At 64.8% G+C, this 111,993-nt stretch carries 109 protein-coding genes, 8 tRNA genes and 2 riboswitches (1 of these 119 cut by a window edge); of the genes, 47 read left to right on the top strand and 70 right to left on the bottom strand.

The annotated features are described in order from the left end of the window. Together CXQ89_RS08235 and CXQ89_RS08230 are read right to left on the bottom strand one after the other, a co-directional pair. Window positions 1-104: the start of a MarR family winged helix-turn-helix transcriptional regulator gene (locus CXQ89_RS08235; protein WP_104054472.1), read on the bottom strand. 358 nt of this gene lie to the left of the window's left edge; the window shows 104 of its 462 coding nt (coding positions 1-104); its start codon is at window positions 102-104; its stop codon lies beyond the left edge, outside the window. Then, the gene (locus CXQ89_RS08230; protein WP_104161413.1) at window positions 101-1,834 is read right to left on the bottom strand and encodes an MDR family MFS transporter; all 1,734 of its coding nucleotides are present in this window, start codon (window positions 1,832-1,834) and stop codon (window positions 101-103) included. The genes CXQ89_RS08235 and CXQ89_RS08230 overlap by 4 nt, the downstream gene beginning before the upstream one ends. Before the next feature lie 302 nt (window positions 1,835-2,136). After that, a riboswitch (SAM riboswitch) is annotated at window positions 2,137-2,235 on the top strand. 104 nt (window positions 2,236-2,339) lie between these two features. On the opposite strand from CXQ89_RS08230, the gene CXQ89_RS08225 reads away from it, so the two are divergent. The 7 genes from CXQ89_RS08225 (at window position 2,340) to CXQ89_RS08195 (ending at window position 10,983) form a co-directional block, all read left to right on the top strand. After that, window positions 2,340-3,995, top strand: a complete 1,656-nt coding sequence (locus CXQ89_RS08225; RefSeq protein ID WP_258059973.1) for an ABC transporter substrate-binding protein — start codon at window positions 2,340-2,342, stop codon at window positions 3,993-3,995. Then, on the top strand, window positions 3,992-4,993 hold the full coding sequence (locus tag CXQ89_RS08220) for an ABC transporter permease (protein WP_181032265.1): 1,002 nt from the start codon (window positions 3,992-3,994) through the stop codon (window positions 4,991-4,993). The genes CXQ89_RS08225 and CXQ89_RS08220 overlap by 4 nt, the downstream gene beginning before the upstream one ends. After that, complete coding sequence (locus CXQ89_RS08215; protein WP_104160906.1) at window positions 4,990-5,883, top strand: ABC transporter permease; 894 nt, start codon at window positions 4,990-4,992, stop codon at window positions 5,881-5,883. The genes CXQ89_RS08220 and CXQ89_RS08215 overlap by 4 nt, the downstream gene beginning before the upstream one ends. A 2-nt stretch (window positions 5,884-5,885) precedes the next feature. Next, on the top strand, window positions 5,886-7,583 hold the full coding sequence (locus CXQ89_RS08210) for an ABC transporter ATP-binding protein (protein WP_104160905.1): 1,698 nt from the start codon (window positions 5,886-5,888) through the stop codon (window positions 7,581-7,583). Between the two features lie 35 nt (window positions 7,584-7,618). After that, on the top strand, window positions 7,619-8,848 hold the full coding sequence (locus CXQ89_RS08205; RefSeq protein WP_104160904.1) for an acyl-CoA dehydrogenase family protein: 1,230 nt from the start codon (window positions 7,619-7,621) through the stop codon (window positions 8,846-8,848). A gap of 271 nt (window positions 8,849-9,119) precedes the next feature. Further along, entirely contained in the window at window positions 9,120-9,653 is a 534-nt protein-coding gene (locus CXQ89_RS08200; protein ID WP_104160903.1) for a CarD family transcriptional regulator, read from the top strand. A 214-nt stretch (window positions 9,654-9,867) separates the two neighbouring features. After that, on the top strand, window positions 9,868-10,983 hold the full coding sequence (locus CXQ89_RS08195) for a type I phosphomannose isomerase catalytic subunit (RefSeq protein ID WP_146067212.1): 1,116 nt from the start codon (window positions 9,868-9,870) through the stop codon (window positions 10,981-10,983). A 79-nt stretch (window positions 10,984-11,062) separates the two neighbouring features. Here CXQ89_RS08195 and CXQ89_RS08190 read toward each other — a convergent pair whose 3' ends face one another. After that, on the bottom strand, window positions 11,063-12,838 hold the full coding sequence (locus CXQ89_RS08190) for a glycerol-3-phosphate dehydrogenase/oxidase (RefSeq protein WP_104160901.1): 1,776 nt from the start codon (window positions 12,836-12,838) through the stop codon (window positions 11,063-11,065). Window positions 12,839-12,951: 113 nt separating this feature from the next. On the opposite strand from CXQ89_RS08190, the gene CXQ89_RS08185 reads away from it, so the two are divergent. After that, window positions 12,952-13,950: a sugar-binding transcriptional regulator gene (locus CXQ89_RS08185; protein ID WP_372434100.1), complete on the top strand. Its 999-nt coding sequence runs from the start codon at window positions 12,952-12,954 to the stop codon at window positions 13,948-13,950. 64 nt (window positions 13,951-14,014) lie between these two features. Here the strand turns inward: CXQ89_RS08185 and CXQ89_RS08180 are convergent, their stop codons facing one another. From CXQ89_RS08180 to CXQ89_RS08150, 7 genes are all read right to left on the bottom strand, one after another. Further along, window positions 14,015-14,725 (bottom strand): hypothetical protein, encoded by a 711-nt coding sequence (locus CXQ89_RS08180; protein ID WP_104054479.1) that lies wholly within the window; start codon window positions 14,723-14,725, stop codon window positions 14,015-14,017. Further along, window positions 14,722-15,627, bottom strand: a complete 906-nt coding sequence (locus CXQ89_RS08175) for an ABC transporter ATP-binding protein (RefSeq protein WP_104160900.1) — start codon at window positions 15,625-15,627, stop codon at window positions 14,722-14,724. Before CXQ89_RS08175 ends, CXQ89_RS08180 begins: the two co-directional genes overlap by 4 nt. Continuing rightward, window positions 15,624-15,986, bottom strand: a complete 363-nt coding sequence (locus CXQ89_RS08170; RefSeq protein ID WP_104161411.1) for a GntR family transcriptional regulator — start codon at window positions 15,984-15,986, stop codon at window positions 15,624-15,626. The genes CXQ89_RS08175 and CXQ89_RS08170 overlap by 4 nt, the downstream gene beginning before the upstream one ends. Window positions 15,987-16,035: 49 nt before the next feature. Further along, complete coding sequence (locus CXQ89_RS08165; RefSeq protein WP_104160899.1) at window positions 16,036-16,854, bottom strand: SDR family NAD(P)-dependent oxidoreductase; 819 nt, start codon at window positions 16,852-16,854, stop codon at window positions 16,036-16,038. A gap of 2 nt (window positions 16,855-16,856) precedes the next feature. After that, window positions 16,857-17,684: an SDR family NAD(P)-dependent oxidoreductase gene (locus CXQ89_RS08160; RefSeq protein WP_104160898.1), complete on the bottom strand. Its 828-nt coding sequence runs from the start codon at window positions 17,682-17,684 to the stop codon at window positions 16,857-16,859. Between the two features lie 121 nt (window positions 17,685-17,805). Next, on the bottom strand, window positions 17,806-18,774 hold the full coding sequence (locus tag CXQ89_RS08155) for a bile acid:sodium symporter family protein (RefSeq protein WP_104161410.1): 969 nt from the start codon (window positions 18,772-18,774) through the stop codon (window positions 17,806-17,808). Between the two features lie 212 nt (window positions 18,775-18,986). Further along, window positions 18,987-21,161: an ABC transporter permease gene (locus tag CXQ89_RS08150; RefSeq protein ID WP_219815577.1), complete on the bottom strand. Its 2,175-nt coding sequence runs from the start codon at window positions 21,159-21,161 to the stop codon at window positions 18,987-18,989. 160 nt (window positions 21,162-21,321) lie between these two features. Here CXQ89_RS08150 and CXQ89_RS08145 point away from each other — a divergent pair, with 160 nt between their 5' ends. Beyond that, complete coding sequence (locus CXQ89_RS08145; RefSeq protein WP_104160897.1) at window positions 21,322-21,984, top strand: TetR/AcrR family transcriptional regulator; 663 nt, start codon at window positions 21,322-21,324, stop codon at window positions 21,982-21,984. Window position 21,985: 1 nt separating this feature from the next. Here CXQ89_RS08145 and CXQ89_RS08140 read toward each other — a convergent pair whose 3' ends face one another. Next, entirely contained in the window at window positions 21,986-22,984 is a 999-nt protein-coding gene (locus CXQ89_RS08140; protein ID WP_104160896.1) for an NAD(P)/FAD-dependent oxidoreductase, read from the bottom strand. 116 nt (window positions 22,985-23,100) lie between these two features. Between CXQ89_RS08140 and CXQ89_RS08135 the strand changes: the two genes are divergently transcribed. Continuing rightward, complete coding sequence (locus CXQ89_RS08135; RefSeq protein WP_104160895.1) at window positions 23,101-23,694, top strand: helix-turn-helix domain-containing protein; 594 nt, start codon at window positions 23,101-23,103, stop codon at window positions 23,692-23,694. Window positions 23,695-23,721: 27 nt separating this feature from the next. Here CXQ89_RS08135 and CXQ89_RS08130 read toward each other — a convergent pair whose 3' ends face one another. The 3 genes from CXQ89_RS08130 to CXQ89_RS08120 form a co-directional block, all read right to left on the bottom strand. Then, complete coding sequence (locus CXQ89_RS08130) at window positions 23,722-24,681, bottom strand: zinc-binding dehydrogenase (protein ID WP_104160894.1); 960 nt, start codon at window positions 24,679-24,681, stop codon at window positions 23,722-23,724. 62 nt (window positions 24,682-24,743) lie between these two features. Further along, window positions 24,744-26,159, bottom strand: a complete 1,416-nt coding sequence (locus tag CXQ89_RS08125) for a YhgE/Pip domain-containing protein (protein WP_104160893.1) — start codon at window positions 26,157-26,159, stop codon at window positions 24,744-24,746. Between the two features lie 129 nt (window positions 26,160-26,288). After that, the gene (locus CXQ89_RS08120; RefSeq protein WP_104160892.1) at window positions 26,289-26,777 is read right to left on the bottom strand and encodes an NUDIX domain-containing protein; all 489 of its coding nucleotides are present in this window, start codon (window positions 26,775-26,777) and stop codon (window positions 26,289-26,291) included. Window positions 26,778-26,847: 70 nt separating this feature from the next. Here CXQ89_RS08120 and CXQ89_RS08115 point away from each other — a divergent pair, with 70 nt between their 5' ends. Further along, window positions 26,848-27,786, top strand: a complete 939-nt coding sequence (locus CXQ89_RS08115) for a 5'-3' exonuclease (protein ID WP_104160891.1) — start codon at window positions 26,848-26,850, stop codon at window positions 27,784-27,786. A 27-nt stretch (window positions 27,787-27,813) separates the two neighbouring features. On the opposite strand, the gene CXQ89_RS08110 is transcribed toward CXQ89_RS08115, so the two are convergent. Genes CXQ89_RS08110 through CXQ89_RS08100 form a run of 3 tightly spaced genes read right to left on the bottom strand, consistent with a single transcriptional unit; the run spans window position 27,814 to window position 30,834 of the window. Further along, window positions 27,814-28,716, bottom strand: a complete 903-nt coding sequence (locus CXQ89_RS08110) for an ATP-binding cassette domain-containing protein (protein WP_104054490.1) — start codon at window positions 28,714-28,716, stop codon at window positions 27,814-27,816. A 15-nt stretch (window positions 28,717-28,731) separates the two neighbouring features. After that, a complete protein-coding gene (locus CXQ89_RS08105) occupies window positions 28,732-29,781 on the bottom strand; it encodes an ABC transporter permease (RefSeq protein ID WP_104160890.1) in 1,050 nt (349 codons plus the stop codon). A gap of 57 nt (window positions 29,782-29,838) precedes the next feature. Further along, window positions 29,839-30,834: a substrate-binding domain-containing protein gene (locus CXQ89_RS08100; protein ID WP_104054492.1), complete on the bottom strand. Its 996-nt coding sequence runs from the start codon at window positions 30,832-30,834 to the stop codon at window positions 29,839-29,841. Between the two features lie 284 nt (window positions 30,835-31,118). Here CXQ89_RS08100 and CXQ89_RS08095 point away from each other — a divergent pair, with 284 nt between their 5' ends. Further along, on the top strand, window positions 31,119-31,859 hold the full coding sequence (locus CXQ89_RS08095; protein ID WP_104160889.1) for a GntR family transcriptional regulator: 741 nt from the start codon (window positions 31,119-31,121) through the stop codon (window positions 31,857-31,859). Window positions 31,860-31,887: 28 nt separating this feature from the next. Beyond that, the gene (gene iolB, locus CXQ89_RS08090) at window positions 31,888-32,787 is read left to right on the top strand and encodes a 5-deoxy-glucuronate isomerase (RefSeq protein WP_104160888.1); all 900 of its coding nucleotides are present in this window, start codon (window positions 31,888-31,890) and stop codon (window positions 32,785-32,787) included. A 37-nt stretch (window positions 32,788-32,824) separates the two neighbouring features. On the opposite strand, the gene CXQ89_RS08085 is transcribed toward iolB, so the two are convergent. The 8 genes from CXQ89_RS08085 to CXQ89_RS08045 all read right to left on the bottom strand — a co-directional run bounded on the left by CXQ89_RS08085 (window position 32,825) and on the right by CXQ89_RS08045 (window position 41,709). After that, entirely contained in the window at window positions 32,825-34,324 is a 1,500-nt protein-coding gene (locus CXQ89_RS08085) for a sugar porter family MFS transporter (protein ID WP_308471680.1), read from the bottom strand. Then, window positions 34,321-35,223, bottom strand: coding sequence for a sugar phosphate isomerase/epimerase family protein (locus CXQ89_RS08080; protein ID WP_104160887.1), 903 nt, complete (start codon window positions 35,221-35,223; stop codon window positions 34,321-34,323). The genes CXQ89_RS08085 and CXQ89_RS08080 overlap by 4 nt, the downstream gene beginning before the upstream one ends. Window positions 35,224-35,280: 57 nt before the next feature. Further along, window positions 35,281-36,297 (bottom strand): Gfo/Idh/MocA family protein, encoded by a 1,017-nt coding sequence (locus tag CXQ89_RS08075; RefSeq protein ID WP_104160886.1) that lies wholly within the window; start codon window positions 36,295-36,297, stop codon window positions 35,281-35,283. 58 nt (window positions 36,298-36,355) lie between these two features. Beyond that, window positions 36,356-37,270: a sugar phosphate isomerase/epimerase gene (locus CXQ89_RS08070; RefSeq protein WP_104160885.1), complete on the bottom strand. Its 915-nt coding sequence runs from the start codon at window positions 37,268-37,270 to the stop codon at window positions 36,356-36,358. Then, on the bottom strand, window positions 37,263-39,227 hold the full coding sequence (gene iolD / locus CXQ89_RS08065) for a 3D-(3,5/4)-trihydroxycyclohexane-1,2-dione acylhydrolase (decyclizing) (RefSeq protein WP_104161407.1): 1,965 nt from the start codon (window positions 39,225-39,227) through the stop codon (window positions 37,263-37,265). Before iolD ends, CXQ89_RS08070 begins: the two co-directional genes overlap by 8 nt. A gap of 11 nt (window positions 39,228-39,238) precedes the next feature. Further along, window positions 39,239-40,177, bottom strand: coding sequence for a deoxyribose-phosphate aldolase (locus CXQ89_RS08060; protein ID WP_104160884.1), 939 nt, complete (start codon window positions 40,175-40,177; stop codon window positions 39,239-39,241). Next, on the bottom strand, window positions 40,174-41,166 hold the full coding sequence (iolC, locus tag CXQ89_RS08055) for a 5-dehydro-2-deoxygluconokinase (RefSeq protein ID WP_104160883.1): 993 nt from the start codon (window positions 41,164-41,166) through the stop codon (window positions 40,174-40,176). Before iolC ends, CXQ89_RS08060 begins: the two co-directional genes overlap by 4 nt. Before the next feature lie 458 nt (window positions 41,167-41,624). Then, a tRNA-Leu gene (locus CXQ89_RS08045) sits at window positions 41,625-41,709 on the bottom strand. Between the two features lie 128 nt (window positions 41,710-41,837). Here CXQ89_RS08045 and CXQ89_RS08040 point away from each other — a divergent pair. After that, window positions 41,838-42,443 (top strand): ANTAR domain-containing response regulator, encoded by a 606-nt coding sequence (locus CXQ89_RS08040; protein WP_104054501.1) that lies wholly within the window; start codon window positions 41,838-41,840, stop codon window positions 42,441-42,443. A 70-nt stretch (window positions 42,444-42,513) separates the two neighbouring features. On the opposite strand, the gene CXQ89_RS08035 is transcribed toward CXQ89_RS08040, so the two are convergent. Then, window positions 42,514-42,906 carry an SHOCT domain-containing protein gene (locus tag CXQ89_RS08035; RefSeq protein ID WP_104160881.1) on the bottom strand — a complete coding sequence of 131 codons (393 nt, stop codon included), beginning with the start codon at window positions 42,904-42,906 and terminating at the stop codon, window positions 42,514-42,516. 306 nt (window positions 42,907-43,212) lie between these two features. Continuing rightward, window positions 43,213-44,724, bottom strand: a complete 1,512-nt coding sequence (gene pyk / locus CXQ89_RS08030) for a pyruvate kinase (protein ID WP_104054503.1) — start codon at window positions 44,722-44,724, stop codon at window positions 43,213-43,215. Between the two features lie 224 nt (window positions 44,725-44,948). On the opposite strand from pyk, the gene CXQ89_RS08025 reads away from it, so the two are divergent. Further along, the gene (locus CXQ89_RS08025; protein WP_181032263.1) at window positions 44,949-45,578 is read left to right on the top strand and encodes a TetR/AcrR family transcriptional regulator; all 630 of its coding nucleotides are present in this window, start codon (window positions 44,949-44,951) and stop codon (window positions 45,576-45,578) included. A 28-nt stretch (window positions 45,579-45,606) separates the two neighbouring features. Here CXQ89_RS08025 and CXQ89_RS08020 read toward each other — a convergent pair whose 3' ends face one another. The 10 genes from CXQ89_RS08020 to hisI all read right to left on the bottom strand — a co-directional run bounded on the left by CXQ89_RS08020 (window position 45,607) and on the right by hisI (window position 59,123). After that, window positions 45,607-47,064 carry a glutamate synthase subunit beta gene (locus tag CXQ89_RS08020; RefSeq protein ID WP_104054505.1) on the bottom strand — a complete coding sequence of 486 codons (1,458 nt, stop codon included), beginning with the start codon at window positions 47,062-47,064 and terminating at the stop codon, window positions 45,607-45,609. Next, a complete protein-coding gene (gene gltB / locus CXQ89_RS08015; protein WP_104054506.1) occupies window positions 47,057-51,652 on the bottom strand; it encodes a glutamate synthase large subunit in 4,596 nt (1,531 codons plus the stop codon). Before gltB ends, CXQ89_RS08020 begins: the two co-directional genes overlap by 8 nt. 188 nt (window positions 51,653-51,840) lie before the next feature. Beyond that, on the bottom strand, window positions 51,841-52,881 hold the full coding sequence (lgt, locus tag CXQ89_RS08010) for a prolipoprotein diacylglyceryl transferase (protein ID WP_104160880.1): 1,041 nt from the start codon (window positions 52,879-52,881) through the stop codon (window positions 51,841-51,843). Further along, a complete protein-coding gene (gene trpA, locus CXQ89_RS08005) occupies window positions 52,881-53,714 on the bottom strand; it encodes a tryptophan synthase subunit alpha (RefSeq protein WP_104054508.1) in 834 nt (277 codons plus the stop codon). Before trpA ends, lgt begins: the two co-directional genes overlap by 1 nt. After that, window positions 53,711-55,123, bottom strand: a complete 1,413-nt coding sequence (gene trpB, locus CXQ89_RS08000; RefSeq protein ID WP_237685137.1) for a tryptophan synthase subunit beta — start codon at window positions 55,121-55,123, stop codon at window positions 53,711-53,713. Before trpB ends, trpA begins: the two co-directional genes overlap by 4 nt. Before the next feature lie 77 nt (window positions 55,124-55,200). After that, window positions 55,201-56,034 (bottom strand): indole-3-glycerol phosphate synthase TrpC, encoded by an 834-nt coding sequence (gene trpC, locus CXQ89_RS07995; RefSeq protein WP_104160879.1) that lies wholly within the window; start codon window positions 56,032-56,034, stop codon window positions 55,201-55,203. A 3-nt stretch (window positions 56,035-56,037) separates the two neighbouring features. After that, entirely contained in the window at window positions 56,038-56,331 is a 294-nt protein-coding gene (locus tag CXQ89_RS07990; RefSeq protein WP_104054510.1) for an HGxxPAAW family protein, read from the bottom strand. A 115-nt stretch (window positions 56,332-56,446) separates the two neighbouring features. Beyond that, window positions 56,447-57,112 (bottom strand): Trp biosynthesis-associated membrane protein, encoded by a 666-nt coding sequence (locus CXQ89_RS07985; protein ID WP_258059970.1) that lies wholly within the window; start codon window positions 57,110-57,112, stop codon window positions 56,447-56,449. Further along, entirely contained in the window at window positions 57,109-58,701 is a 1,593-nt protein-coding gene (locus tag CXQ89_RS07980) for an anthranilate synthase component I (protein WP_104160878.1), read from the bottom strand. The genes CXQ89_RS07985 and CXQ89_RS07980 overlap by 4 nt, the downstream gene beginning before the upstream one ends. A gap of 20 nt (window positions 58,702-58,721) precedes the next feature. Continuing rightward, the gene (gene hisI, locus CXQ89_RS07975; RefSeq protein WP_104160877.1) at window positions 58,722-59,123 is read right to left on the bottom strand and encodes a phosphoribosyl-AMP cyclohydrolase; all 402 of its coding nucleotides are present in this window, start codon (window positions 59,121-59,123) and stop codon (window positions 58,722-58,724) included. Window positions 59,124-59,212: 89 nt separating this feature from the next. Here hisI and CXQ89_RS07970 point away from each other — a divergent pair, with 89 nt between their 5' ends. Continuing rightward, window positions 59,213-59,857 (top strand): TIGR03085 family metal-binding protein, encoded by a 645-nt coding sequence (locus CXQ89_RS07970; RefSeq protein ID WP_104054513.1) that lies wholly within the window; start codon window positions 59,213-59,215, stop codon window positions 59,855-59,857. 49 nt (window positions 59,858-59,906) lie between these two features. Here the strand turns inward: CXQ89_RS07970 and CXQ89_RS07965 are convergent, their stop codons facing one another. The 7 genes from CXQ89_RS07965 to CXQ89_RS07935 form a co-directional block, all read right to left on the bottom strand. After that, window positions 59,907-60,659 (bottom strand): SDR family oxidoreductase, encoded by a 753-nt coding sequence (locus CXQ89_RS07965; RefSeq protein ID WP_104161405.1) that lies wholly within the window; start codon window positions 60,657-60,659, stop codon window positions 59,907-59,909. 146 nt (window positions 60,660-60,805) lie between these two features. Then, window positions 60,806-61,846, bottom strand: coding sequence for an NAD(P)-dependent alcohol dehydrogenase (locus tag CXQ89_RS07960; protein ID WP_104160876.1), 1,041 nt, complete (start codon window positions 61,844-61,846; stop codon window positions 60,806-60,808). A 139-nt stretch (window positions 61,847-61,985) separates the two neighbouring features. Further along, a complete protein-coding gene (locus tag CXQ89_RS07955; protein WP_146067211.1) occupies window positions 61,986-62,360 on the bottom strand; it encodes a hypothetical protein in 375 nt (124 codons plus the stop codon). A 41-nt stretch (window positions 62,361-62,401) separates the two neighbouring features. Further along, entirely contained in the window at window positions 62,402-63,172 is a 771-nt protein-coding gene (gene hisF, locus CXQ89_RS07950) for an imidazole glycerol phosphate synthase subunit HisF (RefSeq protein ID WP_104160875.1), read from the bottom strand. 11 nt (window positions 63,173-63,183) lie between these two features. Beyond that, window positions 63,184-64,029: an ATP phosphoribosyltransferase gene (hisG, locus tag CXQ89_RS07945; RefSeq protein WP_104160874.1), complete on the bottom strand. Its 846-nt coding sequence runs from the start codon at window positions 64,027-64,029 to the stop codon at window positions 63,184-63,186. A gap of 87 nt (window positions 64,030-64,116) precedes the next feature. Continuing rightward, window positions 64,117-64,380 (bottom strand): phosphoribosyl-ATP diphosphatase, encoded by a 264-nt coding sequence (locus tag CXQ89_RS07940; RefSeq protein ID WP_104054518.1) that lies wholly within the window; start codon window positions 64,378-64,380, stop codon window positions 64,117-64,119. Between the two features lie 211 nt (window positions 64,381-64,591). Continuing rightward, on the bottom strand, window positions 64,592-65,899 hold the full coding sequence (locus tag CXQ89_RS07935; RefSeq protein ID WP_219815576.1) for an SGNH/GDSL hydrolase family protein: 1,308 nt from the start codon (window positions 65,897-65,899) through the stop codon (window positions 64,592-64,594). Window positions 65,900-66,209: 310 nt separating this feature from the next. On the opposite strand from CXQ89_RS07935, the gene CXQ89_RS07930 reads away from it, so the two are divergent. After that, entirely contained in the window at window positions 66,210-66,512 is a 303-nt protein-coding gene (locus tag CXQ89_RS07930) for an antibiotic biosynthesis monooxygenase (RefSeq protein WP_104054520.1), read from the top strand. Between the two features lie 37 nt (window positions 66,513-66,549). Here CXQ89_RS07930 and CXQ89_RS07925 read toward each other — a convergent pair whose 3' ends face one another. Then, the gene (locus CXQ89_RS07925; RefSeq protein ID WP_104054521.1) at window positions 66,550-66,855 is read right to left on the bottom strand and encodes an EthD family reductase; all 306 of its coding nucleotides are present in this window, start codon (window positions 66,853-66,855) and stop codon (window positions 66,550-66,552) included. Window positions 66,856-67,050: 195 nt separating this feature from the next. Here CXQ89_RS07925 and CXQ89_RS07920 point away from each other — a divergent pair, with 195 nt between their 5' ends. Further along, window positions 67,051-67,617 carry a hypothetical protein gene (locus tag CXQ89_RS07920; protein ID WP_104160873.1) on the top strand — a complete coding sequence of 189 codons (567 nt, stop codon included), beginning with the start codon at window positions 67,051-67,053 and terminating at the stop codon, window positions 67,615-67,617. 25 nt (window positions 67,618-67,642) lie between these two features. Here CXQ89_RS07920 and bsh read toward each other — a convergent pair whose 3' ends face one another. The 5 genes from bsh to CXQ89_RS07895 all read right to left on the bottom strand — a co-directional run bounded on the left by bsh (window position 67,643) and on the right by CXQ89_RS07895 (window position 72,863). Further along, entirely contained in the window at window positions 67,643-68,608 is a 966-nt protein-coding gene (gene bsh, locus CXQ89_RS07915) for a choloylglycine hydrolase (RefSeq protein WP_219815575.1), read from the bottom strand. A gap of 182 nt (window positions 68,609-68,790) precedes the next feature. Further along, window positions 68,791-70,080: an MFS transporter gene (locus CXQ89_RS07910; RefSeq protein ID WP_258059968.1), complete on the bottom strand. Its 1,290-nt coding sequence runs from the start codon at window positions 70,078-70,080 to the stop codon at window positions 68,791-68,793. Beyond that, window positions 70,064-70,831: a pyrimidine reductase family protein gene (locus CXQ89_RS07905; protein ID WP_104160872.1), complete on the bottom strand. Its 768-nt coding sequence runs from the start codon at window positions 70,829-70,831 to the stop codon at window positions 70,064-70,066. Before CXQ89_RS07905 ends, CXQ89_RS07910 begins: the two co-directional genes overlap by 17 nt. Beyond that, window positions 70,828-71,826 (bottom strand): dihydropteroate synthase, encoded by a 999-nt coding sequence (folP, locus tag CXQ89_RS07900; protein WP_104160871.1) that lies wholly within the window; start codon window positions 71,824-71,826, stop codon window positions 70,828-70,830. The genes CXQ89_RS07905 and folP overlap by 4 nt, the downstream gene beginning before the upstream one ends. A 35-nt stretch (window positions 71,827-71,861) precedes the next feature. Next, window positions 71,862-72,863 carry an Lrp/AsnC family transcriptional regulator gene (locus CXQ89_RS07895; RefSeq protein ID WP_181032262.1) on the bottom strand — a complete coding sequence of 334 codons (1,002 nt, stop codon included), beginning with the start codon at window positions 72,861-72,863 and terminating at the stop codon, window positions 71,862-71,864. A gap of 105 nt (window positions 72,864-72,968) precedes the next feature. On the opposite strand from CXQ89_RS07895, the gene CXQ89_RS07890 reads away from it, so the two are divergent. The 3 genes from CXQ89_RS07890 to CXQ89_RS07880 all read left to right on the top strand — a co-directional run bounded on the left by CXQ89_RS07890 (window position 72,969) and on the right by CXQ89_RS07880 (window position 76,629). Then, complete coding sequence (locus CXQ89_RS07890) at window positions 72,969-74,456, top strand: MFS transporter (protein WP_181032261.1); 1,488 nt, start codon at window positions 72,969-72,971, stop codon at window positions 74,454-74,456. Beyond that, a complete protein-coding gene (locus tag CXQ89_RS07885; RefSeq protein ID WP_104160868.1) occupies window positions 74,453-75,676 on the top strand; it encodes a M20 family metallopeptidase in 1,224 nt (407 codons plus the stop codon). Before CXQ89_RS07890 ends, CXQ89_RS07885 begins: the two co-directional genes overlap by 4 nt. A 155-nt stretch (window positions 75,677-75,831) precedes the next feature. Continuing rightward, complete coding sequence (locus CXQ89_RS07880) at window positions 75,832-76,629, top strand: SDR family NAD(P)-dependent oxidoreductase (protein WP_104160867.1); 798 nt, start codon at window positions 75,832-75,834, stop codon at window positions 76,627-76,629. Window positions 76,630-77,138: 509 nt separating this feature from the next. Here CXQ89_RS07880 and mscL read toward each other — a convergent pair. Continuing rightward, window positions 77,139-77,567 carry a large conductance mechanosensitive channel protein MscL gene (gene mscL, locus CXQ89_RS07870; RefSeq protein WP_104160865.1) on the bottom strand — a complete coding sequence of 143 codons (429 nt, stop codon included), beginning with the start codon at window positions 77,565-77,567 and terminating at the stop codon, window positions 77,139-77,141. Between the two features lie 182 nt (window positions 77,568-77,749). Here mscL and CXQ89_RS07865 point away from each other — a divergent pair, with 182 nt between their 5' ends. Beyond that, window positions 77,750-78,208 (top strand): universal stress protein, encoded by a 459-nt coding sequence (locus CXQ89_RS07865; protein WP_104054532.1) that lies wholly within the window; start codon window positions 77,750-77,752, stop codon window positions 78,206-78,208. Between the two features lie 58 nt (window positions 78,209-78,266). On the opposite strand, the gene ribH is transcribed toward CXQ89_RS07865, so the two are convergent. The 12 genes from ribH to CXQ89_RS07805 form a co-directional block, all read right to left on the bottom strand. Then, the gene (gene ribH / locus CXQ89_RS07860) at window positions 78,267-78,749 is read right to left on the bottom strand and encodes a 6,7-dimethyl-8-ribityllumazine synthase (RefSeq protein WP_104054533.1); all 483 of its coding nucleotides are present in this window, start codon (window positions 78,747-78,749) and stop codon (window positions 78,267-78,269) included. 71 nt (window positions 78,750-78,820) lie between these two features. Beyond that, the gene (gene ribA, locus CXQ89_RS07855; protein ID WP_104160864.1) at window positions 78,821-79,489 is read right to left on the bottom strand and encodes a GTP cyclohydrolase II; all 669 of its coding nucleotides are present in this window, start codon (window positions 79,487-79,489) and stop codon (window positions 78,821-78,823) included. Then, window positions 79,489-80,169: a 3,4-dihydroxy-2-butanone-4-phosphate synthase gene (gene ribB / locus CXQ89_RS07850; RefSeq protein ID WP_104054535.1), complete on the bottom strand. Its 681-nt coding sequence runs from the start codon at window positions 80,167-80,169 to the stop codon at window positions 79,489-79,491. Before ribB ends, ribA begins: the two co-directional genes overlap by 1 nt. Further along, window positions 80,166-80,819 (bottom strand): riboflavin synthase, encoded by a 654-nt coding sequence (locus CXQ89_RS07845; RefSeq protein ID WP_104160863.1) that lies wholly within the window; start codon window positions 80,817-80,819, stop codon window positions 80,166-80,168. The genes ribB and CXQ89_RS07845 overlap by 4 nt, the downstream gene beginning before the upstream one ends. 3 nt (window positions 80,820-80,822) lie before the next feature. Then, window positions 80,823-81,953 (bottom strand): bifunctional diaminohydroxyphosphoribosylaminopyrimidine deaminase/5-amino-6-(5-phosphoribosylamino)uracil reductase RibD, encoded by a 1,131-nt coding sequence (gene ribD, locus CXQ89_RS07840; RefSeq protein WP_258059967.1) that lies wholly within the window; start codon window positions 81,951-81,953, stop codon window positions 80,823-80,825. Next, window positions 81,950-82,636, bottom strand: a complete 687-nt coding sequence (gene pnuC / locus CXQ89_RS07835; protein WP_104054537.1) for a nicotinamide riboside transporter PnuC — start codon at window positions 82,634-82,636, stop codon at window positions 81,950-81,952. The genes ribD and pnuC overlap by 4 nt, the downstream gene beginning before the upstream one ends. A gap of 103 nt (window positions 82,637-82,739) precedes the next feature. Further along, window positions 82,740-82,885: riboswitch (FMN riboswitch) on the bottom strand. Window positions 82,886-82,993: 108 nt separating this feature from the next. Next, complete coding sequence (rpe, locus tag CXQ89_RS07830) at window positions 82,994-83,659, bottom strand: ribulose-phosphate 3-epimerase (RefSeq protein WP_104160862.1); 666 nt, start codon at window positions 83,657-83,659, stop codon at window positions 82,994-82,996. A gap of 38 nt (window positions 83,660-83,697) precedes the next feature. Then, entirely contained in the window at window positions 83,698-85,239 is a 1,542-nt protein-coding gene (locus tag CXQ89_RS07825; RefSeq protein WP_104160861.1) for an RsmB/NOP family class I SAM-dependent RNA methyltransferase, read from the bottom strand. Beyond that, complete coding sequence (gene fmt / locus CXQ89_RS07820) at window positions 85,236-86,165, bottom strand: methionyl-tRNA formyltransferase (protein WP_104054865.1); 930 nt, start codon at window positions 86,163-86,165, stop codon at window positions 85,236-85,238. The genes CXQ89_RS07825 and fmt overlap by 4 nt, the downstream gene beginning before the upstream one ends. 12 nt (window positions 86,166-86,177) lie before the next feature. Next, the gene (gene def / locus CXQ89_RS07815) at window positions 86,178-86,789 is read right to left on the bottom strand and encodes a peptide deformylase (protein ID WP_104160860.1); all 612 of its coding nucleotides are present in this window, start codon (window positions 86,787-86,789) and stop codon (window positions 86,178-86,180) included. Between the two features lie 186 nt (window positions 86,790-86,975). After that, window positions 86,976-87,857, bottom strand: a complete 882-nt coding sequence (locus CXQ89_RS07810; RefSeq protein ID WP_104160859.1) for a cytochrome — start codon at window positions 87,855-87,857, stop codon at window positions 86,976-86,978. Between the two features lie 178 nt (window positions 87,858-88,035). Then, window positions 88,036-88,110, bottom strand: a tRNA-Val gene (locus CXQ89_RS07805). Window positions 88,111-88,700: 590 nt separating this feature from the next. Between CXQ89_RS07805 and CXQ89_RS07800 the strand changes: the two genes are divergently transcribed. From CXQ89_RS07800 to CXQ89_RS07765, 8 genes are all read left to right on the top strand, one after another. After that, window positions 88,701-88,774: transfer RNA gene (locus CXQ89_RS07800), tRNA-Gly, on the top strand. Window positions 88,775-88,836: 62 nt separating this feature from the next. Continuing rightward, window positions 88,837-88,910 (top strand) — tRNA-Cys (locus CXQ89_RS07795). Between the two features lie 23 nt (window positions 88,911-88,933). After that, a tRNA-Val gene (locus CXQ89_RS07790) sits at window positions 88,934-89,005 on the top strand. Between the two features lie 36 nt (window positions 89,006-89,041). Then, window positions 89,042-89,115, top strand: a tRNA-Gly gene (locus tag CXQ89_RS07785). Between the two features lie 43 nt (window positions 89,116-89,158). After that, window positions 89,159-89,230, top strand: a tRNA-Val gene (locus tag CXQ89_RS07780). Window positions 89,231-89,255: 25 nt separating this feature from the next. Then, window positions 89,256-89,329: transfer RNA gene (locus CXQ89_RS07775), tRNA-Gly, on the top strand. A gap of 341 nt (window positions 89,330-89,670) precedes the next feature. Beyond that, on the top strand, window positions 89,671-91,236 hold the full coding sequence (locus CXQ89_RS07770; RefSeq protein ID WP_104160858.1) for an HNH endonuclease signature motif containing protein: 1,566 nt from the start codon (window positions 89,671-89,673) through the stop codon (window positions 91,234-91,236). Between the two features lie 110 nt (window positions 91,237-91,346). Beyond that, window positions 91,347-91,604 carry an antitoxin gene (locus tag CXQ89_RS07765; protein WP_104054543.1) on the top strand — a complete coding sequence of 86 codons (258 nt, stop codon included), beginning with the start codon at window positions 91,347-91,349 and terminating at the stop codon, window positions 91,602-91,604. A 166-nt stretch (window positions 91,605-91,770) separates the two neighbouring features. On the opposite strand, the gene zapE is transcribed toward CXQ89_RS07765, so the two are convergent. Continuing rightward, window positions 91,771-92,808 carry a cell division protein ZapE gene (zapE, locus tag CXQ89_RS07760; RefSeq protein ID WP_104160857.1) on the bottom strand — a complete coding sequence of 346 codons (1,038 nt, stop codon included), beginning with the start codon at window positions 92,806-92,808 and terminating at the stop codon, window positions 91,771-91,773. 280 nt (window positions 92,809-93,088) lie between these two features. On the opposite strand from zapE, the gene CXQ89_RS07755 reads away from it, so the two are divergent. From CXQ89_RS07755 to ybaK, 3 genes are read left to right on the top strand one after another with little or no spacing between them, the layout of a single operon-like run. Then, complete coding sequence (locus tag CXQ89_RS07755) at window positions 93,089-93,988, top strand: sulfurtransferase (RefSeq protein WP_104160856.1); 900 nt, start codon at window positions 93,089-93,091, stop codon at window positions 93,986-93,988. 45 nt (window positions 93,989-94,033) lie between these two features. After that, window positions 94,034-94,498, top strand: coding sequence for a SufE family protein (locus CXQ89_RS07750; RefSeq protein WP_104054546.1), 465 nt, complete (start codon window positions 94,034-94,036; stop codon window positions 94,496-94,498). A 56-nt stretch (window positions 94,499-94,554) separates the two neighbouring features. Then, complete coding sequence (gene ybaK, locus CXQ89_RS07745) at window positions 94,555-95,100, top strand: Cys-tRNA(Pro) deacylase (protein WP_104054547.1); 546 nt, start codon at window positions 94,555-94,557, stop codon at window positions 95,098-95,100. Between the two features lie 5 nt (window positions 95,101-95,105). Here ybaK and CXQ89_RS07740 read toward each other — a convergent pair whose 3' ends face one another. Then, window positions 95,106-96,392 (bottom strand): S9 family peptidase, encoded by a 1,287-nt coding sequence (locus CXQ89_RS07740; protein ID WP_104160855.1) that lies wholly within the window; start codon window positions 96,390-96,392, stop codon window positions 95,106-95,108. A gap of 252 nt (window positions 96,393-96,644) precedes the next feature. On the opposite strand from CXQ89_RS07740, the gene CXQ89_RS07735 reads away from it, so the two are divergent. From CXQ89_RS07735 to CXQ89_RS07670, 14 genes are all read left to right on the top strand, one after another. Continuing rightward, window positions 96,645-97,703 (top strand): dipeptidase, encoded by a 1,059-nt coding sequence (locus tag CXQ89_RS07735; RefSeq protein WP_104160854.1) that lies wholly within the window; start codon window positions 96,645-96,647, stop codon window positions 97,701-97,703. Between the two features lie 55 nt (window positions 97,704-97,758). Then, window positions 97,759-98,250 carry a hypothetical protein gene (locus tag CXQ89_RS07730; RefSeq protein ID WP_104160853.1) on the top strand — a complete coding sequence of 164 codons (492 nt, stop codon included), beginning with the start codon at window positions 97,759-97,761 and terminating at the stop codon, window positions 98,248-98,250. A gap of 14 nt (window positions 98,251-98,264) precedes the next feature. Beyond that, on the top strand, window positions 98,265-98,711 hold the full coding sequence (msrB, locus tag CXQ89_RS07725) for a peptide-methionine (R)-S-oxide reductase MsrB (protein ID WP_104103150.1): 447 nt from the start codon (window positions 98,265-98,267) through the stop codon (window positions 98,709-98,711). Window positions 98,712-98,718: 7 nt separating this feature from the next. Next, complete coding sequence (locus CXQ89_RS07720) at window positions 98,719-99,264, top strand: flavin reductase family protein (RefSeq protein ID WP_104103148.1); 546 nt, start codon at window positions 98,719-98,721, stop codon at window positions 99,262-99,264. A gap of 177 nt (window positions 99,265-99,441) precedes the next feature. Then, window positions 99,442-99,783, top strand: a complete 342-nt coding sequence (locus tag CXQ89_RS07715) for a hypothetical protein (protein WP_104054553.1) — start codon at window positions 99,442-99,444, stop codon at window positions 99,781-99,783. A gap of 102 nt (window positions 99,784-99,885) precedes the next feature. Then, entirely contained in the window at window positions 99,886-100,371 is a 486-nt protein-coding gene (locus CXQ89_RS07710) for a hypothetical protein (RefSeq protein ID WP_104054554.1), read from the top strand. After that, on the top strand, window positions 100,368-101,402 hold the full coding sequence (locus CXQ89_RS07705) for a hypothetical protein (protein WP_104160852.1): 1,035 nt from the start codon (window positions 100,368-100,370) through the stop codon (window positions 101,400-101,402). The genes CXQ89_RS07710 and CXQ89_RS07705 overlap by 4 nt, the downstream gene beginning before the upstream one ends. Beyond that, a complete protein-coding gene (locus tag CXQ89_RS07700) occupies window positions 101,389-102,693 on the top strand; it encodes a V-type ATPase 116kDa subunit family protein (RefSeq protein WP_207346635.1) in 1,305 nt (434 codons plus the stop codon). The genes CXQ89_RS07705 and CXQ89_RS07700 overlap by 14 nt, the downstream gene beginning before the upstream one ends. Next, window positions 102,690-103,151: an ATP synthase subunit C gene (locus tag CXQ89_RS07695; RefSeq protein WP_104103142.1), complete on the top strand. Its 462-nt coding sequence runs from the start codon at window positions 102,690-102,692 to the stop codon at window positions 103,149-103,151. Before CXQ89_RS07700 ends, CXQ89_RS07695 begins: the two co-directional genes overlap by 4 nt. Next, entirely contained in the window at window positions 103,148-103,375 is a 228-nt protein-coding gene (locus tag CXQ89_RS07690; RefSeq protein WP_104160851.1) for a hypothetical protein, read from the top strand. Before CXQ89_RS07695 ends, CXQ89_RS07690 begins: the two co-directional genes overlap by 4 nt. Further along, window positions 103,375-103,902, top strand: coding sequence for a hypothetical protein (locus CXQ89_RS07685; RefSeq protein WP_104160850.1), 528 nt, complete (start codon window positions 103,375-103,377; stop codon window positions 103,900-103,902). The genes CXQ89_RS07690 and CXQ89_RS07685 overlap by 1 nt, the downstream gene beginning before the upstream one ends. Then, complete coding sequence (locus tag CXQ89_RS07680) at window positions 103,899-105,746, top strand: V-type ATP synthase subunit A (RefSeq protein WP_219815574.1); 1,848 nt, start codon at window positions 103,899-103,901, stop codon at window positions 105,744-105,746. Before CXQ89_RS07685 ends, CXQ89_RS07680 begins: the two co-directional genes overlap by 4 nt. Next, window positions 105,733-107,208, top strand: a complete 1,476-nt coding sequence (locus CXQ89_RS07675; RefSeq protein WP_104160848.1) for a V-type ATP synthase subunit B — start codon at window positions 105,733-105,735, stop codon at window positions 107,206-107,208. The genes CXQ89_RS07680 and CXQ89_RS07675 overlap by 14 nt, the downstream gene beginning before the upstream one ends. Next, the gene (locus CXQ89_RS07670) at window positions 107,205-107,804 is read left to right on the top strand and encodes a V-type ATP synthase subunit D (protein ID WP_181032260.1); all 600 of its coding nucleotides are present in this window, start codon (window positions 107,205-107,207) and stop codon (window positions 107,802-107,804) included. Before CXQ89_RS07675 ends, CXQ89_RS07670 begins: the two co-directional genes overlap by 4 nt. Before the next feature lie 50 nt (window positions 107,805-107,854). Here CXQ89_RS07670 and CXQ89_RS07665 read toward each other — a convergent pair whose 3' ends face one another. The 5 genes from CXQ89_RS07665 to CXQ89_RS18795 form a co-directional block, all read right to left on the bottom strand. Then, complete coding sequence (locus CXQ89_RS07665) at window positions 107,855-108,511, bottom strand: cyclase family protein (protein WP_104160847.1); 657 nt, start codon at window positions 108,509-108,511, stop codon at window positions 107,855-107,857. Next, on the bottom strand, window positions 108,498-109,946 hold the full coding sequence (locus CXQ89_RS07660) for a cytosine permease (protein ID WP_104160846.1): 1,449 nt from the start codon (window positions 109,944-109,946) through the stop codon (window positions 108,498-108,500). The genes CXQ89_RS07665 and CXQ89_RS07660 overlap by 14 nt, the downstream gene beginning before the upstream one ends. A 12-nt stretch (window positions 109,947-109,958) precedes the next feature. Beyond that, a complete protein-coding gene (locus tag CXQ89_RS07655; protein ID WP_104160845.1) occupies window positions 109,959-110,444 on the bottom strand; it encodes a nuclear transport factor 2 family protein in 486 nt (161 codons plus the stop codon). Window positions 110,445-110,621: 177 nt separating this feature from the next. Beyond that, window positions 110,622-111,788, bottom strand: a complete 1,167-nt coding sequence (locus CXQ89_RS07650) for an acetyl-CoA C-acetyltransferase (RefSeq protein ID WP_104160844.1) — start codon at window positions 111,786-111,788, stop codon at window positions 110,622-110,624. A gap of 44 nt (window positions 111,789-111,832) precedes the next feature. Beyond that, the gene (locus CXQ89_RS18795; RefSeq protein WP_258059962.1) at window positions 111,833-111,964 is read right to left on the bottom strand and encodes a hypothetical protein; all 132 of its coding nucleotides are present in this window, start codon (window positions 111,962-111,964) and stop codon (window positions 111,833-111,835) included. Window positions 111,965-111,993: the final 29 nt, after the last annotated feature.

Below are 111,993 nucleotides of genomic sequence, written 5' to 3'. Positions count from 1 at the left end.
TTGGCTGCGTCCCGCATGCGGCTGCGAACGGTTTCCGTGAGTAGACGCAGATTTTCCTCAACCTCGTGCAGGGCCTTTGTCCGGCCCAGCTCCTGCGGTGTCACTTGGGCTGGCTCTCCGGGTTGGCAGTCCTCACCGGTGAGACCGGATCCACCAGAGCTACGGCGCCCGTCGCCACGTCGGCCAGTGCAAGCTCGGCCGGTGAGGGACGCTCGTTCCGGGCCGCTGAATCCGCAGCGGTGTCGGATGCCTGGGTCTCCGCCGGGGCGGAAGCTCCGGCGATGCCGGCGGTCGCCGCAGGATCAGCGGTTGCGGCGGCCTTCTTCAGCTGTACGGCATTCTGGCGGCCAAGCTTGGCGTTCGGAATGAAGATGACAGCCAGCAGGGTGATGACGGCCAGCGGAACGCTGTACAGGAAGACCGAGCCGACGCCGACGCCGTACGCACTTTCCACCAGCACGGCAATGGCGTCAGGAAGTTCGGAGACCTTGGGGATGGATCCGCTGCCCAGGGCCACGGCAGCCGCAGCCTGGTCTGCCGGCGCCAGCGCACCGATGCCGTCCTTGATTTCGGAGGCAACGATGGTCCCGAGCACCGAACCCAGCACGGAAACACCCACGGTACCGCCGAGGCTGCGGAAGAAGGTCACCGCACTGGTGGCCACACCGAGGTTCTTCACCTCAATGGAGTTCTGGACCACGAGCACCAGGTTCTGCATCAGCATGCCCAGGCCTGCGCCCAGAACGGCCATGTAGATGCCGACCAGCACCAGGTTGGTGTCATAGGCCAGCGTGCTCAGCAGGATGGAACCCACCACGGTGAGCACACCGCCGGAAATCATCACGGCCTTCCACTTGCCGGTGCGGCTGATGATCGTTCCGAACAGCGTGGAGGAGACCAGCAGGCCGGCCATCATGGGGATGGTCAGCAGGCCGGACTCGGTGGGGGTGGCACCGCGGGCCAGCTGCATGTACTGCGCCAGGAACACAGAAGTGCCGAACATGGACACGCCCACGGAAATGCTCGCCACGACGGCAAGGGTGAAGGTGCGGTTCTTGAACATGGACAGCGGAATGATGGGTTCCGGGGACTTGAATTCCACCAGCACGGCAGCGATCAGCAGCAAGGCGGATCCGGCGACCATCAGGAAGGAGGCCAGCGAGCCCCAGCCGAACTGGTTGCCCGCCAGGGTCACCCAGATCATCAGCAGTGACACGCCGCCGGCGATCAGAACAGCACCCAAGTAGTCGATGTGGACCTTGCGCTTGGCATGCTGGGGCAGGTGCAGGGTCATCTGCAGCAGGATGATGGCAGCCACCGCCACCGGCAGGGCAATGAAGAAGTTCCAGCGCCAGCCGAAGGCGTCGGTGACAACACCGCCGAGCAGCGGTCCGCCCACTGTGCCCACCGCCATGACGGCACCAAAGAGTCCGGCGTACTTCCCGCGGTCGCGCGGGCTGATGATGTCAGCCATGATGATCTGGCTCAGCGCAGCGAGACCACCGGCACCCAGACCCTGCAGCACGCGGAAGACAATCAGCGTGCTGGTGTCCTGCGAGAAGCCGGCCAGGGCCGAGCCGAGCACAAAGATGCCAAGCGCGAGCTGGATCAGCAGCTTGCGGTTGAACAGGTCAGCAAACTTGCCCCACAGCGGCGTTGACACCGTTGTGGCCAGCAGTGTTCCCGTCACCACCCAGGTGTAGGCGGACTGGTTGCCGTCAAGGTCCGAGATGATCAGCGGCAGGGAGGTGGAAACCACCGTGCCCGCCAGAATCGAGACAAACATGCCAAGGAGCAGGCCGGAAAGGGATTCCAGCACCTGCTTGTGAGTCATGGTCCCGTCCGGGGAGGCGGTCCGCTTGGGCACCTTGGCCTTCTTTTCGGACTTTTTTTCGGGGGGACGTTCTGCGGGGGACATCGGGCTCCTGCTAGTAGTTGATTTAGATCAACTATATAAGTAATTGCCCTTAGTCAACTAATTTCGTGGCGTATCGCACACCCTTGGCCGGACGCCCGGTCCCGGGTCCGGATGTCACCGCCGTGAACCTCTGTGACCGCCGATGACGCACCGAGACGCCCATAAGGTCAAAAACGGTCATCGCTGGCCCGGCCGTGATCCATGGGCTAGCTTTTCCTTAACCATCCCGAGCGGCCGAGAGACCTGGATCGACGACGCCGCAGCAACCCTCCACGCCCAGCAGCGGGGAACGGTGCTACTGCCAGGACCGATGGAGAAGCTGCGCGCTTTCGTTGGTCAGCTTCGCCCTGCCCCGGCACGGCGAAGCTGCCGCCGGCGAACCTGCGTCGCCCTCCGCCGGGCGATGATTCAGGAGCCTGACGTGAGCCCAGCAAGACCTCTCAAACCCCATCCCCCGCTACCCCGCACCCTCGCCGTCCTCACGGCAGGGGCCATGCTCGCCACTGCCGTTTCCGGTTGCGGCGGGCCGGCCGCAGCCAGCGGGAGCGACACCTTTGTCTTTGCCACCGGCAAGGACATTTCCTGCCTGGATCCCCACGTGGACGGCGACATGCCGCAGGCATCCATCGCAGCGAATTACCTGGATTCCCTCGTTTCACAGGACAGCGGCGGCACCATCCACCCGTGGCTCGCCACAGCATGGTCAGTGTCCGGCGACGGCCTCACCTACACCTTCACAGTGCGCGACGACGTCTGGTTCACCGACGGGACAAAACTCACCGCGGAAGCAGTGAAGGCAAACCTGGACCACATGGTGGATCCAAACACGCAGTCAGGTACCGCAGGCGGTTACCTCAAACCCTACGAGTCCACGCAGGTAGTGGACCCGACCACCGCCGTCGTCGCCCTGAACCGCCCGTATGCGGCGTTCCTGGAGGTGCTCGCCCAGCCCTTCCTCGGCATCCAGTCACCCGCGGCCCTGAAGCGGCCGCAAGTGGAAAACTGCCACTCGCCGGTGGGCTCGGGACCGTACAAGATCCTGGACTATGTCCCGCAGTCCAAGGTCACCCTGGTCCGCAACGAAGACTACAACTCCGCTCCGCCCTACGCGCAGCATGACGGCCCGGCACACATTGAGAAGATCGAATGGCGCATTGTTCCCGAAGACTCCACCAGGTACGGCCTGCTGCGGGCAGGCCAGGCGGACGCCCTGGACCTCATGCCCTCGGTCCACTTTGCCGAGGCGGAGGCGGACGGAAACGTGGAGCTGACCCTGCGTGACCGGCCGGGAAACCCTACCAACCTGATCCTCAACACCACCCGTGCGCCGTTTGACGATCTCAACGTCCGCAAGGCTTTCCTGCACAGCGCCTACGTGGACGCTGGCATCAACAGCGTCTACTTCGGCACCGTCACCCGGGCCGGCGGGCCGCTCAGCTCCACCACCGGCTTCTATTCCCCCGATTTTGAGCACGTCTATGACCCGGACCCCGCCGAAGCAGCGCGCCTGCTCGACGATGCCGGCTGGACGGAGCACGACGCCGAAGGGTACCGGGTGAAAGACGGCGAGCGCCTGAGAGTTCATTTCCCGTACACCCCCGGAGCCTGGCCCGCTGCGCACCAGGCGCTGGTCACTCAAATCCAGGCGACAGCGAAGCAGGCCGGCTTCGAGGTGCTGATCGAGAACGGCGACGCAGCAACCGTGAGCGAACTGGGCAACACCTTCGAATACGACCTTCGCGCCGATTACTGGAACACCAACACCGCCGATGTGCTCCGCATTGTCTTCTCCTCGGAATACACCGAGTCTGCCGGCTTTGTAGCCAACGGATCGGGCTTTCGGAATCCCGGGCTGGACTCGATCCTGAACGCGGCACTTGCCACCGACGATGCTGCCGTCCGGAAGGACCTTTACCACCAGGCCCAGCAGATCGTCAGCGACCACGCCCTGCAGCTGCCGCTTTACAACCAGGCCAGCCAGGTGGCCCTGCGCAGCGACCGCTGGACAAACCTCACCCTTGAACCCAGCCTTTCCCTCCCCTACCTCTACGACGTCACGGCGGTGGATCCCCAATGAGCACCCAATCCCTTGATCCCCTCAACACGGCACCTCGCACAACGGTGTCCGGAGGCAGCACCGGCCGTATTGTCGGAAAGCGGGCCGCCGGCAGCGTTTTTGTCCTCTGGGCGGCCGTCACCCTCACCTTCTTTGTCCTGCACCTCACGCCCGGCGATCCCGTAACAGCGATCCTCGGGGGTGCCGGATCCTCCCCGTCGCCCGAGACGGTGGCAGCGGTAAGAGCCCAGTACGGACTCGACCAGCCCGTTCTTCTGCAGTACCTCTCCTATCTGGGCAACCTGATCACCGGGGACTTTGGGGTGTCCTACATCTTTAAGGTTCCCGTACTCGAGATCATCGGTCCGCAGGTCCTTCCCACCCTGCAGCTCGCCGGACTGGCGCTGGCCTTCGCATGGGCCATCGCCCTGGCATTCACGCTCCTCACGGTGGGCCGCGGACGTGTGCTCGACGGCGCCGGGCGGACCCTGGAGGTGTTCTTCGCTTCCCTTCCCCCGTTCTGGGTGGGCATCATGCTTGCGGTCCTCTTCGCCGTCATCCTGGGCTGGTTCCCGGTGGCCGGAGACGACGGCTTCCGCTCGCTCGTCCTGCCGGCGCTCTCACTAGCTATCCCCCTGTCCGGGTTCATCGCCCAGGTCACCCGGTCCTCCTTCGAAGAAGCCCTGGCCCAGCCGTTCATCCTGAGCGCCCGTGCCAGGGGGCTAAGCGACGCCGCCGTGCGGCTGACGCATGCCCTGCGGCACGCCATCCTGCCCGGCCTCACGCTGTCCGCGTGGGCAGTGGGCTCACTGGTGAGTTCCGCCGTCGTCGCCGAGATCATTTTTGCCCGGGCCGGGCTGGGGCGTTCCCTCGTGGACGCCATCATCAACCGCGATATGCCGGTAACCCTGGCCGTGGTGTTCATCATTGCCGCCGTCTACATCCTCGTGAACCTCGCCGTGGATCTCCTCTACCGCGCGGTGGACCCCCGCACCAACCCGACAGGAAGTGCAGCATGACCACGATTGCCAGACCCGCCTCAACAGTGCAAAAGCCCGCCGGCCCGCTGACCGGCGGGACGCACTCGCGCACCCTGCGGCTGGTCCGCAGCACTCCCGCCGGTGTGTGGATAGCCGGCGCGCTCCTGGTGTTCCTGGTGCTCGCCGCCGTCGCCCCTTCCCTGTTCCTGCGGCAGGACCCCTATGAGATTGATCCCGCCAACGCCTTCCAGGCGCCGGGCGCCTCCCATCTGTTCGGCACCGACCAGAACGGCCGCGATATCCTGTCCCGGGTGATCGCCGGCACCGGCCAGTCTCTGCTTCTGGGCCTGGCGGCCACGGCCATCGGACTGGTCCTGGGCGGTGCACTGGGCATTACTGCCGGAGTGTCCGGCAAGCGGGTCGACTCGGCGATCTGCCGTTTCGTCGAAATCCTCTTCGCCTTCCCCGGCCTGCTCCTGGCCCTGATCGTGATCGCCGTCTCCGGCACCGGCGTCGTCACCGCCGCGGTTGCCGTGGGAATCGGATCCGCCCCCGGCTACGCCCGGATGCTCCGCACCCAGACGCTGCAGGTGGTGGCCGCCCCCTATGTGGAAACGGCTCTGTCCCTGGGCCGGTCACGCTCCCACATCCTCCGGCACACCATCATCCCCAACGTGGCGCGGCCGCTGTTTGTCCTCGTCACGCTCGGCATCGGACAGTCCATTGTCTGGGCATCCTCCCTGAGCTTCCTCGGACTCGGCGCGCAGCCGCCGGCCGCCGAATGGGGCGCAATGCTCGCCGACGGGCGCAACTACCTCCAGATCGCCTGGTGGATTGCCGCGTTCCCCGGGATATTCATCACTCTCGCGGCCCTGACCACCACGGTGGTGGGCCATCACCTGCAGCGCCGACTCGAAGCAGAGGTCTGACCATGACACCGCACACCCCGCAGCAGCCGCTGCTCGCCATCGACAACCTGAATGTTTCCTTCTCCACCGCGCGGGGCACCATTGACGTCGTCCGTGATGTTTCGCTGGCCCTTGCCCCCGGGAAGGCGCTGGCCCTGGTGGGGGAATCCGGGTCCGGCAAAACCGTCACGGCCCGCACTCTCGTGGGACTCAACGCGCCCAACGCCCGGGTATCCGCGGACCGCTTGGACGTGCTCGGGCACGATGCAGCCCGGCTTTCCGAGCGGCAGTGGCGCAGGCTGCGGGGAAAGCACATCGGCTATGTCCTCCAGGATGCCCTCGTGTCCCTGGATCCCCTGCGCACGGTCGGCCGGGAAATCGACGAAGCCCTCCGCGCCCACGGTGTCCATGGACGGGAGGAGCGCCAGGAACGGGTTTTCGCTGCCCTGCGCGCCGCCGGCATCACCGATCCCGAGGTCCGGGCGCGGCAACGCTCCGGTGAACTCTCCGGCGGGCTGCGGCAGCGCGCACTGATTGCGCAGGCCACCGTACTCAATCCGCAGCTGGTGATTGCCGATGAACCAACCACCGCGCTGGATGCCACCGTCCAGGCCCAGATCCTCGAACTGCTGGAGGGTCTGAAGGAACAGGGCCGCGGGCTGATCTTCATCTCCCATGACCTTGCCGTGGTTAGCCGGCTCGCCGATGAAATCGCCGTGATGCAGCACGGACGGATAGTCGAGTCGGGGCGGGCGGCGCAAGTGCTGGGCAACCCGCGCCACGAGTACACCCGACAGCTGATCGATGCCGTTCCCTCCGGCCGCGGCAAGGGCACCCGGCTCTCGTCCCTGCCCCGGCAAGTGAAGTCCGCAGGCCCGGTACGGGCCTCGGCTTTCTCCGCGGAGGCTCCGGCGCTCGAAGCCCGCAATCTGGTCAAGGCCTATGTGTCTCCTGACGGCTCCTCCCGCACAGTGGTCAACAATGTCTCCTTTACACTGCCGGCCGGCAAAACCCTGGGCATCGTGGGCGAGTCCGGATCGGGCAAGTCAACGACGGCGCGCATCGTCCTGGGACTTACGGAGGCGGATGCGGGGACGGTCCGGCTCGGCGGGCTGCCGTGGGCCGGGAACGTCCAGGGGGCACCGGTCACCGAAGAGATGCGGCGTCCGCACCGGCGGGACATCCAGCTGGTGAACCAGGACCCGCTGAGCTCCTTTGATCCGCGCTTCAGCGTGGAGCGGGTGATTACCGACGCCTTGGAGGCCGGGGGCACCGGCACGCCCGGTGAACGCCGGGACCGCGCCGCGGAACTGCTCGGTCAGGTTGGGCTGCCCCTGGACCTGATTCGCCGGCAGCCGCTCACCCTCTCCGGCGGGCAGCGCCAGCGCGTGGCCATAGCCCGCGCCTTGGCGCTCCGGCCCCGCGTGCTGCTGCTCGACGAACCGGTATCCGCGCTGGATGTGTCCATCCAGGCCCAGGTCCTGGATCTCCTCGCGGATCTGCAGGAACAGCATGGCCTGAGCTATCTGTTCATCAGTCATGACCTCGGCGTGATCCATCATGTGAGCGACGACGTCCTGGTGATGAAGGACGGCCGTGTCATGGAATCCGGCAGCGCGTCATCGCTTTTCAACTTTCCGACAACCAACTACACCAAGGCCCTGCTCGCTGCCGTGCCCCAGATGCCCCGGCGCCTTTCCGCCACCGACCTGCACGCATGAACCCCGCTATAGACCTCCCCGAAAGGACCCTTTTCATGACCACCGAGATTTTGGCTTCCTCCGCCCGCAGCTATGCGGAACTGGCGGCCCGGTTCCGCCCGCTGTTTGCAGACATCGCCCAGGGTGCAGCCCGGCGGGAGAGCGGACGCATCCTGCTGCACGATGAAGTCCGCCGCCTTGCCGAAGCGGGCTTCACGTCCCTGCGGGTTCCCTCCGGACTCGGCGGCGGAGGCGTGTCCGCCCCGGACTTCTTCCGGCTGCTCATTGAATTGGCGGCGGCGGAATCGAATCTGGCCCAGGCCCTGCGCTGCCACATCGCCTTCGTGGAGGACCTGCTGTATGCCAACAACACGAAGTGGCTGCGCCGGATCGCAGACGGGGCGGTGGTGGGCAATGCCTGGACCGAAAGCGGACCGGTCCCCGTGGGCGGGGTCAGCACCACCATCACGGTGGACGGTGCGGGTTACCGGGTTAACGGCACCAAGTCCTACACGACGGGAAGCCTGTACGCGGACTGGATCCAGACGGGTGCCCGCACAGCCGAGGGCCTGGACGTCATAGCCCTGGTCCGCCGCGATAATCCGGGCGTTGAGGTGATCGATGACTGGGACGGTTTTGGCCAGCGGCTGACCGCCAGCGGAACGTCGGTCTTCACCAATGTGTTCGTTCCCGCTGCGGACGTCATCACGGAGGCGGCGCATCCGCCGTACAGCACCGGTGTATACCAGCTCATCCATGTGGCGACCCTTGCCGGCATAGCCCGTGCGGCGCTCGGGGACGTGGTCTCCGAAGTGCGCAAGAGGACCAGGACCTTCAGCAACGGAAACGGCACCCGGCCCAGCGCGGATATCCAGGTGCAGCAGGTGGTGGGGGAAGTATCAGCGCTGGCGTTCTCTGCCGAAGCAGCTTCCCTCCGGGTGGCCGAACTGGTGCAGGAAGCCTACGAGGCGCAGCTCCAATCGTCGCGTGCGCTCGCAGACGCCGCGGTCACAGCGGTGGAGTTCGCCTCTTCGCAGGCGCAGATTGTGGTGACCGAGCAGGTCCAGCGGGCAGCTTCCCTTCTCTTCAATGCCCTCGGTGCCTCTTCAACCCGGCAGGAACTGCAGCTGGACCGGCATTGGCGCAATGCCCGGACCATTTCCTCCCACAATCCGGTCATCTACAAGTCACGGATCGTGGGCGACTGGGAAATCAACGGTACGGTACCCGACTTCGTGTGGCGGGCGGGTGAGGCTCCTGCTCCTGCCTCCGCCTCAGCCCGGTGACAAAGGTGCTCCTGCCGGCCCGTCCGGCAGGAGCACCTTTAGTGCAGCCGGATCAGGGATTTAGGTGCAGCGGCCCGCACTTGTTCCCCCGGGACTCGGCAGAAGGGGTGGGGGTCGGCGTAAAATGGAGGCAGTGCCAGGCTCGCGGATGTGGGCGGCTCCGTCCGTACGGTTCAGCTGCATCCGCGCTTTCAGATTAGTTTGCCGCTACTCTCTCCCGGTGAACCGTTGAAACAATCGTCCCGCTGACTGATGACACCGGTTTGGGGCATTGAGCCGGGCCTTCAGCTTCTGCCGGAGGTGCCAATTGTCATTTTCCAAAGGTCAGGTTCTGGTTCATCCCCATCACGGCCCAGCAGTGGTCAACTCTTTTCAAATCCATCCGCGTCTGCAGAAGGACTGCATGGTCCTGGAAGTGCAGGCCTCCCATCTGATGGTCTGGGTTCCCCTGGATCAGATTGAGCGTGTGGGCCTGCGGCCCGTCCTGGACCAAACCGGTCTGGACACGCTGTTTTCGGTCCTGCGGGGCCCGGCTGACGAGGAGGATCACCAGTGGTCCCGGCGGTTTAAGGACAATACCGAAAAGCTGGCCACGGGCGACCCTCTGGTGATTGCCGCCGTGGTGCGCAATCTGATGCTGCGAAACAACTCGCACGGGCTTTCCCAGGCGGAACGGGAAATGCTGCGCCATGCACGGCAGCCGCTGTTGACGGAAGTGTCGCTGGCGCTTGCTATTACGGAGCAGGCAGCATCGGACATGATTGACGCCGTGTGGTGCGCTGCCACCGAACCTGAGGCGTCTTAAGCCGTATCAGGATTCTTCGGGCCGGAGGCCCGCGGATTCATGATTGTGACGCCGCAGACCAGCCCGCGTATCGATGGGCAGCGTCACAGCTTGCCTCCTCCGGATAGGGGTTTACTCTGCTGCGGCAGTGCCTACAATTAAGAGGATCAGATATTTTCCACGGCGGACCCTCCGATCCCCGTCCCTCCGTCTCTGGTCCATTTTGGTGATTTAAGTGACTGTAGTGCGTACCGATTCCGCCGTCTCGAGGTCCCTAACGCCTGTTCATCGGCCTCCGCCGCTTCCTTCCCGCGGTTTGCTCATTGAATGGGATCCCGCGACCTTTCGGCAAACGCTCGAACAATTTGCCGGAGACCGGTCGCTTCCGGTCCCCCATGCTGAAGTCAAAACCGGCTCGCCGTTCCCCTTTAGCCTCCGGGTCCTGGACGCGGATGTTCCGCCTCCCATCATGCTGCACCCGCATTGGGAGCAGGCGCTGACCGGTTTCATACGGGAGCAGGCCCGGGGCGTGCCCCTGAACGCCGGAAACCGCCACTACAAGGACCGCAACCCGAAATGTGAGGTGGCGGTAGCCCTCACTCCCCTGCGCGTGCTTGCCGGAGAACGGAGCATCGAGGAACTTGAGGCCATCGCATCCGGGCTGGAACTGCCCTGGCTGCGTTCCTACCTTCGCTTCCGCCATGAGACTGCTATCCATTCCGTTCTGCGCATGTCGCCAGACGAAACCAAATCTGCCCTGCGGGAAACAGCCGAGGCGGTGGAGCGATGCCGGTCCGCTAACGGACCGGCTGCAGAGGCGGTCGCCACAGTGCGCCGCCTGCAGCAGCTCTTCCCGCACGACCGCGGCATCCTGCTGGCCATCTGCATGAAACTGATCCAGCTGAATCCCGGGGAGGCAACCGTGATCCCTCCCGGATGCCTGCATACCTATCTGTCCGGCCAGGCTGTGGTGGTTATGGGCATCTCCGATAATGCGTTGCACGCCGCCCTCACCACGGAGCAGGTGGACCTCACCGAATTGCTGCAGCTGATAAGCACCGGACAGCCGCAGCCTTCTGCCCTGCCCGTACTCGAGCTCGGTGACGGCGAGCAGCGCATACCGCTGTGGAGCGACGACCTGGACCTGCGGCGGGTGGTTGTGGGGAAAGATCCAAAGCCCGTCGTTGTGGGGCCGTTCAGCGTTGTGCTGGCTGCTATGGATCCCGCCTCCATCACCGTGGAGGAGGTCACGGCTGAAATGCTTCCCGAAACAAAGATCCTGTACGCCGGGGCGCCCGTGACGGCCACCTTCACCGGCCCGTCCCAGGTCTTCGTGGCGTCGGCACTCTAGCTGCGACGCCCGGCAGACAAACAGCAGAGGGAGGACACCACTGGTGTCCTCCCTCTGCTGTTTGAATTTTGGTGGGTGCCTAGGCTACCGGCACACCTATCTTCATGCCGTGCTTGTTCACCAGCAGGTCGCGTGCACCCTGCACCTGGACCCGGGCTTCTTCCTCATCCCAGCCCAGCTGGGGAGCAAGCAGTTCCGCCAGCTCATTGAGCATCTCCTCGGTCACCAGGCCGCGGAAGGCCAGTGACGTGCGGCGGATCAGGATGTCGGACAGACGGGTGATCTGCTCGTTTTCCACCATGTAGGTAAGCTCACGGGTACTCAACTCGGGAGTGGAGGCCAGCAGCTGATCTCCACCCTTCGCCAGGAACTCGAGAACATCGGTGGCGCGGGTGCCGTAGCGGGTCAGCAGCACGCGGACGCGGTCGCGGTCGGCAACCTCGCTGGCCGTGCGGTTGACCCACAGGCGCTCTTCCGCTTCGGTGCGCGGGAAGTCCTTGCCGCCGCCGATCTGAAGCTCCGACGTCGTCGTCTTCCGCGGCATGCCCAGTGCGGTCATGGCTTCGGAAGCAAGGTTTTCGGAGAGGGCGCGGAACGTGGTCCACTTGCCGCCCACGAGAGACAGGGTGGTGACGTTCTTGCCGGCGCGGCGGTCCATGCGCTTTTCGATGCGGTAGTCGCGGGACACGAAGCCGGGCTGCGTGTCATCGTGCTTGGGCAGCGGACGGACACCGGAGAAGGTGTACACGATGTGGTCGCGGCGCACGTCGATGGTCGGGAACACATGCGCAACGAGTTCGAAGAAGTACTCGATTTCCTCATCGGTGCACACCGAGTCCTCGGTGATGTCGGCGTCGATGTCCGTAGTGCCCACCAGCACGCGGTCACCCATCGGGTAGATGAGGACAATGCGGCCGTCGGTGTGCTCGAAGAACAGTTCGCGGCCGTTGCAGGCTTCAAGCAGTTCCGGGTGGTCCAGGACGATGTGTGAGCCCTTGGTGCCACCCATGAAGGAGGTGCGCTTTCCGAAGGAATCATTGGTTTCGTCCACCCAGGCGCCGGTGGCGTTGATGACGACGTCGGCTTCGAACAGGAATTCTTCGCCCGTCAGTTCGTCGCGCAGCAGCGTTCCGGCGTCCGTGGTGCCCACGGCCGAGACGTAGTTGCTGGCGCGGGACTGCGGATTAGCTTCGAGTCCGTCGCGCAGCACGTCCAGGGTGAGGCGCTCGGGGTTGTGGACCGAGGCGTCGAAGTACGTGGCGGTGTACTTGACGTCGGAACGCAGCTTGGGCAGTTCCTGCAGGGACTTCTTCTTGCCGACAAAGTTGTGGCGCGGAGCCACGCGGCCGCCGCGGGAGAAGAAGTCGTACATCAGCAGGCCGGCTTTGATGAGCACGGCGCCGCGCTCGGTGTGCTTGCCCTGCTTGTGCGTCAGGAAGCGCAGCGGGGCTGCGGTGATGCCTGAGAAGGTGCTGGTGATCGGGATGGTGGTCTGTAGCGGCTTTACATAGTGCGGGGCCAGTCGGAGCAGCGCATTGCGCTCGACGACGGACTCATGCACGAGCCGGAACTCGCCGTTTTCCAGGTAGCGGATGCCGCCGTGGATCATGTGGGATGAGGCACCGGAAGCGCCCTGGCAGTAGTCCCCGCGTTCCACGAGTGCTACGTCCACTCCCTGCAGCGACAGGTCACGGAACGTGCCTACGCCATTGATGCCGCCGCCCACGATCAGCACTGAGGCCCGGGGGCGGTCCTTCAGCTGCTGCACGACCGGACGGACGGCGGTTTTTCCCTTGTTGGGGTTCACGGAATTGTCCACGACTATCTCCAAACGCTTCTGTGGCGGCTTTGCCATATCCATCCATGCTCGAAGCCTGAGGGCTCAGGCATCGAGCCGATGCACAAACGTGCACCCTGACATAATGGATACATGAGGTTCTTTGCGGATTGGGTGGACAACAAGTGAACATTGGTGTCACCAAGCGTTCCGCTGCACGGCACGGGGAGGGTATTACCCCTCAGGCGGAACGCGACCGGGACGCCCTGCGGGCGGCACAGATGTACTACCTGCAGAACCTGACCATGGAAGCCATCGCCCGCGAACTGCGGATCTCGCGCTCCACTGTTTCCCGCCTGCTCTCGCATGCCCGCAGCACCGGACTGGTGGAGATCAAGATCAACAGCGCTGCGGACCGGGCTCCGGCGCTGGAGAAGGAAATCAGTTCCCGCTTCGGAATCCACGCCAAGGTGGTGCCCGTGGTGGAGGGGGTTTCCCCCGCCCAGATTCTGCAGCGTGTTGCCGTTCAAGCCGCCCACCACATCAATCCCCTGATTGATTCGGACGCCATCGTGGGTGTTGCCTGGGGCTCCACACTGACCGCCGTCAGCCAGCATCTGGGCGTCAAGGACACCCATGACAGCACAGTTGTGCAGATGAATGGTGCCGGCAATTTCCGCACCTCGGGCATCACCTATGCCAGTGAAATCCTGCAGCGCTTCGGCCATGCCTACGGCGCACGCGTGGTGCAGTTCCCGGTGCCCGCGTTCTTCGACCACACGGAGACCAAGGAAGCCATGTGGCGCGAACGTCCCGTGAAGCGCGTGCTGGATCTGCAGGCCCGGATGAACATCGCCATCTTCGGAGTCGGCTCCATGGAGGCGGGCGTTCCAAGCCACGTTTACAACGGCGCCTACCTCGATGAAGAGGATCTGGAGGATCTGATGGCCGAAGGCGTGGTGGGCGACGTCGCCACCATGTTCTACCGCGTGGACGGCACCTGGGACGGCATCAGCCTCAACGCCCGCAGCACCGGCCCGGAGCTGGGCCAGCTGCGGCAGGTCCCGCGCCGCATCTGCGTGGTGGCCGGGGAAGCCAAGACCACCAGCCTGCTGGGGGCGCTGCGCGCCGGTCTGGTGACGGACCTGATCCTGGATGAAAACTCGGCCCGCAGGCTGGCCTCCTGCTGAGCGGATGCGTCTGGCCGGTCCGGTGACAATGGGTCCGGATCCGCCCGGGACTCCAGTGTGCCCGTCAGCGCACAGTCGCCGGCCGCAGCAGCAGCCAGGTTCCGGTGGCGGAGAGCACGACCGCACCGATGGCTGCGGCAGCAAGCCACCAGAGGTGGAAGGCGGCGGCAATTGCTGCCGCCTGGGGCACGAGGATGATTACCGCCACCGCCAGTATGAGGACGACGCCGCCTGCGAGGAGTTGAGGGCCGAGAGCGCCGAAGCGTACCCACGCTGCGGCGAAGACTCCTCCGATGGTAAGTGTGGCAAGTACTCCCAGGAAGACGATCGGCAGCAGACGCAGTGTGTCGCCGCCGCCGAGGACGTAGATATCGAAGATGTAGAAGCCGGCAAACCAGTGGTTGGTGGCGATCTCGATGGCATTGAGCGCAGCCAGGATCAGGGCGACGTAGGCGGCGGTGAGTGCGTTCCAGATGATGGTACCGGCGACGAATGACCGCCTGGATGCCCCGAGAGCCAACGCGAACGGGAACGTTGTTCCAACACTGGCAACACCGAGATAGCAGAAAAAACCCACCAGTGCGTAGACAATTCCGGGATTGCTCTGGGAGCCCTGGATCCACGCCTCGCTGCCCGGTTGGCTACCGGAACGCCAGAAGATCAGTGCGGTGAGCACGGAGATGATGGCGACTGACCCGGCGATGGTGAGTGGCACAACGAAGGTTTCCGTCCGCCGGTTGAGGTGGATTTTGACAGTTGAGACGACGGCGCTCATGCGTGTGCCCCTTTCCTGGTGCGAATCGGTTGCGGTGCATCTGCCCCGAATGCTGCGACGAGTTCCTGGAGGGTAGCCGGCGAAACGGTTGCTCCGAGTGTGCGCGCCTGGGTTCGGAGATCGTCGTCGGCGGTCCCGCTGACGGTGACCGATTTCAGGTTGCCGACTGTGTGCGAGAGGAGAAGGGCACTGCCTTCTGAGAGCCGCTCGACAGCGTCTGCGGTCCCGCTCAGGGTAAAGGCAAGGCTGGATGTCTCGTCGCTGTCGCAATCGGCGCGCACCCGGCCCCGGTCAACGATCACTACACGGTCAAAGAGAGCTTCGGATTCTTCGATGAGGTGGGTAGACAGGATGACCGTGCGGGGGTGCTCCGTGTAGTCCCGGAGAAGCATGTTGTGAAAGAACGCCCGGGCTGTGACGTCTAGGCCCAGGTAGGGCTCATCAAGGAGTGTGAGCGGGGCTCGCGAGGCCAGGGCGAGAACAATGGCGACGGCGGAAAGCTGTCCCCGGGAGAATTTCTTGATCGGCGTCCTGTCCGGGATGCGTAATCCCTCCACCAGTTCCGCGGCAATGCCGGCGTTCCAGTTCGGCGCAAATTCGGGGGCGATGCGCAGGACATGGTGCAGCCGGTAGCCGTCGGGATACCGCTGGTTGTCGCGGACAAAGCTGATCTTGGACAGGGCCGCTTCATTCTCAAAGGGGTTCTGTCCAAACACTTCCGCTGTGCCTGAGCTCGGCCGGTCCTGGCCGGCGAGGATGGACATGATGGTCGTTTTGCCGGCACCGTTCCGGCCAAGGAGTCCGCAGATGGCGCCCGGCGGAACGGTGAGCGTGATGTCGTCGAGCGCCTTCGAGTGCCCGAAGGCGCGGCTCATGGAGCGGATGTCGATTGCGTTGGTCATGCCGGATCCTGTTCATCGTCGATCATCGAGCGCAGTTCGGCGGCCGGAATCTCAAGGACCGCGGCTTCGCGAAGAAGCGGCTGCAGGTATTGTTTGCGAAACTCATCGCGCCGCCGGGCAAGGAGGACTTTCCGCGCTCCGGTCGCAACAAACATCCCGATGCCCCGTTTTTTGTAGAGCACGCCCAGATCCACGAGCATGTTCACGCCCTTGCTGGCGGTGGCGGGATTCATTTGGTGGAACATGGCGAAGTCGGTGGCCGAAGGCACAGCGGTCTCTTCGGGATAGGTTCCCGCCACGATGTCGTCGGCAATCCTCACAGCAAGCTGCTGGAAGATCGGACCCTCACCTGTGAACATGACCACACCGTAGTCCATTAGTGGACTAATGGACATAGGTACTGGAAAGTCAGGACTCCAGCATTGCCACGGACCGGTTCCACAACCCCAGTGCCAGCGCTCCGTCCCGGGCCTGGCGGTTAGGGCGCGCCACCTTGCACCGCCGGTAATACTCGCCTGTCGCGTAGTCCTGCCCCGGAACAGCCCCGGCAAGATAGACCAGCGTTCGGGCGCCCTTGTCCGGAGTCAGCACCAGATGCCGCAGGGGTGAATGCCCTGCGCCGGGTGCCACACCGTGCTCCCTGAGGAAATTGGTGGCCACCAGGCCGGGGTGGAAGGTTGTGGAAGTTGCTCCCCGGAGGCGGTAACGGCGGTCAAACTCGCGTGTAAACAGGATCAGTGCGGGTTTGGCTGCCGCATAAGCCCGAAAGGGACGGTACCGCTTTTCCAGCTCCAGATCATCCGGATCGATGCGTCCGAATAAGTTGGCCGCGCTGGAAGTGTTGATCACGGTTCCGCCCGACTCCAGCAGCCGGTCGGTCAGCATTTGGGTGAGCAGGAAGGGCGCCAGGTAGTTCACCTGGAAAGTCCTTTCGTGTCCGTCCTCAGTGATCTGCCGCCTCGAGCCGAACATTGCTCCGGCGTTGTTGGCCAGGACGTCGATGACGCCGCAGCGTGCCAGCAGCTGGAACGCCAGGTTCCGCACAGTGTCCAGCGCGGCGAAATCGGCCACGACGTACTCGCCGCCGGTGTGCCCGGCCACTGCAGCCGTCTTCGACGGCGACCGCCCCACCACCACCACGCGATGACCCTGCCGGGCCAGCTGTCTGGCGGCGGCAGCACCGATACCGTCGCTGGCACCGGTGATCACGATGGTTTTGCGCATCATGCTCAGGATTCGATCATTGCCACGGACCGGTTCCACAGCCCCAGTGCAAGGGCCCCGTCCCGGGCCTGGCGGTTCGGGCGCGCAACCTTGCACCGCTCAAAGTACTTGCCCGTGGGATAGTCCTCGCCGGGTGTGCCTTCAGCCAGGAACACCAGTGTCCTGGCCCCCTTTTCCGGGCTGGTCAGGAACAGCTTCCCAAGCCGGGTTTGGTAAAGCGCGTGCATGGCGGACCCCCGGACGCCCGAGAAGCCGGAGGCAACGTTGCCCGGATGAAACGCCGTCGAGGTGGCACCGTGTGAGCGGTACCGGCGGTCGAATTCCTCGGTGAACAGGATCTGCTCAAGCTTGCTGTTTCCGTAGGCTCTCCGGGGGTTGTAGTTCTTCTCCGACTCCAGGTCATCCAAATCCACCCGGGCGAAGAGCCGGTTCGCGATGCTCGAGGTGTTGATGACGGTCCCCCGCGACTCCAGCAACCGGTCCGTCAGCAGGCGGGTGAGCAGGAACGGGGCCAGATAGTTCACCTGGAACGTCATCTCGTGTCCGTCTCCGGTGACCTGCCGCTCCTTGCCAAAGATGGCACCGGCGTTGTTGGCCAGGACATCGATGCGCGGATAACGCTGCAGCAGTTCCGAAGCCAGATTCCGCACTTGGGTCAGCTCGGCAAAATCGGCCAGGAAGTACTGTCCGCCCGTTTGTTCCGCCACAGCGGCAGTCTTCTCCTGCGACCGTCCCACCACCACAACGTGGTGGCCGTCCGCGGCGAGCCTGCGTGCGGCAGCCGCGCCGACGCCGTCGGACCCGCCGGTGATCACGATGGTCTTGGACGCCATGGGCGCCTGCTTTCCTCGAAGTGCCGGGACGGCATCACCCTAGCGGCTAAGGCACCGCAAACGGTAGCCCTGCGCCTGAAGCATCCCCGTTGCTCCCGCACATCCGGACAGGGGGTCGGGGTTAGCGGGAATTCCTGCTCCGCCAGAAAGCTGCCATCAGGGCACCGGAAACGTTGTGCCACACCGAGAAGACAGCCGCCGGAAGGGCAGCTTCGGGCGTGAAATACTGCTTGGCCAGTCCCGCGGCCAGCCCGGAGTTCTGCATGCCCACTTCAATGGCCATGGTTCGCCGGGAGGCTACGGGTTGGCGGAAGAGCTTCGCCGCGCCGTAGCCCAGGCCCAGTCCGAGGCCGTTGTGCAGGATGACCGCAAGCAGGATCAGCCAGCCAGCGGTGACGATGGCGGCAGCACTTCCGGCCACTACGGCAATCACTACAAACGTAATGGCCAGAACCGAGATCCATGGCAGGGCCGGCAGCACACGGTCCACCAGCCGGGGCACTGCGTAGCGGATCACAAGTCCCAGCACCACGGGAATCAGCACAATCTGGACAATGGACAGGGCCATGGAACCGGCGTCAACCGCCATGTACCGTCCGGCCAGCCACAGCGCCAGCAGCGGCGTCAACAGGGGTGCCAGCAGGGTGGACACCGAGGTCATGGCCACCGACAGGGCAACGTTGCCCCTGGCAAGGTAGGTCACCACGTTGGAAGCTGTACCGCCGGGCGCGCACCCTACGAGGATCACGCCGGCTGCCAGTTCAGGACTCAGCTGCAGTGCCCAGGCGATTCCGGCTCCCAGCAGCGGCATGATCACAAACTGGGCGACGACGCCGAGGAGCACGGGCAGGGGCTGCCGTACCACCAGTGCAAAGTCCGGCAGGGTCACGGTCAGGCCCATGCCGAACATGATGAGCATCAAGCCCGGATTGATAAACGCGGATAGACCGGTGAAAGGCTCCGGGAAGAAGAGGGCCACCGCTCCCCCGGCAAGGATGAGCAGGGGAAAGACCGTAACCGCCACGCGCGCACTGCGCTCTTCGCCGGTCCGGGTTTGCTGGGGGGCTGGGGTGCCGGTATTCGCAGACATGCCCATATGGTGGCACTGCCGGCGCTGATCCGCTGATTGTGACACGCGGCACCCTCAAAGCTGCGCGGCGACATCGGGAGCGCAAGGCTGGAAAGGGAGTTTTCAGCTTTCTTTGGAACTGTTTATCCCGGCAACGCAAAGGGGGGCCGCTGCATCAGCAGCGGCCCCCGGGTTACCGGCGCACCTGGACGGGCACCGGTAACTGCGGCGGATTACACCGCGGCAAACTCCTTCTCCGCAGCCTTGTCACCAGCCGGATCCGCCGGGGCCGGAGCCTCGTCGACCGGCCAGGCTTCGGTGCGGGGCGGCTTGATCCGGTCGATGATGATGACAACCACCAGGGAAGCAGCACCCCATATGCCAAGGGTCAGCAGGTGGGAGGCAACGGTGTCCCCGCCGAAGTACAGGATGGAACGGATGGACTCCACTGCTGCCGGCATCGGCAGTACCTCGTGCAGGAAACGGAAGATCTCCGGCTCCATGTAGATGGACATCGCGGCCCCGGAGGCCGGAACGCCCAGGAACATCAGGATTCCAATCACCGGAAGAATGGCGAGCATCCCGATCAGGCGTTCAAAGACCGCGGTGAACATGGCAACGCAGAAAATGGCGATGGCTCCAACCGCCCACAGCTGGAAAAAGTGCCCGTCTACGGCGCCAACGAAGACGTCAACGATCACCCACAGGAATGCAGAGAAGCCTACCGCCCAACCGGCCGCGATCGGCAGGAGCTTGCGAAGCGGACGGCTGGCCGGCTGGGCGGTCGCGCCCACCACAATGATCATGAACCCGGCCATAATCCAGCCCATGGCCAGGTACATGGTGGCCATGCCCATGGAGTCCTGACCCGGCAGCGGGGCAATGTCCTCCTTGATCAGTTCCATCTGCTGGCCGGCGGACACCTGGCCAAACACCTGGCTGACCACCTGCTGCGCGCTCACGCCCGCGGCCTGGTTGGTGAAGAGGGTTGCGGCGGGGTTCTCTGCCGACGGCAGGACGTAGGCTGCGGTGACCTCACGGTCCCGGACCTGCTCACGGGCCTCATCGGCGGAATCCAGTGCCCGCAGGTCAAAGAGCCCGGACATGTTTTCTTCGAGTCCGGCAACCGCTTGTTCGGCCTGCTCAGTGGTGGCACCGACGACGGCGACCGGCATGTCCCTGGGCGCGGGCTGGTACATGGCGCCCAGCATCATCGTGAGCATCATCGACACCATGACCAGCGGGAAGAATGCCAGGGTGACATAGCGCCAGACCCGGCTCTTCGGGCGCGGCCCGCCGTGCAGCGACGCCACATTGACGGCCAGCGGCTTGGCATCCGGCTTGCGGCGCCGCTTCAGGGCATCAAGCCCCAGAGTCAGCAGCAGGGAGGCGACGATGCCGATGACCAGCACCAGCAGGTGCCCGGCGGCGCCGTTCCCGTCAAAGTAGAGCACCGATCGAAGCGACTCACCGGTAGCGGCAGCCGGCAGGAAACTGTGCAGGAAGGGGTAGAGGGCGGGCATCGTGTGCACGGACATGCTCATGTTGGACGCCGGCACCCCCAGCACCATGAGGAACAGCATGCCCACCAGCACAGCCATCGGACCGAAGATACGGGTCAGGAACAACTGGACGCTGCCAACGGCGAAGACCGACAGCCAGCAGATGCCCAGAACGGCCGCGGTGTGGCCTTCAACCACACCCATGATCGGGCCGACGACGGTCCACACCAGTGCGGCAATCAGAGCGGACCAGCCTGCGAGCAGAGGAACAAACCGGCGGAAGCGGAGGAGTTCGGGCGAGTTGGACAGTACCAGGCTCAACGGCATGTAACCGGCAAGCATCAGGGCGGTCGTCATGAACATTGCCCCCAGGCCGGCCATGTCATTGTCCGGCAGCGCCTTGAGATCGTCGGTCTGCAGGTTCAACCCCTGGCCGAGCACCTGCGGGGCCAGGAGCGCGGTGACGGTGCTGGATTGCGAGGCGCCGGCTGCACCGGCGGTGTACACGGTGGCCGAACCGCCGGACAGCACCACGGCACCTGAAACTTCGCGGTCCAGCACCAGCTGGCGTGCTTCCTCTGCCGATGCCGCCCTCCGAACGTCAACAGCATCCGGGGCGGCGGACTCCAATGCCCCGGTGAACGAATCCGCCTGCTGCGAGGGGCCGCTGACTGCGATGGGCATATTGTGCGGTTCCGGTGAATGCATAGCGGCCAGGTAACCGCCCACCAGCATGGACACCATCAGGAGCGGCATCATGAACATGGCGACGTAGCGCCCGATCTTTTCGGCCTTCGCACGCTTGGCGGCCGCCGCGTCAGACACTTGGCTCTCCGGAGCTTCAACCTCCGTCGCCGGGACGGTGTCCGGCGGGGAGTCAGCGGAGGTCGGGTGGGGATTGGTCAAGAACGTGCTCCTGTAATAGATCAACGAAGTCGGGGCGGGTGCGCCGGGCCGGAGGCGGCCGGACGGGTTAGTGGAACCAACTCGTCAAAATTACGCCAAGTGGCGTAAAATTGATAATCGAGGGAATATTGGCGGAACGGCATTGAAAGAGGGATCGGCCATGGGGCAGCACGGTGACAAGGCGCGCGAAGCACTGTTGGACGCGGCCGAGGAACTTTTCGCCCGCTTCGGCATAGACGCCGTCTCCAACCGGCGGATCGCCGAACGGGCCGGCACCGCCAACCATTCCGCCGTCGCCTACCACTTCGGTGGCCGGGAGGAGCTCATCCGCGCCCTGGTCACCCGGCACACCGCGGACACGAGCCGCCGCCGGGCTGAACTGGCGGCCGGGCTCAACCCAAACCCTGCTCTTCCGGAGCTGCTGGCCTGCCTGATCCTGCCGTGGGTCGAGCACCTGGGGTCGCTGCCGGTGCCGAGCTGGCGGGCACGCTTCGTCTACCAGCTGCGGGCGGTACCGTCCATGCAGGAGGTGCTCGCAGGATCCGTCCTTGCCAACCCCTTGACCGAGGACCTGATTGGGCGCCTGGAGGCTGCTACCGGAGAGCTGGCTCCGACCACGCGGTACGGGCGCTCCTGGATCCTGGGCAACATGGTGCTGGGAGTGTCCGCCGAGTACGAGGCACGCATCCAGGACGGGGCGGAAAAGGCCAACTGGACCGGAGTGGGGTACTTCCTCATTGATGCCTCGGCTGGCATGCTCTCCGCACCGGTAACCCATCCGGGTGACTTCCTCACCCAGCCTTCCGCGGTTTACCTGCCCTGAATCACGCCGCAGATCCGGGACGCGCGCGTGCCGCCTCGACGGCGAGCGCCGTCTCCTCTGCCGCCAGGTCCCCGTTGATCGCGGCACCGGCCATCAGGCCGGCGGCGGCCGCCGCCATCACCTGCGCTGACGGTGCGGCAAGGTTGCCCGCTGCGTATACACCAGGCACCGGGGTGGCACCGGTGAAATCCACCGGTACCGCCGTCCCGAAGACCACCTCACCCATGTACTGATCGGCCGGGACAATCCCCAGCTCCGCGAGATACCCGGCCCGGGCCTGCAGACGGCTAAACACCACCAGGGCATCCCGGTTCACCAGCTCCCCGCCGGCCAGCCGGATACCGGCACCGGCGGTCCCCTCCACGGCAGTGACTTCACCGGCAACCGTCCGGATCCCCCGTGCCGCGAGCTGCTCTGCCTGCGCAGCGTCCGGAGTTCCGGCCGTGTGGAGAAACAGCACCACGTCCGCGCTCCATTGACGCCATAACAGCGCCTGGTGCATTGCCGCTGCGATATCAGTGGCCAGAATACCTATTGCTTTGTCCCGGACCTCCCAGCCGTGGCAGTACGGGCAATGCAGCACTGCCGTGCCCCAGCGTTCCTCGATTCCAGGCAGATCCGGCAGGATGTCTGCCACCCCGGAAGCGGCCAGCACCCGGCGGGCGTGGACCCGCTCTCCGTCAGCCAGCTGCGCCAGGAATCCTCCGTCGGCGCCCCGGGTCACCGAGGTTACCCGGCCCGTTCTCACGGTTCCGCCGTAGCTGCGCACCTCATCGCGGCCCGCGCTGTAAAGATCCGCCGGCGCCGCACCCTCCCTGCCAAGATAATTGTGAATGTGGGCCGCCGGCGCATTGCGCGGCTCCCCCGCGTCCACCACCAGCACGGACCTCCGGGCCCGCGCCAGGGCCAGCGCCCCGCTCAGTCCGGCTGCGGCACCGCCAATCACGACGACGTCGAACCGGCCGCCGCTTTCCCCGTTCCTGTCCACCGCTGTATCCATAACCGGAATCTGCCCTTCATCCCTGCGCCGACCGTGCCGGCGACCTTGTCCTTCAAGCCTCCGGCGGGCACCAGCGGAACGGCAAACAATATTGCCGCCATGGCAAAATGAGGCACATGGACGACTCTTTGGAAACTGCCCTCGAGGGTGTCGGCTCCAGGCTCCGCTCGCTGCGGACCGACAGACGCTTCACGCTGGCCGGAGTATCAGCAGGCACCGGAATCTCGGTCAGCACCTTGTCCCGGCTGGAATCCGGACAGCGGCGGGCCACCCTCGAACTGCTGATGCCCCTGGCCCGGATCTACGGAGTCACCATTGACGAACTCGTCGATGCTCCGGCCACCGGGGACCCTCGGGTGCATATGCGGCCCTTCCGCCGGCACGGGGCAACCATCATTCCGTTGACGGAGCAGGCCGGAGGGATCAGGGCCTACAAATACATCCTTCCGGGCAAGGCCGCCCCGTCCCAGCCGCAGCTCAAGACGCATGAGGGCTATGAGTGGCTCTATGTGCTCAGCGGAAAGCTGAGACTGGTGCTGGGTGAGAAGGAACTGGTCCTGAGCTCCGGCGAAGCCGCCGAATTCAACACCCGTGTGCCGCATTGGATGGACAATGCCACCGGTGACAGCGTCGAGTTCCTCGCCCTGTTCGGACCACAGGGCGAGCGCGCACATCTGCGCGCCCGCCCTGCGGGAAGTGGCCGGAGTTAGGTCCACGGCCTGGACAACGGGAGCGGCTTAGCCGTTTTCGTACATTGCGATGAAACGCCCGACGACGCCGCCGGCACGCAACTTGTCAATCGCCTCGGGGATCTCTGCCTGGCTGATGAGATTCATGGGCGGCTTCAGCTGCCCGGATTTCATCAGGCCATAGAGCGCCTCAAGGTCTTCTTTGGTGCCGGATTTGGAACCCTTGATGGACAACTGGTTGATGATGATCGGGTAGGTGTTGACGGTTGCTTCCAGCCTGCCCATCCCCACCTGCACCAGGGTGCCGAACTCGGCAAGGGTTTCGATTGCCGCGGCCGTGGTGGTGCCGAAACCGGCGTAGTCCACGATCAGGTCCAGGTTCTTGTCCTTGAAGGCTTGGATGTTCTCGGCAACTCCTGCGAGCCCGATCTCGTCGGCGAGTTCCCTCGTCGCCGGGTTGATTTCTGCACCGTACACTTCTGCTCCGGACAACACGGCTACCCGTGCACCGATGTAACCCAGGCCGCCGAGTCCGATGACGCCAACCTTCATTCCCTTCTTGGCTCCGCCAACGGCCATGATCGCGTGATAGGCGGTGAGTCCGGCATCTGTGGCCATGGCCGCCAAATCAAACGGAACCTCGTCCGGGAGCTTGACCAGGTTGTCGTCAGTGGCAAGAAGCTTGGGACCAAACCCGCCGTCCCATTTGCCGTACCCAAGGGCGTCGCCGTCGCTCATGACCGGGGCCAGGCCCACACGGTCACCCACCTTCCAGTGCTCCATGCCTTCGCCGACTTCGGTAATCACGCCGGCGTTCTCATGGCCCATGGTCCGCGGCAGCTGGAAAAACAGCGGCATCCAGCCGGGATCATCAAGGGCGGTAACGTCGGAGTGGCAGACACCTGCGGCCTTGACCTCCACGACCACTTGTCCGGGCCCCGCATGGGGTTCAGGGACCTCGTTGAGTTCAAGCGGCTTGTTGGTGCCAGTGAACTGCCATGCCTTCATGGGCTGCTCCTTCCCTTGTTGCACAGTGACAGTTTCAGTTTATCGCCGCCCGTGCGGCCTGCTCAGGAGGGCGACGCCGCTGCGACCATCCGTGCGCCCCGCCGGCCCAGCACCTTGTCATAGATCACCGAGAACACCAGTGCCACCACAAGGGCGATGAGAATGATGATGAGCATGCCGATGATTCCGCTTTGCACCCCGGCACTGGAATCGGCGTCGAAGTAGAGGACGGCGCGGTTGGCCATGGTCATTTGGTAGAGCGGCTCCCCGCGCGCAATGAACCGGAAGAAACCGGGCAGCGCTTCCAGCGGCACCACGCCGGTCGCCGAGGGCAGGCCCATGAACACCACGTAAAGCAGGGACAGGACCATGCCTGCGCTGCCGAACACGGCGATCAGCGCGAAGGTCACCGCGGACACCGTCACGATGGAAAGCCACGTGGTCAGGAAGAACAAGCCGCCGTGCGGTATCGGCATTCCGACGGCGGAGGCCACCCACATCATCAGTCCCGCGGTGGGGAGCGCCCCTATGACCACGATGCCCCACTTCACGAGGAAGGTGATCCAGCGGGCAGGGCGCCGCTGGGGTCCAAGGGTGAAACGCGGACCCAGCTCGATCGGCGCCACCCCCAGCCGGGCGTCAAGCAGGAAATGCAGGGCCACGGAACCGCTGACTCCCACCACCATCAACAGCACGGAGTAGAAGAACGCCCCCATCCCCAGGGCAGCACCCTCCGGCGGCGGAGAGTAGACGCTGGTGTTGACGGCAATCGGGTCCGCCAGCAGATCGGCTGAGGTGCCGCCGACCTTCGGGGACACCTGCTGCTCCAGCTCGGAGGGCAGCGCCGTGCCCAGCTGCTCCAGCTCGCGCTCCAGTTCGGCCTGCGCCTGCACCTGGGCTTCCTCCGCGGATTTTGTGAGCTGCTCCCCCAGCGCGCGGTTGGCCTGTTCCAGGGCGGGATCTATGGCCTCAGTGGCCAGGCTGCTGGCCAGCGGCCCGGCCTGGGGATTGGTGTAGACGGTGACCGTGGGCCGGGACACCTCTTCGGCGCTGAGCGAACCGGAAACCAGTGCAGTGGCATCCGCTGAAAACGATTCGGGAATCACCACTGTCCCGTGGATCTGTCCCTTGCGCATCTGGTCCTGGGCCTCGTTCCAGGACAGCTCCCGCAGCTCGATTTTGTCCGAGCTGCCAAATCCCTGCTTCATTTGGTCCGTAATGTTCCGGCCCAGGTCCTCGCGGCCGCCGTCCGGCGTATCCGTTCCCTGGTCCTGGTTCACCACCGCAATGGGGAAGTGCTTCAGATGATCTCCCGGACTGCCGAGCCCGCCAATGTACAGGGCCGTGCCGGCTCCGCCCAGAATCAGGAGCACCAGCAGCGGGAGCAGCCATGTGCGGGGGGAGGCATAGAACCCGATGCCGCGTGAACGGGTTTCAGGAGGATTCTGCGATTCATTGGTAACTGTATGAGCTGGCATGGAACGCACCTCCGGAAGGCGGACTGATGCTCAGGCTGAAGTTGTGGTTCAGCCCTGCTTCTTCGAGAGTATCCGCGGCACCGGGACGGCGATACGGTCAGGCGCCGCAGTGGACCTTCCGGGGTCGGATCATCCGTGCAGCCCCTCCAGGCGCACTTTCAGTGCGTCCAGAACCTGCACCTGTCCTTTGACGATTTTGGTGCGTGCCGCGGCCTCATCGAACCAGCCGGCGACGTCGATTTCCGGGTACTCCCGAACAGTGCCCGAGTCTGGCGGCCACTCCAGCTCAAACGTGTTGCTGAGAATCCGCTCCGGGGAAAAATCCGCTTCAGCAGCGAAAACCGTAATGGTCTTCTTGGCGGACTGCCGGAAGCTGCCCAGGGATGCGTAGTCTGCAGCCGGCGCCGGCACGCCCATTTCCTCGCCGAATTCGCGCAGCCCCGCAGCAAGCGGTTCCTCACCGGGAAGATACTCGCCCTTCGGAATGGACCAGGCATGCGCATCCTTGCGCGCCCAGTACGGGCCGCCCATATGGCCAAGCCACACTTCCAGCCGACCGGTGACGCCGTCGGACGCCGGGGCACGGCGGTACAGCAGAATCCCTGCACTGTGGATCATGGGCTCATCCTAGGGCTTCCTCCCGGGGCAGTCCTACCGTCCCGAAGACGGTCCGTGCAAGGATCGGCGTATGAACCAGCGCCTGATGCTGCTTGACACCGCATCCTTGTACTTTCGTGCCTTCTACGGAGTGCCGGACACCATCCGGCGAAGTGACGGGACACCGGTCAACGCCGTCCGCGGCCTCCTGGATATGATCACCCGGCTCACCGCCGACTACGGGGCGACGCATTTGATTGCCTGCTGGGATGATGACTGGCGTCCGCAGTGGCGCGTGGACCTGCTGCCGACCTACAAGGCGCACCGGGTGGCCGAGACCGTTGACAATGCCCCCGACGTCGAAACCGTGCCGGATCCGCTCGAGGCGCAGATTCCCATGATCCGGCGCACGCTGGATCTGGCCGGCGTCGCCGTCGTCGGCGCTCCCGGATATGAGGCCGACGACGTGATCGGCACCTACGCGAGCGGCGCCGATCTGCCCGTGGACGCCGTCACCGGGGACCGGGACCTCTTTCAGGTCATTGACGACGGGCGCGGGGTTCGCGTGATCTACACGGCAAGGGGGATGAAAAACCTGGAGGTGCTGACGGAAACCTCGATCGTGGCGAAATACCGGGTGCTGCCGCAGCAGTATGCGGACTACGCCACCCTGCGCGGAGACGCCTCGGACGGGCTGCCCGGCGTCGCCGGGATCGGGGAAAAAACAGCGGCATCCCTGCTGGGCGAGTACGGCACGCTGGACGCCCTGCTGGCTGCGGCATCAGACCCGGACAGCGGACTCTCGGCGCCGGTGCGGTCCAAGCTCGCCAAGGCGTCAGAGTATCTGGAGGTTGCGCCCGACGTCGTTCGGGTGGTCCGTGACCTGGACCTGCCCAGGCTGGACGAGGCGGGCGCGGAGCTGGCGCCGATTACCGGCAACGAACGCGCCGAGCTGGAGCGCCTCGGCACGGAATGGAACCTCGGCGGATCCGTGAAACGGCTGCTGGAGGCCTTTGACCGGTTTGCGTAACGGTACCCCTGGCGTGAAGGCCCGTTGCTAGGTGCGCGCCGGCCCTCTGCCCACTTCGGCTTGAACCTCGGCAACTACCTCGCGGTGGCTGCCCAGGGCCTCAAGTTCCTGGGCCAGTTCTTCGAGTTCGGCACCGCCGGCCATCTGGGCGGTCAGCTGGTCCAGGGTGACGTCCTCTTTGCTGTAATAGCCGATGGAACGCCCGCGCTTGAGCAGCAGGAAGCGGTCCCCCACCGGGTAGGCATGGTGGGGATTGTGGGTAATGAAGATGACGCCGAGTCCGCGGTCACGGGCCTGCAGGATGTAACGCAGGACCACCCCGGACTGCTTGACGCCCAGGGCTGCCGTCGGTTCATCCAGGATCAGCACCTTCGCACCGAAGTGCACGGCACGGGCAATGGCCACGCACTGGCGCTCACCGCCGGAAAGCTGACCCACCGGCTGCTCCACATCGCGCAGGTCAATGCCCATGGCCTGCAGCTCTTTCCTGGTGATCTCCTTCATCCGCGCAACGTCGAGCCTTTTGAACGGCCCCGAGCCCGTGGTGAGTTCAGAGCCGAGAAAGAAGTTGCGCCAGATCGGCATCAGGGAAACAACAGCCAGGTCCTGGTAGACGGCGGCAATGCCCAGGTCCAGCGCGGAGCGCGGAGACATGAAGTGGCGTTCCGCCCCGAGCGCCGTGAAGGTTCCTTCATCATGCGGGTGCAGTCCGGCAATGATTTTGATCAGCGTCGATTTGCCGGCGCCGTTGTCGCCCAGCACGCAGGTGACCTTGCCGGCATCCACATCCATGGTGACATCGTGCAGCGCAATGATGTTGCCGTAGTGTTTGCCCACCTTGTCGAGCCGCAGCAGATGCTCCGGAGCCGGCAGCCCAGCCTCAGGCACAGCGGCTGCACCGCCGTCGGCGTGGTTTTTCCTGCTGTCCATGTGTTGTCTCCGTCTCTAGCTTTGTTCGGCCCGGCGCTTGACCACCATGTTCACCATGGTGGCCAGCAGCAGCATGAGGCCCAGGAAGAACTTGAACCAGTCCGGATTCCATTCCGCGTACACGATGCCCTTGTTGGCCATGCCGAAGATAAACGCCCCGATGGCGCCGCCAATGGCGGAGCCGTAACCGCCCGTCAGCAGGCAACCGCCAATCACGGCCGCAATGATGTAGAGGAATTCGTTGCCGATGCCTTCACCGGACTGCACGGTCGAAAACGCGAACAGGTTATGCATGCCCAGGATCCAAGCGCAGAAGCCAACACCCATAAAGAGGCCGATCTTGGTCTTCACCACGGGAACACCGACGGCGCGGGCGGCGTAGTCATCACCGCCGGATGCAAATATCCAGTTACCCATTCGGGTGCGCAACAGGATCCACGAAGCCACGGCAACCAGGGCAATCCAGATAAAGACGGTGATCCGGACCTCCACTCCGCCCAGCGTGACGGACGAGGCGAACACGGCCTTGGCGGAATCGAAACCGTCCATGGTCGAGATGGACGGTGAAGAAACGCTCCCGCCGATGGCCCGGGTCAGGCCCAGGTTGAGCCCGGTGAGCATGAGGAAGGTTGCGAGGGTGACGATGAAGGACGGGAGCTTGGTCTTGACCAGAATCCACCCGTTGATGAAGCCAACCGCCAGCGACACCACCAGAGCCAGCGCAACGCCCACCCATACGTTCGTCGAAAAGTACCAGCTGAAAAGTGATGCCGTCAGGGCCGAGCTGATAACGGCAACACCGGTGGACAGGTCAAACTCCCCGCCGATCATCAGCAGCGAGACACCCACGGCCATGATGCCGATGGTGGAGGCGCCGTACAGGACGGTGGCAATGGAGCCGGGCTGCAGGAACACCGGTGCAACCACTGAGAAGAAGGCAAACAAGGCGATGGCACCCACCAGCGCCCCGATTTCCGGGCGTCCCAGCAGTTTGGCCATCCTGCTCTTGGAGGCAACCCGCTCGTCGGCAGCCGGACCGGCGGGGGTGATGATATTAGCCGTCATGGGGTTTCACTTTCATCATGTCCGGGGCCGCAATCGTGCCCGGGCCGGACCGGCGCATCAGCGGATGCCGTCAGCGGCAAAGACCGCAACCTGTTCGGCGTTCGAGGAATCGATGATGGTGGGACCGGTGAGCACCGGCTGGCCGCCTCCGAGCTCGAAGCCTCCGCGGGAGTTCTGCCAGAGCGCGTCAACCGCTCCGTAGCCCTGAAGCCAGGGCTGCTGGTCCACCGTGAAAATGATTTCCCCGTCGGCAATCCTCTTGGCGAGGTCGGGGTTGAGGTCGAAGGAGGCTACCTTGGCCTCGCTGCCGGAAGACTCCACGGACTTCAGGATGGTGAGCGTATACGGCGCGCCCAGCCCGACGACGACGTCGGCATCCGCTGTTGCCTGCAGCTTGGCTGTCACGGTGGACTCGACCTGGGTCATGTCGGTTCCCTGGACATACAGGATTTCCGTGCCCGGCACCTTGGCCTTGACACCGGCGCAGCGGGCTTCGTGTCCCACGTTGCCCTGCTCATGGATCACGCAGATCGGATGAGCGTACCCGTCCGACGCCAGCCGCTGCCCCACCGCTTCTCCGGCGAGCTGTTCATTGGAACCAAAGTGGGTGAAGGCGCCGAGTTCAACAGATCGGTCCTCCCCTGAGTTCAGGCTCACCACCGGAATGCCGGCGGCTTCCGCCTTCTGGAGCGCTGAGGCGACGGCATCCGGCTTCGCCAAGGTGACGGCAATGCCGTCCACGCCCTGCTCCACGGCCTGCTCAATCAGCTGGGCCTGCCGGCCGCCTTCAGGATCCGAGCTGTACAGAAGCTCAACATTGTCCTTCGCCGAAGCCTCTTCAGCACCCTTGCGCACGATGTCCCAGAAGGTGTCTCCCGGACCCGCGTGGGTAATCAGGGCAATCTTGATGCGGTCAGTGCCGGCAACGGCACCTCCGTTATCGCTGTCCGCTTCGGGGGTCCTCCCGCCGGAACTGGAACATCCTGCCAGGGCCAGCGCAGGAACCAGCAGCACCGATGCTGCCAGTTTGCGCAGGGAAAAATTGAGTGACATTAAAGTCTCCTTTGTCTTCACGGCCCGGCCCAGTAGCCAGCAGCCGGCAGCCGGAGGGGCGCCGCCCCGCTTCGGCACTTGGAAGTCCAAATATATCGACAAGCATGACCATGTCAATCATTTGTCAGGACATACTCGCCTTACCCGAAGCGCTTGTCAGGAGACAGGTTCGCGAGAATTGGTGAGCGATCCCTCCGGCGGAGTGACCGCTGTTACACTCGACAGCAAACGTTTTTGTCCTTACATGGTGCGGTGCAGACCGGGAAAACTACGGAGGTCCAGCAATGAGTCCGGAGCTCAATATTCCGATTGACCGGTCCTCCCCCGTACCCCTGTACCACCAAGTGGTCCAGGGAATTGAAGCAGCCATCCACAGCGGCGTCCTGGAATTCGGCTCCAGGCTGGACAACGAGATTGACCTGGCCGGCAAGCTGAACCTGTCCCGGCCCACTATGCGCAAGGCCATGGACGAATTGGTCCGTGCCGGGCTGCTCGTCCGCAAGCGCGGTGTTGGCACTCAGGTGGTATCAAACCAGGTTCGCCGCCACCTGGAGTTGACCAGCCTGTTCGATGATCTGCAGGGGTCCGGACAAAAACCCGCCACCGCGGTACTCGACTTCCGGCACGGCCAGACAGCACGGGCCGTCGCAGAGACGCTGGAACTGCCCAAGGGCGTGCGCACCTACCACTTCTCCCGGCTGCGCACCGTCGGCGGCAAGCCGCTGGCACTCATGGAGAACTGGGTGCGCGATGACATCACGGAAATCACCGAGGGAGCCCTCCGGGAGCAGGGCCTCTACCAGCTCCTGCGGGATGCCGGGGTGAACTTGAGGCTGGCCACCCAGCGCATCGGTGCCGCCGTTGCCGACAAACGGCAGGCGGAGCTGCTGGACATCGCGCCCGGTGACGCATTGGTAACCATGGAACGCACCGCGGTGGACGATGCCGGACGCAACGTCGAAACCGGACGCCACGTGTATCGTGCCGATTCCTACAGCTTCGAGATGACACTGGTTCAGCGCTAGGGGTGCACACCCCGGGAAAGAGATTCGGATGTCGGAAACACCTTGGGTCTATCCGCTGGGTTCGGCCGCCGACGGCGGGTGGCAGGTTTCGCTGGGAGCAACGGACAGCGCCGCCAGGATTCCGGGATGGTCACACACCGGCCTAAAGGTCACGGAACTGGCGCCCGGGGAGTCGGTGTCGCTGCCGGCAGCGGATGAAGAGCGGCTGGTCATCCCGCTTGTTGGAGCCTTTACGGTCCTGGTTGACGGAACCACGTATCCGCTGCGGGGCAGGAACTCGGTCTTTGCCGGTGCCACCGATGTCCTCTATTCAGGGGTCCGGACGCCGCTGACGGTCTCCTCGGACAATGGCGGCAAGGTTGCTGTGGCCCTGGCCCCGGCGCACGAGAGTTATCCGGTGCGGCTGGTCACGGCGGAGGAAACCCCGCTGGAGCTGCGGGGATCGGGAACCTGTTCACGGCAGGTCCACAACTTCGGCACCCCGGCCGCACTGGAAGCGGACCGCTTCATTGTCTGCGAAGTCCTCACCCCTGCCGGCAACTGGTCTTCCTATCCCCCGCACAAGCATGATGAGGAGAAGGACGGGGAAACGCCCCTGGAGGAGATCTACTACTTTGAAACGCGGGCTGCTGCGGGTTCACCGGTTCCGGAGGACGTTGACGCGGTGGGCTATGCGCGCGTCTACGCCTCCGATGAAAGGCCGATCGATGTCAAGGCCGAAGTCCGCAGCGGCGATGTTGTGCTCGTCCCCTACGGCTGGCACGGCCCGGCCATGGCAGCCCCGGGATATGACCTCTACTACCTCAACATTATGGCCGGTCCCGGCCGGGTGCGGGAGTGGCTAATCAGTGACGATCCGCACCACGGCTGGATCCGGAAAACCTGGGACGGACAGCCGATGGACCCGCGGCTCCCGTTCACCTCCTGAGCTGCCGTCTGACCGGGACCCTGCTGTCTGAGTACACCTACCCGACCGCCGCGGCCCGCGCCGGACCTGGCCGGCGAAGTGCTGCGGCATCCCTGGCGTGGAACTGCTCCTCCAGTTCCTCCAGTGACTTGCCGCGTGTTTCGGGCAGATACGCCTTGACGAAGAGCACGGCAAACACACCAAGTCCGGCGAAAAGGAAGAACGTGCCGGAGATTCCAAGGCCCGCCGTGAGCATGGGAAAGCTGAAACCTACGGCAAAATTGACCATCCAGAGGATGAAGGCGGTGCTGCCCATCCCCAGCCCGCGGATCTTCAGCGGGAAGATCTCCGAGAGCATCAGCCATGTGACCGGTGAAATGGCACCTTGCTGGAATGCGAGGAAGGTGACGGTCAGCGCCAGGATCACGAAGCCGCGCCCTGTGCCCTCGGGCAGCAGGAGCGAAAAGAGACCGATCAGGGACAGTGCGGTAATGGTTCCAATCTGGCCGACCATTAGCATTGGGCGCCTGCCGACCCTGCCCAGCAGCCAGATCCCCGCGAAGGTTGCCAGGACGGAGATCACACCGTTGGCGATGTTTGCTGTCAGCGCGGCCTGCGTGCCGAATCCGGACTGCTTCAGGATTTCGGTGCCGTAATACATGATCGAGTTCACGCCGGTGATCTGCTGGCAGATCGCCACCCCTACGCCGATCAAGAATATGTGCCGCATCCACGGCACCCGCAAATCCTTGAAGGATCCCTTCTTCGCCTCATAGTCCTCACGCGCCAGCGCCCGGACGTCGTCAATTTCCTTCCGTGCCACCGCCGCGGTCCGGATCTTCTTGAGCACTTCGAAGGCTTCGGGGAAGCTCCCGATCGAGGCGAGCCAGCGCGGGCTCTCCGGTACCCGGAGCATCCCGATCCACAGTCCGATGGCGGGCAGGGTCGCGAGCACCAGCATCCACCGCCAGATGTGCGTCTCGTCGGCCCAGACATTGCCAAGTACCGCGTTGGTCACGAAGGCGAGCAGCTGGCCGCTGACGATCATCAGCTCGTTCCGGGTCACCATCTGTCCGCGCAGGTGGGCCGGGGCCATTTCCGCCAGGAACACCGGCACCATGGCCGAGGCTCCGCCCACTGCCAGGCCAAGAATGAAACGGAAAGCCACCATGACGGCAACGTTCGGTGCCAGCGACACTCCGATGGTTCCCAGCAGGAACACGGCGGCCAATCCCATGATCAGGCGCCGGCGGCCATAGCGGTCCCCGAGACGGCCGCCGGACAGCGCACCGAAGGCAGCACCGACAAGCAGCGAACTGGTGACCAGCCCGGTGGTCAGCGGCGTCAGGCCCAGATCGTCCTCCATGAAGGGCAGCGCTCCATTGATGACGCCTGTGTCATAGCCAAACAGCAGGCCGCCCAGCGTACTGACCGCGGTGATGCGTTTGAGCGCCTTGTTGGGTTTCATCCCGGCCTCCGGGGACTGGCCGCGATCCCTGATGCGCCCGGGTTCCTGCTCAGGACTGATGCCCCGTTCGGGCTGGTTGGTCGCGCTCATTGCTTGTCCTCCGTCCGTTCCGGGGCATCCCCGCGTCCGCGGATCATGTCCATCATGGTGGTGAGCTGGTAGCGGGATACCTCGTGGGCGTATTCATCTTCGGCAAAGACGCTGGAGACCATGACGGACTCTGTGCGGTCCAGGAATCCGTTGCCGGACAGGGCCTTGAAAAGCTCCTGCCAGTTCACGTCTCCGTCACCGATCTTCAGGTGCTGGTGCACCCGGACGGTATTGCCCGGCGGGTTGGTGATGTAGCGCAGGCCGTGCGATGCGCGGTGGTTCATGGTGTCCGCCATATGGACAACCCGCAGCTGCTCCCCCACGGCGGCCAGAATGTCACCCGGCGCGTCCGCCAGATGAAAAGAATGAGCAGCGACAAGGACAAAGCCGAGATTTGGCGAATTGACACCCCGGGTCACCCGCCATGCGGCCAGGCCTTCCTCAACGAAGTCATCGGGGTGGGGATCTATGGCCACGTGGAGTCCCTCGCGCTCAAACACCGGCACCAGCTCCTCCATGGAGCGGTAGAAAGCGGCCTCGGATTCTTCCGGTTGTTCCGGACGTCCGCCAAATTCTGTGTTCAGCTGCACGGTGCCGAGGTCGACGGCGATCTGCACGGCCCGCTTCCAGTAGCGCACCGCAGTCTCGCGGAGGTTTTCGTCAGGTGAGGACCACCGCAGCACCGGCAGGATCGAGGCAATCTCAACTTCTGCTTCGGCGCAGGCCTTTTTCAGGTCGGCTACCAGGGCGTCGTCAGCTTTGGGATGGGTAAAGAACGGCAGGAAATCCGGATGCGGCGTGAGCTGCAGGTATTCGTATCCCAAATCCGCGGCCAGCTGGGGAAACTCCAGCAGCGAGTAGCTGTGATGGAACGGCGTTGGGTCCAAGGCAATCTTCATTGTTCGCACTCCTCTTTCGCTGGCAACGCAGTGCACTGCATCGCACCGGCGCCGTGGTCAGCTCTGGTACAGCAGGGGCTTTTCGTGAAGCTCGACGGCAACCGTACGGCCGGTTTTCTGCGCTTCGACGCCGGCTTCGCAGCAGGCCGCCGCCGCGTATCCGTCCCAGGCACTGGGCCCGCCGATGTCCCCCTGCAGGGCAGCGTCCACCCAGGACTGGATTTCGCGGTCGTAGGCGGCGCTGAACCGCTCGGCAAACCCCGGCAGGACGGTGCCGCCCCAGCGGCCGCGGGCGCTCAGGTACGGGCCGGCGTCGTTTCCGATCCGCACTACTCCCTGCTCGAACACCGCCTGGGTGCCCACCTCGTAGCCGTACTGGGCATTGACATAGATCTCCACGTCGGCCAGCACACCCGAGGTTGTTTCCATCAGCACCTGCTGCGGGTCACTCATGCCCGCCGGGGCGTTGCGGGTGGTCTTGCCGGTGCGCACCCGCACCGAGGTAATCTCTTCCGCGCTAAAGAACCGGACGGCGTCAAACTCGTGCACCACGGAGTCGTTGATCAGCATTTCGTTGCTGAATCCGGGCGGTGTGGCGGGGTTGCGGTGCTGGTGGTGCAGCATCAGCAGCTCGCCCAGTTCTCCGCTGCGGATCAGCTCGGCCAGATGCGCATACTCGGCGTCATAGCGGCGCATGAAGCCCACCTGGATGCGTTTGCGGCCCAGCTTCTCCTCCGCCTGCAGTACCCGCCAGGCCGACACAGAGTCCGGGGTCAGGGGTTTTTCGCAGAGGATGGGGATGTCCCGGGCGAGCGCGGCGTGCAATGCGTCTTCATGCAGAAAGCCGGGCGTTGCGATCAGCACAGCGTCCGTGCGCGGGTCCTCAAGTGCTGCGCGGATGTCGGTCAGGGCAGCGGCACCGGGAACACCGGCGGCTGCGGCGGCTGCCCGGGGAGGATCGATGTCGACGACGGCGCTTACCTCCGCCCCGTGGGTGCGCCGGGCCAGGCGCTGAATATGGTCAACGCCCATGCGTCCGGCACCGATGACGGCAACGCTGAGATTCCGGCTCATAGGAGCCTCCTTAGGTGATCCTTGCGGAGCTGGTTGCGGAAGTTGGGTAAGGCGGCAGCTAGGAAACGCGTGTCCGTGAACCGCAGGAGAGCAGGTAGTTGCGGGTCCGGCGGGCGATCGGCAGGGGTACGTCCAGATTCGCCACCGGGTACATGTCCTGCTCCACGATCCCGAACAGCGGCCGGTTCAGTTCCTCGGCCGCCGCGATGACCAGGGACAGATCAGGCAGTCCCCCCGGTGGTTCACTCATGACCCCGGCCCGGTTTGCCGCTGCCCAGGTCAGGTTCTCCCGGCGGACCGTGTCCAGGACCTGCGGATCCACCTGTTTCAGGTGCAGGTAGCCGATGCGCTCCGGGTAGGTGGTCATCAGCTCCACGCTGTCCGCATCTCCGTACTGCGCATGTCCGGTGTCCAGGCACAGGGACACCACTTCGGGATCGGTTTCCTGCAGGAAGCGTTCAATGTCCGGCTGCGCGCATACGTGCGAGTCGGCGTGCGGGTGGAACTGCTGCTGCAGTCCGTAATCCTCGGCCAGCACCTTTCCCAGCCGGTTGTGGCCGAGAAACAGGTCCTGGAGTTGTTCCGGCGTAAGGTCGGAACTCTCGATCGCTTCTCCGGTTACGTCGTCGCGCCACATCGCCGGAATCACCACCATGTGCCGCCCGCCCATGGCCGCCGTGAGTTCAGCAACCCGGCGGGCCGGCTCCCATGCTTCCTCCCACTGATCGGCGCCGCGGTGAAAGGCCGTGAAGACGGTTCCGGCGGAGACCTGCAGGCCGCGCTGCCCCAGCTCATCCGCCAGCCGGACCGGATCGGAAGGCAGGTAGCCGTACGGTCCCAGTTCGATCCACCGGTAACCGGCTTCGGCCGCTTCGTCCAGGAAACGCTGCCATGGGGTTTGCCGGGGGTCCTGGGCGAACCAGACGCCCCAGGAATCCGGTGCGGTTCCGATGATGAGCTTGTTCTCAGTCATGTGCCGGTCCTGTCTCTGCGTCACCGATCAACGGTTTCTGTGCGGCCTTGTGCCGGAGGTAGGTGCTGCGGGCATCCCGGGTGGACTCCAGTTCGGAGGCGCCGGCTACGGGAACGTCCCACCAGGATTCGGAATCGGGAGCATCGATCAGCGGATTGGACTCGACGTGAATCAGCACCGGCCCGCTGCCCTCGGGTTCGGCCTTGGCCTTGGCGACGGCCGTCTCCAGATCGGCCACTGCATTGTCACCGGGCTCCACCCGGATGACGCGGACGCCCAGTGATTGCGCATTTGCCGCGAGATCAACGGGCAGCAAATCGCCGTCGTCGAAGGTTCGGTGCACGGGATCCAGCGTCCGGTAACGGGTGCCGAACCGCTGCGAGCCCAGCGACTCGGACAGCGCCCCGATGGAGGCGTATCCGTGGTTCTGGATCAGGACGGTTATGAGCTTGATGCCTTCGGCTACGGCGGTGACCAGTTCGGTGTGCATCATCAGGTAGGAGCCGTCACCCACCATGACGACGACGTCGCGCGGCGCCTCACCGTTCCCGGCACGGCGCGCCTCGTCAATGGCGGCGCGTTTTACTCCCAGTCCGCCCGGGATTTCATAGCCCATGGTGGAGAAGGCATATTCCACGTGGTAGCCGAAGGGGTCGGCAATGCGCCACATTTTATGCAGGTCGCCGGGCAGGGATCCGGCAGCACAGACGACGACGTCGCGTGCAGCGGTAGCGCGGCGAACGGCTCCGATGATTTCGTTTTGGCTGGGCAGCGGAACATGCCGGGTGTCGAAAACCTCGTCCACAGTGGCGTTCCAGCGCTGCTTTTCCGCTGCCACCAGCTGCGCCAGGTCCGCACCAACGCGGTAACCGGACAAGGCCTCCGTCAGTCGAAGCAGCGCCTTGCGGGCATCAGCCACGATTGGCAGCGCGGTGCCCAGCTTGTACGCGTCCAGCGGTGCCACGTTGATGTTCACGAACTTCACGTCCGGATCCTGGAAAGCCGTGCGCGAGGCCGTGGTGAAGTCTTCATAGCGGGTGCCGATGCCAATGATCAGGTCCGCATCGTGTGCGACGGCGTTGGCCGCCGTCGTACCCGTGGAACCGACGGCGCCGAGGCAGTACGGAGCGTCCCAGGGCAGCGAGCCGACGCCGGCCTGGGTGTAGGCAACCGGTATGCCCGTGAGTTCGGCCAGCCGTGCCAGCTGAGCGGTGGCGAACGCGTACAGCACTCCGCCTCCCGCGATGATCAGCGGACGCCGGGCTGAGCGAATCAGCTGGGCGGCGCGGAGGATGTCATCCTCGTCGGGCTCAGGGCGGCGGATGCGCCATTCCCGCTCCGCGAGGAATTCTGCGGGCACGTCGAGTGTTTCGGCCTGGACATCCTGGGGCAGCGAAATGGTGACCGCGCCGGTGTCGGCAGGATCCGTAAGGACCCGCAGACCGTTGAGGAAGGCCGAATAGAGCTGTTCCGGCCGGACCACCCGGTCAAAGTACCGGGACAGCGGGCGGAAGGCGTCATTGACGGTGATGTCGTAAGCGTCCGGACGCTCCAGCTGCTGCAGCACGGGATCCGCCGCCCGGGTGGCGAAGGTGTCTGCCGGGAGCAGCAGCACGGGAAGCCGGTTGGTGGTGGCCACGGCAGCCCCGGTGAGCATGTTGGTGGCTCCCGGCCCAATGGAGCTGGTCACAGCATAAGTGGCGCGCCGGCGTACGTGCCGTGCGTATCCCACCGCCTGATGCACCATCGCCTGTTCATTACGTCCCTGGTAATAGGGCATCACATCCGGGTCCCGGACCTGCTCCTGTTTTAGTGCCTGGCCCACCCCGGCAACGTTTCCGTGACCAAAGATGCCGAAGATGCCGGGGATCAGGCGCTCGCGGTAGTCCACACCCCCGATGCTGTCCACAACGTACTGTTTGCCCAGGAACTCGACCACTGCCTGGGCCACCGTCATGCTGCGCGTTTTCATGGTGCAGGCACTTCCTGTTCGGGGACAAAGTTCCGTGCCGGGTGGTTGTTGAGCAGCGAGGCCGCCGCGGCCACGGCCTCGCCGACGTCACCGCTTTTGGGGTACAGCAGGGTTCTGCCTACGGTCAGGCCCTGGACGCCGGGCAGTTTCAAGGCCGCCTGCCAGCGGTTCAAGGTGTCCTGCGGGGACCCGGACGGGTCTCCGCCGAGCAGGACAGCGGGCATGGTGGTGGCTGCCAGAACCCGCTCCATGTCGGGGACCACGGGCAGCTTCAGCCAGGTATAGGCGCTGGTGGAACCCAGTCCCGAGGCGATGGCAATGGAGGTGATGACGGCGTCGGCGGTCAGGTCGTTGCGCAGGCGGCCGTGATCCCACACGGACATGAACGGTTCCACCATTGCCACCAGGTGCCGCTCTGCGAGGGCGTCGATGGTTTTCGCGGCTGATTCCAGCGTGCTGACCGTTGCCGGGTCTCCCAGGCAGATGCGGACGAGCATTTTGCCCCCGGTGGCGCCCAGCGACTGCAGCGCGGCTGCGGTGTGGCCCGTGAACCGGTCGTCGGGTTCATTGACGGAACCGGCCAGCCCGCCCCGGTTCATGGAGCCGAACAGCAGTTTGCCGTCCAGAGCACCCAGCAGGAGCAGGTCATCCATGATGTCGGCTGTGGCCAGCACTCCGTCCACTGCCGGATGGGCCAGCGCGGATTGCAGCCGGTCCAGAAGATCATGGCGGTCTGCCATCGCCATGGACCGCTTGCCTACGGCGAGGGCGCCGCGGGCCGGATGATCGGCTGCAACAATAAAGTTTTGTTTCCCCAGCCGTGGTCCGGGGTGGGGACGGCGTTCGGCAGCCGCGCGGCTGACGGCTCCGGGGTCCTCCAGCCGGAGGCGGGTCAGGTGCTCGTAGCGTCGCGGGTTGTCATCGAAGCCGTTCACGTGGTTGCCTCCAGGAGTTCCGGCACCATCCGGCCGCGTTCGGTCAGCAGCTCAAGAACTTCCGTGGGCGTGGGCATGGCATCCGCGCAGGAGATCCGCGATGCCACCAGCGCACCCGCTGCGTTGGCGTATTCCAGCACTGCGGCCAGGGGCCACCGCGCCAGCAGCCCGTGGCACAACGCGCCGCCAAAGGCATCTCCGGCTCCAAGCCCGTTCACCGTCTCCATCGGAACGGGCGGAGAGATCACGCACTCAGTTGGGGTCTTTGCCAAGACGCCGTCAGCCCCCAGTTTGACCACCGCCAACGCAACGCCTTCGGCCAGCAGCCTGTCAGCCTGTTCTTCGGGCGTTCCTGCTCCCACCGCCACCGAGCATTCCTTGGTATTGCCCACCGCAACCGTGACGTACGGAAGGATGCGGTGGATTTGTTCTCGGGCTTCATCCTCGCCCGACCAGAACATCGGCCGGTAGTCCAGATCCAGGACCGTGTGCTGTTCCGGTCCCAGCGCCTCCCTTGGCCGGGCACGGTGGGCGGCCAAATGCGCTCCCCGGCTGGATTCCTGGCTCAGGCCCGTCACCGTGGACCAAAAGATGCCTGCCTGCCGGACGGCGTCCATGTCCAGGTCTTCGGCCGCGATCTGCAGATCGGGCGCCGTTGGAAACCGGCCGTAAAAATACAGGGGGAAGTCCTCCGGCGGCATGATCGCGCAGAAGGTCACGGGGGTTTGGAGCTCCGGAACGGCAGTGACATAGCTGTCGTCGACGCCGAACCTCAACAGTTCCCGGTGCAGGTATTTTCCGAACGGATCGTCACCGGTCCGGGTGATGACGGCGGCCCTGCGCCCGTGCCGGGCCGCGGCGACCGCAACGTTGGATGCTGATCCGCCAAGGTACTTGGCAAAGGAGGTGACATCCGCCAGATCCACTCCAATGTCCTGCGGGTAGATGTCAACGCTGATCCGTCCGATGGTGAGCACTTCGTGAGGCACTGTGTCCGCCGGCCTTTCCGCTGGGGACGGCGCGGCCGCCCTTATTGGCTAAAGCGTGACCGCAGTCACATGCACATCCTGTCCCCCTAACTTTGTCCTGTCAATGTCTTCGACAGAATCAACTGACCCAACCGCTCCCGAGCGCCGTATCGCTGACTACCGGCGCAGCCGCACAGGGATGCAGGAAGGCCATGTCAGCCCAGCGGGCGACCTTTGTCCTGTCATATCCGCGACCAGTCCGGACGATTTGAAGGATCCCCTCCGCCTCATCAATGTTTCGCCCCTGGAGCAGGTGGTCCAGACAAGTCTTGAGGGGTGGCAGGTGCAGCATAAATGCCTGCGGTGTCCGTGACCGCAGCGTTCCGGCTGTCCGGCGCAAAAGAAAACACCCCGGTCCAAAGACCGGGGTGTTACCTGTGTCGCGACTCATCCGTGAACGATGTCTGGACGATTTCCTTTGGTGCCCGAAGTGGGACTCGAACCCACACACCTCTCGATACTGCATTTTGAGTGCAGCGCGTCTGCCAATTCCGCCATTCGGGCCAGCCCTGCGGTGTGAATCACAAAGTTCACATTCCGTGTTGGGCGCGAATCTACTCTACATGCGGATAGGCTATTTGTGTGAACTGTCAGTTCGCACACGGCAGTCAACCGCATTCTGAGGAGCACCTGTGTCTGAGTCCACCGAGCCCGCCCCGTCCAACACGCCGGCGCGGCGCGTCATCGTCGCCGAAGATGAGACGCTGATCCGCCTCGACATCGTGGAAATCCTCACCGGTGAGGGATACGACGTCGTTGGTGAAGCCGACAACGGCGAGAAGGCTGTTGCCCTTGCCACCGAGTTGAAGCCCGATCTGGTCCTGATGGACGTCAAGATGCCCGTCATGGACGGCATCACGGCAGCTGAGCAGATCGTCAAGGCCCGCATCGCGCCGGTTGTCCTGCTGACCGCCTTCAGCCAGAAGGAACTAGTTGAACGCGCCCGCGAGGCTGGGGCCATGGCCTATGTGGTCAAGCCCTTCACCCCCGCTGACCTGATTCCCGCGATCGAGATTGCGCTGTCCCGCCACGAGGAAATCAAGGCCCTCGAGGAAGAGGTCAGCGACCTCAAGGAGCAGTTCGCCACCCGCAAGCTGGTGGAGCGCGCCAAGTCGCTGCTGACCACCAAGATGGGCCTCACGGAACCCGAGGCCTTCCGCTGGATCCAGAAGACCTCCATGGACCGCCGCCTGAGCATGCGTGAAGTCGCCGAGACCATCATCAACCAGGTCAACTAAGGCTTCTCAGGCGACCCCGCCAAGAAAAACCCCGCCCGACGTCGTCGGGCGGGGTTTTTTGCGCTCGGCATCAGGCCGCGGACAACGCTCTGCCCTTGATGGTTTCGAATTCCTGCGGGGTGATGGCACCGGCGTCAAGCAGGTCCTTGGCCTTGGAGATTTCGTCGCTGGGGGAAGAGGCCGCAACCCGGCGAATGTATTCCTCCGTGGAGTTCTGCAATTCCTGTGACTCCCTCCTGGCCCGTTCATTCATTCCCCTCCCGCGGGCGATGAGATAAACGAGGACCGTGAGGAACGGAAACAGCACCAGAAAGATGACCCACACAGCTTTGGCCCAGCCGCTCAGTCCGCGATCACGGAACAAGTCGCTGATCACCGCAAAGAGGGTAAACAAATAGGCAAAGAGGACTGTCACGGTGAAAACCCACCAAAGGATGTCCCAAAAATTGTCCCAGTAGCTCAAAGCTGCTCCTTTCTCAGGCCGTACTCATGATCATCGCCCGAGCGCTTGAGCAGTGCCATGGTCCAACGTCGATACGCAGCCGCGGCTAGCGAAACAGTGCAGGTCATCCCCCGCTGTCCGGGATTGGTTCTTGCCCCCCTGGGCACGGGTGGTCGAACCGTGGGTGAGTAGGCACATGGGTAAGGAGGGGCGGCATATCTGGAAAACTGGATATCAATGGATGGAACTGGATACCGTTACAGAAAAGAGCTGCCCGGCCGGAAAACCCCGGCCGGGCAGCTCTGATGGAACGAGGTGAAGTCCGTGTTAGATGGACTTGGCCTTGCCCTTATTGGAGTTCTTGATCGGCCACGGGCCAACCTTCTCCTTGACGCGCATCTGGCCGTCAAGGCGCTGACCTGCATCAGCGATGTCCCCTGCCTTGTGGACCTTGATCGAGTTGGTGGAACCAGCCTGTCCGGGAGGCGAACCGGCTGCGATCACCACGATGTCGTCAATATCCACCAGGTCGTTCTCGAACAGCGTCCGGTCCACCTGGGCAGTCATCTGGTCAGTGTTCTCCGCAAACTCCACGAGCATGGGCTGGATGCCCCAGAACAGGCTCATGTAGCGGTAGGTCTCTTCCACAGGGGTGAAAGCCAGCACCGGCTTCTTCGGGCGCAGGCGGGAAAGCCTGCGGGCCGAGTCACCGGACTGGGTGAAGGTGCACACGAACTTTGCGTCGAGCTGGTCTGCGATTTCGACAGCGGCACGGGTAATGGCGCCGCCGCGGGTACGCGGCTTGGAGCCCAGGGCCGGCACGCGGTTGAGGCCGTGCTCCTCAGTGGACTCGATGATCCGGGCCATGGTGGTCACGGTCTCGATCGGGTACTTGCCCACTGACGTCTCGCCCGAGAGCATCACGGCGTCGGCACCGTCAAGTACGGCGTTGGCGCAGTCGGAGGCTTCAGCGCGGGTGGGCCGCGGGCTGTCGATCATGGATTCCAGCACCTGGGTGGCCACGATGACCGGCTTCGCCCAGCGGCGGGCCAGTTCGATGGCGTTCTTCTGCACCAGGGGAACGTCTTCGAGGGGAAGCTCCACACCGAGATCGCCACGGGCAACCATGATGGCGTCGAAGGCGTCAATGATTTCCTCGATGGCAGCCACGGCCTGCGGCTTCTCGATCTTGGCGATGACCGGAACGCGACGGCCTTCCTCGTCCATGATTTCGTGGACGCGGCGCACATCAACGGCGTTACGGACGAAGGACAGCGCAACCATGTCCACGCCGCGGCGGATGGCCCAGCGCAGGTCTGCCTCATCCTTGTCGCTCATGGCGGGCACGCTTACCGCCACACCCGGCAGGTTCAGGCCCTTGTTGTTGGACACTGGGCCGGGAACGGTCACTTCGGTGACCACCTTGACGTCATCAACGGCAGTGGCACGGACGGAGACCTTGCCGTCGTCGATCAGGAGGGTGTCCCCCACGTTGACGTCGTTGGGCAGTCCCTTGTGCGTGGTGGAGACAATATCCTTGGTGCCCGGAACATCTTCAATGGTGATCGTGAAGACGTCGCCCTTGTTCAGGTAGTGCGGGCCGTCCATGAAGCGGCCAAGACGGATCTTGGGCCCCTGCAGGTCAGCGAAGATGCCTACCGGCTTGCCCAGTTCCTCGGATGCCCGGCGCACGTTCTCATACACAGAATTGTGTACGTCGTGATCTCCGTGGCTCATGTTCATGCGGGCTACGTCCACTCCGGCGCTGAGAACCGCGAGGGTGTTTTCGTAGCTTGCGATTGCTGGGCCGAATGTGGCCACAATTTTTGCACGTCTCATAAGCTCAAGCCTAGTCGTCCTGCGCCGATTACGCATGGAGACGGGCCGCATAGCAGGCGTCCTTGGATACAGCTGCCAGTGTTTTTTGTCTCAGGCAGCCGGCGAGGGCGGCAAGCAACCACCCCCCAGCTGCCTCTCACGGATCTCGGGAGCTTCCCGGCCGGCATCCTAGTAAGCTTGAACGCCGGAACAGACAACCGCCAGCCAGTGTCAGGAGCAGCATTTTGGAGAGCGCGTCGGAAAACAGGTCGGGGGCCGACGGCGGCTCAGCCGGCACTCCTCCCCGCGGCCTGAGGGAACGCAAGAAAGCCCAGGTGCAGGCCCAGCTCGTGACAACAGCCTGGGAGTTGTTCGCCGAGCATGGGTTCGCGGCCGTCACCGTGGACCAGATTGTGGAAGCGGCAGGAGTTTCCCGCAGTTCGTTTTTCAGGTACTTCGATACCAAGGACGCCGCGCTGTTCCACAACACGAGGCTTGCCCTGGACAACATGGAAGCGGATTTCGAATTCCGCAGCCGCAGCACCCCGCCCCGGCAGGCCCTTCATCAGTCCCTGCTGCAGGCCGCGACGGATTACGAGCCTAGGCGGAGCGAATACCGGACCCTCCGCCGGCTAATGCGGGAGGACCGGGTGCTGCGCGCAAGCGCTGCAGCGTACAACCAGTCGCTCCTGGCAGAGATGACCTCGACCTATCTGCGGCAGCTGGGCCAAGGTGACGAGCTCGCCGCGCGCGTGGAGGTGGCGGTCATGTGGGCGGCGGCAACCGTCGCCCTGGAATCGTGGGTCCGGGCCGACGGGGAAGACCTGCTGCCCCTGACTGTCCGGGCCCTGGCTGCCCTGCACCAGGACGCCTAGGCACGCAGGCTACCTGGGCGGGCCGGACCTACAGCACAGAGATGGCCCGGTCGCTGGGCGCCACCGGGGCCGGCAGACGGGTGGAACCGGTCAGCCACTGGTCCACCGCCGCAGCACAGGCACGCCCTTCGGCGATCGCCCAGACAATCAGTGACTGGCCGCGGCCGGCGTCACCGGCGGCAAAGACGCCCGGCGTCTTCGTCATGTAGTAGCCGTCGCGCACCACGTTGGAGCGCTCGTCGAACTCGGCGTGCACCTGCTCGGCCAGTCCGGCCGGTTCCGGACCGGTGAACCCCAGCGAGAGGAACACCAGGTCAGCCGGAATAACCCGCTCGGTGCCGGCTTTGGGGACGCGCCGTCCGTCCACGAATTCTGTTTCGGCGATCCGCACGCCGGTCAACTGGCCGTTCTCACCCACGAATTCCACGGTGGAAGCCAGGTAGGTGCGCTCCCCGCCCTCTTCGTGTGCGCTGGCAGTTTCGAACAGTGTCGGGTACATCGGCCACGGCTGATGTGCGGCGCGCTCCGCCGGCGGCTGCTTGCCAATGGCCAGGGTGGTGACGGACGCCGCCTGCTGGCGGTGCGCGGTACCCAGGCAGTCCGCACCGGTGTCGCCGCCGCCGAGGATCACCACATGCTTGCCCTCGGCGGAAATGGAGTTCTTCACGCGTTCCCCGGCCACGGCACGGTTTGCCTGCACCAGGTATTCCATCGCGAAGTGCACGCCGTTCAGTTCGCGGCCGGGGATGGGCAGGTCCCGGGGCACGGTGGCTCCGGTGGCCACCACCACGGCGTCGTACCGCCGGCGCAGCTGTTCCCAGCTGATGTCACGGCCCACTTCAACGCCGGTGCGGAAGCGGGTGCCTTCAGCGCGCATCTGGTCGAGGCGGCGGTCGATCTGCGCCTTTTCCATCTTGAAGTCGGGAATCCCGTAGCGCAGCAGGCCGCCAATCTTGTCATCGCGCTCGTATACGGCAACGGTGTGCCCGGCGCGGGTGAGCTGCTGGGCCACGGCCAGTCCCGCAGGTCCGGAGCCGACGACGGCGATGGTTTTGTCCGTGAGCCGCTCGGGAGCGTGCGGGGTCACCCAGTTTTCATCGAAGGCCTGGTCAATGATCGAGACCTCAACCTGCTTGATCGTCACTGCCGGCTGGTTGATGCCCAGCACGCAGGACGATTCGCACGGTGCGGGGCACAGCCGTCCGGTGAACTCCGGGAAGTTGTTGGTGGCATGCAGCCGTTCAATGGCTTCACGGCCCTTGTCCCGCCACATCAGGTCATTCCACTCCGGAATGAGGTTTCCCAGCGGGCAGCCCTGATGACAGAACGGAATGCCGCAGTCCATGCAGCGTCCGGCCTGCGCCTTCAGCACGCCCTTCTCCTGGGCTTCGTACACCTCTTTCCAGTCCATGATGCGAACGGGAACAGGCCGGCGCGGCTGCGTTTCGCGGTCGCGTACTTTCAAGAATCCGCGTGGGTCAGCCACCGGTTACCTCCAAGATTTTGGTCCAGGCTTCGGCGCCGTCGGGGTCAAGTCCCGCTTCGACGGCGGAGGCGCGGGCGTCGAGCACAGCAGCGAAGTCACGCGGCAGCACCTTGGTCATTCGGGCAACTGTGCCGGTGAAGTCCTCCAGCAGGGCGGCCGCCAGTGCCGATTCGGTTTCTTCCACGTGCCGGATCAACAGACCGCGGACAATGTCCGCGTCCTCGGCGTCCAGCGGCTCCAGGCGCAGTTCGCCCTTTTCCAGTGAGTCCTTGTTGATCCGCTCGGGGCGGATGTCCAGCAGGTACGCGGTGCCGCCGGACATGCCGGCACCGAAGTTCCGTCCCGTGGGCCCCAGGATCAGCGCCTGTCCCCCGGTCATGTATTCGCAGCCGTGGTCACCGATTCCTTCGACCACTGCCGTGGCACCGGAATTGCGGACCAGGAAGCGTTCACCCACCTGCCCGCGCAGGAACATTTCTCCGCTGGTGGCGCCGTAGCCGATGACGTTGCCGGCTATGACGTTGCGGGCGGCGTCAAAGACGTTGGCGCGGTCCGGCCGGACAATAATCCGCCCGCCGGAAAGGCCCTTGCCGACATAGTCGTTCGAGTCTCCGAGCAGGCGCAGCGTGATGCCGGCCGGCAGGAAGGCACCGAGCGACTGCCCCGCCTGGCCGGTGAGGGTCACGTCGATGGTGTCGGTGGCCAGCGTATCGATGCCGAACGTCTTGGTCACCGTGTGCCCCAGCATGGTGCCCACGGACCGGTCGGTGTTGACCACGTCCAGCGTGATGCGCACCGGATTCCGGTTGGTCAGGGCGTCCGCGCTCATTTCGATCAGCTTGTTGTCGAAGTGCGCATCCAGATCATGGTTCTGCTTCACCATGTTGCGCATCGGCGCGCCGGGTTCGACGACGTCGGCGCCGCGCAGGATCGGCTCCAGGTCCAGTCCGTCGGCCTTCCAGTGGTCCACCGCGGCCTTGGTGTCCAGCAGTTCGGTGTGCCCGATGGCTTCTTCGAGGGAACGGAATCCCAGTTCGGCCAGGATTTCGCGCACTTCCTCGGCCAGGAACTCGAAGAAATTGACCACAAATTCGGGCTTGCCGGAGAACCGTGCCCGCAGTTCGGGGTTCTGCGTGGCTACGCCCACCGGACAGGTGTCCAGGTGGCAGACGCGCATCATGATGCAGCCGGAGACCACGAGCGGAGCGGTCGCGAAACCGAACTCCTCACCGCCCAGCAGCGCGGCAATCACGACGTCGCGCCCGGTCTTGAGCTGGCCGTCCACCTGCACCACCACGCGGTCGCGCAGGCCGTTGAGCATCAGGGTCTGCTGCGTTTCGGCCAGTCCCAGTTCCCAGGGCGCTCCGGCATGCTTGAGCGAGTTCAGCGGCGAGGCGCCGGTGCCGCCGTCGTGGCCGGAGACGAGAACGACGTCGGCCTTGGCCTTGGTCACGCCGGCCGCCACGGTGCCGATCCCCGCTTCGGAGACGAGCTTGACGTGGACCCGGGCGCTCGGGTTGGAGCGCTTGAGGTCGTAGATCAGCTGCGCCAGGTCCTCGATGGAGTAGATGTCGTGGTGCGGCGGCGGGGAAATGAGGCCGACGCCGGGCGTGGAGTGCCGGGTGCGGGCCACCCACGGGTACACCTTCTGCGCCATCAGCTGGCCGCCTTCGCCGGGCTTGGCGCCCTGGGCCATCTTGATCTGGATGTCCTCGGCGTTGGTGAGGTACAGGCTGGTGACACCGAAGCGGCCCGAGGCCACCTGCTTGATGGCGGAGCGGCGCTCCGGATCCAGCAGCCGCTCAGGATCTTCGCCGCCCTCGCCGGTGTTGGACTTGCCGCCGAGCCGGTTCATGGCAATCGCCAGGGTCTCGTGGGCTTCCTGCGAGATGGAGCCGTAGCTCATGGCGCCGGTGGAGAAGCGCTTGACGATGCTGGCGACGGATTCTACTTCCTCCAGCGGAACGGCAGGCCGCTCCCCCTTGCGGAACTCCAGCAAACCGCGCAGAGTCATCAGGTTCTTCGACTGGTCATCAACACCGTTGGTGTACGCCTTGAAGATGTCATAGCGGCGTTCGCGGGTGGCGTGCTGGAGCCGGAACACGGTTTCCGGATTGAACAGGTGCGGCGGTCCTTCGCGGCGCCACTGGTATTCGCCGCCGTTCTCCAGCGGACGGTGCGGATCCTCGATTTCGTCGTCGGGGTAGGCGCTGGCGTGCCGGGCGGCTGCCTCGGCGGCGATGACGTCCAGGCCGACGCCGCCGAGCTGGGTCTGCGTTCCGTGGAAGAACTCGTCCACCATTTCCTGTCCCAGGCCCAGGGCCTCGAACGTTTGGGCGCCGCAGTAGGAGGCAACGGTGGAGATGCCCATTTTGGACATGATCTTCAGAACGCCCTTGCCCAGGCCCTTGATCAGGTTGGCCACGGCCTCTTCCCGGGTGACCCCGGTGATGTCGCCGTTGCGAACCAGTTCCTCGCAGCTTTCCATGGCCAGGTACGGGTTGACCGCCGAGGCGCCGTAGCCCATGAGCACTGCCACGTGGTGCACCTCGCGGACATCACCGGCTTCGACCAGCAGGGAGATCTTGGTGCGGTTGGCGCTCTTGAGCAGGTGGTTATGCACAGCGGAGAGCAGCAGCAGGGACGGGATGGGCGCCCACTGGGCGCTGGAATCCCGGTCCGAAAGCACGATGTACTCGATGCCGCGGTTAACGGCACCGGAGACCTTTTCGCAGATTTCCGCGATCCGGGCACGCAGTTCGGACTCGCCGCCCTGCGGCCGGTACAGTCCGCGGACCTTGAGCGCGATCTTTTCGCCGTCGGCGTTGGTCAGCTTGGCAATCTTCGCCAGCTGGTCATTGTTGATGACGGGAAAGTTCAGGGCCACCTGGTGGGTGCGGACCTGGCCGGGGGCCAGCAGGTTCCCCACCGGTCCGATGGAGGCACGCATGGAGGTGACCAGTTCCTCGCGGATGGAGTCCAGCGGCGGGTTGGTGACCTGGGCGAAGGACTGCACAAAGTAGTCAAAGAGCAGCCGCGGGCGCTGGGAGAGCACGGCGATGGGGGTGTCCGAGCCCATGGCGCCCAGGGGTTCGGCACCGGTGCGGGCCATGGGGCCCAGCAGGATGCGCAGCTCTTCCTGCGTGTAGCCGAAGGTGCGCTGTCGCCGGTTGATGGAGGCCTTGGTGTGCAGCACGTGTTCGCGTTCGGGCAGCTCTTCCAGGGAAACCTGGTTTTCCTTTACCCACTCCGCCCACGGATTGGCAGCGGCCATCTCCGCCTTGATTTCGGCGTCCTCGATCAGGCGGCCGGCGCCGGTGTCCACCAGGAACATCTTGCCCGGGGAGACACGGCCCTTGCGGACCACCTTGGCCGGATCAATATCCACGACCCCCACCTCGGAGGCGAGCACCACCAGTCCGTCCTCGGTCACCCAGTACCGTGCCGGGCGCAGGCCGTTGCGGTCCAGGACCGCCCCCACCTGGTTGCCGTCGGTGAAGGATACCGCAGCCGGGCCGTCCCACGGTTCCATGAGCGTGGAATGGTACTGGTAGAAAGCGCGGCGGGCCGGATCCATGGTGGCGTGGTTCTCCCAGGCCTCGGGGATCATCATCATGATGGCGTGCGTGATCGGCCGGCCGGAGAGCATCAGCAGCTCGGCAACCTCGTCAAAGGACGCCGAGTCCGATGCGCCGGGGGTACAGATGGGGAACAGCTCTTCCGGCGTGTCCCCGAGCAGCGGGCTCTTCAGCTGGGACTGACGGGCGCGCATCCAGTTGCGGTTGCCCTTGACCGTGTTGATCTCGCCGTTGTGCGCGATGGTTCGGAACGGCTGGGCCAGCGGCCAGGACGGGAACGTGTTGGTGGAGAACCGGGAGTGGACAATGCCCAGCTTGGTCTTGAAGCGCGGGTCGGAAAGGTCGGGATAGAACGGTTCAAGCTGCGCGGTGGTCAGCATGCCCTTGTAGACCATGGTCTTGGAGGACAGCGAGGGGAAGTAGACGCCGAACTTGTTCTGTGACCGTTTGCGGACGCGGAAAGCGCGGGCGTCAAGGTCGGAGCCGTCGCCGTCGGCCGGTGCCAGGAACACCTGTTCAAAGTGCGGCATGCAGGCCCGGGACATGGCGCCCACGAGGTCCGCCACCACCGGCACTTCGCGCCAGCCCAGGACCGTCAGGCCCTCGGACTCCGCCATGGCCTCGACGCCGGCGCGGGCGGTGTCCTGTTCCCGGGCTTCGGAGGGAAGGAACGCGGTGCCGACGGCGTAGGTTCCGGGGGCCGGAAGCTCAAACCCGGTGACGGCACGGAAAAACTCATCAGGGACCTGGGTCAGCAGGCCGGCGCCGTCGCCGGTGCCTTCATCGGCACCTACGGCGCCGCGGTGTTCAAGGTTGCGCAGGGCGGTCAGAGCTGCATCCACGATGTCGTGTCCGGGCTCTCCGCGCAGAGTGGCGATAACGGCCAGTCCGCAGGCGTCCTTTTCATTCTCGGCACGGTAGAGACCGGAATCAGCCGGGAAGTTGGCGAAGCGGGTGAACGGCGAGAGTACAGGTGTGCCTGTGCCGCCGGGCGGAAACGGTTCAGTCATGAGAGGTAAGTCCTTCCCCCTGATTGAGCGGTGGGAGGGGACGACGCTGGCCCCACGGCGGAAGGTGAAACGTTCCGCGGTGTCTTGAGTGTTCACGGACAGGCCAACGGTGTGGTTCCCGCGGCCCCGTCCGGGCGGCCACGGCGATGTGGCAGGAGCACCCGCCGCGAGGGTGGCCCGGGCCGGTGCTACTTGGCAGTACCCGGTGTCCCGGGCCGGCGAGAATCAGTGTCCTCGCTTTTTGTCTCTGCGAGATTAGCACGCGCCTGTTCCGATGATGCACCGGATTCGGAACCAAAAGGTTCTGTTTCCGTCTTGTTACCTGACTCACCTTCCGCCGTCGCGGATTCCGGCTCGTGCCCGGGGAGGTACAGGGACCCTTCCTGCCCCTTTTTGGCGCGGATTGTCAGGAAAATGAACATCGCCACAGAGAAGACAAGCAGTCCAATGCTGGTCCATACGTTCAGCCGTTGTGTGACGCCGAAGAACGTAATCATTTCAGCGTCGTCGATCCGCAGAATCTCGATCCACAGCCGGCCCAGGGTGTAGTAGGCAGCGTAGATCCAGAACAGCCGGCCGCCGCGCAGCCGGAATTTTTTGTCCAGGGCAAGCAGCAGGACCACTCCGGCGAGGCACCAGAGCGACTCATAGAGGAAGGTCGGATGGAACAGGGTTCCCGGTGCTGTTCCATCCGGAAAGTTTGGATTGTTCGCGTCGATTTCCAGCCCCCAAGGCACGTCCGTGGGGCTGCCGAAGAGTTCCTGGTTGAACCAGTTGCCCCAGCGGCCCACGGCCTGGGCCAGCAGCAGACCGGGCACGCCCGCGTCGGCGAAGGTGGAGAGCTTAATGCCGGCGCGCCGGCAGCCGACCCAGGCTCCCACGGCGCCCAGGGCCACCGCACCCCAGATGCCCAGCCCGCCCCGCCAGATCTGCGGAATCAGGGAGAGGTCACCGTTGGCACCGAAATAGGCGGCGGGCGAGGAGATGACGTGGTACAGCCGTCCGCCGATGATGCCGAACGGGATGGCCCAGATGGCAATATCCCACACGGCCTCCTCAGGCAGTCCACGGCGCTTCCAGCGCACCGACGTCATCCACAGGGCCAGGATGATGCCCGCCAGAATGCACAGTGCGTAGGTGTGGATGGTCAGCGGTCCCAGCGAGAAGCTGCTGAAGTCCGCGGGCGGGCTGGGAATGCTGGCCGGGGCAATCACGGACGTCAGGTGCATTAGTTGCTCTTTCGGGTTCCGGTGCTGAGTTCACGGGTCAGGTCCGCCACGGCGGGGACACCGCCGTCGCGCAGTGCGGCCACCAGGGCGGTGCCCACGATCACCCCGTCCGCGTACGCGCCGATTTCACGGACATGGCCGGAGTTGGAGACTCCCAGGCCTACGCAGACGCGCTCCGCGCCTGCCGCGCGGGCAGCGGAAACGACGTCCTTGGCGGCGGTGCTCACTGATGTGCGTGCGCCGGTGACGCCCATGATGGACACCGCATAGACGAAGCCCCGGCTGGCCGCGACGGTGCTTTTCATGCGTTCGGGGGTGGACGACGGCGCCACCAGGAATACCCTGTCCAGTCCGTACTTGTCCGAAGCCGCCATCCACTCCGACGCTTCATCCGGGATAAGGTCCGGGGTGATCAGCCCGGCTCCCCCGGCTTCAGCCAGGCGGCGGGAAAACTCATCCACACCCATACGGACAACGGGGTTCCAGTACGTCATCACCAGCACGGCGGCATCGGTGGCGGCAGTGATGCCGGCGACGACGTCGAACACCTGGCTGACGCGGAAACCGTGCGCCAGCGCCTCGGTGGTGGCGGCCTGAATGACGTGGCCGTCCATGACCGGATCGGAGTACGGGATGCCGACTTCAATCAGGTCTGCGCCGTTCCGGGCCAGGGCAATGCCGGCGTCGATGGTCTCCTGCACACTGGGGAAGCCTGCGGGCAGGTAACCGATCAGCGCCGCGCGGCCGTCAGCGGCGGCGCGGTCAATGGCGGCAGCGGACTTGCTGACGGCAGCAGTGCCCGCGCCGGATGTGTTGTCGACTGCGGTGCTCACAGCTGTTCCCCTTCTTTGCCGATTTCTGCTTCGGCTGATGTGTCATCCAGCAGGTTGAACCATTCAGCGGCCGTCGCCACGTCCTTGTCCCCGCGGCCGGAGAGGTTCACGAGCACGATTTTTCCTGAAACGTCGCCGTCGGCGGCCTCGGCTGCCAGCCGCTGCCCAACCTTGATGGCCCCGGCCAGCGCGTGTGCGGACTCGATCGCGGGAATGATGCCTTCGGTGCGGCAGAGCAGCTGGAAAGCGTCCATCGCCTCGCTGTCGGTGATGGGCTCATAGGAGACCCGCCCGATGTCGGAGAGGTAGGAGTGTTCCGGGCCTACGCCGGGGTAGTCCAGGCCGGCGGAAATGGAGTGGGATTCCACGGTCTGGCCGTCTTCGTCCTGCATCAGGTAGGACCGGGCGCCGTGCAGCACGCCGGGGCGGCCCAGGGTGATGGTGGCGGCATGGCGGCCGGTTTCCACGCCGTCGCCGCCGGCCTCAAACCCGTAGATCTTCACGTCCGGGTCATCCAGGAAGCCATGGAAAATGCCGATGGCGTTGGAGCCTCCGCCGATGCAGGCACACACGGCGTCAGGGAGCCGGCCCGTCTGTTCCAGGATCTGGGCGCGGGCCTCTTCTCCGATGACCTCATGGAAGAACCGCACCATGGCCGGGAACGGATGAGCTCCGGCAGCGGTGCCGAGCAGGTAGTGGGTGTTGTCCACGTTGGCGACCCAGTCGCGCAGCGCTTCGTTGATGGCGTCCTTCAGCGTGGCCGAGCCGTGGCTGACGGGGATGACGGTGGCGCCGAGCAATTCCATGCGCGCTACATTCAGGGCCTGCCGGCGGCAGTCCTCGGCGCCCATGTACACCACGCACTCCAGGCCCAGCAAGGCGGCTGCCGTGGCGCTGGCCACGCCGTGCTGCCCGGCGCCGGTCTCGGCGATGATGCGGGTCTTGCCCATCCGCTTGGCCAGCAGCGCCTGCCCCAGGACATTGTTGATCTTATGGGAGCCGGTGTGGTTCAGGTCCTCGCGCTTGAGGAACACCCGGACACCGCCGGCATGCCCGGCGAAACGCTTGGCTTCGGTGAGCAGCGAGGGCCGGCCGGAATAGTTCTTGTTCAGGTCCGCAATCTGGGCGCGGAACTCCGGGTCAGCCTTGGCCTTCTCGAAGGTGTCTTCCAGCTCGTCCAGCGCGGCAATCAGGGATTCCGGCATCCAGCGGCCGCCGTACTCCCCGAAGTACGGGCCGGAGGCGTGGCGCAGCGAACCGTGAACGTTCAGGAACGCTTCAGCCACCTCTTCCGTGACGGTTCCGGCCGCGGCGCGCTGCGCCTCGTCCGCAGGGGCGGTGTCAGTGGAAGTGACTGGTGACCCGGCGTCAGCATGTGCTGAGCCGGTCTGGTCCGGATTCCCGGTCATGGGGCTGGTTCCTGTCCTGCTTTGGTCCGGACGGCGGACCGCCCGGACAGGGAATATGTTGCTCTGTCGGCCTGCCGTCAGTCCTTGCCGTGCATCTGCCGGGCGGCGATGGCCTTGCGGCCGGTCAGGGTGAAGTCGGCGATAGTAGCCGCCGGATCATTGTGCCGCACCAGGGCTTCGCCCACCAGGACGGCGTTGGCGCCGTCCGCAGCGTACTGCTCGACGTCAGCGGCGTCCCGGACCCCGGATTCAGCGATCACGAGTGCACCTGCGGGAATGCTGTCGGCCAGCGGTGCGAAGACCGAACGGTCAACGTCCAGGGTTTTCAGGTTGCGCACGTTAACACCAATGATCCTGGCGCCAACGGCGACGGCGCGTTCAACTTCGTGCTGCGTATGAGTCTCCACCAGAGCGTTCATGCCCAGCTCGTGGGTGAGTGCCAGGAAATCCTTGAGCTGCGCATCGTCCAGGGCTGCCACGATGAGCAGCACCAGGTCGGCACCGTGGGCGCGGGCTTCCCAGATTTGGTACTCGTCAACGGTGAAGTCCTTGCGCAGCAGCGGGATCCGCACCGCGTCCCGGACGGCATCAAAGTCAGCCAGGGAGCCGCCGAAGCGGCGCTGTTCGGTGAGCACGCTGATGACTGCTGCACCGCCGCGTTCGTAGCTTGCTGCCAGCGAGGCCGGGTCGGCAATGTCCGCGAGGGCGCCCTTGGAGGGGCTGCTCCGCTTAACCTCGGCGATAACCCGGAGTTCGCCGCGGGGGTTGTCATTGCCGCCCAGAGCAGCAAAGGCGTCCAGTGCGGGAGCGGCCGCACGGGCGCGCTCCCGCATCTGTTTCAGCGGAACGGCTTGCCGGCGCGCCTCGAGATCCTCGGCGACGCCGGCAATGATGTCGTCCAGGACGCTCATGATTTAGTGGCCGCTGTTGGAGAGTTTCGAGCCGCCTACGCCATAGCCGGCCTTCTTCATGATGAAGCCGACCACCAGGCCGAGGGCAATGACGCCCAGGCCGATGCAGAACCACAGCACGCTGGCGATGATGAAGCCAACGCTGGAGATTCCGGCGCCGACAATCATGATCAGGACACAGGTCCAGGCTGCGGGCGTATTGCCGTGGCCGATGGTCTCATCATGGATGCTGGCGTGACGCTCGGCTTCATTTTCGGGCTTGGTGTCAACGTTGCTGCGGGTGGCGTTTGAGCTCATGGTAAATCTCCTCTGTACGAATCAGTTTCCATTCTGCCATTGACTGGCGGAAACTCTTTCACGTGTTGCGGTGCTTTAACGATTCCGGCGGGCGCCGGTCTGGCGGGACTGTGGTTCAGCGGTAGTTCGTGGGGTCATCCCCGCGCGTCAGCCGGTCCCAGCTGTCGATTTCATCAACCGGCTCCGGGCCCTCGTCACTGTTTCCGGCGTCGGGCGAAGCGGGGTCCGTCGTCGTGCTTTCCGATCCGGGAGCGGCGGGCGGCGTCGTGCCGGCCGCCGGGGCCGGTGCGTAACGGCGCGAGGACTTCCAGCTGCGGCTGGCGATAGCCAGCCAGACGCCGGTGAGCGCGATCAGGACACCTGATACCAATGCCGCCCACGGCATGCCCGTGAGCGTAACCACGGTGCCGGCTGCTCCGCTGACACCGATCGCCTGTCCGATGGCTCCGGCGGCGCCCTGGGCGGGATCGCTGATGACTGTCCAGCTGGCGGCAGCCACGCCGATACCCGAGACCACCAGGATCACGCTGACAATCCAGCGGGCCACGGACCCGGCAATCGAGGCTGCCAGGCCTGCCGTAATGGCGACGACGGCGAAGGCCGTCACCGCGGTGGCGGCATCGGATCCTGAAACGGCCAGGTCCGGGGTCTGGACGGCCGTCGCGGGCAGCTGGACGTTCAGCCATGTGCGCGTGGTGGTGGCAAAGGCTGCGATGCCAAAGAGCACCGCCGCCATGATGACGGTTCCCTTGCGCTGCCACCGTTTGGTGGATGTGCTCACTGCGGTACTTCCTGCTCTGAGGATTGGGGGTGGGAGAAGCTTGGTGCGGCGGCGACGGTTTCCAGGCTCCGGGCAATCAGGGCAGCGCGCAGCGGCGCGGCCGCCTTGTTGACTGTTTCCTGGGCCTCGGCTTCCAGGTCGGAGTCCGCCACGATGCCGCCGCCGGCCTGGACAAAAGCTCTGCCGTCGCGCAGCAGTGCCGAGCGGATGGCGATGGCCATGTCCATGTCTCCGGCGAAGTCCAGGTAGCCGACAACGCCGCCGTAAATGCCGCGGCGGTGCGGCTCCAGCTCGTCCAGCAGGCGCAGGGCGCGGGGCTTGGGGGCGCCGGACAGGGTTCCGGCCGGGAAGGTTGCGGCCAGCACGTCATAGGCACTGCGCTGAGGCGCGAGTTCACCGACCACGGTGGAGACCAGGTGCATGATGTGGCTGAACCGCTCCACCTCCATGAACTGCGTGACGTCCACGCTGCCGGGAACGCACACCTTGGAGAGGTCGTTGCGGGCCAGGTCCACCAGCATCAGGTGTTCGGCGCGTTCCTTTTCGTCCGCCAGCAGTTCCTCAGCAAGGGCACGGTCCGCATCGGTTCCCTTGCCGCGCGGCCGGGACCCGGCGATGGGGTGCGTGATCACTTCGCTGCCGGTGACGGTTACCAGTGCCTCCGGGGAGGAGCCGACGACGGCGAACGGGTTGCCGCGGGAGTCCTCGAAGTTGAACAGATACATGTACGGGCTGGGGTTGGTGTTGCGCAGCACCCGGTACACGTCCAACGGGTCCGAGGCGCACTCCAGTTCGAAGCGGCGGGAAATGACCACCTGGAACACTTCGCCGTCCACGATGGCTTCCTTACCCCGTTGAACCGCTTTGGTGTATTCGGGTTTGGGCCAGGATTCCTTGACGCCGTCGGTGAGGGTAGAGGTGTCCACAGTGCCGCCGTGCAGCACCGAGACCGGCTGCGGAGTGGGTTCAGCCAACCGCTGCAGCATGGAGTTCACCCGGGCCACGGCGTCATGCCAGGCTTCGTCCACCCGCTCGTCGGAGCCGTCCATGTTGATGGCGTTGGCCACCAGCATCACGGTGCCGTTGGAGTTGTCGTGGATGGCCATGTCCGAAACCAGGTTCATGGCCAGTTCCGGCAGGTCCAGGTCATCAACGGGAGGGTTGGGCAGTTTCTCCCAGTGCCGGACGGTTTCCCAGCCGACAAAACCGACCAGTCCGGAGGTAAAGGGCGGCACGCCGTCCAGCCGTTCGGTCTGCAGCAGTTCAATGGTGCGGGCCACGGCTTCCACCGGGTTTCCGTCCAGCGGCACCCCGGCCGGCGGCTCGCCGAGCCAGTGGGTCCCGCCGTCGTGCGTGGTCAGTGTGGCGCGGGATGAGGCGCCGATAAAGGAGTAGCGGGACCAGACGCCGCCGGCGGCAGCGGATTCCATCAGGAAGGTTCCCGGCGCGCCCGCGGTGAGCTTGCGGTAGATGCCGATGGGTGTGTGGGCGTCGGCCAGCACGCTCAGGTGCACCGGAACCACGCGGTGTTCAGCGGCCAGGGCCCGGAATTCCTCGAGGCCGGGACGGATAACTCCAAGATCCTGCATGTGTCTGGTTTCTTTCCGGGTCAGCTGGCGGCGTCGGTCGCGGCCAGAACGGGGAGCTCCCGGCCGTCAAAGCAGGTGTGCGTTCCGGTGTGGCACGCGGCCCCCACCTGGTCCACGCGGATCAGGAGGGCGTCGCCGTCGCAGTCCAGGGCCACGGATTTGACCCACTGGACATGCCCGGAGGTATCGCCCTTACGCCAGTATTCCTGCCGTGAGCGGGACCAGAAGGTCACCCGGCCCGTGGTCAGGGTACGGTGCAGCGCTTCGTCATTCATCCAGCCGAGCATCAGAACCTCGCCGGTGTCATGCTGCTGGACGACGGCTGCCACCAAGCCCGCGTCATCGCGCTTCAGGGCGGCGCTGACCGCGGGGTCCAGGCCGGGTGCCGGCGGGAATTCGGAGGAAGAGTTTTGAGGAGACATCGTATCGATTCTAGTGTGTTTGGCCGCAGCTCACTCTCCGGGCCCGTCGCCCGCGCCAAAAAGCGCTGAACGTGCTAGTTTCAGCAGTGATGCGATACGTACAACCCTCCCGTGAAGTCCTGGCCGAAACGTTGCTTGCGGCCGGTCCTCAAGCGCCCACTTTGTGCGAAGGCTGGCTGACCAAAGACCTGGCCGCCCATCTGTATTTAAGGGAGCACAAGCCCGCCGCTGCTCTGGGGTTTTTCCTGAAACCCTTCGCCGCTAAGACGGACAGGGCCATGGAGGAAACGGCAGCCAAGGCCTCCACCACCGAGGGATACGCCAAGCTGGTCCGTGCCTTCCGCGCCGGTCCCCCGCGTCTGTCCCCCATGCATCTGAAAGCCGTGGACAACAGCGCCAACCTCGTCGAGTACTTCGTCCACACCGAAGACGTGCGCCGCGCGGGAGACCGCTGGGCGCCGCGCGCATTGGACGCCGGCTATTCGGATGCGCTGTGGGCGGAACTGATCAAGCGTGCCGCCCTGCTGTACCGCGGGGTGGACCTCGGCATTGTGCTGGTCCGCCCGGACGGACCGCGGCACGTTGCCAAGCGCGCTCCGGTGTCCGTAGCGATCATCGGTGAGCCGTGTGAGCTGCTGATGCACGCCCACGGCCGCACCAAGCAGGCACTGGTGATGTTTGAGGGCCAGCCGGACGCCGTCGCGCTTCTGGAAAGCGCCGATATCGGGATCTAGGCGCCGCTGGAATCCGACCGGTGGAAGCTGATTCCCTGCCGCCGCCAAGTCACCATGGCTGGTTGGCGGGCCCGATCGTGAACTCATTCACCGTAGTATCCGGAGGCAGGTCGAGTGCGTAGGCGACGACGTCGGCCACCCGCTCGGGACCGATCCCGTACCGCTGATACAGGGCCTGGGCACCTTTAGCGGTTTTCTCATCGCTGATCGTCTCCAGCAATTCGGTGTTGATGGCTGCCGGATAGATCGTGGCGGTGCGGATGTTTGTACCTTCCGATGCGGACTCCATGCGCAGCACTTCCATGAAATCGCGCAGGAACCATTTCGTTCCCCCGTACACAGCGCCGCCCGGGTACGCTTTCAGGCCCGCAACGGACGAGGTGGCTATAACGTGGCCGGACCGCTGGCGGGTGAAGACGGGCAGCACCGCGGCAATGCCGTTGAGCACACCGGTCACGTTCACCTCCACCATCCGGTGCCACTCATCGGTCTTGAGCGCGGACAACGGGCTGTTGGGCATCAGGCCGGCGTTGAGGAAAACGGCATCCAAACCTCCGAACGCTTCCTGAGCCAGGCTCACGATCTCATCGTTTGAGGCCTGCACAGTGACGTCCAAGACCCGGCTCACCGCTTCCCCGCCGGCCTCCTGGATCTCCGTGATGATTCGGTCCAGCTTGTCTTCGCGCCTCGCGCCCAGAACAACTTTGGCTCCCCGGGAGGCGAGCAGCTTCGCAGTTGCTTCGCCGATCCCGGACGACGCGCCGGTGATTAGTACAACCTTGCCGGAAAGGTGGTTGGTCATCCGGTCCTCCTTGGTCACCATTCCAGTCTCCTGCCCGCCCGGCGGTTGCGGTAGTGGACGAGGCACGTACGGGGGGTGGCTGCCGCCGCAAGTACGAAGGCGCCCCGCCAAACGGCGGGACGCCTTTGCTTCTACGGGGGTGAGACCTAGATGGTGGCCGCGTCGATGACGAAGCGGTACCGGACGTCGGACTTCAGCACGCGCTCGTAGGCGGTGTTGATCTCCGCGGCGTCAATCAATTCAATCTCGGGAGCAATGTTGTGCTCGGCGCAGAAGTCCAGCATTTCCTGGGTCTCACCGATACTGCCGATGCCCGAAGAAGCAAAGGAGCGGCGGTTTCCCATCAGGGCGAACACGGAGACCGGCAGCGGCTCGGGCGGGGCGCCAACGTTGACGATCGTGCCGTCCAGGCGGAGCAGGGACAGGTACTGCTGCATGTCCACCGGAGCGCTGACAGTGTTGATGATCAGGTCAAACGTGTTGGCCAGCTTCTCGAAGGTGCCCGCATCGCTCGTCGCGTAATAGTGCTCGGCACCGAACCGCAGGCCGTCATCCTGCTTGTTCAGCGACTGCGACAGCACGGTCACCTCAGCGCCCATGGCGGCGGCAATCTTTACGGCCATGTGGCCGAGTCCGCCCATGCCGACCACTGCCACCTTCTTGCCCGGGCCGGCGTTCCAGTGTGCCAGGGGCGAGTAGGTGGTGATGCCGGCGCACAGGAGCGGAGCTGCTGCCTCGTACGGGATGCTTTCGGGCACGCTCAGGACGAAGTCCTCAACGACGACGATGGAGGTGGAATACCCGCCCTGGGTGATGGTTCCGTCGCGGTCCACGGCGGTGTAGGTTCCGGTGTTGCCCTTGAGGCAGTAATTCTCCATTCCGGCCTTGCAGTTCTCGCACTCGCGGCAGGAGTTGACCATGCAGCCAACGCCAACGCGGTCGCCGACTTTGTGGCGGGTAACGTCGGAGCCGACCTCGGCGACAGTGCCCACGATTTCGTGGCCCACCACCTGCGGATACTTGATGGGTCCCCACTCGCCGCGGACGGTGTGGATGTCGGAATGGCAGACACCGGCGTAGGCAATGTCGATCAGGACGTCGTGGGCACCGACGTCGCGCCGTTCAATGGTGGTGGGAACCAGATCATCCGTGGGCGAGGTGGCAGCGTAAGCGCGTGCGGTAGTCATACTTCTCCATGCTTTGGGGGAACAGTGCCGTAGGGCACTTAAGACACAAGTCCACTGTGACTCCGTTTATTTCCGCTGCACCCGGCGGCTGCACTGCTACCTCCGCCCAAGCCGAAAGTGAGCGCCCAAAAGAGCCGGATTAGAAATATGCGTAGGGATCGTTGAGCGCAGAAATCATGCCGGCGGCGACGATGAGGACCGTCACGACTGAGAAGGCCAAAAACGGCCACCATCGCTGAACCCACGTGCCGACCTGCCGGAATCGGAGAGTCGCATACAACGAGACGCCGGCACAGGGCAGCCACACAAAGGAGAAGATCACGAATGCAATCTCCATTTCCCCCTCGTAGCAGCCGGAGCCGTAACCGGTTTCCGGCGTGCACACCATCCGGCTGGGGTAATACCCAAGATTCATCCCGAGCCACAGGGCTGGCAGGGCGCATACCATTGCGCCTGCCAGCATCAGCACTGCAGAGCCCGCGCTCAGCACGCTTGAGCGTGTATATATCCCCATGCTGCCACCCTAGCTGCCGGGGACGCTTTAGCTTGAGCGTCCTAGCGGACCGGGAACCCGGCCTCGCGAATGGCCTGCTTAACGTCGGCGATGGCATGGTCGGGCCCGAAGTGGAACACCGACGCGGCCAAAACCGCGTCCGCGCCGGCGATGACGGCGGCCGGGAAGTGCTCCGGCCTGCCGGCGCCGCCGGAGGCGATCAGCGGAACCTTTACCGCGGCGCGCACGGCCCGGATCATTTCGATGTCGAAGCCTTCGCGGGTGCCGTCGGCGTCGATGGAGTTCAGCAGAATCTCCCCCACGCCCCGGTCGGCGGCTTCGCGGGCCCAGGCGACGGCGTCGATCCCGGTGCCCCGGCGGCCGCCGTGGGTGGTGATTTCAAACCCCGACGGCGTGGCGCCGTCGTGCGTGCGCCGCGCGTCCACGGAAAGCACCAGCACCTGCGAACCGAAGTGGCGGGTGATTTCGTCGATGACATCCGGGCGGGCGACGGCGGCGGAGTTGATGGAGGCCTTGTCCGCGCCGGAGCGCAGCAGCTTATCCACGTCCGCGATGCCGCGCACTCCCCCGCCGACCGTCAGCGGAATGAACACTTCCTCCGCGGTCCGGGAGACGACGTCGAACACGTTGTCCCGGTTGCCCGAGGACGCGGTGACGTCCAGGAACGTCAGCTCGTCGGCGCCGGCTTTGTCATACCGGTGCGCGAGCTCCACCGGATCCCCGGCGTCGCGCAGGCCCTCGAAGTTGATGCCTTTGACCACGCGGCCGGCGTCGACGTCCAGGCACGGGATGACACGGATGGCAACACTCATGGCGCGCTCCCCTAGATCCGGCAGGCGTGGATGGTGCTGACGAGGATGGCGCGGGCGCCGATGTCGTACAGCTCGTCCATGATCCGGTTGGTGTCGGTGCGCTTGACCATGGAGCGCACGGCGACCCAGCCGGAGTCCTGCAGCGGGGAAACGGTGGGCGATTCCAGGCCGGGGGTGCGGGCGGCGGCTTCGTCGAGGAGCTCGCGGCGCACGTCGTAGTCCATCATCACGTACTGCCGGGCCACCAGGACGCCGCGCAGGCGGCGGATCAGCACGTCCAGGCCGGCCGGGTGCTCGGCGTCCTTGCGGCCGATCAGCACGGCCTCGGACTTCAGGATGGGCTCGCCGAAGATTTCCATGCCGGCGGCGCGGAGGGTGGTGCCGGTTTCGACGACGTCGGCAATGGCGTCCGCGACGCCGAGTCGCACGGAGGATTCCACGGCGCCGTCGAGCCGGACCACGGAGGCGGTGATGCCGCGTTCGGCCAGGTAGGCGCGCAGCAGGCCGTCGTAGCTGGTGGCCACGCGCTTGCCTTCGAGCTGATCAATGGTGGTGAAGTCCCCCACCGGGCCGGCGAAGCGGAAGGTGGAGGCGCCGAAGCCGAGGCTCATCAGTTCCTCGGCATCCACCTGGGCGTCGAGGAAGAGGTCACGGCCGGTGAGGCCGACGTCGAGCGTTCCGGCGCCCACGTACACGGCAATGTCGCGGGGGCGGAGGAAGAAGAATTCGACGTCGTTGTCCGGGTCCACCATGACCAGTTCGCGGGTATCGCGGCGCTGGCGGTAGCCCGCCTCGTTGAGCATGGCGGAGGCGGATTCGGACAGGGCACCCTTGTTGGGTACGGCTACACGGAGCATGGGTTGCATCTTTCGCTGGAAGTTTTGTCGCTGCTAAAGGGAGTAATTCGACCGGCGGGCCACACACTGACTGAGGTCAGCGCGCGGCTAGAGATGCTTGTAGACGTCCTGCAGGGTCAGGCCTTTGGCGAGCATCAGGACCTGGAGATGGTAGAGCAGCTGAGAGATTTCTTCGGCGCATTCGGCATCAGATTCGTATTCGGCGGCCATCCATACTTCGGCGGCCTCCTCAACAACCTTCTTACCGATGCCATGCACGCCCGACTCGAATTCGGCCACGGTGCGTGACCCGGCGGGGCGGTCCTGAACTTTCTTGCTCAGCTCGGCAAAGAGGTCTTCGAAGGTTTTCACAGTGACAAGGGTACGCGGTGGCGCGGCTTTCACCCCATTTTGGCTTCGACACATGACATCTCACGTGTTGTGGGAACCTCTCCCATGTTTCGTCTTGGGTGCAGCACGGGGCTACATTGTGTGCGCTCCCGACGGCGGCATCGTCACGGACCCGGTGGATTAAAAGACTTTGGGAACCACCCCTTCGGGCGGTCCCCAACGTCCTGGTTTGCTAGCGGCTGCAAATGTCCTGGAGGCGGACCGCTGACGCCATGGCCGCGTAGCCTGCGTCATTGGGATGCAGGTGGTCACCGGGATCGAACTGGGGCCGGATGCGGCTGCGGTCACGGGGGTCCCGGACCGCGGCGTCGAAATCGATGACGGCATCAAATTCTCCGGACGTACGGATCCAGAAGTTCACCGCCTGGCGGTCCTGCTCGCCCTGGTCGCTGTAGTACCCGGCACCGCCGTAGGGGGTCAATGTGGCACCAACCACCCTGATGCCATGGTCATGGGCACGGTCAATGAACTGCCGGTAAACGGCGATAAGTGAAGCCGGGTCCAGCGCTCCGCCTGTCCGGCCTATGTCATTGATCCCCTCAAGGAGAACCACGCTCCGCACACCCGTCTGGTCAATGACGTCATCCTCGAACCGTGCCAGCGCCGAGATCCCCGCCGTACCTGCATCCTCCAACACCCGGTTGCCACTGATTCCGGAGTTGAGCACACCGCATTGCCGGGCCTCGGGCCGACGGAGCAATCGGTCGGCAACCTGATCGGGGTACCGCCGATTGGCATCAACAGTCGAGGCATATCCGTCTGTGATCGAGTCGCCGAAGAAGACCACCGAACCGAGTGCGCTTGAAGACGTGTCTATTCCTTCCAGGAAGTACCGCGACGTGTCCAGCACGTCATACGACTCCGCTGGGTCGGAGGTTGCGTTTCCTGCCGCACGGTACGACGTCGCCATTCCAAGGCTGTGGACGGACGCCGGTCCTGTTGGGCCGGGCAGATACATGCTGACGGTGAGATCGGAGTTGCTTTCCACCGGCAACCGCACCGGATCGGAGACCCACTCGGCACCCGCAGGGATAGTCACTGATGCGGCGCCGTCGAACGTCACTTGACGAAGCTGGCCCGGGTCCGGGTCCTCTGCGGCAGAGCCGGGATATACCGTGGCTGACCCAACCACCAACGGGGTGGTGCCGAAATCGTTACTGATCCGGATCCGCAAGCTGTCTCCCCCGACGGACAAATGGGCGGTCTGCCGGAGTGTGGCGTCGGTAAACCCGCTTCCGGAGATGCTGTCCGCCGTTCCGGCGGGTGTCATGGCGGCAGCCCAGCTGCCGATCCATTGTGTTGAGGACCGTGTTCGCCCCGTAACGTGGTCCGGGCCGACAGCGTTGGAGCTGGCTTCATCACCCGGGATTGGTGCTTGGTCGGTTTGATTTGTCATCACCGCACCAGCCGTTGGGAAGCTCAGTGCAGCGGCTAAAAGACCGGCCATGAAGAAACCGGACAGAGTGGTTGGTGGTTTCATGGTGCACTCCTTTGTGCTCATTTTCCGGGTGGCAGGGGGCCAGCCGTGCGGTCACGCTAGCACCGGGATTTGTCGCGGGAATGCAGCAGAGATCAAGTTGCCTCAGCAAAACCAGGGAAACGGGCCACACGGTTGTTTTGAACGGTTCTGTCTCTGAGTGTGGGAGTCCGCGCTGATGTTCTACTCCGTCTGGGAGCGCACCTTCCCCGGCGGCGCGATGAGATGAGTGAAAAAGTTCCCGACACCATGTCGGTATAATATTGCCGGCAGACAGGATTCCCTTGTCCGCGGAACTATTGGAAGGACACCCATGTACGTAGTGGTCAACACCCTGGAAGTCGGCCCGGAAATGGCTGAGGCCTTTGAAAAGGCCTTCATCGACAGCATGGTCCATCTGGAAGGCGTCCCCGGCCTGGGCCGCAGCACGCTGATGCGTCCCGAGGGTAAGAGCAACACCTACCTGTCGACGATGGAATTCGACTCCAAGGAAGACTTCTTTGCGTGGCTGAAATCGGATTCCTTCAAGGCCTCGCATTCCGATGACCAGGCTCCGGGCATGCAGGCACCTAACGCCGTCGCTTCCTACACCGTCATCAAGGACACCGCAGCCTAGGCCGACGCCGGTCCGCTCCCAGCCCCGGCGCCCCGCTTTAGCTTTCTTCGATGTCCGAAAACAGCGCCTTGAACGTTGTTCCCGTCGCAGTCAACTGATCGAACAGATCGGCAGCCGCCGTGGTCGTCACGGCGGCTGAGGCGTCGTCGTAGCTGTCGAAATAAAGGTCCAGGGTCCGGTGGGCCGGAGTGGGAGAGCCGTTTTCCTTGGGCCAGACCTTCCCTGCCTCATACCGGCGCAGCTTCGGCAGTTGCTTGGCACTGTCTTTGATGCCTATGTACGCGGACTCGAAGGCTTCGGGATCACCGGGGTTGTCGATGACGAAGGTGATTTTGGTGGGCATGCTTCTCTCCTGTTCAGATAGGGAGGTACATCGTGCCCGACGGCGGCAAACCAGACAACAGTGATCCGGTCCTGATGGATCGGGAGGCTGGCCTGGCCGGCGCCGGCCTGCATCAATGTCAGAGACCATCATTGCTGACTCGATAGAATTGATCGCGCTCAGCAGTTACCCCAGTAATGAGAACGAGGCGGCAGAATGGCCAACCACCCAACTCCCGAACGCCCCGAACCGACGCCGATCCCCAACCCGAGCCGGACCCTCACCGTGTGGGAGGACGGGGTGCAGCTGGACTTCACCTTCGCGGACTGCATGAAGTACCACGGCCCGGGCTTTCCCGGCGGAGTGGCGCATGCCTTCGCTGCACTGGGACGGGCGTTGCCGGAGCTCGCAGCCCGCAGTGGAAACGGCAGGGTCGAGCGCCGCGATATCCGCGTGCGCACCCCGTTCGGAGGGCCCGGTGCCCGGGATGCTTTCGAGCTCGTCACCCGAGCGGTCACCGGGGAGCGCTACGCGGTGCTTCCTGAACTGGCCCGCCCCGAGCGGGGCAACACCCTGGCCCGTTACGTCTTCGAGCTGAGCACCCCGGAGGCCTCTGTGACCTGCGTGCTCCGGGATGACGGCATCGTGGCGGATGAGTTCATCGAACTAACTGCCAAGCCTGACAAAACTGCCGCCGAACTGGCGCATCTGGAGGTCCTCAAGCTTGAGATGCGCGACCGCATCCTTGAGCGCGATCCTGCCCGCGTCTATGACCTGGAATAACCAGGCGCGGACCAGTTACCCGGTGTTAGACCACCACGAGCTCAGATCCGTCGGTCTTGTAGCTGGACATTGCGGCGCTCTGGATTGCCGGGTCCTCGTAGGTGTTCCAGTAATACGTCATGGTGCGGGCCGAGAATAGACCGGTGTAGGTGGTCTTCTCGAACTCCCCGTCCCCCATGGCGGCGCTGCCCTCCACCATCGCGACCTGCTGGAGGGTATGGAACGCCCGGCTGACGTTCTCCTCCTCAGTGGTTTTCTGCGGATAGTGCGCGTTGACGTAGGCCGCGCGCACAAACCGCGACGGCGAATAATAGTCGCCGGGAATCCCCCGCATCAGCGAACCGGATCCGAACGGAACCAGGTGTGCCTGGTTGAGCACCACCTCTTCCGGAAAGTCGGGTGACGCGTTGAGGTAGTTGCGCAGGTTTTCATGGTGCCAGTTGAAGCCGGGCTGATTCGCCAGAACATCGACGTCGTTGTGGAACACCTGCATACCCTCGCTCGTGTGCTCCACAACAATGGCACGCTTGGAATCCCCAATAATCCAGTGCAGCAGCGAGCTCGGGTACTTGTCATTAATCGGCCGGTCCACAATGACGACGCTCTCCAGTGCCGCCTCCACCTCGTCAACCGTGGCGAACTGGGAGGCTACCCAGAGCGGAAATTCAAAGGCGGGAACATTCGTCTTGCCCTCGACGGGTTCGGGCGCATACTGCGCATAGCCCGGGAAGTTGAGCCCGCCAACGGCCAGGCCTGCATCATTGCCGCAGTCAAAGTAAAGCGGCGTGTCCTCCTGCACAATTCCCATGCCCATAACGGTGTGCTGAATCTTCGGCACCGCGCCAAACGGCGACTTCGTGGCATATCCGGTGGGCGTGAGCACCACCCGCTCCCCAAAGTCGGACGTCCAGTCGAGGTTGCGTGCGAAATAGAGGTTGCCGCTGCCGTCCGTGAACCTGATGCCTGTGCACATGTTGCTGCTCCCTGTCATGGCGAAACTCCAACGAAGCTCCGCCTGCTCGGTGGTTCTGCTGCAGTGTTCAGCCTAGGTCCGGACCCTCCGCCCGCGGCAGGCTTCCCCGCCGAATTCGACGCATCCTTGACCAGTTTGGGGGGGTGCAGGGCCTTACTGGCCGTGAAGTTCGAATGAGAACCGATCTCTGACGGTCGGTTCTACCGCTCCGCAGCCTCCGCCACTGGGGTACGCCGCGCCCAGACCAGCACGGGAATGAGCAGCAGCGCCAGGATACCGCCGGACAACGCGAGCGTGGCGTAGCTGGTTCCGGCCATGACGACGCCGGACAGCATGCCGCCGCCGGCTCCGGCCAGAGCCACCAGCACATCGATTCTGCCCTGCACCTGCGGACGGATTTCCGGCGCGGTGTGGTCGACCACCAGTGCCGTGCCTGCGATGAGGCCGAAGTTCCAGCCCAGGCCCAGCAGCGCCAGGGCGAGGATCAGCAGGCCCAGCGATTCCCCCGGCGCCAGGGCCGCCGTGACGCCGGCGAGCAGCAGGGTTACACCCGCAGCCGCCGCCATGGGAAGCCGGCCCACCCGGTCCACCAGCACGCCGGTCACCAGGGAGGGCAGGTACATCGCCCCTATATGAATGCCAATTACGAGGCCCACGTCGGACAGTCCGTGATGGTGGACCCGCATGTGAACCGGCGTCATGGTCATGATCGCCACCATGGCGATCTGAGTCAGCACCATCACGGCTGCGCCGGCATAGGCTCCGTTTCCCGGCCGCGCCGGAGCCGGAGCCGCCGCACCTGCGGCGGCGGCGCCGTCGTCGGCCGCTGTCGCGTTCAATCTGCGGGCGAGCAGGAACGGATCGGGGCGCAGCAGCGCCAACAGGACGACGCCGGCTGCCAGGTACGCTGCTCCGGCCAGCAGGAAGGGACCCGCCAGGGCAGGGATACCCAGGCCGTCGGCCAGGCGGCCCATGGGCGTGACCAGGTTGGGACCGGCCACCGCGCCGAGCGTCGTGGAGACCATGGCAATGCTGATTGCCTGGCCGCGACGCGCCGGCGGCGCCAGATCAGTGCCCGCATAGCGGGCCTGCAGGTTGGTGGCGGTGCCCGCCCCATAGACGAAAAGCGCGGCAAACAGCAGCGCCGGGCTGTCGACGACGGCGGCCAGGACCACTCCCAGGGCACCCGCTCCGCCGGCGGCGAACCCGGCCCCGAGGCCCACCCGCCGGCCTGACCGCTGGGTCACCCGCCCCACGAGGTACGCGGTCAGCGCGGAGCCCAGGGTGAACAATCCCGCGGGCAGACCGGCGAGGCCGTCAGAGCCGAGCATCTCCTGCGCCAGAAGCGCGCCAACCGTGACGCCGGCGGCCAGTCCTGCCCCGCCGAGGACCTGGCTCATGATGACCACTGTCAGGGTTCGGCGCTGAACGCGGGCACGGGTCGCCTCATCGAGGGCGGCCGGTCCCCCGGCGTCAGGCGGGCGGTTCACTGCGGTACCGCAGAAGCAGTGTGTCGCCGCCGCGGAGGACCTGCACCAGTTCCAGGCGGCGCGGCGGCGCTGCCTCGGGTGCTCCGGCGGTGATGCGCAGGGCGTTGCCTGCCGCCAGAAGCGGACTGATCGTCAGGCACAATTCATCCACGAGGCCCGCAGCCTGAAAGGAGCCAAAGAGCTGCGGGCCGCCCTCACAGAGCACCCGGTCAAATCCTCGTTCCGCGAGGGCAGCTGCGGCATGGTCAGCCTCCACGGTCCGCTCCCCCGCCACGACGACGTCGGCAACGCGTTCCAGCGCGGCCATCCTGCCTGCCGCGGCGGTGGCTGCGGTCAGGATCAACGGCCGCACCGGAACCTGCTCGAAGAGCGGTCCGTCCGGATCCAGGTCCAGCCGTCCGGAGACGATCGCGACTGCCGGATGGGAGGCCATTCCGCGGGCGGTACGCCAAGCCTGGCTTTCCGCTCCCAGAAGTTCTCCCACATATCCTTCGGCGCGTACCGTGCCCGCCCCCACCAGAAGCACGTCGGCGGTGCGCCGGAGCAACCCGAACACCCGGTGGTCCGCGCCGTCCCCCAAGCCGCCGGAACGCCCGGCCACTGCCGCGGCGCCGTCAGCTGATGCCACAAAGTTGAACCGGAATTGAGGCCTGCCCGGCGGTGCCTGGGGCATATCCCACGCATAGGCTGCCAGCAGGTCATCATCGCTGAGCTGCCTGGCAGAACCTGCAGCGGTAATCGGCACGGTCATGCCGGCACGGCCGTCTCGTTGAACTCGCCCATATTGTGGCGAAGATAGGCGGGAGCCCGCCAGCCGAGGATGGCCTCGGTCATACGGATGGCGCTGGATGCGGCGGGAACGTTGTGCATCCGAAGGATTCTGGCGCCGTTCATGATGCTGGCGACGCCTGCAGCCAGGGATCCCTCCACTCGATCCGGTTTCGCTGCATCAAGGGTTTCGCCGACAAAGTCCTTATTGGAGACCGCAGCCAGCACCGGATAGCCCAGTGCCGCAATGTCGGCGAGGCGGCGGGTGAGTTCGAGGGAATGGAGGGTGTTCTTGTTGAGGTCGTGGCCCGGGTCGATGATGATCTTCTCCGGGGAAACCCCCAGGTCCTGGGCATATCCGACCCGCCGCCGCAGGAACTCCGCCACTTCAGCGACCACGTCACCGTACTGCGGACGGGGATAGGCAGTGCGCGGAGCCGCCAGACTATGCGTGACCACCAGATGCACGCCGGCGTCTGCGGCTACACGGGCCAAATCAGGATTGGCCAGGCCGGTGGTGTCATTGATGACGGTGGCGCCGGCGGCGATGGCCGCTTCGGCAACTGACGGCAGGAACGTGTCCGCGGAAATGATCACGTCGGAGCTCGCCCGAACAGCCTGGATCACGGGGACCACCCGGGAGATTTCCTCCGCGGCGGCCAGTGCCGGTCCGGGGGCAAACGGAACACCGCCGATATCCACCCAGTCCGCACCGTCGTGCACCGCCTGTACCGCGGCGCCTACTGCCGCATCCAGCGCAAAGGTGCGTCCGGCGTCGTAAAACGAGTCCGGGGTGCGGTTGATGATGGCCATGAGCGCCACCTGTCGGCGGAAGTCGAGCGTGCGTTCCCCTATCTGCCGGACGGGGTGCAGCAGGGGCGGTTCATACGCGCCTGCGGGCTGGTCCGGGTCCGGGTCATCATTGACGCTGGCGTTGACGCTGTTGCCGGCAGCGGATGCCGGGCGAGACAAACTCATGCTTGCATCCTACGGCGCGGCGGCGCCGGAGAGCGCTAAACGGCATGGAGGTTGTTACGGCCGGTGGCCCGCCCTTGAGCGTCCAGGATCTGCCCCAACTGCTTCACGCTGCGCACAACAACGGACCGGTCCACCGTGGAAACCCCGGGCAGCTTCACTTCCAGTTGCTGTTCCAAGCGCTGGATTTCCGCCAGGCTCTTCAGCCAGACGCCCATAATCAGGTCATACGGCCCGATGGTGTGCGTAACCACGCGGAGCTCCTCGAGCTGACGCAGCCGCACTGCAATACCATCCAGCTTGGAGGCAGGAACACGCAGGAAATACCAGGCACTCACCGGCCACCCCGACCCAGCCCGCACCACATCGGTGCGCTGACACATCCGCCCGGAAGCTGCCATCTGCGCCATGGTGTCACGTATGAGGCGGGGACTTAGGTCCAAGGCAGCCCCAATGGCCGTCGCCGGAGCACGTCCGTCCTGGTTCAGGACCGCAATGATCTCCTGTTCCAATGCCGGGTTGCGTCCGGTTGCCCTGCTGCCGGTGACGGTTGCCAGGCGCTGCACCTGCTTCGTCTCGCTGGCGTCCAGCGCCCGGATCCGCCATGAGCTGGCCTCGTAGATGTTGCGCGCAATCGGATGGCTCCGGGCCGATTCTATTCCCTGGATCACCGGCAGCTCCTCCAACAGGTAAGTCCACAGCGCCGCCTCGCTGGGAGCGGCGATGGTGGCCACTATGTCACGTCCACCCGCTGTGAGATCCACACCGATGGCTTCCGGCGTTTCCGCCACTGCGGAGGCAACACGCTGGTTCGCTCCCGAATGGCAGTTCACCTCCACCAGCGCGCCCGCTTCCCAGCTGCACGGATCAAAGGTGCTGATCCACGCCGCGCCGGAAGCGCTCAGATCCTGCCATCGGCGGTTGAGGGTGGCGGGGTCAGCCCCGATGACAGGGGCCAGCTGTGCCCACGGTGCCCTCGGGGCGATTTGCAGAGCGTTGATAATCCTTAAATCCAGCGGATTCAGATCATAATCATGCACTGATACCTCATATTCCGTCCTGATCATGCAATCCAAACCCTGCAACGGACAATATCTGTATTTTGGGGACGACGATACCAGCACGCCCCGATAGATCGGATGAGCATGAAGTCCTCTCCCATAGCAGGCGCCAAGGCAACGGCAGCCGGCGGCGCCGTCGGCTTCCTGATTGTCATGGAATTCGGCTCCGGCCTGCTGCAGGGCTGGTTTCCGCCGCTGCTGGCCCGGATCGGCACCGAATTCAATGTTGGTGACGCAGCATTGAATTGGGTCAGCGTTGTTTACCTGCTCATGACCGTCGCGTTTGTGCCGATCATCGGCAAACTGGGTGATCTCTACGGCCACAAACGCTTGCTGCTGGTCACCGTCACCCTGGTGGCAGTCGGGTCGGTGATCGTTGCCTTTGCGCCAAGTTTCAGCATCCTGCTGCTCGGCCGTGCACTGCAGGCACCGCTGGGGGCCTTCCTCCCTCTCGAGTTCGCCATCGTCCGCAGCAAGAGCGAGGGAACCGCCGGCCGCAGCATCGCCAAGCTGGTCGGCGCGCTTACCGTGGGCGGAGCGATCGGGGCGATGGTATCCGGCATCCTCCTGGCCATGGTGGATAACCTGACCGTCGTTCTCCTGGTGCCGGCGGTGTTCATGTTCCTCTGCATTCCCGTTGTTGCATGGCTCGTCCCCGAAACCACTCTGCGAAGCGCCGGAACCGTTGACTGGCCTGGTGCGGCCCTTCTCACCACCGGCTTGCTGTCCACGCTGCTGGGCATCGCAAACGCGAGCAACTGGGGCTGGACTTCAGGCCTGACCATCGGCTCGATCGTGTTCGGACTTGTGCTGCTGGCCGTGTGGCTGCAGGTGGAGCGTCGGGTTAAATATCCCCTCGTCGATCTTTCGGTGCTCACCACCTCCGGCATTGGCCTGCCGATTTTGGGCGCATCCCTGTTTGGTGCGCAGATGTTCGGTTCCCAGACCGCGGGCGCGCTGTTCATCATGACCAACCCGGACACGCACGGATTCGGCCTTGGCTTGGAGGCAGCCAGTGTTGGCATCGTGTTCCTGGTCCTGGCACTGGCCACCTTCGCCGGTGCCACCCTCGGCGACCGAATCGCCGCGCGCATCACCGCTAAGTCCACCGTAGTGTTGGGCTCTCTGCTGGGCGTCCTGTCGTATGCAGCCATGATCGGCTTCTCTGCCAGCACGGTCCCCTTCCTGTCCGCAATGCTGATCGGCGCCTTCGGCAACGGATTGATCCTCGGCGTCCTTCCGGCAATTGTGGTGAAAAAAGCACCTGAAGATTCTGTCGCAGTCGCTTCAGCCCTCTACAACACATCGCGGACCGCTGCCGGGTCGGTGGGCGGTGCCGTGTTTGCGCTGGTCATGTCCGCTTTCCTGGTGACCCTCCAGATTGACGGCGAGACCACGACCGCTTCCGGTAACACGTCCTATCTCCTGGTCTGGGGCATCTGCGCAGTTCTGTCGCTCGTCTTGGCACTGGTGGCATTGAAATTCCGCGGCACTGACGAAAACCGCGCACCGCAAAGCGCCGGTGCTGAATCAGCCCCGTCCGCACCACCCCAGAAGGAGCACAAAGCATGAGCACGACGACGTCCGTCACCGCCAAGGTGGCTGTCCAGGAACGATTAGCCCGGCATCGGTCGGCGGTACTGGCCCTGTCTGCACAGCTGCACGCCGATCCTGAGGTTGCTTTCGAGGAACACCGCTCGGCCGCAAGGGTTTCCGCGGTGCTTGAAGAGGCAGGGTTTGACACCGTCGTGGGCTGTTACGGTTTGCCCACCGCGGTGGAAGCAGTTTACGGATCGGGTTCCTTTCGAGTCATAATCTGCGCCGAATATGATGCGCTGCCCGGGATCGGCCATGCGTGCGGGCACAACATCATTGCCGCGTCCACCGTAGGGGCAGCACTTTCTCTGGCTGCAGTAGCGCAGGAGCTGGATCTGACGGTGGTTTTGCTGGGCACTCCTGCGGAGGAAGACGGCGGCGGCAAGGTTCTGCTGTTGAACGCCGGCGCCTTCGCAAATGCCCACCTCGCTCTATCAGCCCATCCAACATCGGGGGTGGATATAGACTGCAGCGGAACGTCATCGCAGGGCTGCGACCGGTTCCACGTACAGTTCCGGGGAAAGGCTTCGCACGCCGCAGTTGCACCGTCAGCCGGGGTCAATGCCCTGAATGCGGCAACCATGGCACAGGTGGCCATTGGCCTGCTGCGCCAGCAGCTGCCTGACGGCGTCCGCATCAATGCCCTCGTCACCGCCGGCGGTTCTGCCATCAATGTCATTCCAGAACATGCAGAACTGACACTCGAAGTGCGTGCCCGGGATGCTGCCATCCAAAACGACGTTACACATAAGGTCCTGCTGGCCTGCGAAGGGGCAGCGCTGGCCACCGGATGCAGCTGGTCAACCGAGCAGCCGTCCCCTGGCTACCTCCCGCTCAGGCAGCATGAAGGCCTTCTTAACCTGTGGAACCGGAACCTCACTGCGACGGGCCGCACCCTGATCCGTCCGCCCGCGGGCGGCGGCGGAGGCGGTTCCACTGACATGGGAAACGTGTCGCAGGCGATGCCTGCCATCCATCCGGTCATCGCAGTGCTCGGATCACAAGGAATGCCGCATACTGCCGCATTTGCCGATGAAACCTGCGGCCCGGACGCCGACGCGGCCGTAATGGATGCGGCTCTGGCCCTGGCCTGGACCGTTGTCGATGCTGCCGCCGCTCCGGAGCTGCGGGCGTCCCTGTGCCAGGCGCGCGACGAGCGGTGGCGGTTGGCAGACGCATTAGCGGTCGGGGAATAGCTGTTTCTGCCGTACAGGCACTGAGCCGGTGCCACGCCTTTCCCGGGCTCCCCGCCCGCGGGAGCAGCGGGCAACTCCCCTGCTAGCATGCACTGACGCCGTGGCGCACGCGTACGAACGAACTGAACACGAGTTCAACAACCGAAGGATTGACGATGACAGACAATCAGTTGAAGGGCCGGGTGGCGCTGGTGACGGGCGGCGGTGACGGGCTCGGGCAGGGAATCGCCCGCCGCTTCGCACAGGCCGGCGCGGCGGTTCTCATTGCAGAGTTCGACGACGCCAAAGGGCAGGCCACGGCCGACGCCATCAACAACGACGGCGGCCAGGCAGCGTTTGTTCACTGCGACATCACGGACAAATCGCAGATGGACGCTGCAGTACAAACTGCCGTTGATGACTTCGGCTCCATCGACATCCTCGTCAACAACGCGTACCGGAGTTGGGGCATCCACCGGGTGGAGGATAAAACCGACGAAGAGTATGAAGCGAACTTCGCGATGAACGTGCTCGCACCGAACTGGGCCATGACAAAGGCCTTTCCCGTCATGAAAGCGCAGCAGTGGGGCCGGATCATCAACATCAGCTCCCTCAACGGTGTCAACGCCCATATGGGCACTGCCGCCTACAACGCCAGCAAAGAAGCGCTGCGTGCCCTCACCCGCACAGCCGCCCGGGAATGGGCTCCGTACGGCATCACCGCGAACATCATGTGCCCCGCCGTGGCGTCAGCGGCCTATCGGAAATACGCTGAGCTTCACCCCGAAGCGGCTGCCGCCACTGATGCCGCACTGCCCATGGGCCGCATGGGAGACGCAGAATCCGATCTGGGCGGCGTGGCAGTGTTCCTCGCCAGCGAAGACGCGAGATACCTCACCGGCAATACCCTCTTCGTAGACGGAGGCAGCCACATCAACGGCTCGCCCTGGGATCCCCGGTTCCCGGAGAAGTGACCCCGGGGGGATCGCACGTTGGGACCCGCGGATGACGCTGCGAAACGCTTCGCCTACGAAAACCGAACCTGGGCAGAGTTGCCTCTGTGGCAGCGGAGGTTCTACCTGTGGCTGGTTCTGACCTTCGTGCTTGTGGACCCGCTCGCTCGTGTCCTTCTGCAGGTTCTTGGCCTGTCCGAGTCGGCATCTTCGGCTGTGGGGGCGGTCGTGTCCCTTCTGATCCTGACGCCTTTTGGGTTAGCGTCGTGGCGGGAGGCCAAGGAGCGGAAAGCGGCTGGCCTTGTGCCGCCAGCCCCTGAGATCACTCATCGCATACTGACGGGATGGATTGTCACGGCAATCCTGTTGTGGATACTGTACGGATTCCTGGTCGCGTCTCAGGGGTTCGTTCTTCCGGTGCTCCCGCTCGTTGTGTCATTCTTTGCAGCGCTGCGCTGGACCCAGCGGCGGTCACAAAAAGAGCGCTTCGCTCCTGAGGACCCGGTAGTCCCGGCCCGGCCGGACCCCGATTAGTGTTTCGGCCCGCTCTCGGCGTGGGCTGTCCCGTTGGGCGGCTGCGAAGTGAGAGCATCCCGGATCTCGGTCAGCAGCATCACCTGCGGATCCGCGGTCTCCTCCGGCGTGATCCCAAGCCTGCGGTTGCGCCGCTCGATCATTTTGTTCATGGGCAGCACGATCACGAAGTAGACGGCCGCCGCGACGAGCAGGAAGTTCACGACGGCGGTCAGCAGGACCCCGAACTGAATCTGGTTCCCGTTGAACGTAACCGCCGCGAAACTGTCGAAGTTCGGCGAACCGACGAGCCCGGAGATGAACGGCATAAGCACCGAGTTGACCAGGGCGTTCACGACGGTCGTAAACGCTGCGCCGATGATTACGGCAACCGCCAGGTCCAGGACATTGCCCTTCATGATGAAGTCTTTGAATCCCTTTAGCATCTCGCCAGAGTAACCGCCCCAGGACCTGCGGCGCAGCCCTCACCGAAGATTTAAGTCTTGCGCGGCAGCATTACTGCACGCGATTATCGGGTCCCGCAACCGCCTAAGCCCCGTGGACCCTGACCACCGCGCAGACGCCGGTCTACGATGCTCAGTGAAGGCCGACGAAAGGTGTGGAACAAATGACCGATAGCAGCTCGTTCACGATTGTTGTTGGCGTTGACGGATCCCCCGATTCTCGGCTGGCCCTGGAATGGGCCGCTGACGAGGCCCGTCTGCGCAACGGCCGGCTCCAGTTGATTACGGCTTGGAGCAAGCCGCCGTTGGCATGGTATCCGGAGGTGTTGGAGACTGCGGCGGGTGGAATCGCCGTTGCGCCTGCTCCCGAGGAAGATGCCGGCAAGCTGAATGCCGAAGCGCTGAAGTTCGCAGCAGACAAGGGCGCAGCCGCCACGGGCCACGTTGTTCACAACCACTCACCCGCTGCTGCGATAGTCGACGCCGCCAGAGAAGCGGATCTTATTGTTGTTGGCGCACGCGGATACGGCGGATTCGAAGGGCTGCATCTCGGAGCGGTCTCGCATCAAGTCGTCAATCATGCGCATTGCCCGGTGCTGATCTTCCGCCCGAAGGCCGCCTGAGATCCTGGGAATAACGGGCAGGCCTCCCCTGCCCGCGCTCCACCGGCCCTTAAGCCCCTCAGACCCCGGCGCCGCGCAAGGCTGCCACTGTATTCACCGCGGCAGCCACCGCCTCGTAGCCCTTGTCTTCGGAGGAGCCGGGAAGACCTGCCCGGTCCAGGCCCTGCTGCTCCGTATCGCAGGTCAGCACGCCGAAACCGATCGGTGTGCCGGTGCGGACGCTAACGTCGGTCAGGCCGGTAGTTGCCGCGGAGCAGACGTAGTCGAAGTGCGGTGTCCCGCCGCGGATGACGACGCCGAGGGCAACCACGGCATCAAAGTGCGGTGCCAGCCGGGCCGCGGCAACGGGCAGTTCAAAGCTTCCCGGCACCCGGATCAGCTTCGGCAGCAGGCCCGCATCCTCCACGGCGCGCAGGGCGCCGTTGATCAAGCCGTCCATAATCTCGGTGTGCCAGCTGGCGGCCACGATGGCCACCCGGATATCCAGGCCCTTGGCCTTGATGCTGCTGACGTCATTGTCCGGTGCGCCGTGTCCGCTCATCGTGTTTACTCCTGGTAGTGGGCTCTTGTGGTGAATTCTTAGGGTGCAGATCTTGTCTTGGTCGGGTGCAGCTAGCCCTGCTGGACCGGCTGGGTGCGCAGCAGAGTCAGCCGGTGGTCCATCCGGTCCCGCTTGGTCTGCAGGTAGCGCTCATTTTCGGCCCGGACCGGCACTTCCGAAGGCACCATGGCGGCGACCGTGATTCCGTACTGCTGCAGCCGGTCGCGTTTGGCCGGGTTGTTGCTCAGCAGCCGGATCCGGTTCAGTCCCAGCGAGTGCAGGATATCCGCGGCGGACTCATAGTCGCGCCCATCTACGGGAAGTCCCAGCTGTTCATTGGCATCCACCGTGTCAGCGCCGGCTTCCTGCAGGGCATAGGCCCGCAGCTTGTTGGCCAGGCCTATCCCCCGCCCCTCGTGGCCGCGCAGGTAGATCACGGTGCCTCCGTGCAGATTGATCAATTCCAGGGCCTGCTCCAGCTGCTCTCCGCAGTCACAGCGGTAGGAGCCAAAAACATCTCCGGTGAGGCACTCCGAATGCAGTCGCACCAGCGGGGCCGCTGGTCCGCCGTCGGAACCGGCTCCGGCGGCGTCCTGCTGGATGCCTGTTCCCGGCGAGGAGACAGTCATGTGCTCCGCCCCGGTGCGCTGATCGGTCCAGGCCTGGGCAATGAAATCGCCGTAGGGAGTCGGCAGATGAACTTCGGGACCGGGAACGACGCCGGGAACAGGTCCGCTCATCAGTTTCCCTCCGCGTTGGGTGAGTGTGCACGCTCCAGATAGGCCACCAAATCGTCGATGGAGATCAGCGGCAGATCGTGCGTATCGGCAAACGCGCGCAGTGCAGGCAACCGCATCATGGATCCCTCGTCGTGGACGAGTTCGGCAATCACACCAACGGGTGTGCAGTTGGCCAGCCGCGCCAGCTCCACAGCTGCCTCGGTGTGTCCGCGGCGCCCGCGGACGCCGTCGTCGTGCGCCCTAAGCGGGAAAACGTGGCCGGGACGATGCAGATCAGCGGCAGACGCGCCCGGATTGGCCAGTACCCGGGACGTCGTGGCCCGGTCCGCAGCGCTGATACCGGTGCTCACACCAACAGCGGCGTCGCAGGACACTGTGTAGGCGGTGCCCTTGGTGTCCTCGTTGACGGTGGTCATGGGCGGCAGATTCAGCCGGTCCGCGTAGGATCCGGGCAGCGGCACGCAGATCACCCCGGACGTGTAACGGACCGTCCAGCCCATCAGCTCGGGCGTGGCATGCTGGGCGGCAAAGATGATGTCGCCTTCATTCTCGCGGTCCTCATCATCCACGACGACGACGGGACGTCCCAGGGCGATGGCCTCCACCGCTGCGTCAATACTGTCCAGCAGGATCATCTCGTGCGGAACATCAGCGCTAGTGCCCCCGGCTCGGATGCTCATAGCTCTTCTCCTTCGGCAGCGTGGGCCGGTTTCTTCGGGTTGGCGAAGGCAAGCAGCCGCTCTGCATACTTGGCCAGCACATCAACTTCCAGATTCACCGCCGACCCCGACTCCAAGGCCCCGAGGCCGGTTGCTTCCAGAGTGGTCGGAATCAGGCCCACCTCGAACCACTGCTGCGGCTCCTCGGCACCGCTGACCGCAGTGACCGTGAGTGAAACGCCGTCGACGGCGATGGACCCCTTCTCGGCGATGTATCTGGCCAGCTGCGCCGGCACGCCAAAGCGCAGCCTGTCCCAATTGCCGAGGTTCTCCCGCTCCAGCAGTTCACCGACGCCGTCCACATGGCCCTGCACCACGTGGCCGTCCAGCCGTCCGCCGGCCGGAACGCAGCGTTCCAGGTTGACCCGTGTTCCCGGCCGGAGTTTGCCCGTGGTGGTCCGGTCCAGGGTTTCGCCCATGACGTCCAGCGAAATCCGGTCTCCGTCCAGGGCCGTGGCCGTGAGGCAGACGCCGTTCACTGCGATGGATCCCCCCAGCTCCAGACCGGCGCCGGTGGCCGGGGCACTGATGACAAGTACAGCCGAGTCATCCTCGAGGTTCGGGTCCAGGGATACAACGCTGCCCTGTTCAGCCACAATTCCGGTAAACACGAGTCATCCTTCCAGTTGTTGGGTGCCGGCGGGTACGTCAACCGGCTGGGTGCCGGCCGGCACGGGCTCAAGCCGCAGCCGCAGGTCAGCGCCCACCAGTCGCGCGGCACCGCCGTCGGTCTCGTCCCAGCGCCAGCGGGAGGCAGCAGAGAGGGTATGCACGCCGAGGTTGGCGAACGCCGGGGTGCCGGCGCCCAGCAGAACCGGCGCGATATAGGCGACCAGTTCGTCCGCAAGTCCGGCGCGCAGGAAGGCACCGGCGACAGTGGCGCCGCCTTCGATCATGAGGTGGCGGACCCCCCGTGCGTACAGTTCCCGGCAGATTTCCGCCGGGTCATGCTCAAACAGCTGGAGGAACCGTCCGTCTGTTCCGCGGATGGCCGCATCATCCGGCACGGGCCGGTGCCCTGCGGCTACCCGCAGCGGCTGCTGAACTGCATCCTCGCCGGCGGCGTTCCGTGCGGTCAGCTGCGGATTGTCCGCCAGCACGGTGCCTGTTCCGACGACGACGGCGTCCGCACGGGTGCGGATGGAGTGCCCGTCGGTGCGGGCCGCAGTTCCGGTGATCCACTGGCTGGTGCCGTCTTCGGCTGCGGTTCGGCCATCCAGGCTCTGCGCGGATTTGACCGTCACGAAGGGCCGTTTTTCCCGCGCGGCACGGATCCAGCGGTGATTGAGATCCGTTGATTCGGCTGCCATGAGGCCACCGTCAACGCTCACTCCTGCGGCAGCCAGCGCTGCAGCTCCCCCGGCTGCGTCAGCAGTTGAATCGGCAGCGGCATAGATGACCCGCGAGATGCCGGCATTGATGATTGCCTGGGAACAGGGCCCGGTCCGTCCGGTGTGGTTGCACGGCTCAAGAGTCACCACCATGGTTGCCCCGGTGACGTCTGCTCCGCTGGCGGCGGCGTTGGCGAGGGCATCGGCTTCCGCGTGGGCGGTTCCGGCGCCGCGGTGGAAGCCGCTGCTTAGAACCGCCCCCGCGGAGTCCAGGATCACTGCGCCCACCAGGGGGTTCGCACCGCGGACGCCCTTTCGCGCCAGGTCCAGCGCGAGGTCCATGGCGTTGCGTTCTTCGGCGCTGCGTTCGGCAGCGCCACCGTCAGCCGCAGTTTCGCCGTGCAGGCCGGTCACCGCACCACCCTGGGGTCAGGCATCACCGTCTCCACCTCGGGCTTTTCATCCTTCTTGGCTTTGGCCCAGACAAAGAACCCGATCAGGGTAAAGATGCCGTAGAAGACGTACATGAACGCCGTCGCGTAGTAACCGGCGCTGAACAGCAGAGGCACGCCCACAATGTCCACGGCCACCCAGATCAGCCAGAACTCCACCCACCCCTTGGCCATGCCGTACGTGGCGAGGAGGGATCCGACAAAGGTCCAGGCATCGGCCCACACCGGCTCATAGGAGCCAAGGCGGGCGAAGACCGGGGTCAGGGCAACGGTTCCGATCAGAAGGGCTGCCACCAGGCCAAGGCGTTCGGTGCCGGATGCCCATTGGGGCGTGACTGCGGTGCCGCCGCCGTTCTTACTCTGCTGCCAGCGGCGCCAGCCGTAGACGGATACGGCGATAAACATGATCTGCCGTCCCGCCTGGCCAAGGAGGGTGGCTGAGTCGGCGTCGCCGAACAGCGAGCCGAGGAAGACGGTGAGCAGAAGAGCGTTGCCGATGATGCCCACCGGCCAGGCCCAGACTTTGCGGCGCATGCCGCCCAGGGCGCTGAGGAGCCCGAAAATATTGCCTACGACCTCGCGCACCAGCAGGGATGAAGATCCCACCGGTACCTGAGCGTCAAAGAGCCACCGCAAAAAATCCATGTCGTTCCTATCCGTGAGCGGCGGCTCCGGGGGTACGACAGTACGGTGCATCGACAGCTGGGTCCCCGCTTGAGGGGACGTTAACCGTCGGTTCAACAAACTGCACGTGCTTCTCCCATCCAGACTTTAACTGTCGGTACTGGAATTTCACCAGTTCAACCGCACCGCTTTTCCCGATGTTCGGGAGCTGCAGTGCGGGTCGCGGACTATAACCGCCGGTTCGGAATTACACCGACCCCGGAGCACGATTGTTAAACACATTCTTACACAACTTAATCAGCTGTGCGTCACTTTTAGATGAAGGTTCAAGTAATATTCGTCACACTATGTGTGGGACGCCGACCGCGTCCCGAACCGTCAGCGTGCTGCAGCCTCGGCGGCGTGGCGCAGCTTGCTGATGGCTTCGTTCGGATCTCCAGCACCGTAAACCGCTGAGCCCGCCACAAACACGTTCGCGCCGGCTTCCGCAGCGCGCTCGATGGTGTCAGCGGAAATACCTCCGTCCACCTGGATGGCCAGCGGCAGGTTCGAGCCGCGGACGGCCTCAGCGGCACGGCGGATCTTCGGCAGCGTAACGTCCAGGAACTTCTGGCCGCCAAAGCCCGGCTCCACGGTCATGATCAGCAGCATGTCCAGCTCGGAGAGCATGTCCAGGTACGGTTCCACCGGGGTAGCCGGGCGCAGCGCCATGCCTGCCTTTGCGCCGCGGTCACGAAGGTCCCGCGCCAGCTTGATCGGCGCAGCGGAAGCTTCCACATGGAACGTGACCGATGCCAGCCCCAGCTCCGCGTACAGCGGAGCCCAGCGGTCGGCGTCGGAAATCATCAGGTGCGCGTCCAGGGGCAGCGCGCTGACTTCCTGAATGCGCTGCACCACCGGCAGTCCGATGGTCAGGTTCGGCACAAAATGGTTGTCCATGACGTCCACGTGGACGGCGTCGGCGGTGCTGATCCGCTCCAGCTCGGCCTGGAGGTTGACGAAGTCGGCCGAGAGGATGCTCGGGTTGATGCAGCACTTGCTCATGGTTCTCCTAGTAAACGGTCAGACTGGGGACAGTCAGGTTAGACCTTGCGGCGGATCAGGGCCAGGAACATCGCATCGGTCTGATGGATGTGCGGCCACAGCTGCGCCGTGAGCTCGTGTCCGGCCTCCAGATTTCCGGTGAGGCTGGCACTGTCCAGCGCCGCCCCGGCGTCGAGCAGTTCGAGGTCATTGCGCAGGCGCAGCACATCGGCGACGACGGCGGTGGTCTCGGCCGGGTGCGGCGAGCAGGTCACGTAGCCCACCACCCCGCCGGGCTTGACGGCATCGACCGCTGCGGTGAGCAGTTCACGCTGCAGCGCGCCAAGCTCCCCCACGTCGGTGGGCTTGCGGCGCCAGCGGGATTCCGGCCGGCGGCGCAGGGCACCCAGCCCGGTGCACGGGGCGTCCACCAGGATGCGGTCAAAGGTATCCGGATATTGCTCGGCAATGCTGCGTCCGTCCCCGGTGCGTACGTCCCAGACCTCGCCCGGAACTGCTTCCAGGGCCTGGCGGACCAGCTTGGCGCGGTGGGCTGCCGGTTCGTTGGCCAGCAGGATGGCACCCTTCTCGTTGGCCAGGGCGGCCAGCAAAGCTGCCTTGCCGCCGGGGCCGGCGCAAAGGTCCAGCCACTGCTCGCCGTCGCGGCTGCCGTCAGCGGTTCGGTCGCCAATGTCCACTGCCGCCAGGGCACGTGCCACGAGCTGGGATCCGGCGTCCTGAACGCGCGTGGTTCCGGCTCGGACGGATTCCAGGCGGCCGACGTCGCCGGCCGAGTACAGGGCCGAGTCTGCAACCAGCTCGCCGTCCACGGCCCCGGCCTCGCGTGCCTCATCCAACGAGCCAAGACCGGGCAGAGCCACGAGGTTCACCACCGGGGCGTCGTTGTCCGCCTGCAGCAGGTCGGTGATTTCCTCGACGCTGCGGCCATGGGCCACCAGCGACTGGCGCAGGGCGCGGACAATCCATTCCGGATGGCTGTGTTCAATGGCAGCGCGCTTGGTCGGGTCGGTTTCGCCGCGGGTCAGTTCCTCGAGCCATGAGTCGAGGTCGCGTGCTGCAACCTTGCGCAGCACGGCGTTGATGAGTGCTGACGGGCCGGCACCAATGACCGCGCGGGCCAGGCCCACCGTTTGGTCCAGTGCCGCGTGCGCCGGAACGCGCATCGCCAGCAGCTGGTGGGCGCCAATCCGCAGGGCGTCCAGAACGGCAGGGTCCAGCCGCTCCAGCGGGCGGTCCACGCACTTGGCCAGGATCGCGTCATAGGTTCCCTGCCCGCGCAGGGCGCCATAGGCAAGTTCAGTGGCGAACCCGGCGTCCCGCTTGTCCAGGTGGTGCTTGCGGATGCTCTTGGGCAGTACGAGGTTGGCATAGGCGTCATCCTCGGACACGGCGCGGAGCACCTCGAAGGCGACCAGCCGGGCCGGATCCGCGGCACGCGTGCGCTGGCCCGGCGCCTGCTTGGTATAACTGCGCACGGCGGGACGGCTGCGTTCGTGTCCCTTTTCGTTGCGTGCCTTGTTGCCCTGGGCTGAACGGGCAGAGGGCGTGTTGTTCTGCGGAGTGCTGTTTTGGGGGGTCATTCGAAGACCACGTCCTCACGGTTGGCCAGGCCGCGGGCCCAGTCGGCCCCCGGCATCATTTTCTTGCCGGCGGGCTGCACCTGCGCCAGTTCCAGCCCGGATGAACCGGTGCCGACGACGGCCGCAGCCTGCGCACCGCCGGTGAAGCGGACCTGGCCGGGGGCCAGATCGGTAATGTCAGGGCGCAGCACGGCGGAGCCGATCTTGAATCGCGCTCCGTCCCAGGTGGTCCATGCTCCCGGTTCCGGCGTGACGCCGTTGATCCGGCGGCGGATCGCCAGTGCAGGCTGCTGCCAGTCAATCCGTGCGTCGTCGATCGTGAGCTTGGGTGCGAGCGTGACGTCGCCGGACTGCGGAACGGCGTGTGCCGCGCCGGTTTCGATAGCGCTGAGCGTCTGTGCGAGCAGCACGGCGCCACTGTGCGAGAGCCGTTCCAGCAGCGCGCCGCTGGTGTCCTCCGGGGACAGGGTTTCGGTCAGCTGCCCGTACACGGGGCCGGTATCCAGCCCCTTTTCCAGCAGGAACGTCGAAGCCCCGGTGACATCGTCGCCGTTGATGACGGCGTGCTGCACGGGGGCGGCGCCGCGCCAGGCGGGAAGCAGGGAAAAGTGCAGATTGATCCAGCCGTGTTCGGGGATGGTCAGTGCCCGTTCGGGAATGAGTCCGCCGTAGGCAACGATGGCGGCAACATCCGGATTGGCGGCGCGGATGGCGGCCACGGCGTCGTCGTCGATCTTGGCCGCCCGGATCACCGGCAGGCCCAGTTCCTCGGCCCGGGCAGCAACAGGCGACGGCGTGAGGGTGCGTTTGCGCCCCAGCGGTGCGTCGGGGCGGGTGAGCACGGCAACGACGTCGAAGCCGGCTTCCAGCAGGGCGTTCAGGGAGGGGACGGCGACGGCGGGAGTTCCGGCAAAAAGTACGCGCATGGTCACGGGCTGCTAGGCCTGTCCGCCGTTGCCCGCGCCGAAAGTACCGCCAGCGGCTGCACCGAAGGATGCTCCGGCACCGAAGGCCGAACCGACTGTCTGGGCGCGCTCCGCCGTCGTGCGTCCGGCAATGGCGTCATAGTCTGCCTGGCGGATGGCGCGAAGTGCCTTCTTGCGGTTTTCGCCTTCGAGCCGGTCAATGTACAGCACGCCGTCCAAATGGTCGGTTTCATGCTGGAAAGCGCGGGCGAGCATGCCCTCGCCTTCGAGCGTCACGGGATTGCCGTCCTTGTCCACACCGGTGACGCGGGTCCAGCGGCTGCGCGAAACGGGATAGCCCAGTCCGGGAATGGAGAGGCAGCCCTCCATCTGGTCTTCCTGCCGGTCTTCGCTCAGCTCCAGGACGGGATTGACAACGTGCCCGGACTGGCCGTCAATCCGGTAGGTGAACACCCGGAGGCTGACACCCACCTGGGGTGCAGCAAGGCCAGCGCCGTCAACATCCTCCATGGTTTCTTCCATGTCGGCGACGAGCTTGGCCAGCTCCGGTCCGAAGTCCGTGACCTCCTCAGCGCGGGTCCTCAGGACGGGGTCGCCGATAATCCGGATGTTCAGGATTGCCATCTAGGTTTCGTTCCTTACTGTTACTGCGCATCTGCTAACTGATTGTTGCCCGGAACCAGTCTAGTTGCGCTGGGCGCGTTGCGGCTCCCCCGCGCAATCAGGCGCGGGGGCGCGAAGGCACAATGGGTGCCCGGTGTGTGTCTGCTGAGGTGCTGCACCCCTTGGCTATACCCCTGCCCCGCTCGCTTAGGTGGACGAGGCTTGGGGAGCCCGGACCGCGTGTGCCCCGACCGGCGGCGGCGCAATCGGCAGGAGCGCGCGGCCCGCGCCCGCGACGTCGTACGAGGTTTGCCAAAGCCGGCGCAGGGCACAGAACTTGAACCAGTGCTGCGGAAGGACAGCGGGGTTGGCGCGCATGGGCCGCACTTCAGTTTGCCCGACGGCGACACCGAGCAGCAGCGGATCCTCGCCGTAGGCCCACGGCTCCCAGACGCCCTTGCCCGCGTCCACCAGGGATTCCTTCGCCTTCATGCCGGCCACCAACTGCATGACAACCTTGTCATCCAGCGGCTTGACCTGCCCGTCGCGGTCCGTGTTCTTCGTCTTGTAGTCAATGAGGCAGAGCCGGCCGTTGATGCGCGCCACCAGATCAAGGGTGCCCGCGTAGCCGAGTTCGTCATTCCAGACGGTGATTTCCGGTGCCAGCGGCTCCACCTGGTACAGGTCCCACCACTCATCGAAACGGTCGGCGAACTGATGCTCGCCGTGTTCCAGCAGCGCCGTGCGTGCTGCGTCGAGCTCATGGGGAAGGTCCAGGGCGCGCAGGGAAACCTGCTCACAGTAATAGTGCACGCGCGTTCCGCGTTCAGCCGCCTGGTCCCGGTAACGCTCCGAAGCTCGCGAGGCCTCCTTGACGAGGGAGCGCAGCGCGCCGGGGTTGCCGAGGCTTGCGGGGAGCTTGGGATCCTTGACTACCGCGGTGGCAGCCATGTGGCTGTGCCAGCCGTCCAGCGAGGTGGAACCCTGCGCGATCACGGTGGTGATGGACGGTACCGTAGGCGGTTCGGAGAGGGACCGGGAGTACATCCGCCCGAATTCTGTTGAATGTGCCAGAGCTGGTTCAGTCATATCTTCAGTTTGCCATCTCGCACTGACAGAACTTTGCGGGACCCTCCGCAGGAGCAGGAACCGCACTCCGGGTCCGGATTCAGAGCGACGTCCGACCCACTGCCCCCGGCCATAAAGCGTCCGCATACAACGCGTCCACATACAACAATGGAGGCCCCTGGGGACCTCCATTGTTATTTGGTGGGCGATACTGGGTTCGAACCAGTGACCTCTTCGGTGTGAACGAAGCGCGCTACCACTGCGCCAATCGCCCCAAGCCGCGTGTTGTTTTCACAACCGCAACGTCTAAAGATGCTAGCCCAGATCGGAGCTGGCGCCAAACCGGCACTCGGTGGCCAGACAACGACGGCGTTTGATGCGGGCAAGGTTACTCCGTTCCCCCGGCGCAGAACGTGTACCCTCCCCCGGGATCCCCCAATGCGAGGGCACCGGCGGCCGCCCTGGCCCAGGCGACCTTAGTCCACACAGATCTGCGTTACGTACCCGCGGAGATCTTCGTCCCGCACACTGCCGGCCGGCGTTCCGTAGCTTCGGACATCCGCCGGTACCGATGATGACGCCCGAAAAGCGCCGTCGTCGTACTGCCGTACTGGGGCAGGCCGCCCCTCGTACTCACCCGCTAACGCCAGTCTCCGCCGGAGCATTCGATGGCCACGCACCATCCGCCCATAGCCCCCACCTGCGATAACGCCGTGAATCGGATCCGGGCGCTGCAACCACATAAAACCGGCCCGATTGGACGAACTCCAAATAGTCCTATAGAGTTTTTCTTCGTTGGAAAGCGGGAGTTCGCCGCGAAAAGCGAAAGCGATTCGAGGTCTAATACTCCCACTTTTACAGCATGCGGACGTAGCTCAGCTGGCTAGAGCACCACCTTGCCAAGGTGGATGTCGCGGGTTCGAATCCCGTCGTCCGCTCGCAAGTCCCTGTACAAACCGGTTGATTCTAACTGGTCGGCCTATGCTTACGCAGCGGTCACGGTGGGGTGGCCGAGAGGCGAGGCAGCGGCCTGCAAAGCCGTATACGCGGGTTCGAATCCCGTCCCCACCTCCACAGAGGACTTGCAAGCCCTTTGGGCGCGATTGGCGCAGCGGTAGCGCGCTTCCCTGACACGGAAGAGGTCACTGGTTCGATCCCAGTATCGCGCACTACAGTTTGGCGTTTTGGCGCACAACTGTGTTTTTGCGGACGTAGCTCAGCTGGCTAGAGCACCACCTTGCCAAGGTGGATGTCGCGGGTTCGAATCCCGTCGTCCGCTCTCTTGACTGCATCGAATCCCTTTGGGAGATTTGGTGCTTCAAGCGCGATTGGCGCAGCGGTAGCGCGCTTCCCTGACACGGAAGAGGTCACTGGTTCGATCCCAGTATCGCGCACGGACAACTTTGGTTGTCTTGATTTGCGGACGTAGCTCAGCTGGCTAGAGCACCACCTTGCCAAGGTGGATGTCGCGGGTTCGAATCCCGTCGTCCGCTCGCACAGTTGCTCTACGGAGCAGCGTTTGAAGGAGCAGGCCATTGAATTGGCCTGCTCCTTCTGCGTTTAAGCTGTTGGGTTCCCGCATTAATGGCGGCAGCGGATTTGTACAGTCGGCACGACGACGGCCCGGGCTCGGGATGCGACCGCAGCTTTCCGGCCGTCCTGGTTACTCCCCCTGTCCTGCTCATCCGGCTCCCTCCCCTGGCGATCCCCGCCCTCCTTCCACGGACAGCCCCATCCTCCTCCACAGATGCCGATCGACGCTCCGTGGCCGCCCCTTTTCCACAAACTCGAACATGTGTTCGATGGTGCGGACTGATACTGAGAATCTTGGTCTATGGAAGAGGATCTGAAAGTCCGCACCACAGGAGCTGCATCTGCTGCCCCGGAGGACCAAGCACAAACCTGGTCAGGCCCAGGTGAGACCCACCCCTCCTTTTCGGCAGGCCAGGCAAGTCAGCCGATCCCGGCGCTGAGCAGTCTGGTTCCCGCTGCGCAGCGTATTGTCCGCGATCTCGACGAGCGGATTCCCTTCCTGTCATCAGCGGAACTGGTCACCGTCGCGTCTGACGTTGAGTCACTGTCACGACTTGTCGACCATCTTCAGATCGTCGCCGCCGCTGCCCTCGAACGCGCGCGGATATCGTCCGTCGCAGCTGATTCATGGACCCTCCCTTCCGGGAAAGACCAGCAGGAATTCAAGAACACGGCAGAGTACCTGCGTCACCGCCTTCGGATCAGTCGGCGAGAAGCCTGGAGGCGCGTTCGCCTGGGTTCTTCGCTCACTTCCTCAACAAACATTTCCGGGGAAACCCTCGAGCCGGAGTTACCGGTGGTGGCCGAATGGGCCGGGCAGGGCCTGCTGGCAGGCGAAGCTGCACAAGTGATCAGCATGGCTATGAAGCGCGTACAGGGCTGCGGAACCTGTGAGGATCGTGCCGCCATGGAGGCAGCATTGACTGACGTGGCAGCCAGCCAGGACCAGGACGTTCTCAACGTAGTGGCCCAAGCCTGGATCAATCATCTCGATCCCGACGGAACAGAGCCGTCCGAGCAGCAAAAAGCCGAGTTGCAGGGATTGTTTATCCGCCGGAGGTACCGCGGGCTGCACCGAATAGACATATTTGCCACAGAGGACCAATTTGAAACCCTTATGACAGCGCTGGCACCGGAGGCCAATCCGCGAGTCGACGCCGCCAAGACCGCTGAGGGCTCCTGCGTGGACCTGGAAGGCAAGCCACGTGCAGTCCCGGCTGATCCCCGCAGCTACCCGCAGAAGCGCCTGGACGGACTTGTAAGCTCGTGCCGGTTGGCTCTGTTGTCCGGCAGGCTTCCCGCCAGCGGGGGATCCAAACCGCAGGTCTTGGCTGTCATTGCCTACGACCAGCTAAGCGACCGCTTGACGACCGCCGGGGCGGGAAGCTCCAAAGCCGCGGGGACAAATCCGGACAGAACTCCCGAAAGCGGAATGCTGGCGTTCGCCGGACCTGTTCCAGCTCGTCAGATACGCCGCATCGCCTGCGACGCGGACATCATCCCCGTAGTCCTTAGCGGTGAGGGCCGCGTTCTGGACGTTGGCTCCGCGGCCCGCTACTTTCCGCCGCATCTTCGGAAGGCATTGATTGCCAGAGACCGCGGATGTGCTTTCCCAGGCTGCACCGCGCCTGCCCCATGGTGCGAGGCACACCACATCGAATATCACTCTCATGGCGGAGCCACGAGCACGGACAACGGCGTCCTGCTGTGCGGGTTCCACCACCACCTCATCCACCGGGAGAAATGGCGGGTGGGGGTCCGGCGCGGTGTCCCCTGGTTCGTGCCACCCACCTATGTGGATCCCTATCAAGCTCCCCTCAGAAACACCTACTTTCATCCGCTCCGGCCACCACGGTCAAGTGCATGAAACAGAATCCAAAAATCAGAAAGCCCCACTCCTTGGTCCTTATAGTCAGCGGGCTTATCATTGACGGTGAACGGGAAACGTATGGTTTCCCCTGCGAAAGGAGGTGGTCCGTGTCTATATTTGACGGGCTCAAGGGCAAGGCCGGAGAGCTGAAGGGCAAGGCTACCGAGCTTGTGGGTGAAAACGCCGACAAGATCAAGGGCGGCATCGGTCACGCGGGGAAATTCGTCGACGAGAAGACCGGCGGAAAGTACTCGGACAAGATCGACGGCTTCCAGAGCAAGGCCTCGGAAGCGGTAGACAAGGTCGACCGCAATCAGGGGCCCGCCACGGGAACCGAACCCGGACCGACTCCTCCGGCCGTATAAGCTTCAGAGCACGACAAAAAGGGCCTGGCTCCGCCTCTTTTGGCGGGACCAGGTCCTTCGTCGTTTATGGGCGTCTCCGGGCTCCCGGCGGCCGAAGTTTTCCTGCCGGCCGGGTGTCCTTCCAGCCGGCAGGAATTCTTCAGGCAGGAATTCTTCAGGCCGGCAGCTAAGCAGCTTCTCCGGTCTGCCCTTCGCGCGCCAGCGCCGTAAGCCGCGAAACCGCACGGAAGTACTTCTTCATATATCCGCCGTTCATCATTTCCTCGGTGAAGAGCTGATCAAACGGAACACCGCTGGCGAGGATCGGAACATCCTTGTCGTACAGCCGGTCAGCCAGCACCACAAAACGCAGGGCCACGGACTGCTCGGTGATGGTGGTGACGTTGTGCCAGGCAACAGCGTCCACCCCTTCGATGAGCTGACGGTAGCGGCTCGGGTGGACGGTGGAGAGGTGGTTGATGAGGGTGGCGAATTCGTCGTCGGCAACAATTTTGCCGCTGAACTCTTCAGCCACCCGGTCGTTAAGGTCAGCCTCACTCACGGGGTCCGGAGACTGGGGCAGTCCGCGGTGGCGGTAGTCTTCACCGTCAATGCGCACGACGTCGAACTGGTCGGCAAGGACCTGGATCTCACGCTGGAAATCGACCGCAGCGAAACGCCCCTCACCGAGAGAACCGGGCAGGGTGTTGGACGTAGCGGCAAGCTTGACGCCGGCGTCGGCCAGTTCCCGCATCAGGCGGGACATCAGGACCGTGTCCCCCGGATCATCGAGTTCGAATTCATCGATGCAGACGAGCTTGTAGGCGCTTAGGGCTTCAACGGTTTTGCGGAACGAGAGGGCCCCCACCAGGTTCGTGTACTCCACGAAGGTTCCAAAAGCTTTTGGCCCCTCAACGGCGTGCCACAGCGAGGCCAGCAGGTGGGTTTTGCCGACACCGAAACCGCCGTCGAGGTAGAAACCGGCCTTGGAGTCAGGCTTTCTTGCACCAAAGAGCTTGCGCAGGCCGGTGGGTTCGGGCACGTCGACGGCGACGGCGAAGTCCCGCATGGCGCTGACGGCCTTGGCCTGTGACGGCTGCGCGGGGTCAGGACGGTAGCTGTCGAAGGAAACTTCACCGAACCGGGGCGAGGGGAAAAAACCCTTCAGAAGTTCGTCGGTCGAGACCTGGGGAGTCCGCTCTGCAAGGTGCTCCACTTGTGCCACTGTGCGCAATTTCCGTCCATCCGATGTTATTAGCCGTCATATTGGGTCCCACGGTAATGCGGCCAGTGGTACCAAGCCCGCCGCCGGCAAAATGCCGCCGTTGCAACGATACGCCAACAGGGCGTCTTCGGCCGTTACAGACCCCCTGTTTCGGCGGCCGGCAAGACGCCGGTCCAGCTGCAGGAAGTTTTCGTCCGCCCATATCGTTAGGCTAGAGGTAAGCCCGTGCCGCCGCTATCGCGTCCGGCAGCAATCATTTAATCCGAAAGAGGCCGCGCGCATGTCGATTGCCCCTGACACCGCTTCCAAGTTTTCCGAATATGCCCATCCCGAGCGCCTTGTTTCCACGCAGTGGCTGGCCGAGAACTTGGACGCCGACGGCTTGGTGGTCCTTGAATCCAACGAGGACATCCTGCTGTATGAAACGGGCCATATCCCGGGCGCACGGAAAATCGACTGGCACACCGACCTCAACGATGCCGATACGCGTGATTTCGTGGACGGCGAAGCATTCGCGAAGCTGATGTCCCGCAAGGGCATCACCCGTGACTCCACCGTGGTGATTTACGGGGACAAGAGTAACTGGTGGGCCGCCTACGCACTGTGGGTCTTCACCCTCTTTGGCCATGAGGATGTCCGGCTGCTCGACGGCGGCCGGGATAAGTGGGTTGCCGAAGGCCGCCCCATGACCACTGACAAGGTGGTTGTTGACACCACGGATTACCCGGTGGTGGAACGCAACGACGAGAAGATCCGTGCCTTCCTGCCCGACGTCGTCGGCCACCTGGGCAAAGGACCGCTGATCGATGTGCGCTCCCCCGCCGAATACACGGGCGAACGCACCCACATGCCCGATTACATGGATGAGGGTGCCATGAAGGGCGGCCACATCCCCACCGCCAAGTCGGTGCCGTGGGGCAAGGCTGCCGCCGAAGACGGAACCTTCCGCACGCGCGAAGAACTGGAGGCGCTTTACAAGGAAGGTGCCGGGCTGAAGGAGGGCGACGACGTCGTGGCCTACTGCCGCATCGGTGAGCGTTCCAGCCACACGTGGTTTGTGCTGAAGCACCTGCTTGGATTCGACTCCGTCCGCAACTACGACGGTTCCTGGACCGAGTGGGGCAACGCAGTACGCGTCCCCATCGCCCGCGGCGAAGAGCCCGGCAGCGCTCCCCGCTGATCCCCGCCGATCCCACCCCCTAGAACGCAGAGAGATTAACACCCCATGAGCGTCACCCCCGAAACCGCCGTCCCGGATCAGCTTGCTGAGATTGTTGACGACTTCCAGGCCCTTGAGGAAGCCGAGCGGCTAGAGCTGCTGCTGGAATTCTCCCGCAGCCTCCCGGAGCTTCCCGCCGAAATCGCCGACCGGCCGGAGCTGATGGAACAGGTTGTCGAGTGCCAGTCGCCGGTGTTTCTCAGCCTTGACGTGGACGACTCCCCTGACCATTTGGTATCCCTGTTCTTCAAGGCACCGCCGGAGGCCCCCACCACCCGGGGCTTCGCCAGTGTGCTCTATGAGGGCCTGAACGGTCTGCCCGCGCAGCAGATTCTGGCCGTCCCGGCGGATGTTCCTGACCGTCTTGGCCTCACTCGCGCCATCACACCGCTGCGCATGCGCGGCATGTCAGCCATGCTGGGACGTATCAAGCGCCGTCTGGCCGAGCACGAAAAACTGAACCAGGGGTAGCCGGCCCGCCGGCACCACTCGCCAGCAGCGCGGTTCGCACAGGAAAGGCCGGAGACATGGCAGGCAATCGGGACAAGCACTCGGGCAAGCACCCGGATAAACACGCGGGCAATCATCCGGGCAAGGGCGCGACGCCGGCCACCCGGCTGCTGGACGAAGCCAAAGTTCCGTACACGGTCCGCCACTATGAGCATGACGACGGAGCCCCCTCCTATGGTTTGGAAGCAGCGGAGAAACTGGAGCTGCCGCCGGAGGCCGTTTACAAAACGCTGATGGTGGATCTGGGCGGCCGGCTGGGCGTTGCCATGGTTCCGGTTGCCCAGAACCTCGACCTGAAGAAGTTCGCCGCGCTGATGGGTGCGCGCAAAGCCGTAATGGCAGACCGGCACGAGGCGGAGAGGCGCACCGGCTACGTGGTGGGAGGAATTTCGCCGCTGGGGCAGAAACGACCCTCTCCAGCGGGAATCGACAACCGCGTGGAACTGCTGGACACCGTTTATGTTTCCGGCGGACGGCGTGGACTGCAGATCGGGCTCTCGCCCTTTGACCTCATCCGGCTCACCTCCGCCCTCACGGCGCCCATAGCGGCTACGCCGGCGTAAGGCCCTTAACCCCGTTCCTCCGCACGGCGCACAGCCGGATGCCGGGTACGGCCCAGGATGTTGTTGAGCCATACCGACACGGTGGTTTCCCAGCGCTCGGGATCCACGTTGTACTCCTTGGTGTGGCCGGCCTTGGAAAAGCGCTCAAACGTGACCACTCCGGGATTCTTCTCGGCCAGCTCCGCAGACGGACCGCAGGGAACAAACTCGTCGTCCTCGCTGTGCAGAATCAGAGTGGGAATCCGGAGCTCGTCCGCCCGGGAAACCCAGTCCATGCTCTTGAGGTCCAGCGGTGCGGCAAGACCTGTCAGCGCCCGGCCTGCCGTATTGGAGATCAGCCACTGGCCCAGCCGTCCGGCCTGCGCCGGGATTCGGTTGAGACGGGCATGGTGGGCCAGCACGTCAACCCAGTTGATGACCGGACCGTCCAGTACCAGAGCGCGGATATGCCGGCTCAACGGAGACCGGTCCGCGGCCTGCAGGCTGATGGCTCCTCCCATCGACCACCCGAACAAAACCACGTCCTTGGCACCGTGGTCCAGGGCGTAACGGATGGCGGCTTCGACGTCGTGCCACTCTGTCAGGCCCAGGCCATACCGGCCGTCGGACGCAAAGGGCGCTTCGCCGTCGTTCCGGTAGGAAATGAGCAGGCTCGTCAGGCCCGCCGCACGGGCGGTGCGCACTGCGCGCAGGCATTCGGTCCGCTGCGCACCGCGGCCGTGCACCATGATGGCCCAGGTGGCGGCTTCCTGATCAGCCCGGACCAGCCAGGCCGGTGCCATGCCCCCGTCCACGGGAACCTGGACTTCCTCCTCGGCCAGGCCGACGGCGGCGGGCGAGGGATAGATGGCACCGCTCCACCAGCCCCGCACGGCTTTGGCAAGATCTCCGCTGTAGATTTCTTCGACGTCGCGCTGGACGGTTCCTTCACGCGGCACGTAGGAACGGATGGTACCTATCCGCGCGTGGCCCTCACCGCCGTCGAAATACAGGCTGTAGGTTCCGTCCACCGTGGTGTCCTCATTGGCCGGCAGAATGATCTGCTTGCCGTGCTCCGAATCAAACACGGCCAGGATCTCCAGATTGGCGTCCCGGGTGCGGCGAGGGGTGACCACCTGCCGGGCGAAATAGACACCAAGGCCCGACGTCGCGGCGAAAAGTGCCGTGGTTGCAGCCGCGCCCACCCCGGCACCGAATGCCGTCCACTTGATCCACGGGGCGGAAATTCCGGTTGGAGGTGCAGGAACGTCGGAGACAGCCGGGAACGAAAGGGCGGGGATCGAGATAGGCATACATCCATTCTTACCGATGCTTCCCCGTGCCGCTGCGCACCCATGCCGCGGAACGGCCAAATGTCGCTGGCGCCACACCGTCCTGCCTAAAGCAGCTGCAAAATGCCGGAAACCCTCCCGGCGCTCATCGGGCCGCGACCGGTTGCTTTCCTGCCCCGCCAATTTTCACCTTGGCCTCGGATGCAACTGGTGAGGACAGGCACTACGCTCCGCAGTATCCGTAAACCGGTCCCACCAAGCAGGGAGCCACCCATGAGCACCAACCGCCTGCCACCCATTCCCGTCATTGACGGGCACAATGATTTTCCCTGGACGGCACGCACTGCGCGCGGATACTCCGTGGAGGGAATGGAAGAGGACAAGCTCAGCCTGCACACCGATATTCCGGCCCTCCGGAACGGCGGTGTTGCGGGACAGTTCTGGTCGGTGTGGGTTCACAGCGCCATCGAAGGTGCCGACTCGGTCCAGGCGACGCTGGAACAGATCGACTTTGTGCACCGCATGGCTGCCCGGTATCCCGAAACGTTTCGTCTCGCGTCTACGGCAGACGACGTCCGCCGGAGCATGAAGGACGGCCTCATTGCCTCGTTGATCGGGGTCGAAGGCGGCGGCCAGATCAACGGGTCACTCGCCGTGCTGCGCAGTTACGCGCGCCTGGGTGCCCGCTACTTGACCCTGACATGGACCTCCAGCAGCAGCTGGGCCGATTCTGCCACCGGCGACCCGGTCAACAACGGGCTCACCGGATTCGGCCGGGAAGTGATTGCCGAAATGAACCGGATCGGCATGCTGGTGGATCTGGCCCACACCTCCGTCAAGACTATGCACGATGCCTTGGACGTCTCGACCAGGCCCGTCATCAACAGCCATGCCGGAGCCTACGCAGTCAATCCCCATCCGCGCAACGTCCCCGACGACGTAATCCGGCGCGTGGCAGAGACCGGTGGTGTTCACATGGTCACCTTCGTGCCGTCGTTTATGAGTGCGGAACGCAGTGCCTGGTCGATCGGCGGCAAGGAAGGCCCGATGCCGCCGGTGGATGTCCGTGCCGTCGCAGACCATGTTGACCATGTGCGGTCCGTGGCCGGGATCGACGGTGTTGGTCTTGGCGGGGACTTTGACGGCTCGGATGTGATGCCGGAAGGGCTGGACACGGTTGCCGGTTATCCGAACCTCTTCGCTGAACTTTCACGCCGCGGCTGGCATAACGATGACCTCAACAAACTTGCCTCTGAAAACATCCTGCGGGTCCTCGAAAGTGCAGATGAGGACTACCGCTCTTTCCTGCAGACCGGATCCGGCGCCGGATGACTGCAGAGTGTCAGGAGTCCCCGGCCAGGCATTTTTCATCACGTAAGCTGGCCGCATGACTGCAACAATCGTGGTGCTGACCGAAGAGTCCCTCAATGAAGTGGACATCACCAACCTGCGGTATCTGGTCCAGGACAACCCGGCCCGCTTTGAGGTGCTGGTCCCGGCCGATACCGGACGCAACCTGCTCGTTGATGTGTTGGACAACCTGAGCCTGCTTCAGTTTGCAGAAGCATTCCGAGACCTGACCGGTGGAAAACCCACGAAGGACCAGGAGACAAAGGCTGCCGAAGTTCAGCTGAGCGAATCGCTGGCACTGCTGGCGTCGTCGGGCCTGGAAGCCGGCGGCTCAGTGACGGGAGAGGACCCGGTTCAGGCAGTGGTTGCCGCGGCGAAGGCAACGAATGCACAGCAGGTTGTCGTGATCACCACGCCGCACGCCGTAGAGGACACGTTCCGGACCGATTGGGCGAACGAAGCCCAGGAGCGCTTGGGGGTGCCGGTGCTGCACCTCTACTCGGGCTCGGGATTTATTGGCGGCTCTTAAGCGTTGACCCGGATATGACGAAAGAGACTACTGGAACCGTGCCCGTGCAAAAAACAGATGACCAGTGGCGTGAGGAACTGACCCCCGAGGAGTACCAGGTCCTACGGAAGGCCGGAACCGAGCGCCCGTACACCGGCGAGTACTGGGACACCAAGACTGCCGGCGTCTACCAGTGCCGGGCCTGCGGAAGCGAACTGTTTACCTCGAGTGAAAAGTTCGATTCGCACTGCGGCTGGCCGTCCTTCTTTGCCCCGTTGTCAGAAGGCAAGGTCCGCTACCTTCATGATCGCAGCATGGGCATGGACCGGATCGAGGTCCGCTGCGCCAACTGTGACTCCCACATGGGCCACCTGTTCGAGGGTGAAGGCTTTGACACGCCCACCGATCAGCGCTTCTGCATCAACTCCGTCTCCGTGAAGCTGGTTCCGTCGGAGTCCGCCTCCGCAGACGGCGCCAAGTAACTCCACCGTGGAGCACGGCGTCTTCCCGGGAGAGCTGATTCCCTCCGCGGAAGTTACCGACGAGGCGATCGACAGCTACCGGTTGCTCAGCGCTGATATTGCCTCCGGCGTGGCTGTGGTTTCCACCCGGCTGCGGGGCCGGGACTACGCCGCGACGGTGAGCGGTTTCCTTTCGGTTTCCTACGACCCGCCAACGCTGCTGGTGAGTCTTTATGCAGAGTCGCGGATCGCCGAGGCCGTGGTGGACAGCGGAACCTGGGCGCTGAGCCTGCTCTCCGCCCGCCAGCGCGGCACGGCAAATTGGCTGGCAAGTCCCGGATCTCCGTTGGAAGGACTGCTCAGCCAGGTTGACTACGGCCGCGGACCCGTCACCGGAGCCGCCGTTATAGAAGGATGCATCGCCTGGTTCGAGGTCCGCACCACGCAGGTGACGACGGCGGCCACTCACCAGTTGGTGGTGGGTGAAGTGGCGGCGATGGGACGGCGTGCTTCGGCCGACGACGAGGCTGATCCCCTGGTGCATTTCGCGTCCGCTTACGGGCGGCTCGCCTGACCCGACCGCTTCCCAAGGCCCGGATGCACGCTGCATCCGGGCCTTTTGCATGCTATCCAAGGAGGCCGAAGGGCCGACCATTGTTTCCCCGCAGACCCAACCGTAACCTCGAAGGACAGGACATAACGCGACCGAGCCGGAACCATGGCCGCATCCCGGCCACACCAGGAGACGAGCATGGGCACAGAGCAGTACCACGAGCCGCCATCGGAACTTCCTGCTGAAACCAGGACCTTCGCCCGAATGTGCGCCAGCCTGAGCGAGGAAGCTGAAGCCATTGGCTGGTACGTCCAGCGCATGGCTGTTGAGCCCGACGCCGAGTCCCGCGCCATCATGCACGACTCCCTGGGCGAAGAGTTCAAGCACTTCAGCATGGAACTCGAATTCCTGCTGCGCCGGACCCCGTTGTGGCGGCAAATTGCACGGGGAATCCTGTTTACGGACGGTGACATTGTCCAGCACGGCGAGGCTTCCGAAGCTGAGGCAACCGGAGACGGCGACGGCGCCCCCGGGGGTTAGCGAAAAAAGTTCGCCTCAACCACCCGCTTCCGGCCGTTATGCCGACAGGCCCGGTCCGCTTCGAGGAACACGCAGCACTACTGCTTCCCAGGAGGTGCATGAATGGCACGCAACAGCTTGCTCGATCGGTTCCGGCCTGTGGGAGCACCCGGCCCTGCAGGCCCTTCCGGAGTACCCGCCGGCGATGATCAGGGCCCCGAAGCCGAACTTGTACCGGTCTTTGAGGCGCTGGACCCAACCATCCGCGACGGCAGGATTCTGGTGGACTCGGCGACCGCGAGGGCAGCAGATACGGTTGCCCAGGCACGAACCCAGGCTGCAGCCATGGTGGAACAGGCCCGGATGGACAGCGGCGCTGTCCGCGCCAACGCCGCAGCAGCCGTTTCCCGGGAAGCTGTTGCCTCCGATGAGCAGATGCTCGGCCAGGCAAAGGAAGAGGCAGCGGCACTGAAACGCCGGGGTGAATCCCGCGTGCCGCAGTTGGCTGCTGCCATTGTGGCGGATTTGGTTTCCGATCTGCTTGGCTCCGGCGCAGATCAGGCAAATGCCGCGGACACCGATAAGCACGGAAATGACGCAGCACCATGAGGTCAGATTGGGTCGCGGCCTCCGTTCGCGCGCGGTCCATGGCCCAGCGCCGCGTCGGCGCAGGGACCTGCCGCGGGATCGCCGCCTCGCCGGATCTGCAGGCCGCCCTGGACCGTCTTGCCGTTACAGCCTATGCGGATGAGCTGGAGCTTGTTCAGACATTGGCCCAGGCACAGCGTGCCACGCGCAGGACAGTCCTGTGGCAGTTGAGGGTCCTTGCCGGCTGGCTCCCGGCCGGAGGTGCGCGGCTGGTTCGTTCTGCCGCTGCCGTGTTCGAAGCCGACAACATTTTGTCTCTGGAGCTTAAGCTGCGGCGGGAACAGACCGCCCAAACGCGTCAGGACATCCCGAACTCAAGCACGGGTACCGGAGCAGGCACAGGTACCGGGTCAAGCCCGGACACCGGGGCAGGTGCCAGTCGCGGTTCCAGGTCCGGCGAGGACTTTCAGCCCTTTGACCTCGGCGGGCTGGCAACAGCATGGCCCCGGCTTCAAACAGCCGGCACCGTGGAAGAGCTGCGGTCCGCGCTGAGTTCTTCCCCGTGGGGCGATCCCGGGCAGGACGCTGCACTGTCCGATGCCCTCACCATGGTCTGGCTCCGGCGGCTTGCCAACGAGGCACCGCCGGCACGTTCCTGGGCTGCTTCAGCAGCTGCCCTGCTCTGTGCCCGGCTGGTCTTTATTGACAGGTCCTCCCCCGGAGAGCGGCTGCTGTCGCTGCTGCGGCCGCTGATTGGAACCGGCTGGGTGGGCGCCGACAACCCTGATGCCCTGCGCGCCGTCCTTCCCCCGGGACCGGCGCAGGCGCTGGACTCACTGCAGATCCCCACCGAACTCTGGCGCGGTGAAGCGCTGCTGGCGGCACGGGTGGAAATGGACGGGTTTCATCTGTTGCGGGCAGGTTTGCCAGGTCCTGACGTTGTTCTGGGTGCCATGGCGGTACTGGCCGTGGATGCTTGGCGTGTGCGGGCAGCACTGGCTGCTGCCGCGGTGAACGCCGGAAACAGCGAGGTGCTCGATGCCGTGGCGTGAAACCCTGAGCCCGGTGCGGATGGAGCGGGTGGCACTGGTTGCCCCGCTTCAGGCCCGGCACGAAATGCTGACCGAGGTGGCCCGCAGCAAAGCCGTGGAACTTGATCTGCCGTATGAACCGGGGACCGGACCGGAAGAGTACAACCGGGCAGCGGAAGCCGCCGTCGTCCACGGTCCCGTGGCGGGCCTGGTGGGCTGGTCGCCGTCGCGGGCCCTGCGGGACCTTCAGTCGGCGCTGGAACCGCACGGAGCTTCCGCCGTCGTCATCCGGAGGCCGCAGGGTGCGCAGCCGCCTACACTGCTGACCGGCGACGAGCGGCGCCGCCGCCAGGTGCCCGCACTGTCCCGCCTGCTTGTGGACACCTACACCACTGTGCCGTACGCGGATCTTGATCCGGCCCGGCTCGCCGGGGTGGCCTACGTGGTCATGTTCGGAGTGATGTTCGGGGACGCCGGACAGGGTGCCCTGCTGGCCATCGCCGGGCTGCTGATCCGGTTCCTGAAGGTTCCCTGGCTGGAACGGTTCCGCCGGACCTGGCTCTTCATCACCGGCGCCGGACTGTCCGCTGTGTTCTTCGGCTTCCTCTACGGCGAATTCTTCGGGCCCACCGGCGTTATCCCGGTGTTGTGGCTGGAACCGCTGGAGGAGCCCATTCCGCTGCTGGTTGCCGCCGTTGTGCTCGGTGCAGTATTGCTGGCCGGGGCCTACACCCTGGGCACCATCAACCGCGTTCGTGAAGGCGGTTGGGGCTACGCCCTGTACGCACGGTCCGGGCTGGCCGGAGCACTTCTGTTCGCCGCCATCGGCCTGCTGGCGTGGGGGTTGCTCGCGTCCAATACCGTGATTCTGGTGATCGCCGGGGTGGCCGCGCTGATTGCCCTGGTGCTCATGTTCATCGGACTGTTCACCGAGTCCGGCGGCGGCGCGACGGGCGGGCTGCAGGCAAGCGTGGAGCTGGTCGACAGCGTGGTCCAGCTGGGCTCCAACTTGGTCTCCTTTGCCCGCTTGGCGGCCTTCGGGCTCACCCATGCGGCCCTCCTGGGAGTGGTGTGGCAGGCTACCACCGCTTTGTGGGCCCCGGATTGGCGGGCGGTTTTGGCCGTCCTGGTTTTCCTTCTCGGCAACATCCTCACCTTCGCCCTTGAGGGACTGGTGGCCGGGATCCAGGCCCTGAGGCTTGAGTATTACGAACTGTTTTCCCGTGTCTTCCAGGAAGAAGGCCGGCGCTTCCGGCCCTGGAATCCCGACACCGACGAATCTGCATCCCCAGCTGAAAGGCGTCACCCATGAGCCCCTGGTTTGCCGGCCTTCCGCTGGTCCTTATCCTTGTTGTCCTGCTCGCCGTCGGGGCCGTAGCGCTGATGCGCCGCAACAGACGCACCGGCATCAAGGCGCTCCTGGGCCTTAACGCGCTGCTGATGGCCGGGGCGCTGGCCCTCTTTGCCGCGGCCCTGAATGCTGCACCGGCTACTGCCGGAGTGGGCGACGGCGGCGCCGCATCCACGGCCGTCGCCATGGCCACTGAGGGAAGCGACAGCAGCGGTGCCGCTTTGATCGGCGCCGCGATCGCCGTCGCGGGCTCCTCGATTGGTGCGGCCATTGCGGTGGCCTACACCGGATCAGCGGCCCTGGCCGCTATGAGCGAACGGCCGGAAATATTTGGCCGGGCGATGGTGGTGGTGGGTTTGGCCGAAGGCATCGCCATTTACGGGCTGATCATCTCGATCATCCTGATCGGGCAGGCATGAACGACTCCGGAACGGTGGCTGCCCTTGGGGAGCCGGCGCTGCTCCAGGGTTTCCGGCTTGCCGGCGCCGTCCTCTATCCGGCCACGGGTGACGCGGAGGTCAAAGCCGCTTGGTCCCGCCTACCGGACACCGTGTCTGCCGTGATCCTGACACCGGGCGCCGCACGAATCCTGGCGGAGCAGATTAATGAGCCCACCTCTCCCCTGACGGCGGTGATGCCCTGATGAGCCGCCTTCCCTCGGGATCCGAAGCATCCCTTGAACCGCTCCGTTATGCCCTGCGGCGCGGAGCAGACAAAGAGGCCAGCAGGTTGGCCGAGGATGCCCGGGCCCAGTCCGACGCGATTCTCAGCACCGCCCGGGCGGAAGCGGACGAGATCCGGAAAACCGCTGCGCAGCAGGGCCGCGAAGCTGCCCGCACCGAGGCTTCCGGACGGTCCGCACGCATCCGGCGGCAGGCACGGCGCACCGTCCTGGCACAGCAGGAAGCCCTCCGCGCCGAACTGGTCCAACAAGTCCAGCAACAGGCACAGGAGCTGCGCAGTGATCCCCGGTATCCGCGTTTGCTGCGAATCCTCACCGAATGGGCGGACAGCATCCTGGGGCCCATGGCTTCAGTGACAGAGAGCTACAAGGGCGGGGTGACCGCAACGGCAGGATCCAGACATCTGGACTTCTCCCTGCCCGCGCTGGCAGCACAAGCGCTGGAAAACCGTGCCGGGGAGGTGCACCGGTTATGGGACGCCGAGTGAACACCGCTGGCAGCAGTTCCGGCCTCGAAACAGGAACCATCACCAGGGTCAGCGGACCGCTGGTGGAGATTACGGGCCTGCAGGGACTGTCCATGCTGGAAATTGTGGCCATCGGTCCGGAGCGGATTTCCGCCCAAGTAGTGGCGATCAACGGAGAGAATGCCACGCTTCAGGCTTATGAATACACCGGCGGACTGAAGTCCGGCGACCCGGCGGAACGGTCCGGCCACCAGCTTTCCGGACTGCTGGGACCGGGCCTGCTGGGAACAGTGTTTGACGGGCTGCTGCGTCCGCTGTCCTCCGCTCCCCTGTGGCTGACCCAGGACCGGCAGGCTTCGGCGGAAGATCCGACGGTGCTGGAAACCGAATGGGAATTCACCCCTTCGGTGAACGTTGGAGACACCGTGCAGCCCGGGCAGATCATCGGCACAGTCCCGGGGGCGGGCACCGTGGAGTTCCGCGTGATGGTGCCGCCCGCCGTCGCCGGCGTTGTCCAGTGGCTGGCGGAGGGTTCCGTCCATCCCCTCGATCCGGTGGCACGCGTAGACGGGGTGGAGGTGCCGCTGGCGCAGCAGTGGCCGGTGCATACCGCCCGGCCCTTCGGCGAGCGCCTGACCGAGGCGTTGCCCCTGCACACGGGACAGCGGGTCCTCGACCTGCTCTTTCCGCTCCCCCGCGGCTCGGCAGCGGCCGTCCCGGGCGGCTTTGGCACGGGAAAGACCCTCACCCTGCAGCAGATCGCCAAGTGGTCCGACGCCGACGTCATTGTCTATGTGGGCTGCGGCGAGCGCGGCAACGAAATGGCGGACGTGCTGGACGGCCTCTCCGATCTGGACGACCCCCGCACCGGAGGCAAACTGATCGACCGGACCGTGATCATCGCCAATACCTCCAACATGCCCATGATGGCCCGGGAGGCTTCCATCGCCAGCGGCGTCACCGTGGCCGAGTTCTTCCGCGACATGGGGTACGACGCCGTCGTCATTGCCGATTCCACCTCCCGATGGGCTGAAGCCCTGCGCGAGTTCGCCAACCGCAACGGCGACCTCCCCGCCGAAGAAGGCTATCCCGCCTCCCTGGCCAGCGAACTGTCCGCCTTTTACGAGCGGGCGGCGCGGGTGCGCACGCTCGGCGGCGCGACGGCGTCGGTCACCGTCATTGGCGCTGTCTCCCCTCCCGGCGGCGACATGAGCGAACCGGTGACCACCGACACCCAGCGCTTTGTGCGTTCCCTGTGGGTGCTGGACCGGGACCTCGCCTACTCCCGGCACTATCCGGCCGTCAGCTGGCGGGGCTCCTTCGCCCGTGATGCCGAGGCTCTGGCCCGCTGGCACACAGCGAACGGAGATCCGCTGTGGGCCCAGCGCCGGGCGTCGGCCACTCTGCTGCTCTCCGAAGCGGACCGGCTCACCGCCCTGGCCGAGATCATCGGCACCGCGTCCCTGCCCGGACATGAGCAAATGGTGCTGCTGGGCGGGCGGCTGGTGCGCGACGGCGTCCTGCTGCAGAACGCGCTCAGCCCCAATGACGGTTACTCATCGGCTGAAAAGGGGTCGGCACTGCTGCAGATTGTGCTTGATGTAGTGGATACCTGCCAGTCGCTGGTGGCGCGCGGTGTCCCGGCGGCCGACGTCGAACGCGTGGACTTCACACCGGTGCTGCGGCTGCGCGAAACCACCGGACCCGCCGATGCCGACGGCGTCTGGACACAGGGACGCGAGTTTCTGCGCCAGCTGGAGCAACTGGGCGGAGTCGGACAGGACCGTGCAGGACAGGACCGCGCAGGACCGGACCGCGCAGAAACCGGCAGGGAATCTTCGGGAGGCATCAATGGCGGCACATGACAGCGGGGCAGATTCGGTGCCTGGCGGCTCCACAGACACCAATGCCGCCAGTTGGGTGCCGGCCTCCGCCATTCCCGGCGTGGGGCACAGCGGTGTGCGGGAGCTGCGCGGACCGTTGCTGGTGCTGGGCGATGCCGAGGGAGTGGGCTGGGACGAGTTCGCCACCGTTGCGGTCAGCGGCCAGCGGGACCGGCATGGTCTCGTGCTTGAGGTGGACGGGGATGAAACCACCCTGCAGGTGCTCGAAGGCACCGAGGGCATGTCACTGGGCGGCATTGAGATCCGTTTCTCGGGCCGCCCGCTGGCGGTTCCTGCAGGCCCCGGCTGGCTTGGCCGGGTATGCAACGGGCGCGGTGAACCGCTCGACGGCGGCCCCCCGGTGACCGGAGGAACGCCAATGCCGGTGGGCGGCTGGCCGCTGAACCCCGTGTACCGCGAGCCTCCCCAGGATCCGGTGCTTACGGGCATCTCAGCCATCGATGCCCTGACCACTCTGGTCCGGGGACAAAAACTGCCGATCTTCTCGGTTCCCGGCCTGCCCCACCTCACCCTGGCGACGCAGATTGCCGCACAGGCCACCACCTCCTCGGGGCGGGCGTTCCGGGTGGTGTTTGCAGCCATGGGCATGACGCACGCGGACATTGCCTTTATCCGGGATCGGCTGGAGGAACGCTCCGCCGCCGGTGAGCTGGTGCTGCTCCTGAACGCCGCCGATGATCCGGTGATCGAACGCATCCTCACTCCCCGCATTGCCCTGACCGTGGCCGAGTCCCTGGCGTATGACCACGGCTCGGACGTGCTGGTGGTCATGTCGGACATGACCAGTTATGCCGAAGCAGTCCGCGAGGTCTCCGCTGCCCGGCGGGAGATTCCGGCCCGGCGCGGCTATCCCGGCTACCTGTACAGCGATCTGGCGACGCTCTATGAGCGCTGCGGCCGGGTGCAGGGCAGGGAAGGCTCGGTGACCATTGTGCCGGTGCTGACCATGCCGGCCGGGGACATCACCCACCCCGTTCCCGACCTCACGGGTTACATCACCGAGGGCCAGGTGGTCCTGGATCCGGACGTCGACGCGCGGGGCATTTACCCTCCGGTGGATGAGCTGTCCTCGTTGTCCCGCCTGATGCGCAGCGGCGCGGGGAAAGGCCGCACCCGGGAGGATCACCTGGACGTGGCCGCCCAGATTCTCTCGGCGATGGCCCGTGCGCGGTCCGCCGCGGAGCTGGCCGAACTGGTGGGCACGGCAGCCCTGAGCGAGACCGATAACGCCTACATTGAGTTCCGCAACGTGGTGGAGCATGACCTGCTCAACCAGGGCAGGGACGAGCTGCGGACTTTCGACGAAACCATGGCACGCGCCTGGCAGGCTTTGTCGCTGCTGCCCCGGCGGGAGCTGAACATGCTGTCCGCCGAGTTCCTGGACAAATATCTGCCCGGCCCCGAAGGCGGTGCTTCGCTGTGAGCGGGTTCCGCAGCACCGGCAGCCGGGCTGACAAGGCCGACGTCGAGCGCCGCCTGGCCACTGCCACCCGGGGCGCCGAACTGCTGGACCGCAAGCAGCGGATTCTCCGGCTCGCGATCGACGGGCTGCAGGAGGAGGCAGATGCCGCCCGCCTCGCGTGGCAGGAGCAGGCCCGCCGGGCGGCCGTGTGGCTGCAGCGTGCCGCGGGTTTGGATGGTGATGACCGCATCATGGAGGCAGCACCGGATAACCCCGCGCGGGTAACGGTTCGGTGGGGCGGCGCGATGGGGATTTCCTATCCGCAGGATGCCGAGTGCCTGCTCCCCGATCCGTCGCCGACCGGCGGGAGTTCAGCTCTGGCCTATGCCGCCGCAGCGCATCGGGAGGCCCTGCAGGCCGCGGTCACTGCGGCGGGCACCGAACGGGCTCTGCTCCTGGTGTCCCGGGAACTGCTCGCCACCCGCACCCGGCAGCGTGCCGTGGAGAACCGCTGGATTCCACTGCTCCAGGATCAGCTGGCCGAGATTGGCCGGCGGATCGCCGAGCAGGAATTGGAGGAGAGCCTGCGGCTGCGCTGGTCTGCCGGGCTGGTCTGAGACAGCCGCATGTTTCCCGGAGCACCGGTCCGGATCAGCCCCCCCGATTCTCAGAGCTGGAAAGCTGCTGCCCGCACAGGTGAGCCGTCCACCTCTGACAGCCGCAGCGGAAGCGCCGAAAACCAGGGGTCCGTCCAGGTCACGGCATCCAGGTTGGTCAGGTTTTCGATGATGGCCCCGCCCGCGCCCAGGAACTCGTCATGGAAGGGAAGGTGCACCGGTCCGCTGGAACCGGGTGCCGGAGTGGGATCGGGATTCAGGGTATCCATACCCACCGTGCGGACGCCCGCGGCCAGCAGTCGGACGGCAATCTCCGCTTCAAAAAACGGATGCCGCAGATAGCGGGGCGTATTGAAGCAGGAGGACCAGCCGGTGCGGAAAAGGACGATCGTGCCGGGCGCGAGGCCATGCATGCTCCCGGCAACGTCCTGCCACCGGATGCACCCGTATTCGGCCGGTTCCGCCACCGGAATAATCCGGGCCGGTCCCATCAGCGTCTCCAGGGGAAGCCGGTCCACCCCGGCCCCTCCCGGAACCGTGTGCAGCGGTGCATCCAGGTGTGTTCCGGTATGGCTTCCCAAGTGCAGTTCGGCAACTTGGAAACCATCCTGCTCCACTGAGGCGGCGTTCCTCAGGAACACCCCGGGGTCACCGGGGAAAACCTGCATGCCGGTGACCACCGGGTGGCTGAGGTCAACTGCCAGCATGCTCGGGCTCAGCCTCGCTCAGGTGCAGGGACACGGGTGAACCCGAGACGCGTCTGCCCCCTGCGGCACACCATCCCCAGTACAGGGCAAAGCTGAACAGGAAGGTTGGAATGGTCGCCCCCACCGGGCTGGCAACGGCATAGGTGAGCAGCAGCGAGACGGCTGCGCCCAGCAGCCAGGTCACCAGGGCCGGCACGTTGAATCCGCCCCGGAACCAGTAGCGGCCGCCGCGGGCGCGAAGGATGTCTGCGCTGTAGGAGGACTTGTTCACCAGGTAGTAGTCGGCAATCATCACGGCGAAGACGGGGATGAACAGTGATCCAATGACCGTGAGGAAGGACGTGAAGCTGTCCAGCAGGCCCAGCCAGGTCGAACCGAGGATCGACACGGCTCCCAGGATGAGCGCGGTGGGAAGGAAACGGATTTTCCGCGACGGAACCATGTTCACCACCGAGGACACCATCCCGTAGACGACCATCGTGTTGGTGGCCATCACGGAGAGGAAAATGACGACGGCGAGCGGGGCACCGAAGACTCCCACAATGACTGCCGGCTCAAAGCCCACGGCTTCCCCGCCGTCGAGCACCACATAGCCAATGGCGGTGGCGCCCAGCACCATTGCCAGGACGGTGGAAAGCAGGTAGCCGACGGCGGAGCCAGCCACGCCTGCCGCCTGTGTCCTGGCCAGCCGGTTGAATTCGGCGGACAGCACGGTCCAGGAGACTGCGGTGGCAATGACGACGTCGAGCACCCCGACCGCCGACCAGCCGGCTGCGGGATCAGCTTTAATCGCAGCGAAGTCTGCCAGCGGGAAGGTGGTGAAGGAAACCGTGAAGATGTAGCCCATGATCGCCAGGATCACCAGCGCCAGCCACGGCTCCACCCGGGCAATGCCCTTGTGCCCAAAGATCGCCAGGGACACGACCAGCAGCTGGCACAGGACGGAGAACAGGATCGGCGAGGAGAATCCGGTGGACCGCTCCACCAGGAAGTTGACCGTGACGCCCGCGAGCATGGCCTGTACCCAGCTCCATCCCATGAGGATCACGACGTTTGCGGCCACGGCCAGGAAAGACCCGCGCAGTCCGAAGGCACCTTTGGACAGGGACATGGTCGGCAGGCCGGTGCGGGTACCCATGTTGCCGATCAGCACCAGAACAGCGGCACCGATTACGGTCCCCAGTACGATCATGCCCACGGCTGTGGGCCAGGTGACGCCGGGAACAAACAGGGTGCCGGTCAAGAGGGTGGTCACCACCAGGTTGGCGGCAAGCCAGATCATGCCGATCCGCCCGGTGCCCATGGTTCCCCGGATCGGACCGTAGCCCTCGGAATCTTCGTCCAGCCGGCGGGACAGCCGGGACCAGGCAGAGGGACGGTTTGTTCCGGCGGCGGTTTTCGCTGGGCGGCCGGCGTTGGCCTCAAATGATGACATGGCGGGCCGGCCTTAGGCTGCCGTGCCGGAGGCAACGACGCCGGCTTCGGGGGTGGAGGACGAGGCCGCGGCGGAGGATTCCGCTGCACCGGAAGGCGCCGTGGACAAGTGCTCGTGAACGGCCAGGATGCGGCTGCCTTGGCGGGTAAACACTATGGTTTCCCGTTCCCGAAGCGTTTCCGTAATCTCCCCCACGCGGGTGGTGGTTTTCACCGTATGGCTGAAGATGGCGCTCGTGCCGCAGAGCTGGACCCGTGCGTCGGTGCTTTCGCAGCCCGTGACGGACCAACCGTCGGCGAGCCAGCCGTTCCAGAGGTCCTCATACTCGCTGCGGCTTTCAATGCGCTGCGCTTCAGGGTGAAAAATGAACGTCGCCTCGGGTGAAAACGCCGCGAAGTACGCCTGTGTGTCCGTTCGGGAGAATGCGGCAACGAGCTCCGCCGCCGCAGCGAGGACCTCCCGTTCGGTCAGCTGGTTGACCTGCTGGTGGGAATTCATGACGGTCCTTCCGGCGCTTTACCCAGTGGCCGTGCCGGGGAACAGCACGGCCACTGGGTAAACAATTGGTGCTTATTAGACAACACCAGTGTGGAAGTGACACGAGTCACTTGTCAACTGATGCCTTCGTCGGCACCAGCCGGCGGCCCTTCCGTTACGTCTCGCGCAGGAGGGGTCCTACAGCCGGAAGCCCTCATCCAGCCGTTCGATAATGGTGACGTTGGCCTGGCCGCCGCCCTCGCACATGGTCTGGAGGCCGTAGCGGCCGCCGGTGCGCTCGAGTTCATGCAGCAGGGTTGTCATGATCCGGGCACCGGTGGCACCGATCGGGTGCCCCAGGGAGATGCCGCCACCGTTGACATTCACCTTGTCCATGTCCACATCGAGTTCCCGCTGCCAGGCCAGCACCACCGAGGCGAAGGCCTCGTTGATTTCCAGCAGGTCAATCTCGTCCAGGCTCATCCCGCTCCGGCCCAGGGCATGCCGGGTGGCTTCGATGGGGGCGCTGAGCATCATGATGGGATCGTCCCCGCGGGCGGAAATGGAATGGATGCGGGCACGGGGCTTCAGTCCGTAGCGGCGCACGGCATCTTCGGAGGCCAGCAGCAGGACGGCGGCGGCATCGGAAATCTGCGACGACGTGGCGGCGGTGAGCCGGCCGCCGTCGGACAGCGGTGCCAGGGATTCGATCTTGGCGCGGTTCGGTTCCCGGGGGCCTTCGTCGGCGGTAATTCCGTTCAGCGGCAGGATTTCGCGGTCAAAGCGGCCCTGAGCCTGGGCCGCGAGCGCCCGGACGTGGGATTCGACGGCGAAGTCCTCCATTTCGGAACGGGTCAGGCCCCACTTGTCCACCATCATTTCGGCTCCGATGAACTGGGAGACCTTCTGGTCCCCGTACCGCTCAGCCCAGCCGGTGGACCCGGTGAAGGGATCCGGAAAGCCCAGTTCCCGGGCCGCGCTGTTGGCAAAGGAAATCGGAATCGAGGACATGCTCTGCACTCCGCCGGCCAGGACCAAATCACTGGTTCCGCTCATCACGGCCTGCGCTGCGTAGGACACCGCCTGCTGCCCGGAACCGCACTGGCGCTCCACCGTGGTGCCGGGCACACGCTCGGACAATCCGGCGGCCAGCCAGGAGGTGCGGGCAATGTCCATGGCCTGCGGACCCACCTGGTCAATGGCGCCAAGGATAACTTCGTCAAACTCTGCGGAATCGATCCCGGTGCGACGCACGGTTTCGGCGATGACATGGGCGGCCATGTCGGCGGGGTGGACTTTGCTCAGTCCTCCGTTTCGCCGGCCAACGGGAGTGCGGACGGCGTCAATAATAAATGCTTCAGCCACGGGAACAGGCCTTTCGTCGGGAAAATGCTGTGTTTTCCACCACCCTAGGTGATGCAGCCCACGCGGGCACCAATCCAGCGGTATGCGTCCTGCGGACGCGCCTGCGCCGCCGCACCGGAAGCTTGTGAGGCGAGCAGGTGCTCACCGATGCTGTTCGGATCCGGGCACTCGCGCATCCGGTCCGGCTGGAACTGCGCGGCAGACG

Origin of the sequence: Arthrobacter sp. ZGTC212 (assembly GCF_002929255.1) — a bacterium.
In the GTDB taxonomy this organism is placed as follows: Bacteria; Actinomycetota; Actinomycetes; order Actinomycetales; family Micrococcaceae; genus Arthrobacter_B; species Arthrobacter_B sunyaminii.
Note: the sequence above shows the minus strand (reverse complement) of the source record. Positions and strands in the feature narration are given on the sequence as shown.

Coding starts and splice junctions, on each gene's coding strand:
- CXQ89_RS07700 (WP_207346635.1), top strand. CDS start 101,389: ATGCCGTGGCGTGAAACCCTGAGCCCGGTGCGGATGGAGCGGGTGGCA.
- CXQ89_RS07990 (WP_104054510.1), bottom strand. CDS start 56,331: ATGAGCTCAAACGCCACCCGCAGCAACGTTGACACCAAGCCCGAAAAT.
- CXQ89_RS07730 (WP_104160853.1), top strand. CDS start 97,759: ATGACTGCAACAATCGTGGTGCTGACCGAAGAGTCCCTCAATGAAGTG.
- CXQ89_RS08230 (WP_104161413.1), bottom strand. CDS start 1,834: ATGACTCACAAGCAGGTGCTGGAATCCCTTTCCGGCCTGCTCCTTGGC.
- CXQ89_RS08100 (WP_104054492.1), bottom strand. CDS start 30,834: ATGTCACTCAATTTTTCCCTGCGCAAACTGGCAGCATCGGTGCTGCTG.
- CXQ89_RS07660 (WP_104160846.1), bottom strand. CDS start 109,946: ATGTCATCATTTGAGGCCAACGCCGGCCGCCCAGCGAAAACCGCCGCC.
- CXQ89_RS07955 (WP_146067211.1), bottom strand. CDS start 62,360: ATGGGGATATATACACGCTCAAGCGTGCTGAGCGCGGGCTCTGCAGTG.
- CXQ89_RS08105 (WP_104160890.1), bottom strand. CDS start 29,781: ATGACGGCTAATATCATCACCCCCGCCGGTCCGGCTGCCGACGAGCGG.
- CXQ89_RS07675 (WP_104160848.1), top strand. CDS start 105,733: ATGGCGGCACATGACAGCGGGGCAGATTCGGTGCCTGGCGGCTCCACA.
- CXQ89_RS07705 (WP_104160852.1), top strand. CDS start 100,368: ATGAGGTCAGATTGGGTCGCGGCCTCCGTTCGCGCGCGGTCCATGGCC.
- hisI (WP_104160877.1), bottom strand. CDS start 59,123: ATGTCTCCTCAAAACTCTTCCTCCGAATTCCCGCCGGCACCCGGCCTG.
- CXQ89_RS08190 (WP_104160901.1), bottom strand. CDS start 12,838: ATGGCAAAGCCGCCACAGAAGCGTTTGGAGATAGTCGTGGACAATTCC.
- CXQ89_RS07665 (WP_104160847.1), bottom strand. CDS start 108,511: ATGCTGGCAGTTGACCTCAGCCACCCGGTGGTCACCGGCATGCAGGTT.
- rpe (WP_104160862.1), bottom strand. CDS start 83,659: ATGAGCAAGTGCTGCATCAACCCGAGCATCCTCTCGGCCGACTTCGTC.
- CXQ89_RS08145 (WP_104160897.1), top strand. CDS start 21,322: ATGGGGCAGCACGGTGACAAGGCGCGCGAAGCACTGTTGGACGCGGCC.
- CXQ89_RS07935 (WP_219815576.1), bottom strand. CDS start 65,899: ATGAAACCACCAACCACTCTGTCCGGTTTCTTCATGGCCGGTCTTTTA.
- CXQ89_RS07740 (WP_104160855.1), bottom strand. CDS start 96,392: ATGCCTATCTCGATCCCCGCCCTTTCGTTCCCGGCTGTCTCCGACGTT.
- CXQ89_RS07920 (WP_104160873.1), top strand. CDS start 67,051: ATGGCCAACCACCCAACTCCCGAACGCCCCGAACCGACGCCGATCCCC.
- CXQ89_RS07750 (WP_104054546.1), top strand. CDS start 94,034: ATGAGCGTCACCCCCGAAACCGCCGTCCCGGATCAGCTTGCTGAGATT.
- CXQ89_RS07735 (WP_104160854.1), top strand. CDS start 96,645: ATGAGCACCAACCGCCTGCCACCCATTCCCGTCATTGACGGGCACAAT.
- CXQ89_RS08165 (WP_104160899.1), bottom strand. CDS start 16,854: ATGATGCGCAAAACCATCGTGATCACCGGTGCCAGCGACGGTATCGGT.
- CXQ89_RS07890 (WP_181032261.1), top strand. CDS start 72,969: ATGAAGTCCTCTCCCATAGCAGGCGCCAAGGCAACGGCAGCCGGCGGC.
- ribH (WP_104054533.1), bottom strand. CDS start 78,749: ATGAGCGGACACGGCGCACCGGACAATGACGTCAGCAGCATCAAGGCC.
- CXQ89_RS08210 (WP_104160905.1), top strand. CDS start 5,886: ATGACACCGCACACCCCGCAGCAGCCGCTGCTCGCCATCGACAACCTG.
- ribA (WP_104160864.1), bottom strand. CDS start 79,489: ATGAGCGGACCTGTTCCCGGCGTCGTTCCCGGTCCCGAAGTTCATCTG.
- CXQ89_RS07825 (WP_104160861.1), bottom strand. CDS start 85,239: ATGACCCCCCAAAACAGCACTCCGCAGAACAACACGCCCTCTGCCCGT.
- pyk (WP_104054503.1), bottom strand. CDS start 44,724: ATGAGACGTGCAAAAATTGTGGCCACATTCGGCCCAGCAATCGCAAGC.
- CXQ89_RS07965 (WP_104161405.1), bottom strand. CDS start 60,659: ATGACCAACCACCTTTCCGGCAAGGTTGTACTAATCACCGGCGCGTCG.
- trpB (WP_237685137.1), bottom strand. CDS start 55,123: ATGACCGGGAATCCGGACCAGACCGGCTCAGCACATGCTGACGCCGGG.
- CXQ89_RS07770 (WP_104160858.1), top strand. CDS start 89,671: ATGGAAGAGGATCTGAAAGTCCGCACCACAGGAGCTGCATCTGCTGCC.
- CXQ89_RS07905 (WP_104160872.1), bottom strand. CDS start 70,831: ATGACCGTGCCGATTACCGCTGCAGGTTCTGCCAGGCAGCTCAGCGAT.
- msrB (WP_104103150.1), top strand. CDS start 98,265: ATGACGAAAGAGACTACTGGAACCGTGCCCGTGCAAAAAACAGATGAC.
- CXQ89_RS07980 (WP_104160878.1), bottom strand. CDS start 58,701: ATGCAGGATCTTGGAGTTATCCGTCCCGGCCTCGAGGAATTCCGGGCC.
- bsh (WP_219815575.1), bottom strand. CDS start 68,608: ATGACAGGGAGCAGCAACATGTGCACAGGCATCAGGTTCACGGACGGC.
- hisF (WP_104160875.1), bottom strand. CDS start 63,172: ATGAGTGTTGCCATCCGTGTCATCCCGTGCCTGGACGTCGACGCCGGC.
- CXQ89_RS07685 (WP_104160850.1), top strand. CDS start 103,375: ATGAGCCGCCTTCCCTCGGGATCCGAAGCATCCCTTGAACCGCTCCGT.
- ybaK (WP_104054547.1), top strand. CDS start 94,555: ATGGCAGGCAATCGGGACAAGCACTCGGGCAAGCACCCGGATAAACAC.
- iolD (WP_104161407.1), bottom strand. CDS start 39,227: ATGACGGTGGCCCAGGCAGTGGTCGAGTTCCTGGGCAAACAGTACGTT.
- CXQ89_RS08140 (WP_104160896.1), bottom strand. CDS start 22,984: ATGGATACAGCGGTGGACAGGAACGGGGAAAGCGGCGGCCGGTTCGAC.
- CXQ89_RS08160 (WP_104160898.1), bottom strand. CDS start 17,684: ATGGCGTCCAAGACCATCGTGATCACCGGCGGGTCCGACGGCGTCGGC.
- CXQ89_RS07925 (WP_104054521.1), bottom strand. CDS start 66,855: ATGCCCACCAAAATCACCTTCGTCATCGACAACCCCGGTGATCCCGAA.
- trpC (WP_104160879.1), bottom strand. CDS start 56,034: ATGAGCGTCCTGGACGACATCATTGCCGGCGTCGCCGAGGATCTCGAG.
- CXQ89_RS08080 (WP_104160887.1), bottom strand. CDS start 35,223: ATGAAGATTGCCTTGGACCCAACGCCGTTCCATCACAGCTACTCGCTG.
- CXQ89_RS07930 (WP_104054520.1), top strand. CDS start 66,210: ATGTACGTAGTGGTCAACACCCTGGAAGTCGGCCCGGAAATGGCTGAG.
- CXQ89_RS08075 (WP_104160886.1), bottom strand. CDS start 36,297: ATGAGCCGGAATCTCAGCGTTGCCGTCATCGGTGCCGGACGCATGGGC.
- mscL (WP_104160865.1), bottom strand. CDS start 77,567: ATGCTAAAGGGATTCAAAGACTTCATCATGAAGGGCAATGTCCTGGAC.
- CXQ89_RS08085 (WP_308471680.1), bottom strand. CDS start 34,324: ATGAGCGCGACCAACCAGCCCGAACGGGGCATCAGTCCTGAGCAGGAA.
- CXQ89_RS07710 (WP_104054554.1), top strand. CDS start 99,886: ATGGCACGCAACAGCTTGCTCGATCGGTTCCGGCCTGTGGGAGCACCC.
- CXQ89_RS08205 (WP_104160904.1), top strand. CDS start 7,619: ATGACCACCGAGATTTTGGCTTCCTCCGCCCGCAGCTATGCGGAACTG.
- gltB (WP_104054506.1), bottom strand. CDS start 51,652: ATGACTGAACCGTTTCCGCCCGGCGGCACAGGCACACCTGTACTCTCG.
- CXQ89_RS08215 (WP_104160906.1), top strand. CDS start 4,990: ATGACCACGATTGCCAGACCCGCCTCAACAGTGCAAAAGCCCGCCGGC.
- CXQ89_RS07880 (WP_104160867.1), top strand. CDS start 75,832: ATGACAGACAATCAGTTGAAGGGCCGGGTGGCGCTGGTGACGGGCGGC.
- CXQ89_RS08175 (WP_104160900.1), bottom strand. CDS start 15,627: ATGACCAACGCAATCGACATCCGCTCCATGAGCCGCGCCTTCGGGCAC.
- CXQ89_RS07755 (WP_104160856.1), top strand. CDS start 93,089: ATGTCGATTGCCCCTGACACCGCTTCCAAGTTTTCCGAATATGCCCAT.
- CXQ89_RS07810 (WP_104160859.1), bottom strand. CDS start 87,857: ATGACTGAACCAGCTCTGGCACATTCAACAGAATTCGGGCGGATGTAC.
- CXQ89_RS07655 (WP_104160845.1), bottom strand. CDS start 110,444: ATGAATTCCCACCAGCAGGTCAACCAGCTGACCGAACGGGAGGTCCTC.
- CXQ89_RS07960 (WP_104160876.1), bottom strand. CDS start 61,846: ATGACTACCGCACGCGCTTACGCTGCCACCTCGCCCACGGATGATCTG.
- CXQ89_RS08180 (WP_104054479.1), bottom strand. CDS start 14,725: ATGAGCGCCGTCGTCTCAACTGTCAAAATCCACCTCAACCGGCGGACG.
- iolB (WP_104160888.1), top strand. CDS start 31,888: ATGTCGGAAACACCTTGGGTCTATCCGCTGGGTTCGGCCGCCGACGGC.
- CXQ89_RS18795 (WP_258059962.1), bottom strand. CDS start 111,964: ATGCGCGAGTGCCCGGATCCGAACAGCATCGGTGAGCACCTGCTCGCC.
- CXQ89_RS08125 (WP_104160893.1), bottom strand. CDS start 26,159: ATGCCAGCTCATACAGTTACCAATGAATCGCAGAATCCTCCTGAAACC.
- CXQ89_RS08095 (WP_104160889.1), top strand. CDS start 31,119: ATGAGTCCGGAGCTCAATATTCCGATTGACCGGTCCTCCCCCGTACCC.
- fmt (WP_104054865.1), bottom strand. CDS start 86,165: ATGCGCGTACTTTTTGCCGGAACTCCCGCCGTCGCCGTCCCCTCCCTG.
- def (WP_104160860.1), bottom strand. CDS start 86,789: ATGGCAATCCTGAACATCCGGATTATCGGCGACCCCGTCCTGAGGACC.
- ribB (WP_104054535.1), bottom strand. CDS start 80,169: ATGAGCATCCGAGCCGGGGGCACTAGCGCTGATGTTCCGCACGAGATG.
- CXQ89_RS08220 (WP_181032265.1), top strand. CDS start 3,992: ATGAGCACCCAATCCCTTGATCCCCTCAACACGGCACCTCGCACAACG.
- CXQ89_RS08110 (WP_104054490.1), bottom strand. CDS start 28,716: ATGGACAGCAGGAAAAACCACGCCGACGGCGGTGCAGCCGCTGTGCCT.
- CXQ89_RS07970 (WP_104054513.1), top strand. CDS start 59,213: ATGCGATACGTACAACCCTCCCGTGAAGTCCTGGCCGAAACGTTGCTT.
- CXQ89_RS08115 (WP_104160891.1), top strand. CDS start 26,848: ATGAACCAGCGCCTGATGCTGCTTGACACCGCATCCTTGTACTTTCGT.
- CXQ89_RS08135 (WP_104160895.1), top strand. CDS start 23,101: ATGGACGACTCTTTGGAAACTGCCCTCGAGGGTGTCGGCTCCAGGCTC.
- CXQ89_RS07695 (WP_104103142.1), top strand. CDS start 102,690: ATGAGCCCCTGGTTTGCCGGCCTTCCGCTGGTCCTTATCCTTGTTGTC.
- CXQ89_RS08120 (WP_104160892.1), bottom strand. CDS start 26,777: ATGATCCACAGTGCAGGGATTCTGCTGTACCGCCGTGCCCCGGCGTCC.
- CXQ89_RS07885 (WP_104160868.1), top strand. CDS start 74,453: ATGAGCACGACGACGTCCGTCACCGCCAAGGTGGCTGTCCAGGAACGA.
- lgt (WP_104160880.1), bottom strand. CDS start 52,881: ATGCACCTGACGTCCGTGATTGCCCCGGCCAGCATTCCCAGCCCGCCC.
- pnuC (WP_104054537.1), bottom strand. CDS start 82,636: ATGGATTTTTTGCGGTGGCTCTTTGACGCTCAGGTACCGGTGGGATCT.
- CXQ89_RS08130 (WP_104160894.1), bottom strand. CDS start 24,681: ATGAAGGCATGGCAGTTCACTGGCACCAACAAGCCGCTTGAACTCAAC.
- CXQ89_RS08155 (WP_104161410.1), bottom strand. CDS start 18,774: ATGTCTGCGAATACCGGCACCCCAGCCCCCCAGCAAACCCGGACCGGC.
- CXQ89_RS07865 (WP_104054532.1), top strand. CDS start 77,750: ATGACCGATAGCAGCTCGTTCACGATTGTTGTTGGCGTTGACGGATCC.
- hisG (WP_104160874.1), bottom strand. CDS start 64,029: ATGCTCCGTGTAGCCGTACCCAACAAGGGTGCCCTGTCCGAATCCGCC.
- CXQ89_RS07715 (WP_104054553.1), top strand. CDS start 99,442: ATGGGCACAGAGCAGTACCACGAGCCGCCATCGGAACTTCCTGCTGAA.
- CXQ89_RS07690 (WP_104160851.1), top strand. CDS start 103,148: ATGAACGACTCCGGAACGGTGGCTGCCCTTGGGGAGCCGGCGCTGCTC.
- folP (WP_104160871.1), bottom strand. CDS start 71,826: ATGAGTTTGTCTCGCCCGGCATCCGCTGCCGGCAACAGCGTCAACGCC.
- CXQ89_RS08170 (WP_104161411.1), bottom strand. CDS start 15,986: ATGTTCACAGGTGAGGGTCCGATCTTCCAGCAGCTTGCTGTGAGGATT.
- CXQ89_RS08070 (WP_104160885.1), bottom strand. CDS start 37,270: ATGACTGAGAACAAGCTCATCATCGGAACCGCACCGGATTCCTGGGGC.